The following is a 115,023-nucleotide window of genomic DNA, read 5'->3' as shown; positions in this document are numbered from 1 at the left end:
TGCTCGCCGCCGTGCGCGAGGCGTCCCTGACCACCCTCGCCCACCAGGGCCTGCCCACCGACCGCCTCCGGCGCCTGGCCCGCCCCGGGTCCGCACGCCCCCTGGCCGCCACCATGTTCGGCTTCAACGGCGATGTCGAACCGCTGCGGGCGCTCGCCGCCGGCGGCCCCGGCGTCGAACTCCTCGACGTCGGCCAGGGCGCCGCCACCTTCCCCGTCCAGCTGTCCGTCCTGGAGTACGGGGCGCGGCTGCGGGCCACCGCCCAGTACGCGCCCGGCGGCCCGGCGGGCGACCGTGTGCGCGGCTGGCTCGACGACTACCGCGCGCTGCTCGGCCGGCTCGCCGAGCAGGGCCCGGCCGCCCGGACCGCCGCGCTGTGCGCCGAGCGGCCCGCGCGGGTCGCGCCGCGCACCGAACTCGAAGGCGTACTGGCCGAGTTGTGGGCCCGGCACCTCAAGCGGGAGGCGGTCGGCGTCACCGACGACTTCTTCGACCTGGGCGGCGACTCGCTGATCGCCATCGCCATCGCGTCCCAGGCGGGGCGGCTCGGCCACCCGGTGCGCCCGCGCGCCATCCTGGACGGCCGCACGATCGAAGCCGTGGCCGCCGCCGAGCCCCCCGTCGCCGACGGACCGCCCGAGGTCTCCGGCGCCGAGCCCGTACCCGACCCGGTCGGCGCCGAGGGGCCCGCCGAACTCACCCCGCCGCAGCGGGAGTTCCTCGCCCGGGGCGCCAAGCGCCCCGACCACTGGAACCACGGCGTCAGCTACGGCCTCGGCCGCCCGGTCACCCTGGACGAGGCCCGCCGGGCGCTCGCCGCGCTCGCCGCCCGCCACCCCGCGCTGCGCACCCGGCTGACGGAGGAGGACGGCGTCCTGCGGCAGTACGCCGCGCCGGAGGCACCGGACGTGGTGGAGTTCGACCTGCGCGCGCTGACCGCCGAGCAGGCGCTCGCCGCGCTGGACGAACGGGCCGGCGCGCTGCACGAGGCGCTGGACCTGTACGCGGGGCCGGTGACCCGGGCCGCGCTGGTCCGGCTGCCGGACGGGCGGGCCGACCGGCTGCTGCTCGTCGTCCACCACCTTGCCGTCGACCTGTACTCGTGGAACGTCCTCACCGAAGAGCTGGACGCGCTGCTGCGCGACGGCGACGACCGCGCGCTGGGCGCCCCCGGGCCGTCCTGCTTCCAGTGGGCGGACCGGCTCGGCCACTGGGCCCGCACCCGCCCCGACGCCCTCGACGGCGGCTACTGGCTCGACCGGGCCTGGGGCGAGGACGCCCAGCGCGCCACCGTGCCCGAGGGGCCGCGCGGCACCGAGGGCAACACCCGCGAGCTGACCACCCACCACCCGCTGCCCGCCACCGGCGGCCACACCCTCTACGAGGTGCTGCTCAGCGGGCTCGGCGGCGCGTTCCAGGAATGGCTGGGCGTGCGCGGCGGCGAGGTCGCCGTGCAGCTCGTCGCCCACGGCCGCGAGGACCTCTTCGACGACCTCGACCTGGGCCGCACGGTCGGCTACTTCAACACCACCTACCCGTTCGCGCTGGCCCTGCCCGGCCGCCGCGACCGCGCCGCGCACCGCGCCCACGTCGCCGCCGAACTGCGCGCGGTGCCCCGCAGCGGCTTCGACTTCGAGGTGCTGCGCCACCACCACCCCGACCCCGGGGTGCGCCGGGCGCTCGCCGACATCCCGGTGCCGGGGGTGCTGTTCTCCTTCTGGGGCGCGCCCGCCTTCCGGGCCAGCGACGGGGTGCTGCGCGACGTGGACACCGAACGCGTCGGCCGGGACCGCCCGGCCGATATGGAGCGGCCCTGCCCGCTGGAGGTCTACCCCAGCGTCGACGGCGACCGGCTGACCGTCCTGTGGCGCTACAGCGGCGAACTCTTCGACGCCGGACGCGTCGGCCGGCTCGCCGACGCCTACGCCACCGCCCTCACCGACCACCCGGGGACCTGACGCCCCCGGGCCACCACCCGAACCGATCCGTGCACCGCACGCAGCGAGGAGCCCACAGCACATGAACGCGAGATCCCGGCGTACACCGTCCCGTCTGCGGACGCTGGCCGCCCTGGCGGCGGGCGCCGTCCTCCTTCCGCTGGCCGCCTCGGCCCCGGCCGGCGCCGAGACCACCGGCACGCCCGCCGACATCCTGGCCCAGGCGATGTCCCGCGAGGTCACCGGCGCCCACACCTACGAGCGTCTGCAGGCCCTCCAGCAGGCCACCCTCGACCACGGCGGTACCCGCGTCTCCGGCACCGCCGGCTACGACGCCTCCGCCGACTACCTCACCCGGGTCCTCACCCGGGCCGGCTACCAGGTCAAGAAGCAGCCGTTCGAGTTCCTCGACTACGACATCCTGTCCGAGAAGGGCTCGGTGACCGCCCCCACCGCCCGCGATCTGCACCCGGTCATCGCCCGCTTCTCGGTCTCCACGCCCGATGGCGGCCTGAAGGCCGACCTGGCCCAGCCGGCCGGCAAGAGCACCGGCTGCACCGCCGACGACTACGCGGGCCAGGACGTCAAGGGCAAGATCGTCCTCGTCGACGCCGGCACCGACTGCTTCATCACCCAGAAGCAGCTGGTCCTCTCCCAGCTCGGCGCCGCCGCGATGCTGATGAACGTCAACTCGCCCAACGCGGACCTGAACCTGCGCTACCGCATGGTCCCGCCGAGCGACGCGCGCATCCCCACCGCGACCCTGTCCCGGGCCGAGTCCGAGGCGCTGCGCGCCGACGCCGCGCACGGCCCGGTCACCCTCGACCTGGACCTGCGCGGCAACAACACCATGACCAAGACGTACAACCTGCTCGCCGACACCCCGACCGGCAGCGCGGACCGCACCGTCGTCATGGGCGCCCACCTCGACACCGTCGACACCACCTCCGGCGCCAACGACAACGGCGCGGCCGCCGCCGCCGTCCTGGAGACCGCCGTCCAGCTCGCCAAGCACCGCCCGGAGCTGAAGAACCGGGTGCGGTTCGCCTGGTGGGCCGCCGAGGAGAAGGGCCTGGCCGGCTCGCAGTTCTACGTCGACCAGCTCACCGCCGAGGAGAAGGCGCACACCGCGCTCTACCTCAACCTGGAGATGATCGCCTCGCCCAACTTCGCCCGCCTGGTCTACAACGGCCAGACCGCGGCCGGACCGGCGCCCGCCGGGTCCACGCGGATCAGCGACCTCGTCAACGGCTACTTCGCCAAGCAGAAGCTGCCCACCGCCGGCCTGATCCTCGACGGGCGCTCCGACCACTCGGCGTTCATCAACGCGGGCATCCCGGCCGGCGGCGTCAACGCGGGCGCCGACACCGTCAAGTCCCAGGAGTGGGCCGACCTGTTCGGCGGCACCGCCGGCCAGATGCTCGACCCCTGCTACCACCAGGCGTGCGACGTCCTGAGCGGGGTCAACAAGACCATCCTCGACCAGAACGCACGCGCCATGGCCTGGGCCGTCGGCCGGTTCGCCGTCGACACCTCCGACATCGGGCCCGCGGCGAACTAGCCGCACCCGAGCCCCGTACACCGCACACGAGCCGGGGGCGCACCCCCGCCCCCGGCTCCCCGGGAAGGACACGGAATGCCATTCGGGATCGTGGCCCAAGGACACGCGCTGGGCCGCCCCGTCACGGTGGCGGAGGCCGCCGAGCGGTACGGCGCGGACCCGCGCAAGCTGGCCGGGCTCGGCTACCGGCGGCTGCACCGCGCCGACGACGGCGAGGGCCTGACCGACCTGGCGCTGCGAGCCGCCGAATCCGCGCTGCGCCGGGCCGGGGTGGCCGCGGCCGACCTCGACCTGCTTGTCCTGGCGCTGCCGGACGTCCCCGAGTACCTGTACTGGGACGCGGCCGCCGCCCTGCAAGGACGCCTCGGCGCCACCGGCGCGGAAGCCATCCTGATCGCCCAGGCGTGCGGCGGCGGCGTCACCGCCTTCGACACCGTCGCCGGACGCCTGGCCACCCACCCCGACCACGACACGGCCCTGCTCGTCGCCGCCAACCGCATCACCGAGGCGTACTGGGACCGCACCGCCACCGGCACCTCGCTCTCCTCGGACGGCGCCGCCGCCGCGGTACTGCGCCGCGGCCACGGCTCCGGCGTCTGGCTCGCCACCGAGACGATCAGCGACGGCCGGTACGCCGACTTCATGCGGATGGAGACCGGCGGCGCGGCCCGCCCGTTCCGCGCCGACGCCCCCGAACCGGCCGCCATCGCCCCGCTGATCGAGCGGATGGACACCTTCTTCGCGGGCGACGGCCGGGCCACGTACGACTTCATGACCCTGATGCACGCCCGCAACCGCGAGGTGCTGGAGCGAGCCTGCGCCCGGGCCGGGCTGACCCCCGGCGCGCTGGAGCGGGTGCTGTACCTGCACGACAACATCGGCGCCTTCCGCGACCTGGCCAAGGAGCTGGGCATTCCGCTGGAGGCCACCAACGCCGAAGTCGCCCTGACCATGGGCCACTTCGGACCGGCCGACCAACTCCTCAGCCTGGAACGGCTGTCGGCGGCCGGCGAACTCGTCGAGGGCGACACCGTGGCCCTCCTGAGCATGGGCACCGGCATGCACTGGACCTGCACGCTGCTGCGCATCTGACCCCCTGGAAGGACCCGAGGACCGATGGCTGACGACGACGACCTGCTGACCCGGGCCCGGCGCCTGACCGAACCCGGCGCCGCCCCCGACCCGGGCCTCGCGGCCCGCCTTGCCGGCCGCGCCGACCTCCCCGCGGTCCGGGAGGCCGGCCGGATCCTGGCCGCCGCCGACCCCCGGCTGCTGTTCCCGCCCGGCCACGAGCCGCGCCCGCTGCGGGTGGCGCTCGTCCCCTCGTTCACCGCCGACCAGCTGGCCGCGCCGCTGCGGATCGCGCTGCTCGCCGCCGGCTTCGCCCCCGAGTTCCACATCACCGCCCCCGACCGGCAACTGCTGCTGCTGGGCGGGGCGGTGGACGGCCTCGACGCGTTCGGCGCCGACCTGACCCTGTGTCCGGCGCACGAGGAGGTGCTCCTGCCGCGCGACGTCGACCCCGGCGACGCGGCGGCGCTGCGCGCGGCGGTCGAGGAGCGCTGGGAACGCTTCGCCGCCGCCGTCACCGCGTACGCCGCGCGCACCGCGGGCGCCGTCCTGCTGGCCACGGTGCCGCTGCCCGCCGCCGCCCTGCGCCGGATCGTCTCGCACCGGGGCCGCGCCGCCCTCGCCCGGCTGTGGCGCGAACTGAACCTGCGGATCCTCGACCTCGCCGAGCGGACCGACCGCGTGGACGTCCTCGACCTGGAGACCCTGCTCGCCGAACACCCCGGCCCGCTGCGCGACGCCCGGCTGCACGCCTTCGCGCAGATGGCCTGGGCCCCCGGCGTCGAGCACCGCTACGCCGCCGAAGTGGCCGGCTACGCCCGGGCGCTCACCGGCCGCGGCAGGAAGTGCCTGGTCCTCGACCTCGACAACACCCTGTGGGGCGGCGTCCTCGGCGACGACGGCCCGGAGAACATCGAGATCGGCCCGCTGTACCCGGGCAACGCCTACGCCGCCGTGCAGCGCACCGCCCTGGCCCTGCGCCGGCAGGGCGTCCTGCTCGCCGTCGCCAGCAAGAACGACCCGGACCTGGTCGCCCGCGTCCTCGACGAACACCCCGAACTCCTGCTGCGCGCCTCGGACTTCGTCGCCATCGAGGCCGGGTGGGGCGCCAAGGACGACAGCATCCGGCGGATCGCCGAGCAGCTCAACATCGGCCTGGACGCGATGGTCTTCGCCGACGACTCGGCCTTCGAATGCGACCTCGTACGCCACGCGCTCCCCGAGGTCACCGTCATCCACCTGGCGGGCGACCCGGCCGGGCACGCGGCGGCCCTGCTCGCCGAGGGCGGCTTCGACGCGCTCACCACCACGGACACCGACAAGGAGCGCACCGGCCTGTACCGGGCGCGCGCCCAGCGGCACCGCTTCTCCGCCGAGCAGCCCTCGCCCGAGGACTATCTGCACGGCCTCGGCCTGCGCGTCACCCTCCGCGCCGCCGACGACTACACCCTGCCGCGGATCGTCCAACTCGGCGGCCGCACCAACCAGTTCAACCTGACCGGCCGCTGCCACCCGGAGGACGCGACACGCCGCATGGCGCACTCGCCCGACCACGCCCTGCTCGCCTTCGAGGTCGCCGACCGGTTCGGCGACGAGGGGATCGTGGGCGCGCTGTGGATCGCCCGCCACCCGGACCACTGGGTGCTGGAGAACGCCGTGATGAGCTGCCGGGTCTTCGCGCGCGGCGTGGAGCACGCGGTCCTCGGCGCGGTCGCCGACGCGGCCCGGGCCGCCGGCGCGCACCGCCTGGAGGCCGACTTCCGCGCCACCCCGCGCAACGGGCCCGCCGCCCGCTTCCTCGACGAGGCCGGTTTCGCCCCGGCCGCGCCCGGCGCCAGCGGCACCGCACGCCGGAGCCTGGCCCTGGACCCCGGGCCCCGCACCACCGCCCCGTGGATCACCACCACCGTCACCGCCCCCGCCCTCGCCGACTCCCGTGAAGGACACCGCATCCCATGAGCGACCACACCGCCGCCCCGGCCCCCACGGCACTGGCCGAGGTGATCTCCCGCGTCACCGACGTTCCCGCCGGGCAGCTCACCGGCGACACCCGCTTCGACGCCCTCGGCCACTGGAACAGCTTCGCCGCGCTGCGCCTGCTCACCGCCGTCGAGGAGCACTACGGCATCAAGCTCGACCTGCGCACCTACCTCGGCACCGAGACCGTCGGCGGCCTCGCGGGCCTGATCGGCGCCGCGCCCGGCGGGCAGCGGCGATGACCGCCCCGGCCGAAGCGCCCCGAGCCGCCCCGACCCCCCGAACGGAGCCCCCGATGACCGGCACCACCCCGTCCCCGCGCACGGCGGCCCATGTCTTCGCGGACACCGCGCGCACCGCCGCGCACCGCCCGGCCCTGCGCCAGGACGATGCCCACCTGACGTACGAGGAGCTGGCGGCCGCCGCCGGCGAGACCGCCGACTGGCTGCGCGAACGGGGCGTGGGCCGCGGCGACATCGTCGCCACCCTGATGGACCGCTCGCACCGCTGCATGATCGGCGTCCTCGCCGCCTGGGCCGTCGGCGCCGCCTACGTCCACATCGAGGCCACCGACCCCGACCACCGCGTCACCACCCTGCTGGGCACCACCAAGGCCGCCGCCGTCCTCACCGACGCACGCAACCGCCCCCGGCTCGCCGAAACCGCCGCACCGGTCCGCACCGTCACCACCGCCGGCCCCGGCGCCCCGTACACCATCGACCCCGGTCTGCACCCCGACGACACCGCGTACCTGGTGTGCACCTCCGGCTCCACCGGCACGCCCAAGGCGGTCCAGGTGCAGCACCGGGCGCTGCTCAACTACTGCGCCGCGTTCCACGACCGGGTGGCCGCCACCGGCCTGGACAGCTACGGCCTGGCCACCACGTTCGCCGCCGACCTCGGCAAGGTGTCGGTGTACGGCGCCCTGCTGTCCGGGGCCCGGCTCGACGTCTACCCGCGCGACACCACCCTCGACCCCCAGGCGCTCGCCGCCGACCTCGCCGCGCACCCCGCCGACTGCCTCACCTACACCCCCTCGCAGCTGGCCGCGCTCGCCGCCGAGGGCGACCTCGCCGCGCTGCTGCCGCGCCGGGTGCTGGTGGTGGCCGGCGAGGCGTTCCCGCCCCGGCTCGCCGAGGAGATCCTGCGGGTCCGCCCCGACCTGGAGGTCCACAACGGCTACGGCCCCTCCGAGGCGACGATCCTGGCCACCATGCACCGGGTGCGGCCCGCCGACACCGCGGGCCCGCGGGTCGCCATAGGCACCCCGCTGGCCGGGGTCGAGGCCCGCGTCCTGGACGAGCGCCTGCGCCCGGTGCCGGACGGCACCCCCGGCATCCTCTACCTCGGCGGTGCCTGCGTCGCCGCCGGTTACCTCGGGGAAGCCGCCCTGACCCGCGCCAAGTTCGTCGAACTGGACGGACCCGGCGGCGGCGTCCACTACTGCACCGACGACCTGGTCATCCGCGAGCCGGACGGCCGGCTCGACTACCTCGGCCGCGCCGACCGGCAGCTGAAGATCCGCGGCAACCGCGTCGAGCCCGGCGAGGTCGAGGCGGCGCTGCTCGCCCGCCCCGGCGTGCGCCAGGCCGTCGTCACCGGCGAACGCGCCACACCGGACGCCCCGCTGGAGCTCGTCGCCTACATCACCGGCGACGCCGACCCGCGCGCCCTGCTGCCCGAGCTGCGCGCCACCCTGCCGTCCGCCCTGGTGCCCGGCGCCGTGCACACCGTCGCCGCGATCCCGGTCAACCTCAACGGCAAGACCGACTTCGCCGCCCTGCGCGCCGCCGCGGCCACCGCCGCCCCCACCCCGGCCGCCGACCCCGGCCGGGCACCGCGCCCGGGCACCGAGCGGCTCATCGCCGGCATCTGGGAGGAGGCGCTGGGCCGCACGGGCATCGGCCGCGACGAACGCTTCCTGGACATCGGCGGCGACTCCTTCAAGGCGCTCACCGTCTTCGCCCGGCTGCGCCGCCACCACCCCCAGCTGGTCATCGCCCAGCTGTACGCGCACGCGACCGTCGCCGAACTCGCCGCCGCGCTGACCGGCACCGAGACCCCGGACCGGGACGCGCCCGACCGGACCACGGTGGTCGACCTGTGAGACGCCGCCAACTCACGCGCCTGCTCTGGGAGTTCACCGAGCAGCCGGCCCGCCCGGAGCCGCCGCCGCGCACCTTCGTCCTCGCCCCGTTCGGGGGCGGCAGCGCCTATGCCCTCGCCGAGTGGCTGCCCGACCTGCGCGCCCCGGGCGAGCGGGCCCTCGCCCTCCAGTACCCGGGCCGCGGCCCCCGCTCCGCCGAACCGCACGCCACCGACCTGACCGCACTGGCGGCCGCCGCGGCCCAGGAGATCGCCGACGCCACCGACGGCCCCCTCGTCCTGGTGGGCCACAGCCTGGGCGCCGTCCTCTGCTACGAGATCGCGCACCGCCTGCACGACCTGGCCCGGGACGTGGAACTCCTGGCCGTCTCCGCCGCCCGCCCCCCGGACCTGCAGCGCCTCGACCCGGCCGCGGTGCTCGCCATGACCCGCGACGACTGGATCGCGGAGCTGGCCACCGGCGGCAACGCCGAGCTGGGGGAGTCCCCGCTGGCCGATATCGCCGACCTGGCGATCCCGGTCCTGCGCGCCGACTACCTCCTCCTGGCCCGCTACCGCCCCGGCCCGCCCCGCCCCCTCACCTGCCCCCTGCTCGCCCTCGGCGGCGCCGCTGACCCCTGGGTCGAACGGCCCTACCTGGACGCCTGGCGGTCCTGGACCACCGGCCCGTTCGCCGCGGCCGTCCTGCCCGGCGACCACTTCTACTACCGGGGCGCCACCGCCGCGTTCGGCGGGCTGATCCGGGCCCGGCTGCGCCACCCGGTGACCGCCGACGCCCGGACGACCGGAAGGGACCTCTGATGCGCAAGACCCTCGTCGTGGTGTACGCGGACGGCGCGGCGCACCCCGGGGACATCGCCGTCGGCCTCGCCCCCTGGGCCGACTGCGTGTTCGTCGCCGAACCCGACGCGCACACCCGCGCCATGGAGCCGCTGCTCGACCGGTTCGGGCCCGTCGTGCTGACCGACTCGGTCCCGGAGGCCGCCCGGCGGCTGCGGGCCCACGCCGCGGACGGCATCGTCACGTACAGCGAACGCGCCCTGCACCTGGCCGCCGCGCTCGCCGAGCAGCTCGCGCTGCCGTTCCACGACCGGGGCACCATCGGGCTGCTCACCGACAAGTGGCAGCAGCGCGCCGCCCTGTCGGCGGCCGGTGTCGACGCCGTGCGCTGCCGCCGTATCGACACCCTCGCCGACTGGGACGCGGCGGTCGCCGCCACAGGGCTGCCCGCCGTCCTCAAGCCCGCGCACGGCGGCGGCAGCCGCAACACCTTCCACATCACCGACGCCGCCGCCGGCCGCGAACTGGCCCGCACCCTGCTCGGCGACGACTGCCCCGGCCTGGTCGCCGGCGGCACCCTCGTCCTGGAGGAGTACCTGCCGGGCCGGGACTGCGGCCCGTTCGGCGACTACGTCTCCATCGAGAGCATCGTCCAGGGCGGCACCGTCACCGACCTCGCCGTCACCGGCAAGTTCCCGATGGTGCCCCCCTTCCGGGAGACCGGCCGCTTCTGGCCCTCACCGCTCGGCGCCGCCGAGGACGCCGCCTGCCGCGACCTGGCCCGCCGCGCCGTCGAGGCCCTCGGCGTCCGCGACGGACTCACCCACACCGAGATCAAACTCACCCCCCAAGGCCCCCGGCTCATCGAGGTCAACGGCCGGCTCGGCGGCGGTATCAACGAACTCTCCGTCCGCGCCCAGAACACCAACCTCATCGAGCTGGCCGGCCGCGTCGCCCTCGGCGAACGCCCCGACCTTCCCGCCTTCTACCAGGGCCGCGCCTACTTCCAGCTGTTCCACCCCGCGCCCCGCACCCCCGGCACCCTGCTGGGCATCGACGGCGCCGACGCGGTCAAGCGGCTGCCCGGGGTCACGCTGTACCGCCCGTACGCCCGGCCGGGCACCGCGCTGCCCGGCGGCGTCCAGACCCTGGAGCTGGACATCGTCATGGGCGAGGCCGACGACGTCCCCGAACTCGCCGCCATCGTCAAGGACATCGACGCCACCCTGCGCTACCGCTTCGCCTTCGGCGACCAGGGCCCCCGCGAGGTCACCGGCGCCGGCCTGGGCGCCCTGTGACCGCGTACCCCGCCGACCACCCCGCGCATCACCGAGAGGGACACACCGCGATGAACGACCGCACCACGACACCGGCCCCCGAGGACCTGCTCGCCGCGATCTGGAAGGACATCCTCGGCGCCGACGAGGTCGGCCCCGACGACGACTTCTTCTCCCTCGGCGGCGACTCCCTGCTCGCCCTCCAGGTCATCGGCGCGGCCCAGGAACAGGGCCTGGCGCTCTCGCTGCTCGACCTGTTCCGGAACCCGACCCCGCGCGGCGCCTGCCAGGCCCTCGCCGCCGCCGGGCCCGCCGCCGAGGGCCGCGCCGCCGACCTGCTCGGCCCCCTCGACCGGGCCCGCGTCCCCGACGACGCCGAGGACGCCTTCCCCTGCGCCCGCCTCCAACTCGGCCTGATCTACGAGAGCCTGGTCAGCGACGGCGCCTTCTACCTCGACGTGATCTCCCGCACCGTCAACCGCCCGCTGGACCCCGAGGCGCTGCGCGCCGCCCTCGACCGGCTCTCCCGCCGCCACCCGGCCCTGCGCACCCGCTTCGACCTCGGCACGTTCAGCGAACCGATGCAGCTCGTCCTGCGCGACGCCCCGATCCCGCTGACCACCGACGACCACCAGGGCCTCGACGAGGCGACCGCCACCGCCCGCTACGAAGCGACCATGGCGGACCTCGGCCGCCCCTACGATCCGGAGCGGGCCCCACTCCTCCGGGTGCACGCGGCCCGCCTCGGCCCCGACGCCTTCCGGCTCTCGTACTCCTTCCACCACGCCATCCTCGACGGCTGGAGCGAGGCGGTCTTCTTCAACGAACTCGTCCGCTGCTACGCCGCGTCGCTCGCCGGCGAACACCTCGACCTGCCCGAGCCCGTCCCGTACGCCGAGTTCGTACGCCTGGAGCGGGAGTCCGCCGCCGACCCCGCCTCCGCGCGCCACTTCGTGGGGCTCAAGGAGCTGCTGCCCGCGCAGCGCACCGCGGGCGTCGAGGCGCCGGACCACCACAAGGTCAGCGCCGCCGTCCCGGCCGATGACGCCCGCCGCCTGGACGCCCTGGCCGCCGCCTCCGGGCTGCCCGTCAAGAGCCTGCTGCTCGCCGCCGCCTGCGCCGCGGTCGGCGCGGCCTGGGAGACCGCGACCCCGGTCGTCGGCCTGCTGCTCAACGGCCGGCCCGAACGCACCGGCGCCGACGTCACCCTCGGCCTCTTCCTCAACCAGCTCCCGGTCCGCCTCGACCTCACCGGCGCGACCTGGCGCACCGCCGGCCGGCTCGCCCTCGACGCCGAGAACGACCTCCTCCCGCACCGCCGCTTCCCGCACTCCGAGGTGCGCCGGCTGCTCGGCCACAACCCCTTCGAGGTGACCTTCAACTACGTCCGCTTCCACCCCCGCGACGCACTCCTCGCCTCCGGCCTGCTCGCCGTCGAGGAGGACATGCGCGACCACACCAGCCTCCCCGTCCGCATCGAGGCGCTCAACGAAACGGCCGGCTCCGGTCTGACCCTCCACGTCACCGCCGACGTGACCCGCTGCGGCACCGACCTCCCCGCCGACCTCCTCACCAGACTCCTGGCCGCGGTGCACGCCCTGGCCACCTCACCTGACGGGCCCGCCGCCGTCCGGTAGCGGGACCCCAGCCGGCCCGGCGCGGAGGCCCAACGGCCTGCCGGCCGGGCCGGCGCGCACGGGGTCGCGGCGGGGGCGCACACCCCGCCCGGCAACTACTCACTGTCACACCTCCGAGGCATTGACAGCATTTTCGTCACTCTATAGGGGCATATGGCGATACGTATGCCTGCGTAGGTGTGGCGGGAGCAGCGATGGCCCACAGCGAGCCGCGGACCCCGGACGGCCATGGCGTGACGGTCTTACCCCTCGGAGCGGACAGCGAACGGCTCCTGCGGCGCGGCGACCACGCGCTGTGCGGAGTGAGCACGGGCAACAGCTACTTCAGCCGCCGGCATCTGGCCGACACACTGGCATGGGCGATCGAGCACTTCGCCGCCGTGGACGTCGTCCACGCGGACGTCGCCCTGGAAGCGATGCTGGAAGCCCTCGGCTACGCTCCGCTCGCCGCGCGCCGGAGCGCGGCCAAGCAACTCAGCGGCGTGCGGCGGCGCATCGGCGGCGCGCTGGAGGACATCGGCGCGGCGGCGGAGCGCGTACGGACCCGGCCGCTGTCCGCCTTCCTCGACCAGCCCGGTTATCAGGCGGTGCGCGCCAGGACGCGGGCGGCGCTGCGGACCGACCCGGAACTGCGGGCGGCCCAGGACGCCTTGGCGTACCAGTTCCTCGCCAAGCGGCTGGCTCCCGGCGCCCACCCCACCTCCGCCCAGATGCGGGCCGCACTCGCCTACGTGGACGCCGAGTTGCCGTTCTTCATCGACACCCCGCGGATCCTGGGCGTCGACTCGTCCGTCCAGTGCTACCACACCGTCCCCTCCCTGGGCCGGCTGCTGTTCGGCGAGCGCCGCACCGGACTGCGCCCGGCCGGCAACCAGGGCTACGCCATCGTCACGTGCCGGGACTGACCGACGCGTGCCCCGACCCGCCCGACCCGAACCGGCCCGCTCCGGAGCCGAAGAGGAGAGCAGACCGCCATGGCCCACCCCACCACCGACAACTCCCCGCCTCCCTACGCCGATGTCGAGTGGCCGCTGCCCCGGCGCGGCGACATCGTGCCCGCCGACTGCGCGCGGCTGCGCGCCGAGCGCCCGGTCGCGCGCATCCGGACCCTCACCGGCGACGACGCCTGGCTGGTCACCAGCTACGCGCTGGCCCGGCAGGTGCTGGACGACGAACGCTTCAGCCTGCGCGACACGGCCGCTCCCGGCGTCCCGCGCCAGTACGCCCTGACGATCCCCCCGGAGGCCGTCAACACCATGGGCAACGTCAACAGCGCCGGGCTCCACCAGGAGGTGCTGCGCGCCCTCGGGCCCCGGTCCGGGCCCGCCTCCCCGGAGTGGATGGCCGCGCGGGCGCACGAACTCGTCGACGCCATGGTCGAGGAGGGGCCACCGGTCGACCTGCGGCAGCGGTTCGCCGAACCGTACTCCGCCGCCCTGGTCTGCGAGGTGCTCGGCCTGCCGTACGAGGAGGGGCTGCGGCTGATGTCCGGCCTGGACCTCGGCTTCGTCACCAGCCCCGTCGTCTACGACGGCTGCACCGCCAACTGGGACAAGGACTACGCCGTCGTCCTGCGGCACGTACGCGCCGACCGGTCCGCCCAGCGGGGCCTGATCCGCCGGCTGTGCGAACTGCGCGACGACCCGGAGCGCGACGGCGGCGGCCTGACGGACGCGATGCTGGCCGCCACGGTCACCTCGCTCTTCGGCGCCGGCGCCATGAGCACCTATGTGTTCCTGCTGCACGCCGTGCTGACGCTGATCCTCCACCCGGAGGCGATGGCCCGCCTGCGCGAGCGGCCCGAGACGATGCCCGGCGCGGTGGAGGAGCTGCTGCGGTGCACGCTGTCGATCGGCGACGGACTGCCCCGGATCGCCCGGGCCGACGTCCGGGTCGGGGACGTCCTGGTGCGCGCCGGTGAGCTGGTGCTGGTCTGCGTGGAGGGCGCCAACTACGATCCCGAGCAGTTCCCGGACCCGGAGCGGTTCGACCCCGACCGCTCGCCCAACGCCCACCTGGCGTTCGGCGCCGGCCGCCACTTCTGCCCCGCGTCGGCGATCTCCCGGGTCCATGCCGCCGAAGCCCTCACCGTCCTCCTCGCCCGCCTCCCGCGGCTGCGTCTCGCGCTCCCCGCCGACCAGCTGGTCTGGCGCACCGGCAACATCAAGCGGGTCCCGGAAAGGCTGCCGGTCCTGTGGTGATCTCACCGGAAGGCGACGACCGGGCGCGCTGCCTCGACAGCGTCCCGGGCGCGCTTCGTCCTGGCCGACCTCTTCCGCGACGGGGCCGGCCTCGGGATCTCACCCCCGGGGCAGCAGCAGCCGGGACCCGGCGGCCGTGACGAGGAGCAGGGCGGCGACGGCCAGCAGCCCGATGCGCATGCCCGGCAGGGAGAAGCCGCCGCCGGCACCGGCGAGCAGCCCGCCGAAGAGGGCGACCGCCAGCGCACCGCCGGTCTGCCGGAAGGAGTTGAGCATCCCCGACGCGGTCCCGGCGCGCTCACCCGGCACGGCGTCCATCAGCAGCGCGGTCAGCGCGGGCACGATCAGCGCCCCGCCGATGCTCAGCGGCAGCAGCAGGACCAGCACCAGCCACACCGGGGTGTGCGCGGCCAGCGGCAGCATGGCCAGCATCGCACCGGTGAAGATCAGCTGGCCGGCGACGATCACCGGCCGCCGCCCGATCCGCTCCGCCAGCCGCGGCGAGACCAGGTTCGTCGCCGTCACCACCACCGACATCGGGACGAACATCAGCCCGGCCTCGATCCCCGACATCCCGCGCAGCTGCTGGTAGTACAGCCCGAGCAGGAAGATCCCGCCGTAGAAGGCCGCGTTGACGGCGAAACCGACCGCCAGCGGGACACTCACCCGGCGGTCCGCCAGCATGGCCAGCGGCACCATCGGCTGGCGGTGCCGGGCCTCCACCGCCCGGAAGGCGAACCCGGAAGCGACGGCGACCGCGCCGGCGGCCAGCACGGGGGCGCTGGTCCACCCCAGGTGGCCGCCCTCGATCACCGCGAACGCCAGCCCGGCCAGGGCCAGTACGGCGGTGAGCTGGCCGCCGAGGTCCACCGCGGCGGGCCGCCGCGCCGAGCGCTCCACCCGCACCAGCAGGCCCAGGATCACCGCGCCCACCGGCAGGTTGAGCAGGAAGACCGCCCGCCAGCCGGCCGACTCGGTGAGCAGCCCGCCCAGGACCGGCCCCGCGGCCATCGCCACCGAACCGCCGACCGTCCACAGCGCGATGGCGCGGGCCCGCGCCCGGGCGTCGTCGTACGCCTGCCGGATCAGCGCCAGCGAGGCCGGCATCACGACCGCGGCCGCCGCGCCCTGCGCCACCCGCGCGCCGACCAGCACCCCGATACCGGGCGCCAGCGCGCAGCCGAGGGAGGCCAGGGTGAACAGGGCCACGCCCCAGGCGTACGCGCGGCGGGCGCCCGCCCGGTCGGAGAGGGCGCCGGCGGACAGCATCAGCGCCGCGAACATCAGCGTGTACGCGTCCACCACCCACTGCAGCCCCGTCATCCCGCCGCGCAGGGACGTGCCGATCGCGGGCAGCGCGATGTTCACCGCCGAGACGTCGATGGTGATCACCGTGAAGCCGAGCAGCGAGGCGACCAGCGCGGCGCCGCCGCGCCGCGGTACGGCGGGATCGCCGGCGGACGGCCCGGCTGGTCGGGACCGCTCCGGCCGTCGTCGCCGGAGCGTGGCCGCCGGCGAGTGGCGAACGGGCCCGGGGGCGGGCGCGTCGGACGTGGACGCGGAAAGGACGGAAGCGGTCCCCATGGCGAACTCCGTTTATGAGATGGGTAGGTGACATGTTGCTGGAGGTGGGCGGGCGGCCGCGGTCCGCCGGGGACGCGGTCCTGTGCCGTGCACTCCCTGGGCCCCGGCGGCCGGGCCGCCCGCTGCGGGACCAACTCTCCGCCGTTCCGCGGCCGCCCGGCAGACCGGGCCGTTCCCCGGGTGCGGCGTTCCAGGTACTGACAGGGCCCCCCACGCCCCCGGGCCGCCTGACATAATCGGCCGAATGGCAGCAGGAGAGGCTCGGGGTACCGAGCTCGGCAGATATCTCAAGGCCCGCCGGGCGCAGGTCCGCCCGGAGGACGTCGGCCTCCCCGTCGGCGCGGGACTGCGCCGTACCCCCGGACTGCGCAGGGAAGAGCTGGCCGCGCTGGCCGGAGTGAGCGTCGACTACTACATCCGCCTGGAGCGCGGCCGGGAGGCCAACCCGTCCCCCGCCGTCGTGGACGCCCTCGGCCGCGCCCTGCGCCTGCGCGGCGACGGGTACGAACGCCTCCACGAACTCGCGGAGCTGGCCGCCGGCCGGATCGCCGAACTGCCGGCCTCCTCCGACCACACCGTCCGCGATTCGGTGCTGCGGATGCTGGAGTCGGTGCGCCCGCTCCCCGCCTACGTGGTCAGCCGCTACAACCGCCTCCTGGCCGCGAACCCGCCCGGCCGGCGCCTCCTGCCCGGACTCTGGGACTGGCCGCCGGAGCAGCGCAACCTCACCCGCTACCTCTTCCTCCACCCGGTGGGCCGGACGCTCTACGAGCCGTGGGAGGAGACGGTCGCGCTCTCCGTGGCGCATCTGCGGGCGGTCGCCGGAGCGGACCCGGACGACCCCGAGCTGACCGCGCTCGTCGGTGAACTGGTCCTGAAATCACCGGAGTTCGCGCGCCTGTGGGAGCGGTACGACGTCTGCGAACGCGGCGGCGGGCAGAAGAACTTCCGGCACCCGAAGGCCGGACCGATGACGCTGACGTACGAGGTCATGCGACTGGCCCGGACGGGCGGCCAGCGCATGGTGGTCTACCAGGCGGCCCCCGGCACCCCGTCCGAGGCGGCCATGCTCCGCCTCGACTCGGCGGGCGCCGGTCCCGGCCGGCTGAGCCCGGAGCCCGGAGACCTGGCCACGGGGTGCGTCACGGCCGCTTCGTCCAGCTGAAGGCGAACTGGTTGACGCCCGTGAGCTGGTCGTGGTCCAGCCGGTAGCCGCCGGCGGCGGGCGGCTGGCTCGTCCGCGGGTCGATGGTGATCAGGCCGCCGGCGTTCCGGGTGAAGAACAGCTGCCCGGTGGCCAGGTCCTGGCCGCCCGGGGATTTCCTGACGATGACGTGCAGGCTGCTGCCGTCGAGGGGTACCGGGAGCGCCCGGTGCCTGGCCCCGGCGACGAGCACCTCCTCCCGGTCGCGCTTGAGCAGCAGCTCCAGCTTCCGTCCGTCCGGCACGGTGAACGCCGCGCAGATCTGGCCGGCGGCCAGCTTGCCGCAGGACGGGGCGTCGACCGGGCCGCGTTTGCCCTTGCCGACGCGGTAGCCGAGGTGGACCGGTGGTGCCTGGGGATCGTCGCCCATGGTCACGGTGAGGGTGAAGAGCCCCTCGTGCTGGAGGGTCCGGAGCCGGGGAGCGGTGGCGACGCCGTGTTCGTCGGCGGTGGCGGTCACCGAGGGCACGGACTGGCCGGTCGCGGTGTGGAAGCAGGCCATGGCCGGCTGATTGATGGTGAAGGTGACCTGGGCGCCGGCCATCGGCTCCTGGTAGCTGAAGTCGAAGACCGTGACGCGCGGGTCCGGCGCCCAGGACCGGGGGGCGAGGGTCTCGCCGTTGGTCGCGGCCAGGAAGCCGACCTTCGCCGCAGCGTCGTCCCGAGGCAACTCGCTTAGTCCGTCGGGGCGTTGGGGTGACTGGGGCAGCCCCGGAGGGTGGGTCTCCGGGTCGGGCTCCGGGCCGGTCACGGTGAGGCGGTAGCTCTGGAAGAGGCGGCTGCCGTCGTCGGTGCCGGCGTGCACGAAGAACGAGCCGGTCTTCTTCCCGGCGGTGAGCACCGGGGCGGTGGCGATACCGTCCCGGCCGGTGGTGACGGTGGCCTTGGCGGCACCCCCGGCGAACGTGGCGTCGTGGCCGTGCTCGACGAAGAACGTGATCGACGCGTTCTCGACCGGATCGGGCTTGTGCGGCGCGCTGCCCGACGTGAGCGCCAGCGCCCGCAACCGCTCCCCGAACGCCTGGCCCGGCGCGGCGGTGAGCTGGAAGTTCGCCGCCGGCAGCAGGTACACCGCGCCGGCCACCACGTTGTGGCCCGAACCGGCGGCGATCAGGTGGACGTTGCGCATCCCGAGGGGCACCAAGGTGGCCGCCGCGATGCGCCTGCCCCAGATGACGAGGGTGCCGTCCTTCTTCAGCGCCAGCGTGCGATGGGCCCCGGCCGCGATCCTGACCACATCGCCCAACCCGTCCGGCACCGTTCCGGCCTCGGCGCCCCACTGCTCCACCGTGCCGTTCGCCCGCAGCGCCACACTGTGCCCGACACCGGCCGCGACCTGCACCACCTCGCTCACGTCGTCCGGCACCGTGCTCTGCCCGGCCCCGTTAGCCCCCCAGGCGACCACGGTGCCGTCCTTCTTCAACGCCAGGCTGTGCTCGGCGCCGGCCGCCACCCGCACCACCCCGCGCAGCCCCGGCGGCACCTCGCACTGCTTGCGGATGTTGCTGCCCCACGCGACGACGGTGCCGTCCTTCCGCACCGCCAGGCTGTGCGCCTGCCCTGCCGCGACGCCCACCGCGTCCCGCAGGTCCGGGGGCACCGATGACTGGCCCCAGCGGTTGTCGCCCGCTGCGTACACGTGGCCGCGGGGGTCGTCGGCGACAACCAGGCTGTGGTTCCAGCCCGCCGCGATATGAGCGATGAAGGGCCGACCGCTGATCGATGTCTGGCCGAACTTGTTGTCTCCCCATGCGGTGACGGTGCCGGATTTGCTCAGCGCCACCGTGTGCCCCGCTCCGGCCGAGAGCTGCACCGTCTGCTTCAGCACTTCCGTCGGCGGCCGGGGTACGAACGTTCGGCCCCAGCTGACAACGGTGCCGTCCTTCCGCAGCGCCATGTCGTGCAGGAGCCCGGACACGACCTGGGTCACGCCCTCCAGGTCCCTGGGCGGCTCGATCTGGCCCGCCCAGCCCACCCCCCAGGTGACGACGGTGCCGTCGTCCTGCAAGGCGACGCCATGGGTGTGACTGGCGGCCACTTGGACGACACCGCGCAGATCAGACGGGGGCTCGAATTCGCCGGAGCCCCAGGCGACGACAGTACCGTCGTCCCGCAACGCGAGATTGCCCAGTCCTCCCGCGGCGATCTGGATGACGCCCGTGAGCCCTTCCGGCACCGCCGCTTGTCCGAGCGCGTTCGATCCCCAGGCGACGACGGTGCCGTCCTCCCGCAGCGCCAGGCCGTGGTTGTGTCCGGCGGAGACTTGCACCACGCCCGACAGCTCCGGAGGCACGTCGGTCTGTCCGGAGTAGTTCGACCCCCACGCCGCCACAGTGCCGTTCTTCCGCAACGCCAGGGAGTGATAGAAACCGGCCGAAATCTGCGTGAAAGGCGAGAGTTCCACCGGGACGTCCGTCTGCCCCTGCCCGTTCCATCCCCAGGCAGCGAGAGTGCCGCCCTTGCGCAGTGCCAGGCTGTGAAACCCGCCGGCGGCAACGTGCGTCGCGTCCTTCAGATCCGGCGGCACATCTGTCTGCCCGAGTTCGTTCCACCCCCATGCCGCGACCGTTCCGTCCTCCTGCACCGCCAGGCTGTGCAGAAATCCCGCGGCGACATGGGTGACCCGGCCGAGCCGGACCGGCACGTCCGCCTGGCCTTCGTCGTTGACGCCCCAGGCGAAGACCTGCGTCTTGCGCGGTGCGGCGGTGCCGTGCCGGTGCGCGGCACCGGCCGCCGGGAGGGAGGTGTTCATCGCTGCTCTCGTTCTCACGGGTCGCGGATACGAACGGCGCGCGGCGGCGGCACACCGGCCGCCAGGCAGGACGGCGCGCAGCGGCAAGCTAACGTCCCGAGACCGCCAGGCAGGCCAGGCACCCCCGGCACCGCACCGGACACCATGCGTACGGCCGACAGGGCGCGGACTCGTTCCGGCCGGTGTCCGGCCAGCCGGCCATCGCCCGGGCGAAGACCTCCGGCCGGAACCGGTGTGCGCGGCCGAGCTGTCGCTGTCCTTCCCCGGTCAGCGGCGGGCGGCGGCCTCGATGTCAGCGAGGAGGCGGTGCAGGCGCAGCGCGTGCGCGAAGTCGGGGACCTCGTGGGTGCCCTGGGCGAGGTCGTCCGCGAAGGCCGCGTAGACGGCGGCGACATTGCGTGCGGGACCGGGCGGTACGGCGGTCAAACGGGCGTCCGGGTCCGGGGGAACGGTCAGGGGGCGCACCTCGGTCGCGGCTCCGCTCCCGCCGGCCAGCGCCAGTTCCGCGCTCTGGATGTTGCCGTCGGCGGAGGTGCTGGTCAGCAGGAGGTCGCCGGAGGTGCCGTTGATCTCCCAGCGCAGGCCGCCCGCGCGGGACCGGCCGCCGCGGTAGAAGACGGACGCGACGGCGCCCGAGCGCAGCGTCGCGGTCAGCGCCACCTGGTCGGGCGCGGTGACCGGCAGGCTCGCGTTGTCCTCGGTGATCAGCACCTCGCGGCGGCCGACGGCGAGGGCCGCGGTGACGCGGTCGATGTCCCCGAGGACGCAGGTGAGCGCGTCCAGGGCGTGCGCGGTGGACACCGACAGGGTGGTGACGCCGTTGGCGGCGTCGAACAGGTAGGCGTACTTCCGGCTGGTCACGGCGTCCCAGCCCAGGGCGGAACCGGTCAGGGTGGTCGCCAGCACCCGCCCGGCCCAGCCCTCGGCGACCAGCTCGCGCAGGCGCCGCACGGCCGGGGCGTATCTGGCCTGCAACCCGATGGCGGTCCGCACGCCGGCCGCGGCGGCCAGTTCGGCCAGGTGCGCGGCCTCTTCGGCGTTCACCCCGAGCGGCCACTCGCTGTAGACCATCTTCCCGGCGGCGAGCGCCCGCGCCGCGAGGTCGTGGTGCCGGGGGACCCTCACCGCCACCACCACGAGATCGACGTCCGGGTGGTCGATCAGCGCCCCCGCGTCGTCGTACGCGTCCACGCCCCAGGCCGCCGCGGCGGCGTCCGCCGAGGCGCGCCGGCTGGTGGCCACGGCCCGCAGCCGGTAGCCGGGCAGGGCCCGCACCGCGGGAACGTGCGCGGTGACTGCCCAGCTCGGCGTGCTCGGACTGGCGCCGATGATCCCCACCCCGATCTCATCCACGTTCACGGCGGCTCGCCTCCTGCTTGTCGACCCTCTTGTCGACCTTTTCGACGTACCGCCCACCATGCCTCGTATCCCCCGCGTTGGCTCGTTCGGATGCCGAAGCCGAACGAAGGAAGCGGTACGCCCGGGGGCCGGGCCGGCACGCTCGCTCAGGTCTACCGGCGCTTCGGTGCGGCCGAGGCCGTTGGCCGTTGCTGGTCGCGGGGGCGGATGATGGCGTGGCTGGCGGGTTGACTGGTCGTTATCAACCCGGCGGCAATAAGCGCCGGTTGGGGTTCAGAGGCGGTCCTGTTCGAAGGTGCGGAGGAGGTCGGCGGCGACGCTGACCGCGATGGTGGCGGGTTCCTTTCCGGTGATCTCGGTCAGGCCGATGGGGGTGCGGATCCGGTCGATGGCGGCGTCGTCGTGACCGCCCTCGGTGCGCAGGCGTTTGCGGAAGCGCGTCCACTTGGCGGCCGACCCGATCAGGCCGATGGTGCCGAGCTGCGGGGTGCGCAGGGCGGCGTCGCAGAGGGCGGCGTCCTCGGCGTGGTCGTGCGTCATGATCAGGACGTGGGTGCCGGGCGGCAGCTCCGCCAGTACCTCCTCGGGCAGCAGCGGTGTGTGGTGGACGTGCACCTGCGCCACCGCGTCCGCCAGGACGCCGAGCCGTTCCTCGGTGAGGATGTCGGCGCGGGAGTCGATCAGGTGGAGGTCGAGGTCCTGGCGGGCCAGGATGCGCGCCAGTTCCAGGCCGACGTGGCCGACGCCGAAGATCGCCACGGCCCGTACGACCGGCAGCGGTTCGAGCAGGACGGAGACCGTGCCGCCGCAGCACTGCACGCCGTGCTGGTTGGTCACCTTGTCGTTGAGGGCGAAATCGATCAGTTCCGGCTCCGTTTTGGACGCGGCGATCATCTCCCGGGACCGGTCGATGGCGACGGCCTCGACATTGCCGCCGCCGATCGAGCCCCAGGTCCCGGCCCGCCCCACGACGAGTTTCGCGCCGGCGTCGCGCGGGGCGTGGCCGCGCACGGTCGCGACGGTCACCAGCACGCCGGGCTCCCGGCGTGCTCGCAACCGTGCGACCGCGGTGACCCATGTCATGTCAGGCACCGCTCAGCACTTCGGTGCCGGAGGTGGGGAGCGTGCCGTTGGCTGCCTGGCCGTTCGCGGCCCGGACGTGTCCGTTCCGGGCGTCGCCGGCCTGGCCGGGCGCGGTGTCGCCGGTGCGGGTGTGGCCGTCCGGAGCGGAACCGCCCGCGCGGGCCGCCTGGATCGCCCAGTACACCGCCTCCGGCGTCGCGGGCGAGGCCAGTTCGACGCTCGCGCCGGCCGGCCCGAACGCGGCGGCGGCCTGCCGCAGCGCCTCGCGGACCGAGAACGCCAGCATCAGCGGCGGCTCGCCCACCGCCTTGGACCCGTAGACCGCGCCCTCCTCGGTGGCGTTCTCCAGCAGCGTGACGTTGAACTCCGTCGGCATCTCCGAGAAGCTCGGCAGCTTGTACGTGCTCGCGGCCTGCGTCAGCAGCCGGCCGCGGTGCGGGCCGTCACCGGCGTCCCAGCGCAGGTCCTCCAGCGTCAGCCAGCCCGCGCCCTGTACGAAACCGCCCTCGACCTGGCCGATGTCGATCATCGGGGAGAGGCTGTCGCCGACGTCGTGCACGATGTCCACCCGCCGGATGCGGTACGCGCCGGTGAAACCGTCCACCTCCACCTCCGCCGCGGCGGCGCCGTGGGCGAAGTACTTGAACGGCGTGCCCCGGAACGACTTCGCGTCCCAGTGCAGCCCCTCGGTCCGGTAGAAACCGGCCGCGGAGAGCTGGACGCGCTGGAAGTACGCGGTGCGGACGAGGTCGTCCCAGGGGAGTTCGCCGTCGTTGCCGAGTGCGCGCGCGACGCCCTCGACGATCCGCACGTCCGAGGCGTTCGCGCCCAGTTGCGTGGCGGCGACCTGGAGGAGGCGTTCGCGCAGCTGCTCGCAGGCGTTCTTGACCGCCGCGCCGTTGAGGTCCGCGCCCGCGCTCGCGGCGGTGGCCGAGGTGTTGGGGACCTTGTCGGTGCGGGTCGGGGCCAGCCGCACCTTGTGCAGCGGGATGCCCAGCGTGGTCGCGGCCACCTGCAGCATCTTGGTGTGCAGGCCCTGGCCCATCTCGGTGCCGCCGTGGTTGATCAGGACCGAGCCGTCCTTGTAGATCAGCACCAGCGCGCCGCCCTGGTTGAAGGCGGTGAGGTTGAACGAGATGCCGAACTTCAGGCCGGTGACCGCCAGCGCCCGCTTGGTGTGCGGATGCGCGGCGTTGAACGCGGCGATCTCGCGGCGGCGGGCGGCGATCCCGGCGTTCTCCCGCACCTGCTGCCAGACGGCGGAGATCCGTTCGGGGTGCGTGACCGGCTGCCCGTACGGCGTGTACTGGCCCGGACGGTAGAAGTTGCGCTCCCGCAGTTCCATCGGGTCCAGGCCGAGCAGCGGCGCGCACCGGCCCATGATGTCCTCGATCACCAGCATGCCCTGCGGGCCGCCGAAGCCGCGGAAGGCGGTGTTGGAGACCTTGTTGGTCTTGGCGATCCGGCCGGCGATCCGGGCGTTGGGGATCCAGTAGGTGTTGTCGATATGGCACAGCGCGCGGGCCACGACCGGCTCGGACAGGTCCAGGCTCCAGCCGCCGTCCGCGGTCAGCGTGGCGTCCAGTGCCTGGATGCGGCCGTCCGCGTCGAAGCCGATCTTCCACCGGGCGTGGAAGCCGTGCCGCTTGCCGGACATGGTGAGGTCCTGTGTGCGGTTGAGCCGCACCCGGACCGGCCGGCCGGTCAGCTTGGCGCCGAGCGCGGCGACGGCCGCGAAGCCGTGCGGCTGCATCTCCTTGCCGCCGAAGCCGCCGCCCATCCGCAGGCACTGCACGGTCACCTCGTGGCTGTGCAGCCCGAGGACGTGCGCGACGATCTCCTGCGTCTCCGAGGGGTGCTGGGTGCTGCTCTGGATGAAGACCTGCTCGGCCTCGTCCACGTAGGCGAGCGCCGCGTGCGTCTCCAGGTAGAAGTGCTCCTGGTCGGAGAACTGCAGCTCGCCGGTGAAGACGTGCGCGGAGTCGGCGAAGCCGGCGTCCACGTCGCCGGACAGCATGACGGGCCGGGCGCCGTGGAAGCTGCCGGCCTCGATCGCCTCCCGCAGTGTGATCAGGGACGGCAGTTCGTCCAGTTCCACCTCGACGGCCGCCGCGCCGAGCCGGGCCGCCTCCAGGGTCTCGCCGAGCACCCAGGCGACCGCGTGGCCGTGGAACATCACCTCGTCGGGGAAGAGCGGTTCGTCGTGCTTCATCCCGGCATCGTTGACGCCGGGCACATCGGCGCCGGTCAGCACGCGGACGACACCGGGCACGGCGAGCGCCGCCCCGGTGCGGATCGCGGTGATCCGGCCGTGCGCCTTCATGACCTGCACCGGGTACGCGTGCAGCACGTCCTTGGTGCGCTGGACGAGATCGTCGGTGTAGAGCGCGGCGCCGGTGACGTGCAGGGCGGCGCTCTCGTGCGGCAACGGCAGGCCGACGACGGGCTTTTCGGGACGCTCGGACAACTGGCTCATGACGGCACCGCCTCGGTGGTCTGCGCGTACAGCTTCAGCAGGCTCTGGCCGAGCATCGCGGAACGGTACTCGGCGCTGGCGCGATGGTCGTTCATCGGCGTGCCCTCGGCGCGCAGCACACCGGCCGCGCCCTCGACAGTCTCCGCCGTCCACGGCTTGCCCTCCAGGGCCGCCTCGGCGGCGAGGGCGCGGATCGGGGTGGCGGCCACGCCGCCCAGGCCGATGCGGGCCTTGCGGACGATCCGGTCCGGTCCGTCCTCGATGTCGAGGGCGAACGCGACCGCGACGCTGGAGATGTCGTCGAACCGCCGCTTGGCGATCTTGTGGAACGCGGTGACCGGCGACAGCGGCCGCGGGACGCGCACCGCGCGGATCAGCTCGCCGGGGCGGCGCACGCTCTGCCGGTAGCCGGTGAAGTACTCCGCGAGCGGGACCTCGCGCTCCCCGTCGGCGTCGGCGAGCACCACCGACGCCTCCAGCGCGAGCAGCGCCGGCGGGCTGTCGCCGATGGGCGAGCCGGTGCCCAGATTGCCGCCGAGGGTCGCGCCGTTGCGGATCAGCCGGGACGCGAACTGCGGGAACAGCTCGGCCAGCAGCGGTACGGCGCCGTCGAGGCGGCGCTCGATCTCGGTGAGCGTCAGCGCCGCGCCGATCTCGATGACGTCGGACGCCACGCGCAGCTCGCGGAGTTCGGGCAGCCGGTCCAGGGCGACCACGCAATCCGCCCGCCGGGCGCGGATGTTGACCTCGACGCCCCAGTCGGTGGAGCCGGCCACCACCACGGCGTCCGGCCGCTCGCGCAGGAACTCCAGCGTCTCGGCCAGGGTGCCCTTGCGGACGAACGCCCGGTCGTCCTGGGTGTACTCGGTGGCGACGGGCGCGGGCGGCGCCTGATCGCGGCGCCGGGCCAGCGGGTCCTCGTCGGCGGGCATACCGACGGCGAACGCGGCGTCCCGGATCGGGCGGTAGCCGGTGCAGCGGCAGAGGTTTCCGCTCAGCGCGTGCAGATCGAAGCCGTTGGGGCCGTGCTCGGCGTCATGGCCGCCGGCCGGGGCGTCCGCGTCCGGGGATGCCTGCTCGTCCGCGTGCGGGCAGCGGTCGGGCCGGTAGAACTCGGCGGCCATACTGCAGATGAACCCCGGTGTGCAGTAGCCGCATTGGGAACCGCCGCGGACCGCCATCTCCTCCTGCACCGGGTGCAGTACGGGCGGCTTACCGGGTTCCCCGGTGGTGGCCAGGCCCTCGGAGGTGATGACCTCCTGGCCGTCCAGCGCCGCGACCGGGACCAGGCAGGCGTTGACCGCCACCCAGTCGGTGGGCTTGTCCACCCCGGGGCGGGCCACCAGGACGGAACAGGCGCCGCATTCCCCTTCGGCGCAGCCCTCCTTCGTCCCGGTGAGCCCGCGCTCGCGCAGGAAATCCAGGACCGTGGTGTGGGGTGCGGCCGGGGAAATCGGGGTGGCCTTCCCATTGACCGTGATCCGCGCCGCTACCATGGCAGATCCTCATTTCGGAGCGCGGTCGTTTCGTTTATCGCAGTCGCCATTCCAGGGGACTTTCTCTTTCGGTGGCGCGGCTTTGGTGAACCGGCAGCACACATCGGCTCAGCACGCATCAGGACGCGTCAGCACGCTCATACGCACCGCGGCGCGCAGGCGCGGGCCACGGGGATGAGGGTGACGGAGATCGAAAAGCGCTCGGAAGCGCCGGGGCCGCGAACGGGCACACCGGGACGGGCCGCTCAGCAGCCGTGCGCTACCCGGCCCGGAATCCAGGCGGTCTGCTGCACGAGGCGATGCAGGTCGGAGAGGGTGGACATCCGACGTCGCCTCCTTTCCAGCAGCTCACGAGTCGGTGCGTTAGAAGCTAAGTTGCCGCCGGGGCAACGTCAAGCCTACCTGCGAAGACGGAGCGTAGCCTGGAGGATTCTCCAAGGAATGGGGTGCGCGAGGCTCACGGATTCGGTTATTCGTACAGTGCCACGCGCTACGGAAACGGCCCGCGAGGCGGCGGATATGCCACCTCGCGGGCCGGATGCCGCGGGCTCAACTGCCTTTCGTATCAATGAATTAGTGCGCTACGCCAGCGACAGCTTCCACGTCACGCTGATCACCAGTCCCGAGACGACCACCAGGAAAACCTTGCGGACGAAAGCGGAACCGCGCTTCATGGCCAGCGAGGCGCCGAGAATGCCGCCCGCCAGATTGCACACCGCCATCGCCGCGCCGAGGCCCCACAGCACCTTGCCGGCCGGAATGAAGAAGACCAGCGCCCCGAGGTTGGCGGCGATATTGACGACCTTCGCCACGGCGGAGGCGCGCAGGAACGCGTAGCCGATGACGCCGACGAGGAGGAACACCAGGAACGAGCCCGTTCCGGGCGGGCCCAGGCCGTCCCAGAACCCGATGGCCGCGCCGCCCACCGCCATGGCGACCAGCTCGCCGCGGTGGCCGAAGCGGCGGTTCTCCGCCACCCCGAACTCCGGTTTGCGCCAGGTGTACAGGCCCACGACCACCAGGGCGCACAGCACCACGGTGTTCAGGACCGACTTGGGCAGCGCGGAGGCGACCGCCGCCCCGGCGACCGAGGCCGGGAAGGTCGTGGCGGCCATCTGCCCCACGGCCTTCCAGTCGAGCGGCGTCTTCCGGGCGAAGGTGACCGCCGCGGCGGAGGTTCCCACCAGGCCCACCATCTTGCTGGTGGCCAGCGAATAGACCACCGCGCCACCGGGGTTGACCAGGAGCATGGCGGGCAGCTGGAGCAGTCCGCCGCCTCCCACGATGGCGTCGATCGCGCCGGCGAGGAAGGCCGTCACGCAGAGGAACGCGAGGGCGGCGAGGGCGATATGGCCGAATCCCGGCCAGTCGAGCGGCGTCCAGAGATCCACGTGCGTCATCGCTCCAGAGCCAGGGCCGGCTGCCGGTCGGCCACCTGGTGCAGCCGCCGCACGGCGTCGCGGACGACCGCCTCGTCCACGCCGAGGCGGGCGACGATCCGGACCTGGGTGTCGGTCCACCGGGCGACCTTCACCCCGGCCTCCGCGGCGGCGGCGACGAACTCGGCGGAGGTGAGGCCGGTGCCGGAGATATCCGCGATGACCATGTTGGTCTCGGGTACGGGGGCGGTGTACGCCGGGTTCTCGACGAGGAGTTCGCGCAGCAGCCGGGCATGGGCGTGGTCCTCGGCGAGCCGCTCGATGTTGTGCTCCAGCGCGTACAGCGCGGCGGCCGCCATGAAGCCGGACTGGTGCAGACCGCCGCCGTACCACAGGCGGTAGACGGAGGCCCGCTCGATCAGTTCGGCCGGACCGGCCAGGACGCTGCCGAAGGGTGCGCCGAGGGCCTTGGCGAAGGAGACCGCGACGGTGTCGACGGTGGCGGCGTACTCGGCGAGCGAGGCGCCGGTGGCGACGCTGGCGTTGGGCAGCCGGGCGCCGTCCATATGCGTCGGCAGGCCCTTGGCGAGCGAGGCGGCGCGCAGATCGGCCAGGTCGGAGACCGAAATCGCCTTGCCGCCGTAGTAGTTGACGGTGTTCTCGACCCAGACCAGGGACGGGGCGGAGGTGAGCCGGGCGCGCCGCTTGCGGTCCACGGCCTCGTCCAGGAGGCGGGGGGTGAGGACGCCGTCGGGGCTGTCCACCGGGTTGAGCACCACCCCGGACAGGTCGGCGCTGGCCGCGCTCTCGAAGAAGTTGAGGTGGTACTTGGTGTCGGTGATGATCTCGCTGCCGCGGTCGGTGTGCACGCGGATCGCGAGCTGGTTGCTCAGGGTGCCGCTCGCGGTGAAGAGCGCGGCCTCTTTTCCGAGGAGTTCGGCGCAGTGCGCCTCCAGGCGCTGTGTGGTGGGGTCTCCGCCATACAGGTCGTCCCCCACCTCGGCGTCCGCCATGTAGCGGCGCATCTCCGGGGTGATGGTGCTCAGGGTGTCGCTGCGCAGGTCGATCGGTGCCGGCACGGGTGGTCCCCTCGTCGCTCCGTCTCGACGCGTGCGGGATGTGCGCGCGTCGTCGGCAGAGGACGGTAGCGATCAACTCCCGTAATGGAAAGGCGCTTTCACATGGTGGACGGGTGGGGCGGGAGGGGGCCGTGTGCCCCTCCACCCGCACACACCACTTCCATCACAGAAAAAACACGAGCACCCCCTACAACCACCGCCCCCATTCGCAAGTCTGATCGAGTTGTACGCGCCAGTGCGCGTACCGTTTTGGCTCATCAGGAGACTTTCTTGGCTTCTCTACACACCACCCGGCGCCGCCTCGGCGCCTGTGTGGCCACCGTTCTCGCCGTGACGGTCGGTGCCGGCGCCTTGGCCGCGCCCGGTGCCGTGGCCGCTCCGGCCGCCGTCGCCGGGGCCACCGCCGCCACCGCCGACGAGGCGAAGCTGCCCCTCGACGCCGACATCGTCAGCACCGGCGACACCGGCTACCTCACCTCCCGGAAGGGCGACTCCGGTACGCCCGTCCTGGAGTGGCACACGTACGCCGACGGCTCGGTGCGGCCGATCCCCTCGGGCACGACCGGCTACGACACCGCCTCCGACGCCGTCGTCGCGGTCGACAGCGACGGCACGGTCCTGCTGTGGGACATGTCGGCCGGCGCCGTGCAGACCGGGGCCATCGACCTCGCGGCCGAATTCGCGCCCGGGGCGAAGCTGGTCGGCGCGGTCGGCGCCCACCTCTTCGTGAGCGTGCCGACGACCCAGGACTACCACGAGCTGTGGCAGCTCACCCAGGCCGACGGGATCACCAAGAAGACGAAGCTCACGTCCGGCGGCTACAACCTGGACTTCAAGGTCGTCGCCTCCACCGGGCACGACCTGCTCGTCCTCGGCAGCCGCCGCGAGTTCTCGGGCGCGACCTTCCGGACGGCGTACTGGAAGGCGCTCACCAACGTCAGCAGCGGCGCGGTCGTCGACCGGCTGGGCGCGGAGGCCACCGGCCCGTGGAACCAGAACTCCACGGGCGCCTACGCCGCCGACTACAAGGCGTGGAGCGAGTACCCGGCGGGGAGCACCCAGCTCGTCGTGACCACGCCGACCGTCACCAAGCGGTTCACCATGGACGGCTCCCTGAGCGGCGCCGTGATCGCCGGTATCGCCGGGGACACCCTGCTCTACGGCGTCCCGGGCAAGGCCGGCGACGCGACGCCGAGCCCGCTGTACGCCCGGCTCCTCACCAAGGACGACGCCGCGCCGTACCAGCTCATGGACAGCTTCTCCAGCGTGGCGCACGCACCGGACGGCTCGCTGCTGGTGCGCGGCACCACGGCCGACGCGGACGGGCTGTTCCGGATCACCGCCTCGGGCGGCGCCCGGCCCGACCTCACGCTGGTGGCGGGCACGAACCGGGTGATGCCCGTCAAGGTGACCGGCGCGAACGTCCCCACCGCCGTGAACCTCGAACAGCCGGGCACCACCGTCCCCATGGAGTGGGACCTCTCCCGCGCCGACGCGACCGTGGACCTCACGCTCACGCACCCGGCCACCGGGCAGAAGCTCACCACCCGCCTGGCCCCGCCGGCCTCCGGCACCCGCTTCCGCTTCACCTGGGACGGCGTCCTGAACGGCGCCAGCGCCCCGAACGGCGCCTACACCTGGCAGCTCACCGCCACCCCGGCGGACGGCGCCCCGGCGACCGGCTCGGGGACGTTCCAGGTCGCGCGCGAGGCCAACCCGCACGACTTCAACGACAACGGCTCGACGGACGTCCTCGCCCGGGACGCCTCGGGTGTCCTGTGGCGGGACGACCTCTTCGACTGGCCGTCCGGCAGCCAGATCAACACCGCCAAGCGCACGAAGATCGGCGGCGGTTGGCAGGTCTACAACCGGATCACGGCGGTCGGGAACGTCGCCGGGGCACCGACCGGCGACCTCGTCGCCCGCGACGGTTCGGGCGACCTGTGGCTGTACCTGGGCAAGGGCGACGGCACGTTCGCCACGCGGGTCAAGGTCGGCGGCGGCTGGCAGATCTACGACAAGCTCACCGGCGGCGGCGACCTCACCGGCGACGGGCGGCCGGACCTCCTCGCCACCGACACCTCCGGCGCCCTGTGGCTCTACAAGGGCACCGGCAGCGCCTCCGCGCCGTTCGCCACCCGCGTCAAGGTCGGCGGCGGCTGGGGGATCTACAACCAGATCACCGCGGTCGGGAACATCGCGGGCGGCGCGGCGGGCGATCTCGTCGCCCGCGACACCTCCGGCGTCCTCTGGCTCTACCAGGGCGACGGCGCGGGCAACTTCACCGCCCGGGTCCGGATCGGCGGCGGCTGGAACGCGTTCTCGCACCTCGCCGGCGCCGGCGACGTCACCGCCGACGGCCGCCCCGATCTGATCGCCTACGGCCCGAACGGCACGTACGTCTACCGTTCGACCGGCTCGGCGACGGCCCCGTTCAGCCGGCAGACGACCACGCTGTACGCGGGCGAGGGCAGCACGTTCAACAGCGTCGTCTGAGGGGTCCGGTAGGGCTTTCCGGGCGGCGCCGATGCCGTGGGGCGAGGGGGGCGGCCGCCGGTCGTCCCCCTCGTTCCGCAGCCCGCGGAGGCCGCCGGGGCGCCGGGCCGTACGGTGTACCAATGCTTGATCAGACACCCCCCAACGCCGCTCCGGCGCTTGACGGTTCCCCCGGCGGCCCCCGCGACGCCGCGGCGCGACCGGGCATTCCCGGCGCGGCGGCCGCGCCCGTACCGTCCGCCGCCGGCGCCCGCCGCCCCGTCGCGGCGGCCTTCCGCGCACTCGCCGCGCTGACCGGCGCCACCGGCATCGTGCTGGACACCGTCGCCTCGCACGATCTGGGCCGGCTCTTCAGCTACTTCACGATCCAGTCCAACATCCTGCTGGCCCTCGTCTTCGCCTGGTCCGCGCACCGCGCCTGGACCGGACGCCCCGCGCTGTCCCCGCGGATCACCGGCGCGGCGCTGCTCTACATCTGCATCACGGGGCTGGTCTTCCACTTCGTGCTGTCGAACGACGCCAGCGGTTTCGCCATGACCAGCCACCGCACCCCGCTCGAAACGGCCGCCAGCCAGCTCCTGCACACCGCGACGCCGCTCGCCGCCGTCCTGGACTGGCTCTTCCTCACCGCCCGCGCCACCTTCCTGGTCCGCTACGCCGGGCTGTGGCTGGCCTATCCGATCCTCTACCTGCCCTTCGCCCTCATCCGCGGCGCCCTCCTCGCCCCCGGGACGGACGGCCGGTACCCGTACCCCTTCCTGGACGTGGACCTCCACGGCTACGACGGCATCGCCCGGAACGCGGTCGTCTTCGGCCTGGCCTTCTACGTCCTGGCGCTCGCCCTCGTCCTGCTCGACCGGATCCGGCCGCGCCTGGGCAGCAGCCGGGCGCCGGCTACTGACCAGATGCCGTGAGTCCTGGCTGCGGCCCCGGCTCCGTCCCCGGCCGGTTCGCGGGGGGCAGGGCGCAGGCCGGGGTGCCGCCCGGCAGGCGGTGCCGGTTGGCGGCGACCAGGCGGTAGAGGGCGCGGGCGAGCGGGCGGACCGGCGGGAGGGTGAGCACGGCGCCCGCGACGGGCCAGCCGCCCCGGGCGCTCAGCAGCAGCTTGGCGACGGCCCCGGCGCCGCCGTGCACCGCCCCCGGCGGGGTGATCCACAGCACTTCGTGCTCGGCGCGGCGCCGGGTGGTGCCGAGCGCGGCCAGATCGGCGGACTGCCAGGCGGTGATCCGGCAGCGGGGCCGGACGTACCGCTCGGCGGCGCGCACGGCGGTGGTGCAGAACCCGCAGTCGCCGTCGTAGACGAGGACGGGGAGAGCGGGCGGGGTGGGGTTGGTGAGGCCGGTGCGCCGGAGGGGGCGCCGGGGCGAGTCCGGGGGAGTGGTCATACGTCCATGCTGCGCCGCACCCGGGCCCGCGCGTAAGCCGTCAGCCCGGTGGCACCCGGGGCTCAGCCCGTGGCCGGTCCCGGCGCACCCGGCCCGATGGCTACGCGGCGCCCTCGTCCTCGGCCTCGGCGCGCTTCTTCTCCTTCAGGCGGGCGGTCTCCTTGCGGACCTCGGCCTGGGTGGCGCGCTCCTTCTGGAGCCACTCCGGATTCTCGGTCTTCAGGGCCTCGATCTGCTCGGTGGTGAGGGCCTCGGTGACCCCGCCGCGGGCGAGGCCGGAGATGGAGACGCCCAGCTTCGCCGCGACCACCGGCCGCGGGTGCGGGCCGTTGCGCCGCAGCTCACGCAGCCACTCGGGGGGATCCGCCTGGAGCGCGTTCAGCTCGGCGCGGGTGACCACGCCTTCCTGGAACGCGGCGGGGGTGGCCTGGAGGTACACACCCAGCTTCTTCGCCGCGGTGGCGGGCTTCATCGTCTGGGTGGTCTGGTGCGACGTCATGGTTCCAGGGTAACGAGCCCGCGCACCGCCGCTGACCACGGCCTCCGCCCGCGGCGGGTAGCCTGGCGGGGTGACAGGCTCGGATGATTCCTCTTCGTTCCGGCTCGCGTACGTACCGGGAGTGACCCCCGCCAAGTGGGCGCGGATCTGGAACGAACGCCTGCCGGACGTCCCGCTCACCCTCCTCCAGGTGCCGGCCGCCGACGCCGCCGACGCCCTGCGGGACGGCGGCGCCGACGCGGGTCTGCTGCGGCTGCCGACCGACCGGACGGACCTCAGCGCGATCCCGCTGTACACCGAGACGACGGTGGTCGTGGTGCCCAAGGACCACCTGGCCGCCGCGTTCGACGAGGTGTCCGCCGACGACCTCGCCGACGAGATCCTGCTGCATCCGCTCGACGACACCCTGGACTGGGCGCGGCCGCCGGGCCGGCCCGCGCTCGAACGCCCGGCCACGACGGCGGACGCGATCGAGCTGGTGGCCGCCGGGATCGGGCTGCTCATCGTCCCGCAGTCGCTCGCCCGGCTGCACCACCGCAGGGACCTCACCTACCGGCCGGTCACCGGCGCCCCCCAGTCCCAGGTCGCGCTGTCATGGCGCGAGGACCGGACCACCGACCTGGTGGACGACTTCATCGGCATCGTCCGCGGCCGGACGGTGAACAGCACCCGGGGCCGCCGCGCCGCCACCGAGGCGGGCGCGCAGGAGAAGCCCAAGCCCACCGCCAAGGCGAAGGAGAAGCCGAAGGCGCCGGGGAAGGCGGGGGCGGGCCGGCCCGCGCGGCGGACGGCCGGCGGGGCCAAGGGCGCCGGAGCGAAGGGCGCCGGAGCCCGTCGCGGCCGGCCGCGCCGCCGGTCGTAGCGGCGGGCCGGCCGCAGGGACCGGTCAGCGCCCCTGGAGCGCCCGCACGTTGTCCCCGAAGGTCCACCCCTTGGCGCCGTCCCAGTTCAGCGACCAGGTCATCAGGCCCTTCAGCCCGCCGCGGTACGTGTTCCACGCCTGCGCGACCGCGCCCGGGGCCATATAGCCGCCGCCCGCCCCCGGCTGCGCCGGCAGTCCCGGCACCTGCTTGTCGTAGGGGACCCTGATGGTGGTGCCCTGCACGGTCAGCCCCTTGTCCAGGCAGTCGGTCTGCCGGGTGAAGCCCTCGACCGTACCGGCCCCGTACGAGTCGCCGGAGCAGCCGTACATGCTGCCGTTGTAGTACTGCATGTTCAGCCACCACAAACGGCCGTTGTCCGCGTACTTCTTGATGACCGGCAGATAGGCGCCCCAGATCGAGCCGTAGGTCACGCTGCCGCCGGTGACATAGGCGGTCTCGGGGGCCATGGTGAGGCCGAAGCCCGCGGGCATCCGGTCCAGGATGCCGTCGATGATCCGGATGAGGTTGGCCTGCGAGGGCGACAGCCGCGTGATGTCCCCGCTGCCGGTCAGGCCGGTCTCGATGTCGATGTCGATCCCGTCGAAGTTGTACTTCTTCAGGATCGGTACGAGCGTGGCGACGAAGCGGTCGGCGACCGCGCTGGAGCTGAGGTCGATCCCGGCCGAGGCGCCGCCGATCGACATCAGGACCGTCGCGCCGCCGGCCTTCGCCTGGCACATCTCGGCCGGCGTCGGCACCTTCACCGTCGCGTCCATCCCGTCCTCCCAGAGGGCGGTGCCGTCCGAACGGATCACCGGGAACGCGGTGTTGAGGACGTTGTAGCCATGGGCGCCGATCCGGGCGTCGGTGATCGGGGTCCAGCCGAACGGCGGGTGGACGCCGTTCGCCGCGCCGTCCCAGTTCTCCCAGTAGCCCTGGAGGACCTTGCCGGCGGGCCGGGGCTTGACGGCGCAGGTGTCGGCGCGGGGGGCGGCGGTGGCGGGCGCCGCGGTGGCCAATACGGGCAGCAGGCAGGCGGCCGCGAGGCCGGTTCTCAGCAGACGCGCTATCCGACCGGTCACGCTGTGCTCCCTTCGGCCGCGGCGGGATGCCGTGGCGGGGAAGTGGGGGGTGGTGCGGACACCGTAGATTGGTCCATACCTTTCGTCAATGGGTGCGGGCAGTACGGGAGTTGGGGTGGTCCGCCGCTCCGTGCGAGGCGGCCTCGGGCCGCTCCGGCTTGACCTTCACCCCGGCGTGAACGTCGAGGGTGGCGCCATGGATACGTCACCGACGCCGGTACGTCCGGCACGCCCCACGGACCCGCTGCCTTCCGCGCCTTCAGCCGGTCCGGCACCTTCGGCATCTGCCGCGCCCCCGGCGCCCCCGGCCTCCGCGGCCGGCGGCCGGCCCTGGGCGCTCGCCGTGCTCACCCTCTGCGCGTTCACCCTCGGCACCGGCGAGATCATGATCGCCGGGCTGCTGCCGGACGTCGCGGCGGACGCCGGCGTCCCGCTGTCCACGGCCGGGCTGCTGGTCAGTGTCTTCGCGCTGACCGTGGTCGTCGGCGGGCCGGTGCTGGCGCTGGCCACCACCGCCGTCCGCCGGCGGACCCTGCTCGCCGCGCTGCTGGCGCTGTACGCCGCGGGCAGCGCGGTCTCGGCGGTGGCCCCCGGCTTCCCGCTGATCGCGGCCGGGCGGGTGGCGGCCGCGCTGGCGCACGCCGGGCTGATGCCGCTGTTCTTCGGCCTGGCCGCCGATGTGGTGCCCGCGCACAAGCGGGGGACGGCGGTGGCCCGGGTCTCGCTCGGACTCGGCCTGGCGACGGTCGCCGGCCTGCCGATCGGCACCGCGCTCGGTCAATGGCTGTCCTGGCGCGCCGCGTTCGCCGCGGTGGCCCTGCTCACCCTCGCCGCCGCCGGCCCGGTGCTCGCCCTGGTGCGGGCGGCCGGGGACCCGGCGGCCGGCGGTGCCGGGGACGCCGGGTCGGCGGCGGGCGGCCGGGCCGGGGAGCTGCGGGTCCTCGGGGAACGCCGGGTGCAGGCCGTGGTGGCCGTCACCGCGCTGAGCGCCGCGGCCGCGTTCACCGCGTACACCTATGTGACGCCGCTGCTCACCGACACCGTGGGGATCAGCCCGCGGTACGTCACCGTGCTCCTTCTGCTCTTCGGTACCGGCGGCACCCTCGGCAACCTCATCGGCGGGAAGCTGGCGGACCGTTCGGTGACCGGCGCGGTCCGCGCCGGGGTGCTGGCCCTGGCCGGGTCGCTGCTGCTGCTCGGCGCCTCGGTGGCCGTGCGCCCGCTGGCCGTCGCGGCGCTCTTCCTCTTCGGCGCCGCCTACTACGCCGTCATCCCGGCGGTCAACACCCGGCTGCTGAACGTCGCGTCGCAGCGCGCCCGGACTCTCGCCCTGACCGTGCAGAGCTCGGCGTTCAACCTCGGGATCGCGGTGGGCGGCTGGCTCGGCGGGCAGCTCATCGCGGGCGGGCTCGCGCTGCGCTGGGTGCCGGTGGCCGGCGGCGCGGTGGCGCTGCTCGCGCTGGTGGCCGCCGCCGCCGAGCACCGCGGCGAACGGCGGCGGACCGGCGCCGCGGCGGGCGCGGCGACGGGAGCGGACGCGGTGACGGGAGCGGGCGCGTGAACGAGGTCAACCGCCGCGTCATCGAGGAGTTCCGCGCCAACGGGGGCGTGGTCGGCGGCCCGTTCACCGGGCAGCCGCTGCTCCTGCTGACCACCACCGGGGTCCGCTCCGGGCTGCCGCGCACCACGCCGGTCTGCTATCTGGCCGACGGGGACGGCCGGTTCGCGGTCTTCCCCTCCAACGGGGGCGCGGCCACCCCGCCGGCCTGGTACCGCAACCTGACCGCCCACCCGGAGGTGGTGGTCGAGGTCGGCACCCGGGTGCTGCGGGCCCGGGCCACCGAGGCCGCCGGGGCGGAGCGGGACCGGCTCTGGGCCCGGCAGACCGCCGCCGACCCGCAGTTCGCCGTCTTCCAGGAGCGCGCCGGACGGACCGTCCCGGTGGTCGTCCTCACCGCGCTCGGCGACCGGGCTTGACCTTCACGTCCACGGCAAGGTTTACGCTTCCCCCTGACCGCCACCAGGAGGGAGCACCATGCGGATCGGGGAACTCGCCCGCACCACCGGGGTCACCACCCGGGCGCTGCGCTACTACGAGGAGCAGGGCCTGCTCCGCCCCGACCGGTCCGCCAACGGCTACCGCACGTACGGGGCGGGCGCCGTCCGGGTCGTCGAGAACATCCGGCTGCTGCTGGCCGCCGGGCTGACCACCGACGATCTGCGGCTGCTCGACGGCTGCCTGCGCGACGAACTGACCGGGCGGCACAGCTGCGCCGACCCCGCGCCCAAGATCGAGGTGTTCGAGCAGCGGCTCGCCCTGCTCCAGGCGCGGATCGCCGAACTGGCCGCGGTCCGCGACCAGCTCCTGGACCGGCTGGCCGACCTCCGCGGGCGGCCCGGCGCCGCGCCGGAGCCGGACCTGATGGAACGGCCCGGCAGGGCGGAGGCGGGCTGCCCGGCGGGGGCGCGCAATGGGCGGACGGCGGCCCGGGCGGCCTGACGCCGTACCGCACCGGGCCGCGGGCCGGTTCCGTCCACCGGCTCCCGGCCTCCGCCCCCGGTGGGTACCCTCCGGGCATGCCGCTCTTCGGACGCAAGCCCCGGCCGCGCCCCGCCCCGGTTCCGGCCCCCGGCGCTCCCCGGGAGGACGTCTTCGCCGGCGGCCCGGAGGCGGTCCGTCCGCTGCTGCTGCCCCGGTTGCGGCGGCTGGACCAGCTGCCGCGGCGGGAGGACTACGCGATCCGCGAACTGGGCGGCGGCTTCCTCGCGGTGCTGGGCGCCCGCACCCCGTCCGGTACCGCCCTCCTGCCCGCCGCCCGGGTGCGCGCCTGGGACGCCGACCCGGCCGAACTGTGGTCGGTGGCCCTGCACAACCTCCGCCGCGAGCCCTGCGAGGTGACGGTCTTCCAGCCCGGCACCGGGCCGGTCTACCAGGTCCGGGGCGGCGCCTGGACCGCCACCCAGCTGCTGCGGGCCGCCGAACTCCTCGACGTCACCGCCCCGGACGGCTGCGTCGCCGCGCTGCCCCGCGACGACCTGCTGGTCCTCCACCCGCTGCGGGACGCCCACAGCTATCTGCGGATCCTGTCGCTGGCCACCCTGCTGCCGCGGCTGTGCGGCCCGGACGGCGGCCTCAGCGACGGGCTGTTCCACTGGCGCGGGGGCGTCCTGGCACCGTTCCGGGTCATCGATCAGCAGGAGCCCGACGGGCGGTTGGTGCACACCATCCAGGGCGACGCGGAACTGGCCACCGTCCTGCGCCGCCTCGGCGATACGTTCCGGCCCGCGGACGAGGACGGCACGGGGGACTGACGGGTGGCGCCGGGGGACTGACGGGCGGCGCGGGGAGCGAAGGGCGGGCCGCGACCGCCCGGCCGATACGCCGCCCGGCGCCGCACCGCCCCCTCAACTCCCCTTGCGCAACCGCCGCGTCAGCGCCTCCCCCCGCTCCACCGTCCACTCCCCGCCCTCCTCCGCCCGCGCCGCGAGATCGGCCGCGTGGACGTCCACCGCCGCCTCCAGCAGTACGGCGTACGTGGCCACCGCCGACCGCCCGCGCCGCCAGCCGGCCAGCGCGGGCACCGCGGCCAGCGGCAGCGCCGGCCACCAGACCACCGCGAGCGCCGCGAACGGCACCGCCCAGGTGGCCAGCCGGGCCGCCGCCTCCACCCGCCGGCGGGCCGCGGTCACCTCGTCCCGCACCTCCTGCGGGAGCACCAGCCACAGCCGGGGCCACACGGCGGCGAGGTCCAGCCCGTACTGGTGCAGCACCCGCGCGTCGGCCCCGGCTACCCGGTCGCCCATCCACGTAGGACGGGACGGCCGGGCTGGCGCGATCGCCTCACGGGCCGCCGCGGCCTCGTCCAGCTCCCGGGCCTCGGCCGGTGCGCGCGGGGCCGGCAGGGCGGCCTGGAGGTCCGCCACCCGCCGCTGCGCCGCCGCCCAGCGGCCCTCCCGGCGCGCCGTCAGCGCCGCGGCCGGCCCGCGCAGCGCCCGCGGCCACGGGCCCAGCCAGAGCCGCAGCACCACCCCGGCCGCCGACTCGACCGCCGCCCCGGCCGCCGCCACCGCCAGCAGCAGCCCGCCGGCCAGCAGCAGTTGCACCGCCGGCGGCCGCGCCGCGAACGCCGCCGCGCCGGCCGCCGCGCGGTGCGCCAGCCGCGCGTGGTCGAACGCGTGCCGCTGCCCGAGCGCCGACCCGGCCAGCGCGGTCGCCGCCAGCAGCACCCCGGGCAGGCCCAGCCGCCCCGTCCACCGCTGGGCGAGCTGGCGGCCCAGATCGCCCAGGAACGGCATCACCGCCCGCCGCCCACGCCGTCAGTCCGCCAGCAGCCGCATGACCGACCCGAGCACCGCGCAGCGCGGCAGCTCACCGCCCGGCTCGCGGACCACCGCGCGCCCGCACCGGCCGGCCGGGCAGCCGTACCGCTCGCCGTGGCTGTGCCCGGCGTCCAGCCCGGCGACGGTCGCCGCCCCGCCCCAGGCGTCCCGGTCCTGCCCGGCCGGGGCGATGCCCAGCCGGGCCAGCAGGTCCCCGGCCGGCGCCCCGTCCCGGACCGCCGCCAGGCCGTCCGCCAGCTCGTCGGCCAGCGGGGTGCCGCGCACCGCCCGCCGCACCGCGCCGAACTGGGCGCACAGCGCCGCCAGATCAGGGTCTTCCCGGCCGGACGCCGGTGCTGTCGATGCCATGGGCTGCCGTTCCGATCGGGCCTATGCTGAAGTGCCCGGAGGGGCCGCTGGACCGTGACGGGGGCAACCGCCGCACGGCGCCGCGGGGTTGAGCACCAGGCACCTCATTTTCGGGTCAACGGGGGCACGATGCGAGAGTTTTCACGTAATCCGGGGCGGGATCCCTCACGGGACGGCTCACGGGACGGACTGCTGATCGCGGTCCGCCGGGCCATCGCCGCCGTCCGCGACACCGGGGACCTCGCCGGACTGCGCGCCCTGGAGCGGCAGGGGGCCATCACCCGGCTGGTGATCAGCATGGACGACGCCCGCTGGCCGGATCTCGCCGCTCTGCACGCCATCGGGCTGGCCCGCTGGGCGCAGTACGTCTTCGGGCCCGACGGCGCCCACCAGTCCGAGTGGGAGGCGTCCCTCCAGCCGCTGTCCTGCGTCTACGCCAGGGAGCCGGACGCGGTGCCGCCGGAGGCCGCCGCGGTGCTGGAGGCGCTGCGCTCCGGCCGCCGGCCGGCCGGGCCCCGGGTGCCGCGCGAGGTCCGCCGGTGGGTGCTGGCCGGTCTGCGGCAGCGCGAGGAGCTGTCCGCGGACTTCGCCGCCGCGGTCCGCGGACTCGACCCGCACGGCCGCCGGCCGCGGCAGGACGCCGCCGCGCTCCGCCCGTACCTCGATCTGACGCCCCGCCACCATCCGGAACGCGTACGGGCCCTGCGCCTGCTCGCGGTCGGCCTCCAGATGCGCTACCGCGAGACCGGCGACGCCGCCGTCCTCGCCGAGGCGGTCCGGCTCGGCCGGGAACTCCTGCTGCTCATCCCGGCCGCCGGCGCCCGCTGGGCCGACGCCGTCGCCAACCACGCCCGGGTGCTCGGCGACCACTACCGCCACACCAGCGACCGCCGGGACCTCGACGAGGCCGTCGAGGGCGGCCGGGAGGCGCTGCGGCACACCCCGCAGGACAGCGCGTGGCTGGCCGTCCGGCTCGACGAGTTCAGCCTGCACCTCTCGCAGCGCTACGACCTCACCGGCGCCACCGCCGACCTCAACGCCGCCGTGGACGCCTGCCGCGGCGCGGTCCGGGCGGTGCCCGCCGCGGCCCCGGACGCCGTCGCCCACCGCGCCCGGCTGGCCGGCCTGCTGGTCAAGCGCCACCGGGTCACCGGCGACGGCGCGGCCCTGGACGAGGCCGTCCAGCTGGTCCGGGGCGAGACGCAGCCGCTGCCCGCCCCGGGCCGCGACCACGTCCTCGTCCAGCACGCGGAGGTGCTGCACGCCCAGTACCGGCGTACCGGATCGGCCGGTGTCCTCCAGGAGGCCGTCGCGCTCTACCGGGAGGCGGCCGGCGAGCGGCGGGCCCGCCACGGCCACCGCACCGATCTGGCCACCGCCCTCAGCCACTTGGGCAACGCCCTCTACGACCTGGCCGCCGACTTCCCCCAGGACGCCCCGGGCCCGCGCCGCGGCGGACCGCCGGCCCCGGAGCCCGCGGCCCTGCGGGAGGCCGTCGCCGCCCACCGGGAGGCGGTCGCGGTGAGCGCCGTGGACGATCCGCAGCGCCCCGGCTACCTCAACAACCTCGCCCGCGCCCTGCGCGAACGGGCCCGGGCCACCGGCCGCCCCGACGCCCTGGACGAGGCGATCGCCCTGCTGCGCGAGGCCATCGAGACCGCCCACCCCGCCCACCTCTTCCGCCCCGCCATGCTCTCCCACCTCTCCACCGCCCTGCTGGAACGCCACCGCCACACCGGGGGCGACGAACCGGAACCCAAGCTCCTCCGGGAGGCGTACGTCTTCGCCGAGGCCGCCGCCCGGGACGCCGCCGGACCGCCCGGCGAACTCCTGCGCCTGCACCGGGCGCTGGCCGAACTGGCCACCGCCACCGGCCGCCGCACCGAGGCCGCCGCGGCCTACGCCCGCGCCGTCGCCCTGCTGCCCCAGGTGGTGCCCCACCAGCTGCACGGCAGCGAGTCCGAGGACCGGCTGGCCCGGCACGGCCGCGGCCTGGCCGCCGACGCCGCCGCCGCGGTCCTCCGGGCCGGCGGGCCCGACGCCCCCGCCCGCGCCCTGGAACTCCTCGAACAGGGCCGCGGCATCCTGCTGACCCGCTCCCTCGGCCTGCACGGCGAGGAGGAGGCCCTCCGGGCCGCCGCCCCGCACCTCGCGGCCCGCCTCACCGCCCTGCGCACCGCCCTCACCACCGGCGCGGCCCCGGGGGCCACCGCCACCGCCACCGCCGCCGCCCCCGGCGACCGGCGCCACCGCCTCGCCGAGGAGTGGGACGCGGTCGTCGACGAGGCCCGCCGGCTCCCCGGACTGGAGAACTTCCTCAAACCGCCCCGGATGGCCGCGCTCCGCCCCGCCGCGGCCGGCGGCCCCGTGGTCACCGTCACCACCAGCCCGCTGCGCTGCGACGCGCTGATCCTCACCAACGGGGGAGTGGCCGCCGTCCCGCTGCCCGGCCTCGACCACGCCCAGGCCGAGGAGCGCGCCACCCGCTTCACCGAGGCGCTGCGCACCGCCGAGCTGCCCGGTACGCCCCTGGTGGACCGGCTGACCGCCCAGGCGTACCTCCGCGACACCCTCGCCTGGCTCTGGGACACCACCGCCGCCCCGGTCCTCGACCACCTCGACCGCACCGCCCCCCGCCACCCCGGACCGCCCAACGGCCCGCGGCCGCCGCGCCTGTGGCTCTCCGCCACCGGCCCGCTGGCCCTGCTGCCGCTGCACGCCGCGGGCCACCACGGGGAGCCCGGCGGCACCCGCACCCTCCTGGACCGCGCGGTCCCCTCGTACACCCCGACCGTCGCCGCCCTCGCCGCCGCGGTCCGCACCGCTGCGCGCCGCACCGCCCGGCCCCGCCCGCCGTCCCCTCTGGTCGTGGCGATCCCCCGCACCCCCGGTTTCGCGCCGCTGGACGGCGCCCTCGCCGAGGCCGACGCGGCCGCCGCCCACTACGGGCCCGGCACCACCGTCCTCACCGGCGCGGACGCCACCCGCGCCCGGCTGCTGGCCGCCCTGCCCGCCAGCACCCACGTCCACCTCGCCTGCCACGCGGTCGCCGACCCCGCCAGCCCGTACGGCAGCCACCTGATCCTCCACGACCAGCCGCTGACCGTCGCCGAGCTCTCCCGGCTCCGTCTCGGCCACGGCGAGTTCTGCTACCTCTCGGCCTGCGCCACCGCCCGCTCCGGCCGTCTGCCCGACGAGGCCGTCCACATCGGCGGCGCCTTCCACCTGGCCGGTTTCGGCCAGGTCGTGGCCACCCTCTGGCCCGTCGAGGACGCCACCGCCGCCGAGGCCGCCCGCCTCTTCCACACCAGCCCGCACCCCGCCCCCGCGGCCGCCCTGCACCACGCGGTGCGCCGCCTGCGCGCCGCCGCGCCCCTCCTGCCCAGCCGCTGGGCCGGCCACATCCACATCGGGCCATGACCGGCCGTCCCGGCCCGCGCCCGCCCCCGCGATGACAGGATGGTGCCGACGGATCGCCGGGAGACGGGGGCGGAGCGACGTGGGCGGTACGGACGTGGGCGGCACGAGCGGCAACGGCACGGTGTACAACAGCTTCCAGGGCGGCAGCGCCGGCCTGCTGGTGCAGGCCCAGCACGTCACCCTGACCGCGCCGCCACCGCCCCCGCCGCCCCGTAGGCCGGCGATGCTCCCGCACGCCCCGGAGTTCTTCGTCGACCGCGACGACATCCGGGGCCGGCTGGACGAGATCGCGGCCGGATTGCCCGCCCGCCGCTCCCCGGCCCGGGTGGTGGTCACCGGCGCGGCCGGCGTGGGCAAGAGCGCGGTCCTGCTCCACTGGCTCACCGCGCACGAGGAGCTGTTCCCCGGCGGCGTGTTCTACGCCGATCTGAGCCCCCTGGGCCCGCACGACGCCCTCGACCCCTCCGACGTCCTGGCGTCCTTCTTCTGGGCCCTGGGCGTCCCGAGCGGCGAGATCCCCGCCGATCTCGCCGCGCGCGCCGCCCACTTCCGCTCCTTCACCAGCGGCCGGCCGTACGCGGTGATGCTGGACGGCGTCGTCACCGCGGCGCAGGCCGCCCCGCTGGTGCCCGGACACCCCGCCGGCCTGGTCCTGATGACCAGCCGCTTCGGCCTGAGCGGACTGCGCCGCCAGGCCGACGGCGTGCGCTTCCTGCCGCTCGGCGTGCTCGACGACGCGGCGTGCCTGGACCTCTTCCGGTACCCCGACGCCACCGCGGCCGGTACCGATGAGGCCGTGTTGAGGAGGATCATCCGGGCATGCGACGGTGTGCCCGCCGCCGTACGGATCGCCCGGGCCCGCGCCGAGGACCCGGCGGACGAGGGCTACGAGGCACTGGCCCGGCGGCTGGAAGAAGGCCCCGTCCTGGAGGAACTCGCCATGCCCGACGACGAGCAGGCCCCCGTCCGCACGCTCTACGACCTCTCCTACCGGGCACTGGACGCACCGTCCCGGAGGGCGCTGCGGGCCCTCGGCCTGCACCCGACCGCGGACTTCGCGCCGGAGCTGGCGGCCCGGCTCGCCGGCGACGGCACCGAGGGGCAGCGGGCGCTGCGGCGGCTGCTCGACGCCCACCTGGTGGAGCGCGCCGACGGGCGGTGCCGGATGATCGGCCTGATCCACCGGTACGCCGCCGAGCAGGCCGAGGCGTCCGGTACCCCCGCCGAACGGGACGCCGCACTGCGGCGGATGGCCGACTGGTATCTGCTGCGGGCGGCCGCCGTGGACCACCGCATCTCCGCCGCCCGGTACCGCTGGGGCCCGCTCTTCGCCGACCCCGCCCTCCTGGAGCCCGTCTTCGCCGACGAGCAGGAGGCCGTCCGCGCGTTCGCGGCCGACCACCTCGCCGCCACCGCCGTGGCCCGCCTGGCCCACGAGGCCGGATGGCACGACCTGGTCTGCCAGTTCGCCGAGGCGCTGCACGGCTTCCACTTCCGCCGCAAATGCCACCGGGAGTGGATCGCCCTGTGCGAACTGGCCCTGGAGTCGGCCCGGGCCACCGGGGCAGGCGGCCTGGTCCTGGCCCGTATGCACTACGAGCTGGCCTTCGCCCTCCTGGACCGCGCGGGCGACGGCGACCTCGACGCCGCCGCGCACCACTACGAACGCGCCCAGCGGGCCGCGGAGTCGGCCGGCCACGCCCGGACGGCCTCCTCCGCCCTGGAGGGCCTGGGCCAGATCGCCCTCCTGCGCGGCGAACCGGCCCGCGCGAGCGAGCTGTTCGAGCGCGCGCTGGCGGCGCTCGACGGGACCGACCACCCGCGCGGCCGGGCCCTGCTGACCTACCACCTCGGCCGGGCGCTGAGCGCGGCCAGGCGCCACGAGGCGGCGGCCGAGGCGCTGCGGCGCGCCGCCGCCCTGTTCGCGGCGCTGCCGGACCCGCGGACGCCCGGCCGGACGGCGCCCGACGACTACAACCGCGCCAAGGCGCTGACCCGTTACGCCGAGGCCCGGATGGCCGCCGGCCGGCCCGACGAGGCGGCGGCCGGGATGGACACCGTCCTCGGCCTCTTCGAGCGGGTCGCGGCGCCCAAGGAGCGGGCGGACGCCCTGCTGGTCCAGGGGGACGCGCTGGCGGCCTGCGGTGAACGGGACCGGGCGCGGCGGGCCTGGCAGGCGGCCTACGACGGGTACGTCCCGCTGGGCAGCGTGCGCGCGGCCGAGGCCCGGCGGCGGCTCGACGAGGCGGAGGCGGCGGATACGGCGGACGGGGCGGCCGAGTAGGGGAGTTCCCGCACCCGGCGGGCGAGGGGGCCTCAGACCACCCGCCGCAGGGCCAGTGTGGCGGCCGGCAGCCGCTCCCCGGCGCGCACCCGGACGTCCCCCTCCCAGCCCGTCCCGTAGCGCGTCAGACAGGCGTACAGCGCCGAAGCGGCCGTGTCCGGCCCGGTCCACCACGCGGACGCCGTCCAGCGCGCGGTGTAGGCCCCGCCGTCGCGCACCAGCAGGCGGCACTCCGAGCCGCCCGAGGGGCCGGGCGCGACCGCGAGGCCGCAACCGGGGTGGCGCTCCAGCAGTTCCCGGAGCGGCGCGGTGTGGGCCACCAGGATGTCGGCGGTATGGACCCAGCGGACGTCCACCTCCCGTTCGCCGGCCACGAGGTGCGCGTCGGGCAGGTGCGCGCTGACCGTGCCCTGCAGCCCGGCCGGGTACCCCCGCACCAGCACCTCGGGGAGGGCGGGCGCGCCCGGCTCCCCGGGGCCCGCGTCGGTCACATCGGCTTGGACGAACCGGGCGGGCCCGTCGCTCCCCGGTGGCGCCGGGACAGGCGGGGCGGGCAGGGCCACCGGGCGGGGGTGGGCCGGGTGCGGCGGTTCGGGCAGGTCCAGCCGCTCGTAGCAGAGCCGGCGCAGCCGGGCCAGGGCCTCCCCGGGGCGGGAGGTCACCAGCCGTGCAGTGGCGGCGAGTTCGGGATCGCCGGGCTGCCGGCGCACCGCCGCGTCGAGCTGTCCGGCCAGGGGGCGGCGCGCGGACACCCGGGGCAGCAGGCGCGCCAGGTGCTCCACGGGGGAGCCGGGGGCCACGGTCGCCCGGTCGGTGGCGGCCAGCAGACCGGGGACGCCGGCGGCCGCGGCGTACAGGGACACCGAACCGAAGTCCCCGATGAAGCAGTCGGCGGCGCACAGCGCGGCCTTCCAGTCGTCCGTCTCGGGATCCGGGACGACCAGGCCGGCCCGGATGAGCGGTGCCAGCCAGCTCTTGACCTGCCAACTGCCGTGGCCGTGCCAGGCGTTGGGGTGGATGGCGGCGAGGACCCGGTATTCCTCGCGGGGGAGTTCCGCCAGGGCCCGGCGGAGCACGTCGGGGGCGCTGCCCAGCAGGGAGGTCTTGCCCCAGGTCGAGGTGAGCAGCAGCAGCCGCTGCCCGGGGGAGACCCCCAGGGCGGCGCGGTACTCGTCGCGGAACCGGGCCGAGGCGGCCAGCTGGTCCATACAGGGGTCGCCGATGACGTGGGAGACCGGTACCGCCTCCGGGCACCCGGCCCGCAGGCGGGCGCGCTGCTCGTCGTGCGACAGCACGATCGCCGAGGGGATGACCTCCCCCTCGTGCACCAGCCACTCAGCCGTCAGGCCGAACGCTCCCGGCTCCCGGCTCCCGGCTCCCGGCTCCCGGCTCCCGGCTCCCGGCTCCCGGCTCCCGGCTCCCGGCTCCCGGCTCCCGGCTCCCGGCTCCCGGCTCAGCGTTTTATTGTATCCCGCGCCGTGCGGCGCTCCGATCAACGGAGCGGAAATCTCCTGCAATTCGCCACCGCGGCTGGTCGCTATCGCCAGGTCGAATTTCTGGCGTATCGCCTCGTCCCACGGAAGGAACGGCAGCCCCCGCGCCGTGACGAACTCCGCCGTCCCGGACTCGAATGCCGAGGAATGCGTACAGGTGAAAACGGTCTGTATGCGCAGATCGCCGTCGAATACCGCGAGCAGGTCCAGGAGCCGGGTGGCGGAGGTGACATTGTGGATGACGCCCAGCACGGTCCGCTCGGGCGCGACCGTACGCCAGCGCGCCGCGCCTCCGGGGGCGGCGGTATACGCGTATCCGTACATCGCCGCGCTCCCTTCTCCCGTCCATCCGCCGCGCGTACCGCGGGCGGTGCCGCCGACGATACCTGGTCGCCACGGGGCGACCGCGGCCCGCCGGACGGCACCGCCGCGGCCCCCGTTCCGCGGCGGAATCCGGGGCTCAGCCCAGCCGCAGCGGCAGTTCCGCCAGCCGCCAGCTGCCCGGCAGCGGGACCCGCCGCAGCGCGTCCGGCGCCACCGCCAGGGAGACGTCCGGGTAGTGCGCGAGCAGTTTCCCGAAGGCCACTTCGGCTTCCTGGCGGGCCAGTGCGGCGCCGAGGCAGTAATGCATTCCGTGGCCGAAACCGACGTGGTCCTCGGCCCGGGCCGCCGGGTGGCGGGTGAGGTCGAGCCGGGCGGGATCGGCGTAGTGCCGCGGATCGTGATTCGCCGATACCAGAATCAGCTGGACCGCCTCACCCTTGGCGATCCGGGTGCCGGCCACGTCCACGTCCTCGGTGGCATACCGGAGCTGCGTCATATGCACCGGCCCGCACCAGCGCATCAATTCGTGTACGGCGCGCGGCATCAGTTCCGGGTCGGATTTCAGCAGGCTCAGCTGGTCGGGGTGGGTGAGCAGCGCGGCCGTGCCGTTGGAGATGAGATGGGCGGTGGTTTCGTGCCCGGCGAAGACGAGGGACAGGACCAGCGTGACCATTTCGATGTCACTGAGCCGGCCGCCGTCGTCGTCATGCGTGCGGATCAATTCGCTGAGCAGGTCGTCGGTGAGCGCCGCCCGCCGTTCCCGGATGAGCTCGTGGATGTGGTCGATCATCGCCGGGAAGGAGCCGCTGAGCTGGTCCGGCTGGAGCGATACGAGCTGGGAGCCCCACACCCGCCATTGCGCCCGGTCCTCCTCCGGAATTCCCACCAGTTCGCAGATGACCGTGATGGGCAGCGGATAGGCGAAGTGCTGGAGGAGGTCGACGACGCCGTTCTCGGCGTGTTCCGGGAGCCGGGTGAGCAGGTCGTCGGCTATGTCCTCCACGCGCGGCCGCAGATCCATGATCTTACGGGCCGTGAACGCCCGGGAAACGAGCCGCCGGAGCCGGGTGTGATCGGGGGCGTCGAGATTCAGGATGCTGCGGGTGAGGTACTGCTGATAATGCTCGGGCAGGCCCATCATCTCCATCAGCCGGGCGGTCGGGGAGTCTTCCGCGGTGCCCTTCGCACGGGCCGGAGAATTGGCGAACCGGTGGTCGCGCAGAATCTGCCGGACCTCCTCGAAACGGGTCACGAACCACACCGGCGTGTCGTCCAGGAAGCGGCCGCGCACGACCGGGCCCTGTTCCCGCAGCTCGCCGTAGCCGGTGAACGGGTCGGTGAGCAGGGCCGGTTCCATCACATTGGGTTCCCCCGGGTGCTTCCCGACGTACTGGGCGAACGGGGAGGCCGCTGTTTCGGTCATGTCTCTTTCTCCTGTGGGACGAGCATGGATGAAACGGAAATGCACCGCGGGCGGGGCCGGGTCGCGGCCGGGCCCGCGGGTATATCAGTCGCGCACGTGGCGGCGCAGTTCCCGGGTGCTGTGCTCCTCTATCCGCGCGTAGAGCGCGATGACGCCGGGCGCGGCGGCGGCCACCGCCTCGTCGTGGGTCATTCCGCGCGCCGCGGCCGGCCGTTCGGCGGCCGCGAATTCCTCCGGGGAGATCTCCAGGGCCCGGCGGACCGTATCGGCGAAGATATCGCCGCGCACCTCGGGGCTGTCCGGCGCACGGTCGTACAGCATCGCCTCGGCCATGAAGAATCCGGTCGACATGGACAGCAGCGCGTACTGCTGGTGCCGCAGGTCGGTATCGGCGCGCACCAGGCCGTGATTCCGGAGCACTTCGAGACCGCCGCGCAGGGCCTGGTCGCTGAGTTCCATCAGTTCCGCGAATTCCTTTTTCGCGGTGTCGTTGAGCTGGCCGAGGATATCGGCGTCGTCGGTGTACAGGGCGCGCAGCACCGGCTCCGCCAGGAAGTCGAGGTAGAAGCCCCGCATCATCCGGCTCGGCAGGACGTCCCGCGGATCGGCCCGCATCCGCGCCAACTGCCGCCGCTGGCTGCGCCACTTGGCCTTCAGCACCACGGCCAGCATCAGGGAGTCCTTGGTCTTCCAGTGCAGATAGACCGTGCCCTTGCCGACGTTGGCCCGGCGGGCGATCTCGTCGATGGTCACCCGCCGGTAACCCCAGGCGAGCAGCAGCTCCCCGGCCGCCTCCAGGATGCGCTCACCGCGCTCGGCCCGTTCCACGTCTCGGCTCCTCTCTGTTCCGTGACCAGATTTCGAATCTGGTCACGCGGTCAAAGGTAGGCCGGAGCGCGGCCACCCCATAAGGCGGTTTCCGGCCACCTGCCCTCTATCGAGCGGAAGTTGACCCTCCGCCGGTAGGGCCCGCGGGCGGTCGGGGACCATGGCATCCTTCACCGCACCCGCACCGACCGCGCCGAGGCGGTGACGGGGCCTGACCGAGGAGAACGCCATGCTCAAGACCTTCGCCGAGCTGACCACGCCCCTGGTGGCCGATGCCTGCGTCCGGCTCGGGGTGCCGCTGCGCCCGGCACCGCCCGGTATCGCCGCGGTGGTCCCAGGCCACCGCCTCGCCGGCCGGGCCCTCCCGGTCCGGCATTACGGGAGCGTCGACATCTTCCTGGAGGCGCTCACCGACGCGGGGCCGGGCGACATCCTGGTCATCGACAACGGCGGCCGGCTGGACGAGGCGTGCGTCGGCGATCTGATGGCCCTGGAGGCCAAGGCCGCCGGACTGTCCGGCCTGGTGATCTGGGGCCTGCACCGCGACACCCCGGAACTGGTGGAGATCGGCCTCCCGGTCTTCAGCTACGGCCGCTGCGCGCCCGGCCCGGTACGGCTCGCCGAACGGGAGGCCGACGCCCTGGTCAGCGCCCGCTTCGGCGACCACCTGATCACCGCGGGCGACGTCGTCCTGGGCGACGCCGACGGGGTGCTGTTCGTCCCCGCGGACCGCGCCGCCGAGGTGCTGGAGACCGCCCGGTCCATCCGGGAGACCGAACGCGAACAGGCCCGCCGGATCCGCGCGGGCGACACCCTCCGCCGGCAGACCTCCTTCGACGACTACCTCGCCCGCCGCGCGGCCGACCCGGCGTACACCTTCCGGCAGCACCTCCGGCGCGTCGGCGGGGCAGTGGAGGAGTAGCGGCGGCGGCACGGCGCGAACGGGGACGAGGCGCCGGTCAACCGCTGGTATGCGGCCGGCGCCTTCGCCGTACCACGGGTTGACGCGGCATTACGCCCTACGGGTTGACGCCACGGGGCGCCGGATCGAGGACAGTGAAGGCATCGCGGGCGGGGACACAGCCCCGGCCCGCACCGCACCCACCACCGTCCGAAAAGGAGCGCGCCTCATGACCAAGCGAATCGGCTCACCCCGACCTGTCTCATCCCGACCTGTCTCATCCCGATCCGGCTCACCTCGACCCGGCTCATCCCGTCCCGGCACGTCTCTCCCTGGCTCATCTCTATCCGTCTCGCGCGGACTCGGCCCGCGCCGAAGCGGGCGGCGGCTCGCGTGCGCGGCACCGCCGCCGGGGCCGGGCCGCTCCCCGCCGTGACATGCCGCCGTTGGCGTAATCGTCGGCTTGGCTGTCCGGGGCCGTCAGGCTGTGGGCCCGGAGCACGGTCGTGGCAGCGGCCGTGGCGGGAGCCCGTCCGAACAGGCCGGTGAGTGGGACGTTGAGCGGTGGCGCGGAAGACGAGGGTGACGGCGTTGGCCTGTCCGGTCCCGGTGACCCGGCGGGAGCCGCCGCGGTGAGGGCGGCGGTGCGAGGCCGCACGGGACAGCGGCTCTCCGGGCTGGTGGATCAGAACGGCTTCGAGGCACCCACGATCCCCGCCTGGATGCGCTGGCTGCTGGGGCTCTACGTCCTCTTCGTCCTGCTGCTGGAGTACGTGACGCCCACGCAGTGGGCGGTGAGTTCCCTGCTGATCGCCGTCCCGGTGCTCGCCGCCTTCACCTACGGCCCGGCCGGCGTCGCCGTGATCACCGTCTGCGCCGTCGTCCTGGAGGGCGTGCTCGCCGGCACACCGTGCTGCACGGGGACCAACATCCATCAGTTATGGGAGAACCACTATGTAGCGACATATATCGCCACCTCCGTCGTCGGAGTCCTCGGCGTGGCGCTGGCCGGGTACCGCCGGCGGCAGCAGCGGCATCTGGTGCGCGTCCACTCGGTGGCCGAGGCGCTGATGCGGACCCTGCTGCGGCCGGTGCCGCACCGGGTCGGCAAGGTCCTGGCGGCGGGGCTGTACCGCTCCGGCGAGATCGGCACGATGGTGGGCGGGGATCTCTACGACATCCGGGCCACCCAGGCCGGCGAGCGGGCCATCATCGGGGACGTCCGGGGCAAGGGGCTGCAGGCGGTCCGTACCGTCGCCGACATCCTCGGCAGCTTCCGCGAGGCGGTCTACGACACCGGTGACCTGCTGTCGGTGGCCGCCCGGATGGAACGGCGGCTGGCCCGCGAGGCCGACGAGATCCCCGACGACGAACTGTTCGTGACCGCCGCGCTGGTCGAGTACGACGCCCGGGCGGAGCAGGTCACGATCATCAACCACGGACACATCGAGCCGGTACTGATCTCCGGAGGGGAGGTGACCGCACTCACCGGACCGCCGGCCCTGCCGCTGGGCCTGGGCGGACTGGCCGCCGAGCGCCCGGTGTCGTACACCCACCCCTTCTCCTGCGGGGACGTGCTGCTGCTCTGCACGGACGGGCTGATCGAGGCACGGGACGACAACGGCGCGTTCTATCCGCTGCTGGACCGGCTCACCCGGCGCTTCGCGGGCCGGCCCGCGCCGGGACCGGCCGAGGTCGTCGACTTCCTCAACGCCGACCTGCCGCGCCACACCCGCGTCCTCCACGACGACGTCGCGATCCTCGCCCTCTCCCCGTGCGAGCCGAACGCGGTGGGGTAGGGGCGGGCCACGGGGCGCCGGGTACTCCGGTCGCTCGCGGTCGTCCGGCGGTGGACCCTGGAAGGGTCAGCGGGGGTCATGGCACAGAGCTGTACAGAGCTGTGAGGTATCCGATGAGCACTTTGGAAGAACACATCGACCTCAGCGTTCCGGTCGGAACGGCCTGGGACTGCCTGCACCGTGCGGAGACCTATCCGCGGTTCCTGAACGGTGTCCGGGAGGCCCATTCCGAGGGGCAGCGGCGGGCGCGCCTGGACGTGGACGCGGCGGGCCAGGAGCAGGGGTTCGAGATAGAGATCGTCGACCGGGAGCAGGAGAACGTGATGACGTGGCAGACGATGAGCGGCCCTGATCTTGCGGGGACGTTCTCGCTGCTGCCCATCGACCGGGAGCACACCCGGCTCCAGGCCCGCTTCGAGTACGACCCGGCCGCGATCAGGGAAACGTTCGGCGGGCCGCAGGGGTTCGCGCAGGCGGTGGCGATCGAGCGGGGCGTTCGCACGGATCTCGAGCGGTTCAAGGAACTGGTCGAGGGGCAGGGCGCGAGCGCGTAGCGGACGGCGTGCCGCGCGGCCGGGGACAAGGACGGTCTCGTAGGGCGACGGTCTCGTACGGCGACGGTCTCGTACGGGCGGTGGTCTCGTGCGGCCGGTGTCAGGTGATGTGGTGCGGTCGGTGTCAGACGATGTGGCGTTCCGGCATGGGGCGTTCCACACCGTCCAGCTCGAGCGTGCAGCGGGGTGCGCTGGGGACGAGGCGGGGCTCGCGGATCCGTACCCGGAAGACCCGGGCCGGGTCGTCGGGGAGTTCGCCGGTGAGGAGGTTCAGACCGGTGCCGTGCGCCTTCTGGTACGCGACGACCTTGCCGTTGACCAGGAGTTCGATCTCGCCGTCCCGCCCGGGACCGATATTGACGGTGATCGAGTGGCCGCCCTGATCGAGGTGGAAGTGATGGCTGCGCCCCATGGCACTCGCCTCCCTCGCTTCCCGTACCCGTACCCGCACCGACGACGGCATCGCCGCGCCGCGACACGCCGGCCCGAGGTCCCCGCGCCCCCCGTCGCGGTACGTACCGCACGCCGGCGGTCGCCCACCCGGCGTCCGCACTCCCAGGGTAGGCCCGTACCGGCGGCCCCGTGCCGCGCTCCGGCCCCGGGTGAAGCGTCCCGGCCCGCGCCGACCCGGATCAGCCGGGGCGGACCGGTGCCGATGTCGGGGCCGGCCCCCGGTTCGTCCGGCCCGCCCGGGCCGCGAGCGACAATGGGGGTGAGTGCCGCGCCGGGTGGTCCGCGGAGTGCGGGGCGTGAGGCCCCGCCCGGAGGATTCAGCGCCCGGGCCGGCGGGAGACGCCGATGAACGGCTCGGTCCGGATCGGACATGTGGTCGGGGTGCCGCTGCGCATGCACTGGAGCGTGCCGCTGCTGGTGGCGCTGTTCGCGTACGGCCTGGGGCGGCAGACGCTGCCCGTCATCGCGCCCGGCCGCTCCACCCTCGTCTACGCCCTGGCCGGCGTCGTCGGCGCGGCGCTGCTGACCGTCAGCCTGCTGCTGCACGAGACCGCGCACGCCGCGATCGCCCGGCACAAGCAGATCTCCGTCGAGGACGTGACCCTGTGGGCGCTGGGCGGTATGACGCGGATGGGGCGGCCGCGGACCGCCGCCGCGGCGTTCGCGGTCGCCGTCAGCGGCCCGCTGACCAGCCTGCTGATCGGCGGCGTCGCCCTGGGGGCCGGGTTCGGGCTGAGCGAACTGGCGGCGGCCGCGGTGCCCGCCGTGGTGCTGGTCTGGCTGGGCTGGGCCAATGTGTTCCTCGGCGTGTTCAACCTGCTCCCCGCGGTGCCGCTCGACGGCGGCCGGGTGGTGCAGGCACTCCTGTGGTGGCGCACCGGCGACCGCGACCGCGCCGATCTGGCGGCCTCCCGCGGCGGGCAGGTGATGGGCGCGCTCCTGGTCGCGGTCGGCTGGGTGATGCTGCTGCGGGGCGCCGCCGGCGGCCTGTGGCTGGCGTTCATCGGGCTGTTCATCGTGGTCGTCGCGGGTTCCGAGCGGCGGCGCGCGGCGCTCCATGCGGCGCTGCGCGGGGTGACGGCCGCCGACGCCATGTCCGCCCCCGTGATGACCGGCGCGGACTGGCTGACCGTCCAGCGCTTCATCGACGAGGTGGCGGTGACCACCGGGCACTCCGCCGTCCCGCTGCTGGACTTCGAGGGGCGGCCGAGCGGCGTCGTCCAGCTCCGCAGGCTCGCCGCCGTACCGGCCGCGCAGCGCGAAGAGCTGCGGATACGGGACGTGGCGACGCCGCTGTCCCAGTGCGCGGTGGCCGCGCCGGACGAGCTGCTGACCGAGGCCATGGACCGCCTGACGCTGCGCACCGGGATGCGGATCCTGGTCGTGGACGCCGGGCGGCTGGTGGGGATCATCACCGGCAAGGACATCTCCCGGCTGATGCGGCGGCACACGCTGAGCGGCCGGCCGGGCACCGGAGGCGGCCCCGGCGCCCCGTAGCGGGCGGGCCGCGGCACACACCCGGCGGGGCGGACGCGCGAGGGAGCGACGGCGATGGACACAGCGGCGGAGTACATCACGGTGACGGCGCTCAGCCACCCCGGACTCGTCCGCGAGAACAACGAGGACAGCCTGGTGGCCGGCCCCTGGACGCTGTGCGGCACGGTGACCGAGAACCCCCAGACCCTGGTCTTCCCGCTGGGCAGCCCGCTGGTGGTCGCGGTCGCCGACGGTATCGGCGGACAGCCGGGCGGCGAGGTGGCCAGCGCGCTGACCGTCGCGCACCTGGCCGCGCTGGGACCGGCACTGGACAGCGAGGAGGCGGTCCGGGCCGCGCTGATCCGGTGCAACCGCGCGGTCTACGACGCGGCCGAACGCAACCGCTCGCTGACCGCGATGGGCACCACCGTCGCCGGCACCGTCGTCCTGGACGGGCGGCTGCTGGTCTTCAACGTCGGCGACAGCCGGGTGCTGGAGGCCGGGGAGGACGGGCTGCGCCAGGTCAGCACGGACGACAGCCCGCCGCTGCCGGCCGGGCAGCGCACCACGTCGCTGGTGACCCAGGCGATCGGCGGCGCGCCCCGCTTCAACGCCGTCACCCCGCACGTCCGCACCGTGCCGCTCACCGGCAGCCGCCGGTACGTGGTCTGCACGGACGGGCTGACCGACCCGGTGCCGGAGGAGGAGATCGGCGCGGTGCTGAGCGAACACGACGGCGGACGGGCCGCGTTCGAACTGTGGCGGGCGGCGCTGGAGGCGGGCGCCCCCGACAACATCACGCTGGCACTGGTGCGGCTCGGGGAATGAGCCGCCCCGGCCATCATGGGTCGCGCTCGCGCCGGTCCGGCCGGTGCCCCGGGCTGTTCCCGGCCGGCCTCTCGGCCTATCCCCGGCCGGTGCCCCGGATCACCCCCGCTCGCGGGAGAGCCGGGGCAGCCCCAGTCGGTCCCCGGTCTCGTCGTCGAATTCCGCGCAGAACGCGCCGAGGACGTCCTCCAGATGGGAAAAGGACCGTGCGGCGAACAAAACGGGCTGATATCCGGAAATGCGGTACTGCGTGGCGGCCGAGGCCGGCAGGTCCAGTTCGCGGACTTCGCGGCTTCCGTGTGCGGCGATCTCTCCGTAGGAGGAGAGCAGCGCCGCCCCGAAAGCCCGGGGTGTACCGGATTCCGTAATCAATCCGTATTCCAGGGTGAACCAGTAGATACGGCTGAGAATGTCCAGTGCTTCAGCGGTCTCGAGGCGGTTCGCGGCCCGGCCGATCGTCCGGTAGAGCGCGGCGATCCGCGGCGAGGACAGATGGACGCCGTGCCCGAACACGTCGTGCAGGACGTCCGGTTCGGGCGTGTAGAGCGGTACGGCCGGGTGGCGGACGAACTGCACCGCGTGGAAGTAGCCGTGCTCCATCGAGCCCAGGAACCGCTCGTTGGACACCACCCCGCCGGCCAGGGTGAGCGAGAATCCGGTACGAGTCCGCAGCCCGGGGCTCACCTCGGAGTGCTGCGGGATCCGCTCGGCGGGCAGATCCGCGTCCGCGGCGGCGTCGAGCACTTCCCGGCAGGCATGCGCCCGGTGCGCGGGCAGCAGCGCGGTGTGCACCGTGCGCCACGTGCGGTGCTCCTCCTCGGTGTAATCGACCTCCGGGTAGGGCGTCCCCACCCGGTGGCCGTCGGCGCGGGCCGCCAGCGCGTCCCGGCGCCGCCGGTAGGCCGCGTCGCTGCGGCCCGGGTGCTCGTCCGCGGTGCCCATCCGGCCCGCGGCGGAGATGGGGGTCTGCTGCCACACCGTGCTCATAGTCAGCAAATACCCCATAACGGTGCGGAGGTCACCTGTGTAACCGGCGCGGCGCGCGCCTGCCGCAGTGCCGGGACGCATCCCTGGTGCTCTGCCCGACTTCGGAAACTCAACACACGTTCAAGGATTGCCCTCGTTATTACTTCGTTTCTTGACGTCCCGGCCTCCGGTGACGTTCACTCAGCCATTCTGGGCCGAGTCAGGGCGGCCCCGTGTGGAGGTACATTTCATGAGATCCATGAAGGCAATGGATACCCGCCGTGTGACGAGTGCAACAATACGTCGCGGTGTCATCGGCGGCGCACTCGCGCTTTCCCTCGCCGCCCCGCTGGCGGCCTGCGCAAATGATCATCAGGCCGCGCCGGAGGGGAAGGACACCATCGGCCTCCTCCTGCCCGAGAACAAATCCGCGCGCTACGAGAAATTCGATCACCGCATCATTTCCCGGAGAATCGCCGCGCTCTGCCTCGCCTGCAAAGTCGACTACGGCAACGCCGACTCCAGCGTGGAGACCCAGCGGACCCAGTTCGAGGACCTGGTGGACAAGGGCGTCAAGGTGATCGTCCTCGACCCGGTCGACGCCCGGGCGGCCAAGAGCTGGGTGGACTCCGCCGCACGCCAGGGCGTCAAGGTCATCGCCTACGACCGGCTCGCCGAGGGCGATGTCGCGGCGTATGTCTCCTACGACAACGAGAAGATCGGCCGGCTCCAGGGCGACGGAATTCTCCAGGCGCTCGGCTCCCGCGCGGCCAGTGCCGATGTCGTCATGTTCAACGGTTCTCCGGACGACCCGAACGCCCCCTCGTTCAAGAAGGGCGCGCACGACGTCCTGGACGGCAAGGTGCACCGCGTCGTCTATGAGAAAGACATCCCCGAATGGTCCGCGGCCACCGCCAAGAAGGACATGGCCGACGTCATCAACTCCCGCGGCGCGCAAGGCTTCAACGCGGTCTACTCGGCGAATGACGGGATGGCCGGCGGTATCGCCGAGGCGCTGAAATCGGCCGGTCTGAAGAATATCCCGCTGGGCGGCCAGGACGCCGAACTCCCGGCATTGCAGAGGGTGTTGGACGGCACCCAGGCGTTCACTGTTTACAAGGAGGTCCGGCCGGAGGCGGAGACGGCCGCGGAGATCGCCTACCGGCTGCTGCGCGGGCAGAGCGTCTCCTCGCTCACGCCGACCACCGTCGCCGGCGCGGGCGGGAAGCAGGTCCCCGCCAAGCTCTTCAAGGCCACCCTCGTCACCAAGGACAACCTCAAGGACACCGTCGTGCGCGACGGGGCGGTCCGGACCGACCTGCTCTGCGTCCCGGCCGTCGCCGCGGAGTGCAAGTCCCTCGGCCTGCTCTGACGGGCCCGGGGCAGCCGGCCCCGGTGGCGGGCTGCCCCGGGGCCGGCCCGCTACCGGGACGGCTGGTCGGCCCCGGGGCGGCCGGGGCCCGCATCGGGACGGCCGGTCCGCCGCGCGCTCAGCCGGCCGGGGCCGGCCCACCGCCCACCGTCTCGACCAGCGGCAGCATCCGGTGCGGCACCCGCTCGCGCAGCGCCACCTCCGTCCGCGTCCGCACCACCCCCGGCAGGCTGACCAGCCGCTGGATCACATCCTCCAGATGCGCCGCGTCCCGCGCCGCCACCCGGGCCAGCAGATCCCCGCCGCCGGTCGTGGAGTACGCCTCCAGGATCTGCGGCACCTCGGCCAGCGCCCCGGCGACCTCCTCCAGATGGCCCTGCGTCACCTCGATGTGGACGAACGCCAGCACCGGGTGGCCCAGCGCGGCGGGCGAGAGCCGGGGGCCGTAGGCGGTGATCACCCCGTCCCGCTCCAGCCGGTCCAGCCGGGCCTGCACCGTGCCGCGGGCGACACCGAGCATCCGGGCGTACTCCCGCACGCTCGTCCGCGGCTGCTCCAGCAGCAACCCGAGGATCTTCGCGTCCAGCGCGTCCACGGCCATGGGCGGCACGTCCTCCTCGTGGTCAACGGCTCATCGGGGCCGAACGGCTCGTCGCATTCGCACCGGAACGATCGATAACGACCGCGAGTGGCCGCAAGCGACCGCCGAACGAGCGCAAGCGGCCACGGGTGACCGCCGAACGACCGCGAACGGCCGTCGAACGACCGCAAGCGGGCTGCGAACGGCTGCCGGCGAAACTCGCCCCGCACCCGACGTCGAACCCGGGAAGGGGGACACGAAGAGCCGGAATTCCTTCCGCGGACAGATCCATTATCCCCGCGCGGAACCCCTCCCGTCACCGTACCCAAGAACGATCTTTTGTGCCGTTTCGCGCCATTAGCGTGAACGCGACCGACCCGGCACCGGGTCAGCCGCGACTTCTGGAGCACATATGACGCACGCCCCGCAGCAACAGCCCCCCGCCGGCCCCGGGGAGCCGGACCCGAAAGCCGCCGACGGGCAGGCCCCGCCCGGCTCCGCCGACCAGCTCGCCGCGGTCGCCGCCGAGCTGTCCGCCATGGCCGCCGAGGACCACCGCGCCGCCCCGCGCGCCAACAGCGCCGACTTCGCCGACCAGTTGGCCTGGCGCCGGCTGACCGCCCGGCACGCCGACCGGCTCGCCGAGATCATGGACGCCCACGGCTGGCCGACCGCGGACCGCTTCGGCGCCGACGCGGCCCGCGCCGCCTGGCTGATCGCCCAGCACGCCGACCGCCAACTCGACGTCCAGCGCCGGGCGCTGCGCCTACTGGAGCGCGCCGTCGCCGACGGCCTGGCGGCCCGCCGCGAACTGGCCTTCCTCCAGGACCGCACCCTCGTCAACGAGGGCCGCGAGCAGATCTACGGCACCCAGATCGCCGGCGTCCGGGACGGCGCCCCCGTCCCGTGGCCCTGCCGGGACCCGGAGCGGATGGACGAGCGCCGGGCCGAGGTGGGCATCCCGCCGTTCACGGAGTACGTCGCCCAGTTCACCTGAGCCCCCGGGAGCCGGGCAGTACGGGAGCGGCGGCCGGCCCCGGACCCGTAGGCGGATCGGGGCCCAAGCCCCCGTCCCCGGGCCGAATGGCTGCCGGCCGGCCCCGTAGATCATCATGCGGGCATGACCGAGAGCCTCGAACTCCCGCCCGCCGCCCGCCTCGACGCCTTCACCCCGGCCCATCTGGCCGAGATCCTCGGCGACGGCCCCGACCCCTTCGGCGTCGGCTTCACGGGCCTGACCTGGCTCCCCAAGGAGGAGCATTTCGGTATCCGCCTCGACGGCCGCCTGGTGGCCCACGCCGGTCTGCGCCGGCTCCCGGTCTGCCTCGGCGATACGGAAACCGAGGTGATCGGCGTCGGCGGCGTGGCCGTGGCCCCCGAGCTGCGCGGCCGGGGCCTGGCCCGCCGGGCGGTGGCGGCGGCGCTGGCCCACGCCCGCACCATGGGCCCGCGGCACGGCCTGCTGTTCTGCCGCCCGCCGTTGGTCGCCCTCTACGCCCGGCTCGGCTGGCGGGAGATCACCGAGGACGTCTGGGTCGAACAGCCCGCGGGCCCGGTACGCATGCCGCTGCCCTCCCTGTGGACGCCGCTCCACGACGGCGCCGAGTGGCCCCCGGGGACGGTCCGGCTGCGGTCCCTGCCCATGTGAGGGCCCGTGTGGGGCCCGGGTGCCCACCTGAGGCATCTGCCGTGGTACGGCACGGAGTTCGGCGCGGCCGGCCCGAATAGGATCACCGGCGAGAACGGCCCGGAAACGATCCGGCGAACACTTCGGAGAACTGGGGGACGGGATGAAGCGCGTCGTCAGGGCGGTACCGGTCGCACTCGCCGCCGCGGCGGTGAGTCTGGTGGGCCTGGTGGGATGCTCGTCCGGAGCCGGAGCCGGAGCCGGAGCCGGAGCCACCAAGGCCACCGGTAACGGGGCCGGTGCCCAGGCGTCCGCGGAGGCGTTCGCCCGCACGTACCAGGAAGCCGTCAACGACCAGGACTGGCAGCAGGTGTGCCGGATGCGCACCGACCGCTACCGCCACGGCACCGTTCAGGCGTGCGTCGCCGCCAACACCGAGAGCACCCCGTCCGCGACCCCGTCGCCGACCGAGAGCGAGGAACCGCTGCGGCGGGCGGACGGCTCCATCGTCCCGCCGAAGCCGAAGCCCTCCGCCAGCGGACCGGACCGGGCCGAGACCGGCCCCGTCAAGGCCGCCGGCGCGGTACCGGTGCCGGCAATCGGTGAACACCCGGCCGGCACCGGCGTCGGCGTCCAGTACACCGTGACCTGGCCCAGCTCCACCACGACCGACAAGAAGGCCCTGCGCCTCGTACAGCAGGGCGGCCGGTGGCTGGTCGACCAGTCCGAGGACGTCTTCCCCTCCGACGAGGCCCACGGAGATCCGGTCCGCGACGCCCTGAGCAGGTCCTGACCGGCGAGCGGGCTTCCTGACGGCGAGCAGGTCCGGACCGGCCCGGACCGTGGCGGACGGCCGCCGGCCGCGGACTGCCCGCCGAGTGGTCCATTGGCCCTCCGCCGGCAGGTGGCAACCCCGGATTGCTGGACCAATGGCACAGCATTTCCAGGCTCTGTTGAGCCATCGGCTGTGCAGGTGTTGAGATAGAGACGTCGATGGCGCTGCGGACCTCCGCGGCGCCTTTCTCATGTCGCGGCATGTCGCCGCATCTCGCGGTGCACCAGGGTGCGGAAGGGGCGGGGCAACTTGCTGAAGAGGGCGTTCGTGGCACCGGATCCGGGACGGATGCGGCTGCGGTTCGCGGCCCGGGGCGTACTCGGGATCGGGGCGGCGGTGGCGCTGTGCGGCGCCGCCGGGCACACGCTGACCGCCGCGATCACCGGCGGCCTGGCCGCGCTGCTCGCCCTGTTCACGGTGACCGACCCGACGGTGCGCGGCCAGGCCGTGACGACCGCGCTGCTCCCCGTCGTCGGGCTTCCGGTCCTCGCGCTGGCCGCCGTACTGCACGCGCAGCCGCTCGCCCGCGACCTGGCGTTCCTCGCGGTCGTCGGGGCGGGGGTCTACGCCCGGCGGTGGGGGGCACGCGGGCACGCGCTCGGCGTCTTCGCCTTCATGACCTTTTTCGCCGCGCAGTTCCTGCACACCGTCCCCGGCCATCTCCCGGAGCTGTCCGCGGCGGTCCTGCTCTCGCTGGCGGTGGCGTCGGCGGTGCGTTTCGGGCTGTGGTGCTACGAGCGGCGGCTCCCGGCGCCCGCCCCGGCGCCCGCGCCGTCCGGCGGCACCGGGCTCGCGCGGATCACGACGCGGCAGGCCGTCCAGGCGACCGTCGCGGCCGCCCTCGCGCTCGGCATCGGACAGGCGCTGTCCGAGCAGCGGTGGTACTGGGCGGTCGGCGCCACCTGGTGGGTGTTCGTCAACACCACCTCCCGGGGCGAGACGCTGGTCCGCGGCTTCCGGCGCTTCCTGGGGACGGTGCTCGGGGTGGTCCTCGGCCTGGCCGTCGCCATTCCGGTGCACGGTGAGCCGGTCGCCACCGCCGTGCTCGTCGCCCTCAGCGTCTTCGGGATCTTCTACACCGCCGCCGTCTCGTACACCTGGATGATGCTCGCCGTCACCGTACTGGCCAGCATGCTCTACGGGCTCCTCGGAGTGCTCGACCCGGCGCTGCTCGCCCTACGGGTGGGCGAGACGGCCATCGGCGCCCTGGGGGCCGTACCGGCGGTGCTGCTCGTCCTGCCGGTCACCACGCACGCGGTCACCGACGCGCGGGTCGCTCGGGCCCTGCGGTGCGTGCACGCCTGCACCGCGGAGGCCGCCGCGCGGCTCGCCGGCGACCCGGAGGCCGATCCGGCGCCGCGCGTCGCCGAACTCGAGGCGATCCTCGGCGGCGTACGGCTCTCGCTCGTCCCCCTGGTGCACCCGCTCAGCCCGCTGCGGGCGCGCAAGCGGCGGGCCCGGCAGGTGCTGGCGCTGCTCGACGACTGCGCGCGCGAGGTGCGCGGGCTGGCGTCGGTCGCCGCCGACCCGGAGGCGTCGCACGACGCCCGGCTCACCGCGGCCTGCCGGCGCGTGGAGGCCGCGGTCGAGGCCCTCACCGACGCCCCGATCGACGGACGCCGCCAGGAGGCCGGTGCCGCCGCGGCGGCGCACGCGGACGGCGGCGGGCCCGTACTGGCCCATCTGCACGCACTGGAGCAGGCCCTCCTCGAGCTCGCGGTACCGCTCGGCAGGACGGATCGGACGCCGATCGGGGCGTGATCCCGGGGCGGAGGGCGCGGGGCGTACGCAGGGGCGGGCCCCTCGTGACCCCCGGGTGCGCGCCGCGCACGGCCCGGTCCGTGCCGCGCGGGTCCGCGCCCCCGGTCGTTTCCCGCCGTTTCCGGGGTGTGACCCAGATACAGCCCAAACGGGCCACGGGATGATCTTGGTCTGGTCGGCCTCGCGGATGCCGTACGCGAGCTTCAGTGCCTTCTCCCGCTGTGGGCGGACTTTGACGCGGGTGGGTACGCCCGCTGCTCCACCGCCCAGCAGGAACAGTGTCCGTCGCGGACCACCGCTGACCCGCCGACCCGGGTCGTGATGCCCGCCGGCCCGCGTCGGGCCGAAGCGAGCACGCTGGCCGGTCGACCGGGGGTGTCGCCCTGCTCCACCTCGATCGCGACCGTCTGCGCCCCTGTCGTGTCGAGCAGGTGGGCGGCCAGGCAGCCGGTGCTGCACCGGCCCCCCTTTGACGCTCAACGAACCGGCAACCGCCAACGGCGTCCGCCGCTGGCCGGACCTGGCCGTAAGCGGCCGACCGAACGCGTCCCGGAGCGTACCGGCCTGCCTCAGCCGGTGCCGTCCTGCACCGGATAGTGGATGATGACCGCTCCGCCGGTGGCGTAGTTGGCGACATCGGCGGCCAGCCGCTGGCCGTGCGGCGACGTCCGCGCCGCGTCCATGGCGGCGGCGTCGGCGAAGTCGGCTTCGAAGACCGCGAAATACGGCGCTTCTCCCTCGGCCGCCGCCACGTCGAAGCTGTAGCGCCACGCAAGCGGGCCGGGCCAATTCCTGACCAGCGGAAGGTGGTTGGTCACGTAGTAGTCGCGGAAGTGCTCAGGGTCGGCGGGCTCGGGATACAGGACAACGAGCTTATGCATGACGACCTCCGGCCTGGTCGGTGTACGCCGGGTGCAGCAGGGCTATCCGCGACATCGGCTCTCCTGTCGAGTTCGTTTCGAAATCAGAAACGCCCGGTGGACGCTAGTGTTTCGAATAACGAAACGCAAGGAGGGTCATGCCGACACCGCGCCCAGGAACACCGGTTCGTGGATCGACTACCGGCCGTCCCCTCATGGCCGCGCTGGACCTGTTCGGCCGTCGGTGGGCGCTGCGCATTCTCTGGGAACTGCGCGCGGGTCCGCTCGGCGCCCGCGCGCTGCTGGCACGGTGCGAAGGGCTGTCATCCAGCGTCCTCTACCAGCGGCTCCGCGAACTCGCGTCGAGCGGGATCATCGCCCCCTCGGCTGATGGCTATGAGCTGACTCGGCTGGGGACAGCACTCCGTGATGCCCTCCGTCCGCTCGACGAATGGGCGATCACCTGGGCGCAGGAGCAGGAACACAACGATCAGGCGCCCACGGAGACGTGAAGGTCACGCCCGACCAGGTGGAGCGGTGATCTGACGGACGCCTGACTCGGGACACGGGCTCACGCGGCCTGCGAGAAACCCTCGGCCGCTGTCCCGCCGCCGCGCGAAGGGGCGAAGTCGACGTCCAGGCGCGGGTCGTACGCGTCGGGCTCGTCGCCCAGCGGCTGGCGCACGATCTCGGCCGGTTCGTACCGTGCGTCCAGGCGCCGGTGTACCAGGCTGCGATGGTTCTTCGCGGCCTTGTCCGCCAAGATCGGCAGCACCGTGCCCTCCGGCAGTTCCACCCCTCGGAGAACGAAGTCCACCCCCGCCGCCGGATACTCCTCCGGTTTCGGGAAGCGCCCCATGCGCTGATACGACTTCAGCGCCGGCAGCAGCGCGAGCTGGTGCCCCTCGGAGTGCGTGCTCTCCGCGGCCCAGGCCGCCTCCTCGCGACTCGGCGCGAAGAACAAGCGCAGTTCATGCGCACTGATCAGCTGCTTGAGCCGCGGATACGCGGTCCGTTCCATCGAGGTCGCAGCCCACCCCGGCCCCAGACGACAGCCCAACGTCACCATCAACGACGCTGGGCTGGCTGAACGGGTGGCGGTGGCGCACCCTCACGCCGCCAAGATCGTCCCATGGCCCGTTTGGAGCGTATCCGGGTCGCACCCCCTTCCCGCCGCATCCCGGCACCGCCCGGCGCGCCCCGCCTCGCCCTGTTAGCGTCGGCCCGGAGGCGGGCGGGAGCTGCCGGCCGGTCGGTGACCGACGACGGAGGGCTGCCCGCCGGTTTACGAGGCCGGCCGTGGCCTCGGGCCTAACGGGCAGGCGGCGGACGAAGGGTGGCGAGTGATGGCGGCGACGGGAGTGGCGGGCGCGGAGGGCCGGGCCTCCGGGGGAGTGGAGCGCGGGCGCGGGATCCGGGCGTACATCGGCTCGTTCACCACGGCGGGCGGCGCCGGCCTCACCACCGCGGCCGTCGACCCGGATACCGGCGCGCTGACCCCGCTGCACACCAGCGACGCGGTCACCAACCCGTCCTACCTGGCGCCGGACCCCGGCGGCCGGTACCTCTACGCGGTCAGCGAGACCCCGGACGGCGCGGCCGCCGCCTTCTCGCTCACCCCGGACGGACCCGTTCCGCTCGGACCCGCCGTCCCGGTGGACGGTGACAGCCCCACTCACCTCACCCTCTTCTCCGGCCATCTGGTCACCGCCAACTACGGCTCCGGTGACGTCAGTACGCTCCCGCTGCGGGCCGATGGCACCCTGGGCGGCCCGGTCCGGGTGCTGGCCCATGAGGGCAGCGGCCCGGACGCCGACCGCCAGGAGGGCCCGCACGCCCACGCCGTCCGGCCCGACCCCGGTGGGCACCTGCTGCTCAGCGTGGACCTGGGCGCCGACTCGGTCCGGATCTGCGCCCTGGACCCCGCGAGCGGCAGCCTGGCGGTGCGCGGCGAGACCCGGCTGCGCCCCGGCAGCGGCCCCCGCCACCTCACCTTCCATCCGAACGGCGCGTTGGCCTGTGTCGTCAACGAACTCGCCCCGACCGTGACGCTGTGCCGGTGGGACGGCGACCGGGGCACCCTCGCGCCCCTGGGGGAGACCTCCCTGCTCCCCGAGGGCGCGGCGGCCGAGGGCCCGGCCTACCCGTCCGAAGTGGTCTTCTCCCCGGACGGCCGGTTCGCCTGGGCCGCGGTCCGGGGCGCGGACAGCATCGCGGTGCTCTCCGTGGACGCCGGGGCCGGGACCGCCGCCCTGGTCACCACCGTCCCGTGCGGCGGCCACTGGCCCCGCGATCTCGCGCTGCACCCCGGCGGGCGCCATCTGTACGCCGCCAACGAGCGGTCCGGGGACGTCACCTGGTTCACCGTCGACCCGGAATCCGGCGTGCCGGTACGCGGCGGCTCCCTCACCGCCCCGGCCGCCTCCTGCGTGGTCTTCGCCTGATGGCGCTGACGGCGCTGACGGGGCCGACGGCGGCCCGATAACGGGCCGGACGGGCGGGCCCGTTCGCCACCGGCCCGCCAAGGCCCCCAGAGCGCCCGTACAGCGCCATCCGTCGCTCACCCCACCCCCCGCGCCACCCACCGCTCCCGCGGCCGCCAGACAGCCGCCTGCGCCGCTCAGAAGCGGAAACCGGCCGGTCGCCGAGCCACCCCGCCCAGCGCGGAGGGCCGCCCCGCGCATCGCTGCGCGGGACGGCCCTCGGTGAACGGTTGCGGCCGCGGACGTCGTACGACGGTGCCGTGCGGCCGGGTCGCGGGGTTACCGGACGGGCGCCCCCAGGCCCTGACCCGGCAGGGTGATCCCCATCGCCGCCGCGTAGTTGGACAGCACCAGCCGGCCCACCGCGCCGTACGCGCCCAGCGCCTCGGCCGAGGCGCAGCCGGCCTCCTCCGCGGCCGCCCCCAGCAGGCCGTCGGCGAGTTCCGGGCCGATCAGGTACGGGGCCAGCGCGAGCTGCTGGGAACCGGCCGCGCGCAGCTGCTCGGCGGTGCGGGCGATCGCGCCCTCCTCGTCGAGGCCGGCGGCCAGCACCGGCACGGCCAGGCGGGCGGAGAGCAGCATGCCGGTGATGCCGGCGGCCTGCACCGCCTCCTCGCCGCCGACGGTGGCCAGGATGATGCCGTCCGCGGCGGTGGCGACGGTGAACAGCCGGGCGCGGTCGGCGCGGGCCAGCCCGGCCTCGGACAGCCGGACGTGCAGCGCCTCGGCGAGCAGCGGGTGCGGGCCCAGGACGTCGGTCAGTTCCGCACCGGAGCCGCTGTTCATGATCGCCTGGCGTATCCGGCGCAGCAGCGCGCTGTCCGGACCGGCCAGCAGCGGGACGACGACCGCCGCGGGACCGCGGTCCGGCTGCCCGGTGGCCTCCGCGGTGGCCCGCTGCTCGGCGGCGGCCTGCGCCAGTACCGCGTCCAGGGACGGGAACTCCTCGTCCCCGCCGTCCACGTACGCGATCCGGGCGTCCAGACCGGGCAGTTCGGAGCGGGCGATGCTGGAGACCTCCTCCGCCAGGCTGCGCGAGGCGGAAGAGGGGGTGCCGGGGACGGCCAGCACGAGGGCGGGCGCGCCCTCGGGCGCGGCGAGCGGCTCCGGCTTGCGGTGCCGGCCGGACGGCCGGCTGCGCGGCGTTCGTACCGGCAGGCCGGGGGCTTCGGCGTCAATACGGGGCGAGCCAGGTGCGGGCCCAGTGGGGGAACTCATGGCGCCGCATGCTAACGCCTCGGCGTGTCCGTCCGCCGAGGCAGGGTTCCGTCGAGCGGTATCCGTCCCGTTTTATCCCGCGCGTCGGGGTGGCCGGGCCGTCATATGCCCTGTGATCTGCAACAACTTCCCGTCGACCGGCAGCGCCAGCCGGTCCTCGGCCAGCGCCGCGGCGATCGCCAGCGCCCCGTCGAGCGGGCTCCCGGCGGCCTCCACCGGGCGGACCCCGGGGAGCCGTTCCGCCAGTGCCGTACGGAGCGGGGCGAGCAGCGGATCGCCGAGGCGCAGCAGGCCGCCGGTGAGGGCGAGCGCGGTGCCGGGGGCCGGCGGGCAGGCCGCGGCCGCGGTATCGGCGATATGGCGCGCGGCCTCGGCCAGGATGTCCGCGGCCACCGGGTCCGCGGCGGCGCAGCGCGCGACCTCGGGGGCGAACGAGGCGAGCACGGCGGGCCGGTCGGGCCGCGGGTAGAGGGCGCCGGGCAGCCCCGTCACCGGCCCGAACACCGCCTCGGCGCGCGCCAGCAGGGCCCGCGAGCCCCCGGGCCGCCCGTCGTGCGCGCGCAGCGCCGCCTCCAGCCCGGCCCGCCCGATCCAGGCGCCGCTGCCGCAGTCGCCCAGCAGATGCCCCCAGCCGTCGGCCCGGCGCCAACCGCCGTCCGGCGCCAGGTCGGTGCCCAGGGCGACCAGGCCGGTGCCCGCCGCGACCACGGCGCCCGGCCGCTGTCCGAGCGCCCCGGCGTACGCCGTCACCGCGTCCGCGGCGAGCGCGAGGTGCCGCACCCCGAAGGCGGCGGCCAGGGCCGCGGGCAGCCGGGCGCGCAGCGCGTCGCCGAGGGTGCCCATACCGGCCGCCCCGACGCAGACCGCGGTGAATCCGCCGGCGCCCGTGCGGGCCCCCAACTCCTCGGCAGCGGGCAGGAGTTGGTCGAGCAGGTGGTCCGCGTCGATGCCGGCGGGGCCGGTGCGGACCGGTTCGCGCGAGACATGGGTGGCCGCCGGGCCCACCGTGCCGCCGGCACCGGCCCGGGCCACCGCGATCCGCAGTCCGGACCCGCCCGAGTCCACGCCCAGTACGTGGCCCCCGGCCCCGGAACCGTCCGCGGCGCTCCCGGGCTCAGCCAAGGCCGCGGGCGTCCTGCTTGAGGGCGGTGTCGACGGTCAGCGCGGTGGCGACGACCAGGCTCAGCAGCGGGTCCGGCAGCTGCTGGTGGATCTGGAGGACGTAGTTGTCGGCGGTGGTGAACATCGTCTTGGCCAGGCCCTCCCAGGTCTTGGTGATCCGGGCGACCTCGGTGTCGGTGTGGTCGGTGATCGCGAAGTTCCACGCCCGCCAGTTCTCCGCCTTGATGGCGCCGACCTGCTGCCCGTTGACCAGCATGGCGAAGTTGATCTTCCCGATGGCGTTCTGCTGGACGATCTCGCCGACCGGCTGCCCGTCCGGACGGGCCACCAGCACCTTGGACTTGATCAGCTTCGCGGGCCGGGTCAGCACCAGCTGCGGCTGGCCGTAGGCGTCCCGGATCTCCAGCTTGTGGGTCATGTACTGGTCCAGGCTGGAGACCACCCGGAGCACCTTCTTCGCGGTGCTCTGGCCGATCTCGACGACCGCGCCGAGCTGATTGCCGTGCTGGTCGTGCACGGCGTACTCGTTGCTCACCTCGATGAGCTTGGCCTTCTGGTTGACCACCAGCACCGGCTCGGTGAACAGCGTGCCGCCGCCCGGCCCGGCGGGCGCCACCCCGGCCTGCTGCTGCACCTGGCGCTGGATACCGGCCTGCTGCTGCGCCTGGTGGTGCGCCTCGGGGGAGTACGCGCCGGGCTGGCCCTGGCCCGGCATCGGCTGGCCCTGCACCGGCATCGGCTGCGGGTAGCCGCCGCCCTGCTGGCCGTACGGAGCCTGGCCCGGGGCGGGCTGCTGCGGCGCGTACGGCTGCGCCGTCGGCTGCTGCTGTGCCATCTGCGGCTGCTGCGTCTGCTGATACGGCTGCGGCTGCTGCGGCTGCTGGTACGGCTGGGCCTGCTGGGGTGCGGGCTGCTGCGCGGGCTGGGGCCCCGCCTGTGCGGCCTGCTGCTCCTGGGGCTGCGCCTGCTGTCCGGGGTGGGTGTGCGCGGTCCACTGGGAGCCGTCCCACCAGCGGAGCTGGTGGGGGGTGCCCTGCGGGTCGGCGTACCAGCCCGCAGGGATGTTCGCGTTCGTCATGCCAGGCACACTATCGCCCGCTACCGGCGGGCGGCCCGGCTCAGGGCAGGCGCCAGTCCACGGGCTGCGCGCCCTGCCGGACGAGCAGGTCGTTGACGCGGCTGAACGGCCGGGAGCCGAAGAAGCCGCGGTCGGCGGACATGGGGGAGGGGTGCGCCGACTCGACCGCCGGCAGGTCGCCGAGCAGCGGGCGGAGGTTGCGCGCGTCGCGCCCCCACAGCACCGCCACCAGGGGGCCGCCGCGCGCCACCAGGGCCCGGATGGCCTGCTCGGTGACCTGCTCCCAGCCCTTGCCGCGGTGGGCGGCGGGCTTGCGCGGCGCCGTCGTCAGCGCGCGGTTCAGCAGCAGGACGCCCTGCCGGGTCCACGGGGTGAGGTCGCCGTTGGAGGGCCGGGGCAGCCCGAGGTCGGAGTGCAGCTCCCGGAAGATGTTCTCCAGGCTGCCGGGCAGCGGGCGGACGTCCGGCGCCACGGAGAAGCTCAGTCCGACCGCGTGCCCCGGGGTGGGATAGGGGTCCTGACCGACGATGAGGACCCGCACCTCCTCGAAGGGTTGCTGGAAGGCCCGCAGGACGTTGTTGCCGGCCGGGAGGTAGGTCCGGCCCGCGGCGATCTCGGCCCGCAGGAAGTCGCCCATCGCGGCGATCTGCCCGGCGACCGGCTCAAGTGCCTTGGCCCAGCCTGGTTCGACGATGTCATGGAGAGGTCGTGCAGCCACGGGGTCACCCTACTGGCCGACCCCGGCCGCCCCTCAATTCCCGGCCACCGGCCGCTCATGCCAGTGCCGCCGCCCGTACGCACAGCACGTCCGGCAGATGGGAGGCGAGCTGCTGCCAGCTGTCGCCGTCGTCGGCGCTGGCGTAGACCTCGCCGTTGCGGTTGCCGAAGTACACCCCGGCGGGGTCGGCGTCGTCGACCGCCAGGGCGTCCCGCAGGACCGTGCCGTAGTGGTCCTCCTCGGGCAGGCCGGCGCTCAGCGGCTCCCAGCTGGCGCCCGCGTCGGCGGTGCGGAAGACCCGGCAGCGGTGGTCGGCCGGGACCCGGTCGATATCGGCGGTGATCGGGAAGACGTAGGCGACATCGCCGCGGCGCGGGTGGGCGGCGACCGCGAAGCCGAAGTCCGACGGCAGGCCGCCGCCGATGTCCGTCCAGTGCGCGCCGGCGTCGTCGCTGCGGTAGACGCCCCAGTGGTTCTGGAGGTAGAGCCGGTCGGGGTCGGCCGGATCCCGGGCGATCTTGTGGACGCACTGGCCGAACTCCGGGTGCTGGTCGGGCAGGAAGACCGCCTTGACGCCCTTGTTGGACGGCTCCCAGCCGGCGCCGCCGTCGCGGCTGCGGAACACCCCGGCCGCGGAGACCGCGACGGTGACCGCGGCGGCGTCCCGGGGATCGGTGACGACGGTGTGGACGGCCAGGCCGCCGCCGCCCGGCACCCACCGCTCCCGGCTCGGGTGCTCCCACAGCGCCCGGACCAGCTCGAAGCTCTCGCCGCGGTCCTCGGAGCGGAACAGCCCGCCCGGCTCGGTGCCGGCGTAGACCACCTCGGGCTCGGCCGGGCCCGCCGGGTGCAGCTGCCACACCCGCTCCAGCGACGCCCCGGTGTCCTCGGGATATCTGATCGCCGGGCGGGCCGGCTCCTGCCAGGTCTCGCCCAGGTCGTCGGAGTGGAAGACGGACGGGCCCCAGTGCGCGCTGTCGGCTCCGGCCAGCAGCCGGGGCCGCGGGCCGCGGGTGTCGATGGCGAGGGAGTAGACCGCCTGGGCGGGGAAGTGCGGGCCGCTCACCCGCCACCCGCCGGCCCGCCGGCGGCCGAGGAACAGCCCTTTGCGGGTGCCCACCGCGAGAAGTACGTCTGTCATGCCGGAACACCTCCGGGACGCCGTTGTCTCAGATGCCGCCAGTGTGCACCCGGCCACTGACAACGGCGTCTCCCGGCGGAATCCGCGCAGGTCAGACGGCGCGGTGGTACTGCTGGGGGATATGCACCGCGGCGCCCAGCTCGCGCGCGGCGTGCTGCGCGAAGCTCGGCGAGCGCAGCAGTTCGCGGCCGAGCAGCACGGCGTCGGCCTGCCCGTCCGCGATGATCTTCTCGGCCTGCCGGGCCTCGGTGATCAGGCCGACCGCGCCGACCGCGAGCCCGGTCTCCTTCTTGACCCGCTCGGCGAACGGCACCTGGTAGCCCGGCGCCGAAGTGATCCGGACGTCCGGCGCGTTGCCGCCGGTGGAGGTGTCCAGCAGATCGACGCCGTGCTCCTTGAGCTCGCGGGCGAACCGCACGGTGTCGTCGGCGGTCCAGCCCTCCCGGTCGTCGCGGTCGTCCTCGCTGAGCCAGTCGGTCGCCGAGATCCGGAAGAACACCGGGAGTTCGGCCGGCCAGACCTCCCGGACGGCGTCCACGATCTCCAGCGCCAGCCGGGTCCGGTTCTCGTACGAGCCGCCGTAGGCGTCGGTGCGGTGGTTGGTGTACGGGGAGAGGAACTGGTTGACGAGGTAGCCGTGGGCGCCGTGGATCTCGACGACCTGGAAGCCGGCGGCCAGCGCCCGCCGCGCGGTGTCCGCGAACTTCTCCACGAGCCCCGCTATCTGGTCCGCGGTCAGCTCGTCCGGGGTGGTGTGCGCCGCGTCGAACGCCAGCGGGCTCGGCGCGACCGGCTGCCAGCCGTGCCCCTCACCGGGCGCCAGCGGGCGGCCGCGGTCCACCCAGGTCCGCTCGGTGGACGCCTTGCGGCCGGCGTGCGCGATCTGGATGCCCGGGACGCTGTTCTGGGCCTTGATGGCGTCCGTGATCCGGCGGAACGCCTCGGTCTGCGCGTCGTTCCACAGCCCGAGGTCGTAGGGCGAGATCCGGCCCTCGGGGCTGACCGCGGTGGCCTCGGTGAGGATCAGCCCCGTGCCGCCGGCCGCCCGCGCCGCCAGGTGCTGGAAGTGCCAGTCCCCGGGGACCCCTTGGGCCGGCCCCTCGGGAGCGGCCGAATACTGGCACATAGGGGCCATCCACAGACGATTCGGGATGGTCAGCGAGCGGAGGCTGAAGGGCTCGAAGAGTGCGCTCACGGCGGGCTCCTGTACCTGGACGAGAACGGGCGGGGACCGGCCGGACCCCGGCTCATACGATAGGCATCGTAGTACGGGAGGTGTCAAACTACGATGGTTCTCGTACAATGAAACCTCCAGGACGGGGCAGCCGAGTCCCCACGGAAGGAGCGCCGGCCGCCGGACCGCCGAGGGCGCGCGCACCGCAGACCCACAGATCCACCGAACCGCAGGTCAGGAGCCGTCATGCCGACCGAAACGCCCGCCGCCGGGGCCACCTCGGGCGCCCGGCCGCTCGCGCATCCGACCCGGGAGGACATCCGGCTCACCCAGGTCCTGCACGCCCTCGCCGACCCGATGCGGCTGCGGATCGTCTGCGCCCTGGACGCCGCCGACGGCGAACTGAACTGCGCCGACATCGAGCTGCCGGTCAGCAAATCGACCTGTACGCACCACTTCCGGGTGCTCCGCGAGAACGGGCTGATCACGCAGTTCTACCGGGGCACCGCCAAGATGAACGCGCTGCGCCGGGACGATCTCGAAGCGCTCTTCCCCGGTCTGATCGGCGGGGTGCTGCGGGCCGCCCGCCTCCAGGAGCGCCGCCTCGGCGAGCGCTGAACGGGCCGGCCCCCGCCCATCTCAGCGCAGCGTCATCGCCGACCGCGCCGCGCGCAGCAGCCCGTCCCAGTCCGCCAGCTTGACCGTCCCGCGCCCCAGCCCGCGCCCCCACGCCGCCTCCGCGGCCTCGATCGCCAGCCAGCCCCGCCAGGGCACCGGCCGCGCCCCGGCCCGCTCCAGCGCCGCGACCGGGTCCGCCGCCACCGACCGCCGCGCCAGCTCCGCCGCGTCCGCCAGCAGCGACGCCGCGGTCTCCTTGGCGCACGGCCGGTTGGTGCCGATCACCCCCGTGGGGCCGCGCTTGATCCACCCCGCCACGTAGACACCCGGGTACGGCGCGCCGTCCACCAGGACCCGCCCGCCGTCGTGCGGCACCGTTCCCGTGGCCGGGTCGAACGGCAGCCCCGGCTGCGGTACGCCCCGGTAGCCGACCGACCGCAGCACCAACTGGCCCGCGATCTCCTCCTGTTCACCCGTACCCCGGACCCCGCCCCGGCCGTCGGGCACGGTCCGCTCGAACCGCACCGCCCGCACCCCGGTGGCCGGATCCCCGAGGATCTCCACCGGCCGCAGGAAGAACCGCAGACGGATCCGGCGCGGCCGGCCCGTTCCCGCCGCCCGCGCCACCGGCCGCTCGGCCCAGTCGCGCAGCACCTCGACGTTCCGCCGCACCGGGGCCGGCAGCCCGCCCGGATCGCGGTAGCCCGGGTCCAGCGCCAGCTCCTCGGGCCGGACCACCACCTCCGTACCGGGCAGCGCCCCCAGCTCCCGCAGCTCCTTGGTGGTGAACTTGGCCTGGGCGGGCCCGCGCCGCCCGACCATCCACACGTCCTCGACCCGGCTGTCGGCCAGCGCCCCCAGGGCGCCCTGCGGCATATCGGTGGCGGCCAGCTCGGCGGCGCCCCGGGACAGCATCCGGGCCACGTCCACCGCGACGTTGCCCACCCCGATCACCACCGCCGAACGGGCCGCCAGCGCGAAATGGCCGTCCGCCGCGTCCGGATGCGCGCTGTACCAGGCGACGAAATCGGTCGCCGGATGGCTGCCCGGCAGCGCCTCCCCGGGGATGTCCAGCCGCCGGTCGGTGGCCGCGCCGACGCAGAACACCACCGCGTGGAACATCTCCCGCAGCTCCGCCAGGCCCACCCCGCCGGCCCCCACCTCCACGTTGCCCAGGAAGCGCACCCGGGGGTGCTCCAGCACCGTGCGGAGCGTGCCCTGCAGCGACTTGATCTTCTCGTGATCGGGCGCGACGCCGTACCGCACCAGGCCGTACGGGCAGGGCAGCCGGTCCAATACATGGACCTCGACGTCCGGGACCTCCTCCTGCCCGACCAGCGACTGGGCGGTGTAGACACCGCTCGGTCCGGAACCGATCACTGCGACACGAAGCACGGGTGGCCCCTTCCGCGGAGTATCCCCAGCATGGCACCGGCGGGCGGCCGGCGGGAGAGCTGCGCTATCGGGGTTGCTCCCGGTCCGATGAGCGTGCCGCGCCCGGTGGCCGGGTGAGCTGGAGGCTAGGTTTTTTTTGTGCCGGAAAGTGAGTTTTATACCGATAACCACCGATATAAAGCGCAAGGCGCGGCATTGGAGTGGCCCGACTGGGAACTCCGTGCGCACGGTTCGGCCGCGTCCGGGCTGGGCCCCTGGTTCAGCGCCCGGCTGACCTTCCCCGACGGGGCCCGGATCGACGTCCTGGTGACGGCCTCCGGCGACCACCTCGCCGTCGAGGACGTCCGCGCCGACCCGCCGCTGACCCTGGACGCCCTGGCCACCCTCGCCCACTGGATCGAGGGCCCCCTCGACGACACCTGCCGCGCCGCCACCGGCCGCCCCCCGAAGTCCCGCCCCGCTCCGGCCGCGGCCCCGCACCGGCACCCCGGCCCGGCGGCACCCGCCGCACCCCGGTCGGCGGAGGCGGCGGATGCTGCCCCGGGTGCCGCTGCGGACGGTGCTGTGGGCGGCGTACCGGGTGAGGCGGCGGCCGACGCGGCGGAGGGGGCGGTGGACGACCCGGGGAACGAGGTGAGGGGCGAGGCGGGGAAGGAAGCGGCGGGCGAGGCATCGGCCGTCGCGCCGGCCGCCGCCGCGCCGCCCCAGGGGCCCGGCACCGACCCCGAGCCGCAATCGGAGGCGGCCAGCCCCTCATCCGCCCCGCGGCCCGAGCAGTGCGCGCCGTCCCCCGAACCATCCGAGCGGTCCGGCGCGTCCGAGCGGTCCGGCGTGTCCGAGCAGCCCGGGGTGGCCGAACCGCCCCCCGCCCCGGCCGCCGCCGTCCGTTCCGCCGTCCTCGTCCGCTCGCGGGCCGGGGAACGGCGCCGGATCGCCGCGGCCGCCTACCGCGCGGCCCAGAAGGAGGGCCGCGACCCCGTCCTGGCCGTTATGCACGCCACCGGCCGCAACCGCCGCCGAGCCCTCCGCCTGATCGCCGGAGCCCGCGACGCCGGTCTCCTCACACCCCGCCACAACAAGCGCTGAGGGGCGACGGGTGGCCAACTGGGGCCGGGGGCCGCGGACTTACGGTGTGCCCGCGTCCTCCGCCGGCCCCGGGGGAGCGGCCTGCGCCGCCCCGCGCACCACCGGGGTGCCGCGGGTCGTCGCGCCCTCCGGCGGCCGGGGGCCCGGCGGAACCCCCAACGCCCAGTCCAGCCCGTACCGCTGGAACAGCTCCGCGCGCAGCCGCACCCGGGGCATCTGGGCCCCCTGGAGCAGCATCGGCACCACCGACCCCATCAACAGGGCGCGCAGCAGCGGATAGTCGGCGTCCGGGTCGGTGGACCCGTAGGCCACCACCGTCTCGCGCAGCAACTGGGCCAGCCGCTGCTGCTCCGGGCATTGGACGAACCCGGCGGAGGTGAGAATTCCGGCCATATGCGTCCGCATCAGCATCGGTTCGTCGTGGGCCAGTCCCAGGATCGCGTCGATGGCCCGGGCCAGCAGCTCCCGCCCGGCGTCCGGGCCGGCCGGCCGCGGTTCGCGCTCCAGCGCGGCCTGGAGCGTACGGTGCATCAGCCGGTGCACGGCGGACTGGAGCAACTGCCGCTTGCTGGGGAAGTAGTACGAGATCAGACCGCGGGCCGCCCCCGCGCGCCGCGCGATGTCGCCGAGCGTCGTGGCCTCGTAGCCGCGCTCGCCCACCAGCTCGACCGTCGCCTGCAACAGCCGCTCGCGGGACCGCCGCCGCAATTCTTCATTGACCGATGCGCTGCGGGGGGACATGCTGTAACTCCTGCGTTGACTGGCTCGGAGCCAATATACTCAGCACAGGTTGCGGATGCCCGCCCGCGAGGGCGGAGAATCCGGCGAGACCACCTGATTCGGGCGACGCGGGGGATCGCCCGAATCAGGTCACGGCGGGGCCGGGGTTGGCCCCCTGACCGGCGTCTTGCCGGGCCACAGGTCAACCTCGGTACGCCTGTTCACCCCGTATCCCCCGTCTCGCCTTCCCTGACCGGCCGTCGCTGCGATGCCGGACGGCCTGCTTGCCGCTGTGCCAGAGTGCTGGGATACGGACGGGGGTTCGCTGGTGGGGAGTTGGCGTCGGCGGGAGGCGGAGGTCGCGGCAGTCGGTCCGGGTGGTGGGGGGCGGCTCGTGGGGCCGGTGGCCTTGCCGCGATGGGGGCTCGGGTGGGTCGCGGGGGTCGCCGCGTCGGTGGTCGTCGTTCTCGGGGTGCTGTACGGCGGGGAGAGCACGCCCGGTGGGGTGGACGCGCGGGTCGGGGCGGCGGTGGAGGGGGTGGGGCCGCCGTGGCGGTGCGTGGCGCTGGGTGTGGATTTTTTGGGGGAGCCCGCGGGGGCGGCGGTGGTGGTCGCGGCCGCGGTGACGGGGTGCTTGCTGCTTCGGTGGGTGCGCGGGGTGGTGCTCGTGGTCAGCGGCGTCGGGATGAGTGTCGGGGCGGCGACGGTGATCAAGCAGCTGGCCGGGCGCACGATCCACGGGGAGGGCAACCTGTCGTATCCGAGCGGGCATACCGCCTTCGCCACCGCGCTCGTACTCGTGGTGGCGTTGCTCGCGGCCGGTCGGCTGGGCTTGGGGAGGACGGCCGGCAGGTTGCTCGTGCTCGGCGCGGCGCTGGTCGCGGGTGCTGGTATGGGCTGGGCGCAGGTCGTTCTGGGCGCGCACTATCCGACCGATGTGCTGGGTGGTTGGTGCACCGCGCTGGTGGTGGTGCCGGTGACCGCTTGGGGGGTCGATCGGGTGGGGGGACGGTGGGCCGGCTGAGCGGCGCGTCACCTCACACCAACCGCCGGAACACCGGCTTGACCGGGCGGCCGGCGAGCCAGGGGGTGGGGTCGGCGGCGTCCAGGGCCTTGCGGTACACGGCGCATGCCTGGGCCACCACGTCGATGGTGCGGTCGATGTCGGCGTCGGTGAGGGCGCTGCTGACGACGAAGGACGGGGCGAGTACGCCGCCCGCCAGGAGGTGGCGCAGGAACAACGTGCGGTATGGCTGGGACGGCTGGCCGTTCTCGTCGAGGGTGGCGTAGACCAGGTTGCTGGCCCGGCCCCGGACGAGGAGGTGGTCGCCGACGCCCGTGCTCGCGGCGGCGTCGCGGACGCCGGCGGCCAGCCGCTCACCGAGGGCGTGCAGGCGCGCGGTGACGCCTTCCTCGGTGTACGTCGTCTGTACGGCCATCGCGGCGGCCAGGGAGTGCGTTTCGGCGCCGTGCGTGGTGGACAGCAGGAAGACCCGGTCGCCGGAGTGGCGCAGTCCGCCCCGCTCCATCAGCGCGCGGCGCCCGGCCAGTGCGGAGACGGCGAAGCCGTTGCCCAGCGCCTTGCCGAAGGTGGAGAGGTCGGGGACGACGCCGTACAGGCCCTGGGCGCCCGCCTCGGACCAGCGGAAGCCGGTGATCATCTCGTCGAAGATCAGGACGCAGCCGTGCCGGTCGGCCAGTTCGCGCAGGCCGGCGAGGTAACCGGGCGGCGGCTCGGTGTGGGTGGCGGGTTCGAGGACCAGGCAGGCGATCTCGTCCCGGTAGCGGGTGAGCAGGTCCTCCGTGGCGGCCAGGTCGCCGTAGGGGAAGGTCACGGTGAGCTGGTTGAGCGCCGCGGGGATGCCGGCGGACATCGGCGTGGTGCCGATGAACCAGTCGTCGGTGGAGAAGAACGGGTGGTCGGCGCAGAGGGCCACCCGCGGGCGTCCGGTGGCGGCGCGGGCCAGGCGCACCGCCGCGGTGGTGGCGTCGGAGCCGTTCTTGGCGAACTTCACCATCTCGGCGGTCGGCACCGTGGCCAGGAAGCGTTCCGCGGCCTCGACCTCCACGAGGGAGGGCCGGACGAAGTTGCTGCCGCGGTCCAGTTCCCGCCGCACCGCCTCGATGACGCGGGGGTGGGCGTGGCCGAGGCTGACCGACCGCAGACCGGAGCCGTACTCGATATAGCGGTTGCCGTCGATGTCCCAGACGTGGGCGCCGCGGCCGTGGCTGATGACCGGCGCCATGTTCTCGGGGTATTGGTCGTCGCCCTTGGCGTAGGTGTGCGCGCCGCCGGGGATCAGGGCGTGCAGCCGCTCGTTCGCCGCACGGGACCGGGGGAGAGCTAACTCCCGCTCGCAGTCCGCCAGTTCAGGTTCCATGCCCGCCTCACTTCCCTCTTCGGTTCAGGTACTCGGCGAGGCCGGTGGCCTTCCGGTCCCGCCGGGACAGCGAGGTGACCGGCAGCGGCCAGGGGATGGCCAGTTCCGGGTCGTCGTGGGCGATCGTCACGTCCTCGGCCGGATCGTGCGGGCGGTCGATGCGGTACGAGGTGTCGGCGGTCCCGGTCAGTGCCTGGAAGCCGTGGGCGCATCCCGCCGGGATGTACACGGTCGTCTGCGTCTCGCCGGACAGCTCGAAGAAGGCCACGGCCAGGTACGTCGGGGAGTCCGGGCGGAGGTCCACGACGACGTCGAAGATCTTTCCGTACGAGCAGCGCACCAGCTTGGCCTCGCCGGCGCCTGAGCGCAGGTGCAGGCCGCGCAGGACGCCGCGGACCGAACGGGACACGCTGTCCTGGACGAAGGCGTTCGGGTCGAGGCCCACCGCGCGGATCGCGTCGGCGTCGAAGGTGCGGCAGAAGAAGCCGCGTTCGTCGGCGTACGGGGTCGGCTCGAACAGGAACGCGCCGGCGATCTCCGGGACTTCGGTTGCTTTCATGGGGCCTTCCGCGGCTGTCATGGGGCCTTCCGCACGGTGTGGGCGTGGTCGGTCATGGGGAAGAGGGTGGAGGTCAAGTGGCTGAATTGGCGGGCGAGTTGGCGTAGGGCCACCTCGTTTCGTTCGGCTAGCGTGTGCCGCAGCTCCGGCGCTCGCTTCTCCAGTTCCCGGAACTGCTCCAGCAGCCGGTCGGCGTCGAGGGCGCGGGCCGGGTGGCTGTACGCGCCGAGGCCCATCCGGGCCATGAGGGCGTCGCTCTTGGCCGCGTAGCTGACCGCGAGTGCCGGGGTGCCGGCCTTCAGGGCGCAGACCAGGTTGTGGTAGCGGATCGCCACCACGGCGTCGGCGGCCGCCGCCTCCCGCATCAGGTCGGCGAGGGAGGCCGGTTCGGCGGCGGTGACCAGCGGCGAGTCCACCGCGTCGAGGATCGCGGCGACCACCGGCGCGTCGCAGGCGTCGCCGGTGAGCAGCCGGACCGGGCGGCCGTCCTCGACCAGCGCGCGGACGAAGCGGATCGTCCCGTCGAGGTAGCGGTGGTGGATCTCGCCGGCCCGGACGCGGTCGTCGTCGCCGCCGTGGAAGTCCATGACGCCGACGCAGACGCGGCCGGGAGGGGCAGGCGGTCCGCTCGTCGGCGGTGGTGGCAGGGCGAACGCGAGGTCCGGGTAGACCTCGTCGCGCGCGGTGTCCACGCCCATCGTCCGCATCGTGTCGCGGGACGGCGCGTCCCGGTACGAGCGGTACGCGGCCAGCCGTGCCGACCAGCGCACCAGGGCTCTCGTCGGCCGGCTGCCGATCGGTGCGGCGCCGACGCTGACCAGCGCTACCCGGGTGCCGAACAGCCGGCCGGCCGCGCAGAGCAGGAACAGGGAGTACGGGAAGCCCCACGGCCGCAGTGGCAGGGTGGCCTCCAGGACGCCCATGCCCGGCACGATCACCACGTCGTGCCGGCGCACCCAGGCGGCGGTGCGGACGATGTCGAGGAGTTTGCCCAGGCCCTTGGCGGCCATCGCGCCCGCGCGGGACGCGGTCCGGTACTCCGCGCGGTTCCAGTGCAGGCGCACCGCGGGGATGCCGAACCGCTCCGTCACCGCCTCCGGGCCGCCGCACAGCGCGTCCACGGCCGCGTCCGGGTGCTCGGTGCGGAGGTAGTCGAGGAGGGCTTCCAGCGATCCGTCGTTGCCGAGGTTGCCGGAGCCGAGGAGGCCGAACACCCCGACGCGGGGCGTGGTTGTCATGCCTGCCGCCCTTCGCGGCCCGCGACGAGGGCGTCGACGGAGACGGTGAGCCGGTCCGGGGCGACCGGGGGGCGGTCCTCGACCCGTTCGCCGGCGCCCGGCCGGGCCCGGCTGGTCAGCCAGGCGGCCAGGTGGCGGTAGCAGGCGCGGCGGTCGGCCGGGGTCAGCGGCGCCCGCCGGATCGCCGCGGCGAAGCCCCAGACGTACTCGGCCAGCAGCCGGGGCGTCGGGTGCAGCGGGCCCGCCCGGCGCGGGTCGAGGTTGACGCAGCGGGCGCGCTTGGAAGGGTTCGCCCGCTCGGCGCGGGTGGGGTGGTCGCGGCGGAAGTACAGCACCTCCGGCACCTGGTGGAACGGCCCGTGCAGGGTGAGTTCGGCGACGAACGTGCGGTCCGCGTGGTGGTAGCTGTCCATCGGCTTCACCCGGCGCAGGACGTCGGCCCGCAGCACCCCGTAGAAATCGTCGCCGCCGGGTTCGAAGAGCAGACTGCGGAAGCGCTCGGGCGGGTGCGGTGAGTCGGTGGCGAGTCCGTACGCGTAGGGGACTTTCAGCTGGCCGTCGCCGTCGATGACCGCCTGGCCGGTGTGCGCGAGGATCGCGTCCGGCCGCTCGTCCAGTGCCTGGACGCACGCGCGCAGCAGGTCGCGGCCGTACAGGTCGTCGTGTGAGGCCCATTTGAAGAGTTCGCCGCGGGACCGGGCGAAGACGTGGTTGTGGTTGGGGGTGGCGCCGATGTTGCGGGGCAGCCGGAGGTAGCGGATGCGCGGGTCGCGTGCGGCGTACCGGCGGCAGATGTCCTGGGTGCCGTCGGTGGAGGCGTTGTCGGAGATGATCAGCTCGAAGTCCTCGTAGGTCTGACCCAGCAGGGCGTCGAGCGACTCGGACAGGTACTCCTCGCCGTTGTACACGGGCAGGCCGATGCTCAGCCTGGGGCGGGTGGTCATGAGGTCCTCGCTTCGGGGAGGGGGTTCCGGTTCGGGTGGGGCTCGCGCAGGGCGGACCGCAGGTGCAGCCACCACACGGCCGAGCCGCTGACGGTCGCGGCGGCGACGCCCCAGGCGGAGCCGGCCGTACCGGCGGCGGCCGCCCCGCCGAGCCCGCCGCCGACGTAGCAGAGCGAGGCGAACAGCTGGCAGCGCAGGCTGCGCCGGGCCGCGCCGAGCGCGCGCAGCCCGGCCGCCGCGCCGGTGCCCAGGCCCGCGCCCGCGACGCTCAAGGTGACCGGCACGATGAGCGCCGCGGCGGACGGCCAGACATCGCCGAGCACCACCTCACCGAGCCGGTCCGGCACCAGCAGCAGCGCCCCGCCCCACAGCAGCGCGGCGGCTGCCTGCCCGCCGCCCAGCACCAGGCAGAACGCGCCCAGGCGGTGCGGGGCCTGCCGCAGCACCCGCGCCGCCTCCGGGACGGTGACCAGCGACAGTCCCATCAGCACGGCGAGGAACGGGCCGAGGAGCAGTTCGGCGCCCCGCACCGCACCCACCGCGCCGACGCCGGCGATGGCGCCGAGCCCGTACGCCCGCAACTGGCTCGCGCCACTCAAGCTGACGTTCTCGACGAGGTACCGGTAGCCGAGATCGCGCTGCTCGCGGAGCCACCCGCGCGCCCGGTCCGGCCGGGGCCGGATGCCGGACTGGCAGCAGCCGTACGCGGCGGCCACCGCGGCGGCCGCGCCCCAGGCGAGGACGAAAGCGGCGACGGTGCCCACCCGGGCCGCCGCGACCATGGCCGGGACGAGCGCGATCCCGCACACCAGGTCGTTGGTGAACGCCTTCCGCCCGGCGCCGGCGGCGAAGAACGAGAACCGCCAGGCATCCTGCAGCAGCAGCCCCGGCAGCATGACGCCCAGGCAGGCGAACGCGGCCCCCACCCGGCCGCCGAGCCCCAGGCCGACCGCCAGGCACGCCGCGCCGAGGGCGCCGCCGACGCCGAGCGCGGTCCCCGACGCCCGGGCCACCGCCGGGCGCCAGGCCGCGTCCGGTACGCCGCTGAAGCGCACCACGAGCGGATCGGTGGCCAGCCCCCGGGAGACGTTGAGCACCACACCGTAGGTCACCCACGCCAGGCTGAACACGCCGAACGCGGTCACCCCCAGCGAGCGCGCCACGTAGACCCCCACCGCGAAGTTGGTGACGCTGGAGGCCGCCTGGTCGGCCAGTCCCCAGGAGAGCCGGCCGACCAGGGCCCGCTTGGCGGAGCGGGCCGGTGCCGCCGCCTTCGCCCCCTCGGTGGCCATCGGCGTCATGCCGTGACCAGCCTGGCGCCGTGCAGGGCGCCGGCCGCGGCGGCGACGGTGGCGAACGGCAGCCCGGACCGCTCGGCGATGTCCAGCAGACTGTGACTGCCGTCCGACAGGTTGAGGACCCACAGCAGGGCCATCTGGGCCTGCTTGGTGTCGCTGCGGCCGCCGAGCGCGTCGTACAGGCCGCGGCGGCCCAACTGCGGTTCGCCGTACGGGCTGAGGTTGACGTAACGCCGGTTGCGGTCGAGGACGGCGAACGCCTCGCGGCAGACGGCGAGGGTGTCCGCCATCGCCTCGGGCGAGACGAAATCCAGGTTGTCCGCCGAGGTGTGGTACTCGGGGTACGCGGCGTACGGGGTGCGGGTGAGCGAGCCGACGCCGAGGTTGAAGCCGGGGGAGCAGAACTGGCGCTCGTCGTACCCGTACGGCGTGAACTCCGTTATGCGGTACGGGCGTTGGGAGATGGCGAGCACGTACCGCATCACCCGGTCGATCTCCGCGTCGCCGCGTCTGCTCCGCTTGTACGTCAGCCGGCCCGGGTCGCCGGCGCAGGCCAGCACCAGCCCGTGCTTGACGCGTTCGATCCGTTCGGCGTTGCGGGCCAGCCAGGTGATCGCGCCGATGGTGCCGGGGGCGTAGAGGAAGCGGTAGGTGTAGTACGGCGTGTGCTCCGCCAGTGCCTGGGCGAGGAACGTCGCCACGGCGATGCCGGCGAGGTTGTCGTTGGCCAGCGAGGGGTGGCAGACATGGCAGGAGACGATCACCTCGTCGGGGACGCGGCCGGGGATGACGTGCTCGGCGTAGGTGAGGTGGCCGTCCGCGAGGGTTGCGTCGATGCGGACCTCGTAGTCGCCGTCCGGCAGCGCGTCCAAGGTGTTCTGGGCCAGGCAGAATCCCCAGTCGGGTGTGTAGTAGCTGGTGCGGTACGGGACCAGGTCGGGTTGGTCGGGCAGCGTGTACAGGTGCTCGCGCAGCTCGGCGAGCGGCATGGTCCGCGACACCGGGACGCTGTAGCCGAGGACGTGCAGGCTGGACGCGGCGAAGTCGACGACGCGGCGGCCGGCGGGGTCGGCGATGTACGCGTCGCGGATGTTCCACTCCTGCGGCACCGTCCAGTCGAGGACCTGGGTACCGGTCGGCACCTCGTGGACCTGTAGCGGGACGTACTCGCCGACGATGTCCAGGGTGGCGCGTACGCCGTCGCCGGTGATGCTCCGGCAGAGCGGGTAGAGCCGCTCCACCAGGGCATGCATCTCCTTCCCCTGCGCGGTCATGGGCGCCGCCGCAGGGTGCCGTCCACGGCACCGGCCCCGGATGCCGCGCGCAGTACCGCGAGGCGGGTGAAGCGGCGCTCGAAGTCGTCCCGGGTCAGCCCGAACTCCCGGTATGCGTCGGCGAGTTCGAGCGCTCCCCGCTTCACGGTCCACTCGCAGTCGAAGCCGGGTATCGCGGTGCGGAACCGCGAGAAGTCCACCCGGTACGAGCGCGGGTCGGCGCCGTTCTCGCCGGTGATCCGCACCTTCGCGCCGGACACCGCCTCGGCGACCTGTCCGGCGATCTCGGCGACCGTGACGTTGTTGGCCTCACTGCCGATGTTGAACGCCCGGTCGTGTACGGCGTCCTTCGGCGCGGTCAGCGCGGCCGTGAAGGCACGGGCGATATCGGCGGCGTGCACCAGTGGGCGCCAGGGTGTGCCGTCGGAGAGGACGAGCACCTCGCCGGAGAGCAGCGCGTGGCCGACCAGGTTGTTCAGCACGATGTCGGCGCGCAGCCGGGGGGAGTGGCCGAAGGCGGTGGCGTTGCGCAGGTACACCGGGCTGAAGTCGGCGTCGGCCAGGGCGTGCAGGTCGTCCTCGACCCGCACCTTGGACTCCGCGTACGGCGTCACGGGGCGCAGCGGGGCGTCCTCGCCGACCAGTTCGCCACCGCCCGCGGCGCCGTAGACCGAGCAGGTGGACGCGTACAGGAAGCGCCGCACCCCGGCGTCGCGAGCCAGGCGGGCCAGGCGTACGGACGCGTGGTGGTTGATGTCGTAGGTCAGCTCGGGCGCCAGCGACCCCAGGGGGTCGTTGGAGAGCGCGGCCAGGTGGATCACGGCGTCCACCCCGGCCACGTGGTCGGCGGTGACGTCGCGCAGGTCCACCCGGTGCCCCGGCGGGTCCGCGGGCGGCGGGCCCAGGACGCAGTCGGCGAACAGTCCGGCGTCCAGGCCGACGACCTCGTGCCCGGCGGCCGCGAGGACCGGGGCCATGACGGTGCCCAGGTAGCCCTGGTGCCCGGTCAGCAGTACGCGCATGGTGTCAACTCCCCAAGTTCAGCGTCAATTTGGTGACGGCGAACGCCTCGGCGTAGCGCGCGTGACATTCGATACCGCGGATCCGGGCGAGGCCGAGGAACGCCTCCCGGTCGAACCAGGGCCGGTGGAGCTGCGAGAGGTAGTGCTCGTGCAGCAGCCGGACCTTGCGTTCGGCGATCTGGGGTGTCAGCGGCTGGTAGGCCGCCGGGCGGCCGAGGTCGCCGTCCCATTTGGCGATCTCGTAGCCGAGGACGAGGTGGTCGCGGAAGGCGGTGGGGATCAGCCGCGCCAGGCCGCGGTGGTCCTGGTGCGCGTCCTCGGCGCGCGGGGCCAGGACCAGGTCCGGATCGCCCTGCGCGCGCAGTTCCTCGACCGCGGCCTTGGCCTCGTCCCAGTACGCGGGCAGCCGGCCGTCCGGCAGCTTGAGGACGGTCAGCCGCAGGTCGGCGCCCGGGCAGAAGGCGGCGAGCGCGGCCCGCTCCTCCTGCTCCCGCTCGCTGCCGCCGCCGGAGAGCACCAGCGCGTCGATACGGAGTCCCGGCCGCGCCAGGCACGCCGTCAGCAGGGTGCCGCCGGCGCCGATGGCGAGGTCGTCGCAGTGCGCGCCCACCGCGGCGATCCGGTCCAGGCGCCCGGCGCCGAGCCGGATCACGCGGTCACCCCGGCGCGGTCCCGCTCCCACACGGCCCAGGGCCGGTCGCCCCGGGCGTAGGCGGCGTCCAGCGCGGCCCGCTCCTTCACCGTGTCGGTCGGCTTCCAGAAGCCGCGGTGCCGGTGCGCCACCAGCCTGCCGCGTTTGGCGAGCTGGGCGCAGCCGTCGGCGACCAGGTCACCGTTCTCCGGGATGTGGTCGAAGACCTCCTGGCGGAGCACGAAGTAGCCGCCGTTCTCCCACAGCGGCAGGTCGCTCACCGCGGTGATCCCCCCGACCAGGCCGTCCTCGCCCAACTCCACGCAGTGGAACGAGGATTGGGGAGGGACGACCATCATCGACGCACCGGCGTCGCGGCACGCGAAGCGGTCGGTCATCTCGTCCAGCGGGGCGTCGGTGAGTACGTCGGCGTAGTTGGCGAGGAACATCTCCTCGCCGTCCAGGTGGTGCCGCACCCGGCGCAGCCGCTCCCCGATCGGCGATGCGACGCCGGTCTGCACGAACGTGATCGTCCAGTCGGCGATGTCGGTGGAGAGCAGTTCGGGCCGCCCGCCGCGCAGCACGAAGTCGTTGGAGGCGGTCTCCTCGTAGGTGAGGAAGAAGTTCTTGATGTGGTGGGCCCCGTAGCCCAGGCAGAGGATGAACTCGGTGTGCCCGTAGTGCGCGTAGTAGCGCATGACGTGCCAGATCAGCGGTCTGGGGCCGACCATCGCCATCGGCTTGGGCACGTCGTCGGCGGCGCCGCTGCGCATCCGCATCCCGTAGCCGCCGCAGAACAGCACGACCTTCATGCCGGTACCTTTCACGACGCGACCTCGACAATGCTCAGTTCCGGAATGGGGAAGACCAGCCGGCCGCCCCAGGCGTGGACGTACGACAGCTGCTCGACCAGTTCGGCCCGCAGGTTCCACGGGAGGACGAGCACGTAGTCGGGTTTGTCGGCGGCGATCCGCTCGGGCGGCAGGATCGGGATGCGGGCGCCCGGGGTGAACCGGCCGTGTTTGTAGGGGTTGCGGTCGACGGTGTACGCGAGCAGGTCGGGCCGGATGCCGCAGTGGTTGAGCAGGGTGTTGCCCTTGCCGGGGGCGCCGTAGCCGACGACGGTCCTGCCCTGCTCGGCCGCCGTGACGAGGAACGCGAGGAGGTCGCGGCGCACCTTGGCCACCCGGGCGGAGAACTCCGCGTACCCGGAGAGTTCCTGGAGCCCGGCGGCCTTCTCCCGGGTCAGCATGTCGGCCACCCGGCCGCTCGGCTCGCCCGCCGCCTCGCTCGGCCGGGCCCACAGCCGGAGGGACCCGCCGTGCGTGGGCAGCGACTCGACGTCCACCAGGGCCAGTCCGCCGCTGGCCAGGGCCCGGATCGCGGAGGCGACCGTGTAGTACTGGAAGTGCTCGTGGTAGATCGTGTCGTACTGGTTCCGCTCGATCAGGGTCAGCAGGTACTGCACCTCGACGGAGACCCAGCCGTCGTCGGCGACCAGGGCGCGCAGCCCCTGGGTGAAGCCGGTGACATCGGGGATGTGCGCGTAGACGTTGTTGGCCACGACCAGGTCCGCCGGGCCGTGCTCGGCGCGGACGGCCGCGCCCGTTTCCGGGCTCAGGAACGCCGTGAGCGTCGGCACGCCCGCCTCGCGCGCCGCCGCGCCGACGTTCACCGACGGCTCGATGCCCAGGCAGCGGATCTCGCGGTCCACCACATGCCGCAGCAAGTAGCCGTCGTTGCTGGCGACTTCGGTCACGAAGGCGTCGGGGCCCAGGCCCAGCCGCCGTACGGCGTCGGTGACGAAGGTGCGCGCGTGCTCCACCCAGGATGTCGAGTACGAGGAGAAGTACGCGTACTCCTGGAACGTCTCCTCCGGCGTGATCAGCGGCGGGAGCTGCGCCAGCCAGCATGCGGTGCAGACCCGCAGATGCAGCGGGTACGCCAGTTCCGGCCGGTCCAGCTGGTCCACGGCGAGAAAGCTCTCGCACGGCGGCGTCGCCCCGAGATCGACCACGCTCGCCAGCGCGTCCGACCCGCAGAGTCGGCATCGTGTCATCCAGTGCCCCCCATGGTTTCCGTCCCCCTCGTTTCCGACCGTCCCGCGAGTGCGGTGCGGTACTCCTCCAGCAGGCGCTCCAGCCCGACGGCGGGGCTGAAACCCCGCTCGTAACGGCGCCGGGCCGCCCGGCCCATCTCCTGGTTGCGGGCCGCGTCGGCGGTGATCCGGCGCAGACCGGACGCGAGCGAGGCGGGCTCGTCCGGCCGGTGCAGCAGCCCGGTCACGCCGTCCTCGACGAGTTCGGTGAAGGCGCCGTGCCCGGCGGCGACGGCCGGGACGCCGGCCGCCATCGCCTCCACGACCACCAGGCCGAACGCCTCCAGCCACGTCGAGGGCGCCACCACGGCCACCGCCCGCGCGACCGCCCGCCGGCACTCCTCCGGGCCCAGCAGACCCGCGTAGCGCACGTCGTCCCGGCCCGCCGCCCACGCGGTCACCTCGCGCTCCAGCGGCCCCGCCCCGGCGATCACCAGCGGTACGCCCACCCCGCAGCCCGCGGCGACCTCGTCCCACGCGGCCATGAGCAGCCGCACGCCCTTGGCCTCCGCGAGCCGGCCGAGGTAGAGCAGATGCTCACCGGCGCCCGCCCGGCCGGCGCCCGGATCGGGCACGAAGTTGTGCTTCACCGCCAGCCGTTCGGCCGGCACCCCGGCCCGCACCAGCACGTCGCGCTGCGCCGCGGAGATGCAGAAGAACCGCGCGACCCCCGACCACCACCGCCGCCGGTTGACCGCCAGGCTGACCGCGAGCGGCACCGTCGCCAGCCGGGAGCCGCGGTAGCAGCCGTGCCGGACGGCGGGCAGCGGCACCGACCCGGCGCACTCGGTGCACGGCCGGCCGTCCCGTTGCAGCGTGCCCGGCGGGCAGACCTGGGCGTAGTTGTGCAGGGTGGCGACCGCGGGCACGCCGGCGTCGGCGCAGGCGGCCAGCACGGAGGGCGACAGCAGCGGGAAGACGTTGTGGAGGTGCACCAGGTCCGGCCGGGTGGCGCGGAGCCGGGCCGCCAGCTCCGCGCGGACCGCCGGATTCCACGGCACCAGCAGCGGCACCGCGGCCTTGCCGAGCAGGGACCGGGCGGCGATGTCGTCGCTGCGCCGCTCGAACACCTCGACCCGGTGGCCGGCCCCGCGCAGCAGCGTCACCTCCTGGTCGACGACCCTGTTCTCGCCGCTCGGCTGCGCCGACGCGTAGCGGTTGTGCACCACGAGGACATGCATGGTCAGGTCACCTCCGATGCCCGGGACCGGCGCGGGACGCGCCGAGGGGCCCGGGGCACTGTGTGCGGAGTGGCCGCGGCGGGCGCCGCCAGCAGCGAGGCGGCCACGGTCAGATGCAGCAGATACGGCGCGGCGTCGCCCAACCCGGCCTCGGTGTACGACGCGATCGCGCAATAGCCGATCAGGAAGATCGCGCAGGCCCGCGACAGCGACGGCGGCCGCAGCAGCGCCACCCCGCCCAGTACGAGGATCATCGCCGCCACCAGGACGACGCCGGTCAGGCCCTGTTCGTGGTAGACCGCCAGCCAGCTGTTGTCGATCGGCAGCCCGCCGAACGACTTGTCGCCCAGGCCGGTGCCGAACAGCTCCTGGGTGAGAGTCCGGGGCGCCGCCAGCAGCGCGTCCCAGACCTTCTCCCGGCCGGTGAGGCTGGTGAAGTTCTCCTGGCTCTGCCCGCGCAGGAACCACGCCCGCAGTACGGAACCGAGCGCCACCGCGGCCACCGCGGCGCACAGCACCGTCCCGGTGAAGAACCGGCGGGCGGCGGCGCTGGTCAGTACCAGTGAGCCGACCGCCAGCGCCAGCCCGGCGAGCAGGCCCAGCGTCGCCGTCCGGGTGTGGGTCAGCGCGAGCAGGACGAGCGACGCCACCACGACCACCGCCGCGCTGCCCCGGTCGGTCCGGCGGCCCAGCACGAGCAGTACGGTCAGCCCGGTGATCACCGCGGCGTACTGGCCGATCTGCGGCGGGGTGAGCGGCCACAACGCGCCCACCAGCCGCCCGCCGTAGAGATCGGGCAGGGCCGCGCCCGGCGAGGCGACCAGACCGGCGGCCACCGTCCCCAGCACCGCGAAATACATCCGGATGTGGTGCCGGGCGAACCCCGGGCCGCCGTCCCACCAGCGGCTCAGCAGCCACAGCGTGGCGGTGAAGAGCGCCAGCCGGGCGCAGCGGAACAGCGCGCCCGCCCCGGCCCCGAGCTGCGCGCTGGAGATCACGCTCGGCACCAGCAGCAGGGTCAGCAGGAACAGGAACGCGCTGGGCCGGACGCGCAGCCGCGGATTGGCGGCCAGCGCCAGCGCGAACGCGGCGGCCAGCGCGCCCATGGTGACCATCTGGATGAGGGAGCGGGGCAGCGGGACGAGGGTCCGCGCGCCGGTGGAACCGAGCGTGTTGAGGACCAGCAGCCCCCAGGCCGCCCCGACGGCCTTCGGTACGCGCGCCGCGCCCCCGGCACCCGCCGTCCCGTGCGCGGACGGCGCGGCCGGCTCCGCCCGGTCCCGCCAGGTGATCTCCACGCGCCCCCCTACCCGTGGAACCGCAGGACGGTGGTGAAGGCCGCCGCGCCGTCGCTGAAGCCCGTACCGACGAGCGTGGTGGCCGGTTCCTTGCGCCCGAAACCGGGGGAGTACCAGCCCAGCGGCGGATCGGTCTCGCCGCGGTGCGCCCGCCAGCACAGCTCGTCGGCCAGGTCCAGCACCGCCGAGCGGGTCTCGCCGTCCCGGGTCCAGGTCAGCTCTGCCTGGTTGCCCACCAGCTCCGCGGTGATCGCCGGGCCGAGGTGGAAGACCAACCGCGCGGTCCGGCGCGGACCGCGCACCTCGTCCACCACCCTCAACTCCCGCCGGGCCGCGCTCAGTTCGACCAGCCGGCGGTGCACGGTGCCCGCATAGCCGTCGTGCTCGGCACACCAGCGGGCCGCCCCGTCCTCCGTCGCCACGCTCAGGACCCGGCTTTCGGCGTGCCGGGTCCACAGGAACGGACCGCCGGAGGCGGACTGGTCGCCGCCGTCCAGGCACAGGGTGTTGTGGCCGAGGGTGGAGCGGAAGTACCGCCGCCACTCGGGCTGCCCGTGGTAGCAGTACGTCCCCGGGTCGGCGAGCACATCCACCCCGTCGTGCCGGACCTCCACCGACAGCGCGTCCGCGTGGGCGTGCGCGGCGATGGACAGGAAACCGTGCGGGCCGCCGTCGCAGCGGCACCAGATCTCCCCCGGACCGCGCAGGAGGGTGAGCCCCGCGTCGGCGAAGTGGGCCGGCCGGCGCTCCGGGCGGGCCACGGCCGGCCCACCGGGCGTGATGAGCGCGGTCAGCAGCGGGGTCCGCACGTCGGTGCCGGTCACCGCAGGCCACCAGTCGAGGCGGCCGAACACCGCGTCTCCGGTGGCCAGCAGCGAACCCCAGCGGTCGGTGCCCGCGCCGTCCAGTACCAGGCCGTGCCCGTCGTCCGCGTCCCCCTGGCGCGGCGGCCGCAGCCGATTGTCCACGACGGCCGCGAGCGCGTCGGTCATGCGCAGGAGTACGAGCCGCACGGCCGGCGGGACCGGCACATCGGCGGCGTCCGCCTCGGCCAGCGCGGCCAGCCCCAACTCCAGTACCAGACCGTGGTATTCGGTCGCCAGCTCGCGGTTGAGGCCGGAGAGATAGGTGTTGCCGCGCAGGTGCCGCTCCAGCGAGCGCAGCGCGGCCGTACGCCAACGCCCCGACGACGGGAACCAGGCGAACGCGCAGGACGCCGCGAACTGCCCGGCGGCCTCGGCGATCACGTGGTTGTTCGCCGAGGACCCCCGGCTGGGGAAGGCGGCCAGCCAGCGCTGGTGGTGCCAGACCTGGTTCCGGGCCACCGGGTTGTCCTCGAACAGCGCGGCCGCGCCGGGCCAGCCGTCCAGCAGCCGGCGGATCCACACCCAGGACAGCAGCCGGATGCCCAGCTCGATACCGCTGGTCCAGTGCACCCCGCGCAGCGGCGGGTTGGCCGCCCACCACGACCGCAGGTGCCCGGCCGCGCGCTCGGCGTACCGCTCGTCCCCGGTGAGCGCGTACGCGGCGGCCAGCCGGGTGAGGTACTGGTGCCGCGACAGCTCCCAGATCTGCTTGATGTCCCCGACCGCGTCCTCGTCGCGGTACGGCACGTCGAAGGCGTAGGCGGACGGTGCCCGGCGCCCGGTCCTCGGGTCGCGGAACCAGTCCGGGTCGGCGAGGTCGTCCCGGACCACCCCGAAGAACTCGGCATGCCCGTCCATCAGCCGGTCCGCCTCGGCGACCAGGCGTTTCGCGGCGTCCGGGGGGACCGCGGCGAGCGCCCCCGGGGGCAGCACCGCGGTGAACCGGGCGCCGGCCACCGGCGGGCAGCCGGGCGGCGCCGACCGCCACCGCCGCCGGCGCACCGCGTCGCCCACCCGGCCGCCGACCTCCCGCGGCCCCATCCGGGACAGCCGCCGCAGGTACCAGCCCGCGCTCATGGTCATCGCGCCTCCGCCAGCGTGACCGGCGCGCCGCTCGCCAGGGCGGCGGGCACGGCGAGGGTGGCCGCCGTGGTGGCGACCAGCGACGAGAGCGGCACCGGCATGGGACCGCCGGTCCGAACGGCCTTGACGAAGGCGGCGAGTTCGGCCTCCTGCCCCTTGTCCCGGGCCTTCGGCAGCCGCGAACTCACCCACCGCTTGCGGCCGTGCACCGAGGCCCGGACGAAGTCGTCCAGCCGCAGCGCGCGGCCGTCCGCGATCAGGTCCAGCGTCTCCTTGGGGAAGCCGGCCGGGCCGGTGGTGAGGTAGCCGATGGTGGCGGTGGAGCCGTCGGGGTAGCGCAGGACGACCTGGAGGTCGTCGTTGCCGGGCGGCGCGGTCGCGGACACCGAGACCGGATCGGCCCCGAGCAGCCAGCTCGCCGTGTCGATGAAGTGGCCGCCCTCGCCGGCGAACCGCGAGCCCTGGGCGCCCTGTTGGAGGTACCAGCTGCCGTGCTCCAGGCGGCCGGCGTTGACGAGGTAGCGCAGGTGCGCCGGCCCGGTGCGGGCGCCGAAGCGCTGCCCGGCCTCCCGCAGCAGCGGCGCGAACCGGCGGTTGAACCCCACCTGGAGCCGGTCGTTGCCGGACTCCGCCACCGCCGCGAGCACACCGGCCAGCTCGTCCTCGGTGAGCGCGAGCGGCTTCTCCACGAACACGGTCTTGCCCGCGAGGAGTGCCTGGCGGGTCAGTTCGGCGTGCGAGCTGTGCCGGGTGACGACGAAGACGGCGTCGATCGCCTTGTCGCCCAGTACGGCGTCGAGGTCGGTGGTCGCCTCGGCGAAGCCGAACTTCCGCTGCGCGTTGGCCGCGGACAGCGCCGTGGTGGTGACCACGGCCGACAGCTCGACACCCTCGCGCCGCGCCAGATGCGGCAGCAGCATCGACGTCGCGTAGTTCCCCGCGCCGACGAAGGCCAGCCGCACCGGCGTCCTGGCAGCCCGGACCGGACGCGGCGGCACGGGCACCGCGGGCACAGTCACCACGGGCACGGCGGCCGCGCGGGCCTCCGCCTCCGCCGCCTGCTCCGGATAGCGGAACAGCACGGCGACGGCCTTCAGCTCGCCGTCCTCCAGACTCCGGTACGTCTCCACCGCGTCGGCGAAGTCCGCGACATGGGAGATCAGCGGCGCCACGTCCACACGGCCCCGGGACAGTAGATCGAGGAAGCACGCCACATTGCGGCGCTCGGTCCAGCGCACATAGCCGATCGGGTAGTCGCGGCCCTCCAGCTCGTACTCCGGGTCGTAGCGCCCGGGGCCGTAGCTGCGGGAGAAGCGGACGTCCAGCTCCTTCTCGTAGTACGCGTTCCACGGCAGGTCCAGGCGGCACTTTCCGATGTCCACGACCCGGCCGCGGTCCCGGCTCAGGGCGGCGGCCAGCTCGACGGGCTGGTTGCTGCCGCCGCCGGCCGCCAGATACACCTGGTCCACGCCGTGGCCGCCGGTGAGGTCGGCGACGGCCGCCGCCACGGCCGCCGACGCCGGGTCGCCGCAGGCCGCCGCGCCCAGCCGGGCGGCGAGCGCGCACCGCTCCGGGTCGGGGTCGGCCCCGACGACGCGGACACCGGAGGCGGCCAGCAGCTGCACCACCAGCTGCCCGATCAGCCCGAGGCCGATGACCAGGGCCACGTCGCCCAGTTGCGGTTCGCCGCGGCGGACGCCCTGCAGCGCGATCGCCCCCACGGTGCCGAAGGCCGCGTGCCGCGGCGCCAGCCCGTCCGGCAGCCTGGCGTAGAGGTTCTTCGGCACCCAGTTCAGCTCGGCGTGCAGCGCGTGCTCGTTGCCCGCGCACGCCACGAGGTCGCCGGCCTTCACCTCGTCGATCCCGGCGCCGACCTGCTCGACCACCCCGCACAGCGAGTAGCCCAGCGGCGTGTAGGAGTCCAGCTTGCCCATCACCTTGCGGTACGTGGCGGGCACCCCGTTGGCGGCCACGCTCTGCACGACCTTGGCCACCTGGTCGGGGCGGGAGCGGGCCTTGCCCAGCATCGACATACCGGCCTCGGACACCTTCATCAGCTCGGTGCCGGTGGAGATCAGCGAGTACGCGCTGCGCACCAGCACCCCGCCCGGCTTGCACCCCGGCACCGGCACGTCGAGCAGCGCCAGTTCGCCGCTCCGGTAGTTCTGTACAACCTGTTTCACCGAAGTCCCCTTGTTTCTACGCCGCCTTGTACGGCCCCGGAGGCCGCGCCGCGGTACCAGTGCTCGAGGGTCAGTACGTGCCACAGCTGCTTGGAGAAGTCCCGGTGCCCGGCGGCGTCCTCGGCGGCCATCCGCGCCAGCGCCTCGCGGCGCAGGAAGCCGGAGCGGACGAGCAGCCCGTCGTGCACCACCTCGCGGACCAGCGGTGCCAGATCCCGGCTCATCCAGGCCCGCAGCGGGGCGCTGAACAGGCCCTTGGGCCGGTACACGATCTCCCGGGGCAGGACCGTGCCGGCCGCCTCCTTGAGCACCGCCTTGCCCTGCCGGCCGGCGATCTTGCGGTCACCGGGCACCGCGAACGCCGCCCTGACCACCTCGACGTCCACGTACGGCACCCGCACCTCGGTCGACGCGGCCATGCTCGACCGGTCCGTGTACGCGAGGTTCAGGCCCGGCAGGAACATCCGGGCGTCGCCCAGGCACATGCGGTTGACGAAGTCGTCCAGGTCGTTGTCCGCGTAGATGTCCGCGTGCTCGGTCAGCACGTCCTCGACCGCCGGCGCCAGGTCCGGATCGACCAGGGCGAGCAGCTCCGCCCGGTCGTAGAGGGTGTAGCTGCGCCGGAACGCGGTCTCCTCCGGCAGTTCGGCGAACGACAGGAACCGCTTGGCGAACCGCACCGACCGGTAGCCGCGGCGGGCGGTGGCGACCGGCAGCCGGTCCACGGCCCGGGACAGGCCGCGCCGCAGCGGCCGCGGGACGCGCTGGTAGCGCAGCGCGAGCAGGTTGGCCAGGTGCTTGCGGTACCCGGCGAACAGCTCGTCGGCGCCCATCCCCGACAGCAGCACCTTCACCCCGGCCTCCCGCGCGGCCGCGCAGATCAGATACGTGTTGATGGCGGCGGGGTCGCCGATCGGCTCGTCCAGGTGGTACGTCATCCGCGGCAGCAGATCGAGCACGTCCGGCGCGATCTCGATCTCGTGCAGATCGACACCGAACCGCTCGGCGACCCGCCGGGCGTAGCGCAGATCGTCCGGCATCGCCTCGAACTTGGCGTCCTCGGCGCGGAATCCGATGGTGTACGCGGAGATCCCGGGCCGGTGGCGCGCGGCGAGAGCGGTCAGATAGCTGGAGTCCAGACCGCCGGAGAGGAACGTCGCCACCGGCACGTCGGAGAGCAGATGGCGCCGGGTGGACTCCTCGACGGCGGCGGCCAGATCGGGTGCCGCGCTGTCCCGGGCTTCCCGGGCCACGTCCCGGAGGCTCCAGAACCGGCCGCGCTGCACCCGGCCGTCGGGCCGGCACCGCAGCCAGCTCCCCGGCGGCAGCTTCTCCGCCTCGCGGAACGCGCAGCGCGAGTCCGGCACCCAGGAGTACAGCAGCGAGGCCACCAGCGCCGCGGGGTCCACCTGGAGCGTCCCGCCGGCCACGGCGGCCAGCGCCTTCAGCTCGGAGGCGAATGCCAGGCCCGCGCCGCGCCGCAGCAGGAACAGCGGTTTGACGCCCAACTGGTCGCGGGCCAGCACCAGTTCGCCGGTCCGCTCGTCGAAGACGCCGAACGCGAACATCCCGCGCAGCCGGGCCAGGCAGCCGGTGCCCCAGCGCCGCCAGGCTTCCAGCAGCACCTCGGTGTCGGAGGTGCCGCGGAAGCGCACCCCGGTGGCGGCCAGTTCGGCGCGCAGCTCGGGCGCGTTGTACAGCTCGCCGTTGTACGTCAGGGCCAGGCCGCCGGAGACCATCGGCTGGGCCCCGGTCCCGGACAGGTCGATGACGGCCAGCCGGCGGTGCCCGAGGTGCACCTCGCCGTCACCGGCCGGGTGGCCGTACCGGCCCGCGCCGTCCGGGCCGCGGTGGGCGAGGGTGTCGGTGAGCCGGTCGGCCACGGCCGCGCCGTCCGGCCACCGGTACGTGCCTGCGATGCCACACATGTCTTACCGCGCCTCCTGGTAGCTGTCCGGGACCCGGGCCGCCCACATCGGCAGCCCCGCCGTCCTGGGCCGGCCCGTTCCGCCCCGCCGGGCCGGCCGCTCGGTCCGGCCGCGCGGCGCGAGATGCGGCCCGTCCCACAGCGCGCCGTCGGTCCGGTCCCGCGGATCGGGGTCGAGCAGCACCACACCGATCACCGGCACGCGCTGGTCGGCGAGTTGCCGCGCGACGGTGTGCAGCCAGGCGGCGCTCGCGTGCCCGGCCCGTACGACGAGCACGGTCCGGCCGCCGAGGTGCGCCAGGTCGGTCCACGCGGTGCCGGGCCCGACCGAGCCGACGCCGAGCCGGCGCGCCTGCGGCGGTACGGCCCCGGCGGGCTCGCCGCCGATCACGGGCGGGTCGTCCGGCCGCCGGCGGGCGCGGGCCAGCTGCGGGCCGGGCAGCCCGTCGACCAGGACCACCGGCCCGTCCGCCGCCAGGGCCCTGGCGACGTCCAGGGCGAGCACGCTCGTACCGCGCGCACAGCCCAGTTCCAGCAGCGACACCGGTTCCGCACAGCCGCGTACGGTCCGCACCAGGGTCCTGACGAGCCGTTCGTGTGCCGCCCGGGCCCGCCGGCGCCGCCATGGCCAGTCCGGCCGGCGGGGCGCAGGGCGCAGTTCCGCGAGGACCGAGGCGCCCAGGTGCGCGGCGATGTCCCGGCGCAGTACGGGCCGGTCGGCCACCACCGTGCCGACCGCGGCCAGCGCCAGTCCGAGGACGAGGCCGAGGACGAGCCCGATCGCGGCGTCGGTGGCGGCGGCCTTCGGCAGGGAGTGGTGCACCACGCGCGGGGCGTCCACGATCTGCGTACCGGCGACCACCTCGGGGCTGCCGGTGCGGGCCGCCGCGGCCCGCTGGTCGTAATCGGAGATCCGCGAGGTGAGTTCGGCCCGGCGGGCGAAGAGCGATTCGGCGCCCGGCGCTTCCCGGGCACTCCCCGGCGGCCGGTTCCCGATCGCCTTGTCGACCCGGTCGAGTTCGTCCCGCATGCGGTCGCGCTGGTCGAGCAGGGCCTTGGCCTCGGCCTGCGCGGTGTCCCGCATCCGCCGCACATGGTCCGCGATGAACGCGTCGGCCAGCGCCTTGGCGCGGGCCACCGCTTCCGCCTCGCCGGCACCGGTGGCATCGATCTGCAGCAGGTTGTTGGTCAAGGGCGTGCCTTGGTAGTCCCGCAGGAAGTCCTCGGCTTTCATCGGGGACTTCAGGGACCGCAGGGCCTGGCCGGCGACGCGGGTGGTCTGGAGCAGGGCGACGTCGGTGCGGATCAGCGTGCCGGGGTCGTTCGGCTGGTCCTCCCGGTGCGCGACCAGCACCTTGGCCGTCGCGGTCGGCGGTGGCCGCAGCAGGACCGCCGCCACCGCCCCGAGCAGCAGCCCGAGCAGGGCCATCGTTCCCCAGAGGCGGCGGCGCCTGCGGACCGCCACCACCAGCCCGTGCAGGTCGATGAGCGGAGCGGCGGCCGGCGGCTCCGGTGTCGTACTCGCCGTCATACCGGCCCTCCCGTCCCGTGGTCGGGGACCGCGAGCGCCGGGGTGGCGCGGTCCGGCTCGGCGTCGTCCGGGGGAGCGTCGTCCACGGAACGTCCGGCGGCCCGCGGGTCCCGGACCGGGTCGGTGACGACGGCGCCGACGACCACACCGACGACCTCGTGCCCGCCGTCCGCGCACGCCTCGGCGATACCGGCCAGCTCCTCCTCGGTCCAGCGGCCCGCGCTCAGGACGATCAGCGCACCGGATTCGGCGCCGCGGTCCGGCACCATCGGCCGGTCCACCGCGACCTCCACCACTCGCAGCGCGGGGCACTCCCGGCCCGGAGAGCCGGGGGAGGGGTCGCCGCTCCCGGCTTCGGCGGCGAGCCGCGCGGCGGCCCGGCGGGCGCTGCCGTCACCCTCCGGGACGACGGCCACCAGCCGTGCGGGCGCGGGCAGTTGATCCCGGAGGCGGGCGCACACCCGCCGGTAGCGGATCCGGCCGGCCTCGTCGCCGGACCGCCGCGGGGGCGGCGCGTCCCACCGGGCGCCGACGCCGAGGAACCGGCGGATCCGGGCGCGCGGGCCCCCGCCGTGCGGCCGTTCACCGAGTACGTCGACGGTGCCCAGCAGCGGCGCGCCCAGCGCCGCGGCGGTCTCCGGCGCGGTGCGCGGCCGGCGGTCCAGCCGTGCGGCGACGAGATGGCCGAGGACCGCGAGCAGGAAGAACAGCCCCGCCCCGCCGGCGATGAGCTGCGTCCGCGTCGGCGGCACCGCGCCGGACGGCCGGGCCGCCGGACCCATGACGACCATGGCGGCCCTGGTCGCCGCCGGATCGGCCGTGTCCAGCTTCTTCACGGCCTCCTGCAGCGCGGCGCGCAGCTTCTCCAGGGCGGTACGGGCCTGCACGCTCTCCACGGACCGTCCCGGATCGGCCGCCTTGGCCAGCTCGGTGACGCGCCGGTCGGTCTCCGCCACCTGCCGCCGCAGCGCCTCGGTCCCCGTGGCCGCACCGGCGTCGGCGCCGCCCGCGAGCCGCGCGGCGAAGCCGACGAACTCCCGCGCCATCCGGTCGGCGAGGCGCTGCGCGTCCGCCGGGCTTCCGGCCGTACCCGAGAGCGTGATGATGTTCCCCTCGGCCGCCGTGGCGCTCACCCGGTCCCGCAGATCCGTGCCGCCGGCGCCGGTCCGGCCGAGCGCGGCGGCCGCGCGGTCGACCACCGCCGAACTGGTGGCGATGTCCACCTGGGTCAGCAGCTCGCGCTCCTCCCACTGCCCCGGCAGCAGCACCGACGCCGAGGCCGTGTAGCGCGGCGGGAACACCACCGAGGCGCCGAGCCCGGCCAGCGCGCCCACCAGGGCGAGCAGGCCCAGCAGTCGCCCGCGCCGGCGGAGCAGCCGCCCGACCGTGACCAGGCGGATCGTGTCCTCGCTCAACCGCGCCGCCTCTTCCCCGCGCGGACCGGTGCGCCCCCGGCGGACGCGCGGTCGCGGCAGGCGGCGGCGTAGGCGGCGAGCAGCGCCGCCTGCGAGTGCCGCCAGGACAGCGCCCCGCCGACCCGCTCCTGGCCGATCTTGCCCATCCGGGCCCGCCGCTCCGGATCGTCCAGCAGCAGCGCGATCAGCTCGGCGAACCGCGCCTCGTCGTCGGCGGGCGCGTAGACGGCGGCGTCCCCGGCGGAGACCCGCGCCTCCTTCAGGTCGAACGAGACGATCGGCCGGCCCATCACCATGTACTCCAGGACCTTGTTCATGGTCGACACGTCGTTGAGCGGATTGCGCGGGTCGGGGGAGAGGCACACGTCCGCGGTGGAGAGGTAGCGCACCAGCTCGGCGTCCGGGACGCGCCCGGTGAACTCCACCTGCTCCGCGAGCCCGAGCCGCCGGGCCAGCCCCACCATCGCGTCGAAGGTGTCGCCGCCGCCGACGAACACCGCGTGCCAGTCGGTCCGTCCGCCCTCGTCGCGCAGCTTCGCCAGGGCCCGCAGCGCGTAGTCGACACCGTCCTGCGGCCCCATCACGCCGAGGTAGCACAGCAGATACGGCTTGCCGCGCTTCAACGCCGGCTCCGGAGGCACCGGTTGGAACCGCTCCACCGCGGGCGCGCTGCGCACCACGAAAACGTCCTCGGGCCGCCGGCCGCCGCGGCCGATCGCGGTGTCCCGGTAACTCTCGTTCGTGGCCAGCACCACATCCGCGGCCCGGTACGTCAGCCGTTCCAGCGCGCACACCGCGCGGTACAGCACGTCCTTGCCGCGGCCGAACCGCGAGAGGTACAGCTCCGGTACGAGATCGTGCTGGTCGAAGACGAACCGCGCGCCGCGCCGCTTCAGCCACAGCGCCGGCAGGAACAGCAGATCGGGCGGATTGCAGGCGTGCACCACGTGGACCGGCCCCACCTTCCGGGCCAGTCGGGCCGTGTGCCACAGCGCCGTTCCGTACTCCCGCAGATAGCCGGCCGGCCCTCCGGTGGCCGCGCGCAGCGGATAGCGGTGGATCCGTATCCCCTCGATCACCGCCTCCGGCTCGGTGTCCCGCTTCCCGCCCCGGGGGCAGATGACCTGCACGTCCCAGCCCGCGTCGCGCAGCGTGGTGCACTCCTGCCACACCCGCCGGTCGAACGGCACCGAGAGGTTCTCCACCAGGATCAGCGCGCGCCGGCCCGGCCGGCCGCCGCCGCCCGCGTCACCAGGCAAGGCCCACGTACCCCGGCTCGGCCCGGCGCGCCTCGGCGTCGGGCAGGCGGACCAGGTCGACGATCACCGGACCGCCGCCCCCGTGGGGAAGCGCCGCCAGCACGGCCGGATCCCGGGTCCCCACCAGGCACACCTCGGCATGCTCCAGCACCTCCTCGACGGAGTCCGCGAGCAGGTGCGCGAGATGCGGCAGCCGGGTCTCGATGTACGCGCGGTTCGCGCCGAGCAGCCGGGACAGGCTGACGTTGGCGTCGTAGATCTTCAGGTCGTACCCCTTGCCGAAGAGCCGCTCCGCCAGTTCGACGAGCGGGCTCTCGCGCAGATCGTCGGTGCCGGGTTTGAAGGACAGCCCGAACAGGCCCGCCCGGCGCTTGCCGGTGCGTTCGACCAGCTCCACCGCGCGTTGCAGATGGTCCGCGTTGGAGGGCAGGACGTGGGCGAGGATGGGCACCGAGACGTCGGCGCGGTGCGCCGCGTGCACCAGGCTGCGCAGGTCCTTGGGCAGGCAGGAGCCGCCGAAGGCGAAGCCGGGCCGCAGGTAGGCGGGGCTGATGTTGAGCTTGCGGTCGGCCAGGAACACATCCATCACCTGGTGCGAGTCCACCCCGAGTGCCTGGCACACCGCACCCAGCTCGTTGGCGAAGCCGATCTTGAGGCCGTGGAACGCGTTGTCCGCGTACTTGACCGCCTCGGCCGTCGCGATCGGCACCCGGAACACCTCGCCGGGCAGGCCGTCGTACAGCGCCGCCACCGCGTCACCGCTCGCCGGGTCGAGCGCGCCGATGACGGTCTTGGGCGGATCGAAGAAGTCCCGCACGCTGGTGCCCTCGCGCAGGAACTCCGGGTTGACCGCGACCCCGATGTCCACCCCGGCCGTGCCGCCCGCGGCTTTCTCCAGGATCGGCACCAGTAAGTCCAGGCACGTGCCCGGCAGCATGGTGCTGCGGAACACGACGGTGTGCCGCCCGCCCCGCCCGGCGAGCGCGGCGCCGATCTCCTCGGTGACCCGCTCCAAGTACGCAGTGCACAGGCTGCCGTTGGGCTCCGACGGCGTCCCCACGCACACCAGCGACATCTCGCTGCCCGCGATCGCCTCGCGGACGTCGCCGGTGGCGCGCAGCGCGCCGGTCCGCACCACCTCGGCGATCAGCTCGCCGATCCGCTCCTCGACCACCGGGGCCCGGCCGGCGTTGACCAGGTCGACCTTCACCTGGTTCACATCCACCCCGATGACCTCGTGGCCCATACCGGCCAGGCACGCGGCCGATACGCAGCCCACGTAGCCGAGGCCGAAAACGCTGACTCTCATGACGCGTTCCTCCCCCAAGGCAGGCCCTCGCGGCCCGCACTCCACGCGCCGGCGCGACCGCCGCGCCGCCGCCCCCCGCGCATCAGTAGGCCCCCTGGCCGTGGAGCACCGCGCGCAGCGTCTTCCACAAGATCACGGTGTCCAGGGCGAGCGACCAGTCCTCCACGTACCGCAGGTCCAGCCGGACCGCCTCCTCCCACGACAGGTCGCTGCGCCCGCTGATCTGCCACAGCCCGGTGAGTCCGGGCTTGACCAGCAGCCGCCGCCGGATGTCCGGCCCGTACGCCGCGGTCTCCTCCGGCAGCGGAGGCCGCGGGCCGACCAGCGACATCGATCCGGTGAGCACATTGAGCAGCTGCGGGAGCTCATCGAGCGAGTACCGGCGCAGCACCGCCCCCACCCGGGTCACCCGCGGATCCCGGCGGAGCTTGAACAGCGGTCCCGCGCCCTCGTTGCGGTCGGCCAGCGCGTCGCGCGCCCGGTCGGCCCCGGCCACCATGGTGCGGAACTTCAGAATGGTGAACTCGCGGCCGTCCTTGCCGACCCTGCGCTGGCGGTAGAACGCCCCGCCCGGACCGTCCAGCAGCACCAGCAGCGCCACGCCCACCATCAGCGGCGCCAGCAGCACCAGCAGCACCGCCGCGCCCAGCCGGTCCACGACCCCTTTGACCGCCCGGCGGCCCCCGGTGAAGGCCGGCATGCTGACCCGCAGCAGCGGGATCCCCAGCACCGCGTCGACGTGCAGCCGCGGGCCGGCCACCTCCATCAGCACGGGCGCCACGACCATCTCGGCGTCGCTGCCCTCGAGGTTCCACGCCAGCCGCCGCAGCCGCTCCGGTGACCAGTGCGGATCCGGGGTGACCGCGACGACGCGGTAGCCGCCGCGGCGGATGCGGGCGGCGACGTCCACCAGCCGTCCGACGACCGGTACGCCGTCCAGCCGGTCACCGCCGGGCCCGGGCCCGTCCGCCGTGCACACCGCGTCCACCCGCCAGCCCAGGTGCGGGAACTTGCGGGTCCGGGCGATCAGATCGCGCACGGTGGCCGGGCTCCCGGCGGCCAGCACCGGCCGCAGGCACTGCCCTTCCTTGCGCTGCCGGTGCAGCCAGAGGCGGAGCAGATACCGCGCGGTCATGGTGACGAACGCGATGGCGGGGACCGCGACGAAGATCCAGAGCTTGATGTTGCGGGAGGTCAGGGCGATCCCGCCGAGCGCCAGCACGACGGTCGCGGCGAACAGCGAACGCCCCAGCCGGCGGAACTCCTCGGCGCCCTGGCCGAGCACGCCCGGCGCCCATGCCCGGCTCACCGCGAGCGCCCCCAGCACCAGCAGCTCGGTGCCGAAGGCCAGAATCCCCCATTTCTCATGCCAGTTGGCCGCGTCCCGGGCCCCGAAGAACGTACCGATCGCCGCCACCACGAAGGCGGTGGCCACCGTATCGCTGCTGATCACGGCCCGGCGGTACCGCTGCTCCCAGTCATTCCCGCCCCCGCCGGCCGCCGCACCCGCCGGCCGCCCACCCGTCGACGCGCACGCATCGACTAACTCCCCCTGCTCCACAGGACCCCCCAGCCCACCAGTGGTACGACGGCTCGCCTCACACGCGTCCACCACCGAGCGGCACACTCCCGCCCCGGCGCATGACTTCCGGACTCGTGCGGACGTACTGGAACGACGACCCCCCTGGCGGCAGCGCGAACCCGCACGCCCAGCCAGGCTTTCTCCCGGTGCTGCGGGAACCCGTCGAGAACCGGGGCTCCCCATGGTGCTTGCTCACTCGCATCCGGCGCCGGTCGACGCGAACCACTGGCCTTTCAAGGCACCGGACGGGTAGATCGTTAACGGTCGCTTCGTGTCCGAACCGCCGAAGCACGGTCAATCTAGACCATGCGGAGCAGGAATGTAGAGAGGATGTGTGGAATTCGTGCCCAAGCTTTGGGGGCGGGGTGGGGAGGCTGAGGCGACCCTGGTGTGAGCCACCGTCACCAGCGGGTGCACCCTTGCGGGTGGGAGAGGTGATCGGCATGACTGGACAGGCAAGGCCGGACAGCCCGCCGGGGCAGGACATGCGCGGGGCACGCGATCAGCACAGCTGGGCGGACCGGGCCATTCTGGTGTCGACGGCGACCCTGCTGGCGGAAATGGCCATCGCCGCTGTGCTCCTGATCCTGGCCGGCCTGTCGCAGGATCCCGGGGGCGAGACCAACGGGGTGGTGGCTGGCACTGACCGGGATCACCGTCCCGGGCGCGCTGCTCGCCCGGCTGGCGGCGTCCCGCACCGCACCGTGGAGCGGGCCGAAGCTGGCCCTGCGCGTGCTCGCGTCGGGAGTCGCCGGCGCCGCGGGACTCGCTCTGCTGGGCGGATCGGCTTACGCGGCCGGCCTGCTGAAGCTGTACGAGCCACCCCGCCTGAGCCGTGCCGACGTGGTCGGCGTCTGGCAGGACGGAGCCGGCGGCACGCTCGAACTCGCCGCCGACGGGCGGGCGACCGCCCATCGGCTGCGCGACAGCGTCCATGGCCGCTGCGAGGGGACGGGCGCGTGGAGCCTTGAGAACACCGCACCGCGCGGCCAGGAGCTGAACCTCGCGGGTGCCTGTGCCACCGACTGGAGCATCGGCGGGACGCCGGAACGCCCCACCCTCTCCTTCTACGTCGGCGACCCGGACAGCGGGCAGCGCCATACCCTGCGGCGTAGCGGGGAAGGGTAGCTCCCCGTTCGACGTGACGCCGGTATCGAAGAGCGCCTGAGTACGCCTGAGTACCTTTGCGGATACCCGGCCGGGCCGGCGATGCGCAGGATGATGCCGTGACGGCACAACACGAGACCGGCCAACCGGGCTCCTACCCGCCCGCCCCCGACCGCCAGGCAGCGGAGAAGGTCATGAAGGGGATCCTTCTCATCGCGGCTGTAGTGGGAGCGCTCTTCCTGATCCCCATGGCGCTCATGATCGCCGTTTACGCCTCCGCCGGCTCCCGGTGAAGCGGGGCTGCCGTGTTGCCTAACAAGGGGATGCGCCTCGCACTAGTACTGGTGTTTCGCCGACCCCGCAAGTAGGATCCGGCCGAATCAGGCTGCGGTGAGGCGGAGTTGGCCCCGTGGCCGCGTGCTGCCGGTCGGCTGGGGGAGCGCCGGCGTTGGGCCCATTTGCCGGATTTCGCTTCCGCAATGTGGAAATTTACTTTCGCATTACGGTGGCGTGATGTTAACTTGCCCACTCGACGACAACGAGCGCCGCCCGGAGGCCCGATCGCGTCGCTCCGTCCTTGAGGGGGGACAGTGTTGGGTCGTGAGGCGGCTGCCCAGCAGCTCCGTGCTGCCATACCGGAGATCACCGAGGAGTACCGGGCCGCGCTGGCGCGCATCGGGAGCCCGTTGGTGTCCCGGGACGACATCTGGCGGCAGTGCCGCCACCAGGCGCAGGGCATCGTGGCCGAATGCGCCCAGGCACTGGAGGACGGCAAGCGCCCGGAGTCGCCGGGAGCGGCGGAGTACACCCGGCTCCTCGGGGCCCACCGCGTCGTCCAGCAGGTGCCGGTGTCGGAGTCGGTACGGGCCGCGGACGTGCTCTGGCAGGCGATGCAGACCGTGGTCACCAAGGTCGTCGACCAGGTGGAGCCCGAACAGCGGGTCGCGGCGGCGCAGACCGTGAGCACCGCGTTCCGGGTCGCCGCCGGATACCGCCTGTACCAGGGGATACGGGCCTACGAGGAGGCCCAGCGGCCGGCCGCCGCCGCGGAGCCGGACCGCGCGCCCGCGGTGGTCCCGGGCGGTGTGGAGGCGCCGGCCCTCGGCCTGCTGACACTGCGGGAGCGGGAGATCCTGGAAGCGGTGCGGGCGGGGCTGACGAATCGTTTGATCAGCCGCCGCTTCGACATCAGCGAGGCGACCGTCAAACGCCATCTGCACAACGCGTACCGCAAGCTGGGGGTCAGCTCCCGGGTGCAGGCCATCAACAGCGCCTTCCCCGAGCAGGGCTGACGCCACTCGGCAGGGCCTGGCCGCCACCGCCCCTCTGCCCGTACACCCTCCGCCCCGTACACCCCTCTGTCCGTACGCCCCTCCGCCCCCCGCCCGCTCACAGGACGGCGAGGGCGCCCAGTATGCTCAGGTTCGCGGCGTATTGGGTGACCATGAACGCCCGGTAGGCGCCGCGCCGTTGGCGGCGTTCGGCGTGCTGCCGCCGGCCGTCCCGCAGCACTCGGACGATGACCCAGACCGCCCCGGCCGCCACCGGGAGCGTGCCCGCCAGCGCGAGCGGGGCCCACAGCGCGGCCGCCACCGTACCGGCCGCGCCGACCAGCGCGGCGGAGCCCATGGCCAGGGCCCGCGCCGCGCCCAGGCCGTGCACGACCGCGACGGTGCGCCGGCCGCCGGCCGCGTCCCCGTCCGCGTCCCCGAGGTCCTTCACCACCGACCCGACCAGGGCCATCCAGGCCGACATCACGCACCCGAACACCGCGCCGGTACCGGTCCAGCTGTTGCCCGCCGCCGAGATCCCGGCCGCGTACGAGGTCGCGCCCAGACCGAACACCACCACCGCGCACCGAAGACTGGACCGCTTGGCCTGGATCGGGCGGGCCGAGTAGGCCCAGCCGAGCAGCAGGAAGCCCGCCGCCCACCCGAGTACGCCGCCGCCCGCCAGCGCGCCGAGGGCGAGCGCCGCGCCGGCCAGCAGGGCCGTGACGACCGCGGCGGTGCGCACCGGGAGGTCGCCCCGGGCGATCGGGCGCTGGGAGCCGTTCGCGCGGTCCTCCTGGACGTCCGTCACACCGTTGAGCAGATAGGCGCACGCCACGGCGCACCACCAGGAGGCCAGGCCCAGCACCGTCCGTCCCGGGGACTGCGGCAGCTGCCCGGTGGACACCGCGCCCACCGCGAACCGCAGCACGAACACCAGCTGTACCGACGGCCGCGCCTCCGACCAGCACAGATGTGCCGTCTTGAGGGCGGTGCGGCATCGGATACGCGCCGGGCCGATCAGGCCGGCGACATGCCGAGAAGTAGCGGCAGGAGCAGCGGTTTCGGTCACGGGCGGCAGCCTAGGAAGGGCTCGCGCGCAAGGGCCATACAACCATCGGCGTATCAGGCGTACATCTCCACTGGGCCCTTGGTTGCAAGGCGTTGTGCGGCCCGGCATATGCGGGGAGAGTTGGCGCAGCGCGGTCCGGTGAGAGGAATCCGGACGCCGCGAGGAGGGCGCGCCTGTCGATTCCCGGGCTCCCACATCCTTTTCCAGGCAAGGCGAGCCGCCCTGCGCGCCTCCGCAGCGGAAGCGAAACCAGAACAACGAACAACGAACAGCAGCGCACAAGAAGAGCAACGCACAACGAATAACGACGAGCGACGACGAGCAAGGAAACCTAGAAAAAGGATGCTCCGTTGGAAAGGTCTCAGCAGACCGCAACGCTGATCTCCCAGGCGCAGGTTCTCGACGGCGCACAGGGGTGGCATCGGGACGCTTTCGAAGAGGTCGCGGCCCGGCTCGCCGATCCGGGCTTCCCCTGTGTGTTCTCCCGGAACGCCTTTCGGAAGCAGCTGGTGACGTTCGCCTTCGTGGAGAACGCCGGCCGCGACGGCATCCGGCACCTGGCGGCGGCCCTCACCGAGTACGTCGAGCTGTCCCGGGACTGGGACGGCCGGCTGGACACCGCCTATCCGCTGGTCGCGCTGTTCGCGGCGGACGCCGTGGACGCGCGGACGGTGGCGGAGTACCACGCCTTCGGCTGGCGGGTGCTGGAGGAGCTGCACCGCGCCGATCCGGAGCCCTGGCCGGCGGACGTCGGCACCGACCCGGATTCCGCGACCTGGTCCATGTGCTTCAACGGTATGCCGCTGTTCTGCAATATGAGCAGTCCCGCGCACCGGAACCGCCGCAGCAGGAACCTCGGTACGCATTTCGCCCTCGTCATCAATCCCCGGGAGCGTTTCGACGTTTTCGCCGGGGAGACGCCGAGCGGCCGCAAGGTCCGCGCGAACATCCGCGAGCGGATACGCCGTTACGACGGAATGCCGCATTCCCCGCAGCTCGGCTCGTACGGGGTCGGCGCCCTCGAATGGCGCCAGTACGGGCTCATCGATGAGAACGCCGAACGGAATGACAGGTGCCCGTTCTCGTTCACGCCCCGGACGGCCAACGAAGACCGGACGGCCGACGAAGACCGGGCGACTGCCGAACACCGGATGACTGCCGAACACCGGATGACCGGTGAAGACGACCGGATGACCGTTGCAGAGAAGAGGAGTTGCTGACCGCATGATCGAACTCATCGTGTCCCAGGGCCGGGTGGCCGACCGGGAGCCCCGGATGATCGAGGGCGCCGCCCGCCTCGCGCGGGCCCTGGAGAAGCGCTACGGACTCACCGGCCGCTTCATCGGCGAGCCCGCGCCGCCCGCCGACGACGACTGGACCGTCAGCCTCCCGCAGGCCCGCGACACGCTGAACGGGCTGCGCGAGGCCGTCAGCGGCAGCATCGCGCGCGGCAGCCGGACGGTCATGATCTCCAACACCTGCTCGGCGAGCCTGGCCACTCTGCCGGTGGTGGCCCGCGAGCACCCGGACGCCGTCGTCCTCTACATCGACGGCCACGGCGACTTCAACACCCCGGAGACCACCGGCACCGGCTACCTGGGCGGTATGGTCCTCTCCGGCGCCTGCGGACTGTGGGACAGCGGCCACGGCGCGGGCCTCAGTCCCACCCGATCGGTCCTCGTCGGGTCGCGGGACATCGACGACGCCGAGGGCGAGCTGATCGCCCGGCACGGCGTCCGGCTCATCCCCCCGGCGCGCACGACCGGCGAGAGCATCCTGGAGGCGGTCGGCGACGCCCCGGTGTGGGTGCACATCGACTGGGACGTCCTCGAACCGGGATACGTGCCCGCCGACTACACCGTGCCGGACGGCCTGCTCCCCGAGCAGATCCGCGCGGTCTTCGAGGCGATCCCGGCACAGCAGCTCCGCGGCGTCGAACTCGCCGAATTCAACGCCCCGTTGGACGAGGACATAAGCGCCCGCGCGGTCGAGACGATCATCGACATGGTCGCCCCGGCCTTCGAGAACGTCCCGGCCACCTTCTAAGACCCCGGCGGCGGTTCGACCCCACGCGCACAGCCGCCCCACCTCCGGTACCCCCCGACAGGCGCCGCCGGCATCGCCGGCCGCCGGCCCCTGTCGGCCCCCCTCCCCGTGGCCAGCACCGCTGGCTCCACCTGCCAAGGAGTTCTTCCGTTGCCTCTGTACGACAGCATCCTCGACACCGTCGGCCGCACCCCCATCGTCCGGCTGCACCGCATGGCCCCGGCCCACACCACCGTCTACGTGAAGGTCGAGTCGTTCAACCCCGGCGGCTCCGTCAAGGACCGCCTCGCGCTCTCCGTCGTCCTCGACGCCGAGGCCAAGGGGCTGCTCAAGCCCGGTGACACCATCGTCGAGTGCACCTCCGGGAACGTCGGGATCGCACTGGCCATGGTGGCCGCCGCCCGCGGCTACCGGTTCGTCGCGGTGATGGGCGACACCTACTCCGCCGAACGCCGCAAGCTGATCCGGGCCTACGGCGGCAAGGTGCTGCTCTTCCCCGGCCACCTCGGCAGCAGCGGCGGCAACCGCATCGCCGACGAACTCGCCGCCAAGCACGGGTGGTTCCGGGCCAACCAGTTCGACAACCCGGCCAACCCCGCCTACCACCGCGAGACCACCGCCTCCGAGATCCTCGGCGACTTCGCGGGCAAGCGGCTCGACTACTTCGTCACCGGCTTCGGCACCAGCGGCACCCTCACCGGCGTGGGCCAGATGCTCAAGCGCGCCCGCCCCGACGTGCGGGTCGTCGCCGCCGAGCCGGAGAACGCCGCCGTCCTCGCCGGCCAGGGCTGGAACGTCCACCGCATCCAGGGCTGGGCCCCCGACTTCGTACCGGGCGTGATGGACCGCGACGTCATCGACGACCTGGTGACCATCAACGAGGTGGAGGGCCGCGACACCGCGCGCCGGCTGGCCGCCGAGGAGGGGATCTTCACCGGCATCTCGGCCGGGGCCACGCTGGCGACCGCGCTGCGCGTCGCCGAGTCCGCGCCCGCCGGCTCGGTGCTGCTCGCCATGCTCCCGGACACCGGGGAGCGCTACCTCTCCACCTTCCTCATGGACGGTATGCCCGAGGGCTCGGACGACGAGTGGCTGGCCTCGCTGGAGAGCGGCGCCGAGACGGCCTGAAACCGGCCCACGACCCCGGCGCCCCGCGGCGCCCCCGCATCCGTCAGGAGACAGACATGAGGGAATTCGTCCCGCCCGCGGCCCGCTTCGTCGACCTCCCCGCAGGCTTCGCCATGCGGCGGGGCGGACGGCTGAACGGCGCCCGGATCGCGTACGAGACCGTGGGCCGGCTGGCCCCGGAGCGCGATAACGCCGTCCTGGTCCTCACCGGTCTCTCGCCCGACGCCCACGCCGCCTCCCACCCGGCGGACACCCGGCCCGGCTGGTGGGAGGCGATGGTCGGGCCCGGAAGACCCGTCGACACCGACCGCTGGTACGTCATCTGCCTTAATTCACTGGGCAGTTGCAAAGGGTCCACCGGGCCCGCCTCGGTGGATCCCGGCACCGGCGAGCCCTACGGGCCCGACTTCCCGGAGCTGTCCATGGAGGACATCGCCGACGCCGCCGCCCACACCGTCCGCGCCCTGGGCGTCGAGCGGCTGGCCTGCGTCATCGGCACCTCCATGGGCGGGATGAGCGCGCTGTCCCTGCTGGCCCGCCACCCCGGGCTGGCCCGCGGCCACATCAACATCTGCGGCGCGGCGCGCGCCCTGCCGTTCGCGATCGCGGTCCGCTCCCTCCAGCGCGAGGCGATCCGGTCCGATCCGCACTGGAACGGGGGCCGCTACGACGACGCCGCCTATCCGGAGCGCGGCATGTTCACCGCGCGCAAGCTCGGCATGATGACGTACCGGTCGGCCCGGGAGTGGGACAGCCGCTTCGACCGGGCGCGGATCGCGCCGGAGGACCGCGCCGACGACGGGCCGTACGCCCACGAGTTCGCGGTGGAGGCGTATCTGGAGGGGCACGCCCGGCGCTTCGCGCGCCGTTTCGACCCCAACAGCTATCTCTGCCTGAGCCGCTGCATGGACCGCTTCGACCTCGGAGAGTCGGCCGGCACCGGCAACGACACCGACGCCGGCACCGACGCCGCGCTCGCCCGCGTCCCGCTGGAGAAGGCGCTGGTCATCGGCGTCGAGACCGACATCCTCTTCCCGCTGCGGCAGCAGCGGCAGATCGCCGCCGGCCTCGCCGCGGGCGGCGCGGACGTCACCTTCCTCGCACTGGACTCCCTGGAGGGCCACGACGCCTTCCTGATCGACACCCCGCGCTTCGGCACCCCCGTGGCGAAATTCCTGGCGCAGCTCTGACCGAGCCGCCGCCGGCCTCCCCATTCCGTTCCCCCTCCCTCCCCGCAGCTTGGAGAACCGCATGCCCGACCTCCCGCCCCCTCTCGCCCTCGTCACCGGCGCCAACCGCGGCATCGGCTTCGAGACCGCCCGTCAGCTCGCCGCCGCCGGCGTCCACGTCCTGCTCGCCGGCCGCGACCGCGAAGCCGTCACCGCGGCCGCGAAGACGCTGCGGGACGAGGGCCGCACCGCTGCGCCCCTCGTCCTCGACATCGCGGACCCGGACAGCGTCCGGACCGCCGCCGCGCAGGTCGAGGAGGCGCACGGCCGCCTGGACATCCTGGTCAACAACGCCGGCATCCGGATCGAGGAGTACGGCCGGCAGCCGTCCGAGCAGCCCCTCGATCAGTGGCGCGAGACCTTCGAGACCAACCTCTTCGGGACCGTCCAGGTGACCCGGGCCTTCCTGCCGCTGCTCCGCAAGTCGCCGGCCGGCCGCATCGTCAACGTCTCCAGCCTCCTCGGCTCGGTGACCACGCACAACGACCCGGACTCGTACGCCTACAGCCCGATGTTCAAATCGCTGCCGGCCTACAGCGCCTCCAAGAGCGCGCTCAACTCCTGGACCGTGCACCTGGCCTACGAACTCCGCGAGACGCCGGTCAAGGTCAACGCCGTCCACCCGGGCTACACCCGGACCGGCATGAACGACGGCGCGGGCGACCTCGACGTCACCGAGGGCGCGCGGACCAGCGTCACCATGGCCCTGCTCGGCGACGACGGCCCGACCGGCACCTACACCCACCGGGGCGAGACCGTCCCCTGGTAGTCCGCCACGCCACCCGAGAAGCCGCCTCCCGGATAACGCCGATTCACCATCCCCTCCTCCCTGTCCCCGTATTGGAGTTGCTCCATGGGCAACCGTCTGGCTCTGGTCACCGATGGTGCCAGCCTGGTGATTGATTACGACATGCCGTTGCTGCTCGACGCCTGCCAGGCCGCCGGCATCAAGGCCGAGATATGTTCCTGGCGCGATCCCGATATCGCCTGGGACGATTTCGACGCCGTCCTGCTGCGCTCCCCGTGGAGTTACGTGGAAAACCTTCCGCAATTCCTCGAATGGTGCGAATACGTCACCGACGTGACGACCCTGCTCAACCCGCTCCCGGTGGTGCGGTGGAACCTCGACAAGCACTACCTGGCCGATCTGGCCGCCCGGGGCGTCCCGGTCGTCCCGAGCGGCTTCGTGGCCCCGGGCACGGACCCGGCGGCGGCCCTGCGCGCCTTCCTCGCCGAGCACCAGGAGACCGCCGAACTGGTGGTGAAACCGGCCGTGGGCGCGTACTCCCGGGACGTGCAGCGCTTCGCCCGGTCGGCACAGGACGCGGCGGCCGCGCACCTCGGCAAACTGCTCGACCAGGGCCAGCACGTCATCCTCCAGCCCTACCTGGGCGCCATCGACGACCACGGCGAGACCGACCTCATCTACTTCGACGGGGTCTACAGCCACGCCATCCGCAAGCGCGCGCTGCTCCGGCCGGACGGCCCGGCCGACGAGCCGACGCAGGACGCCCGTACGGCGCGGTCGGCCGCCGAGGACGAACGGGCCGTCGCCGCGGCCGCCCTGGACGCCGCCGCCGAACACCTGGAGCTGCCGGAACCCCTGCTCTACGGCCGCGTCGACCTCATCCGGGACGCGGACGGCAAACCCCTCGTACTCGAACTGGAGCTGTGTGAACCATCCTTGAGCATGCCGTTCGCGGAAGCCTCCGCCGGACGGTTCGCGCGGGCCATCGCCGCACGGCTGGAAGAAATCACTCGGAAGCGGAAGAGTCGATAGCAGTGACATCGCAACAGAGTTCCCTCACCCCCCTCACCCCCACGACGCCCGCGGCGGCCTCACCCGCCGCCGGCACCCTCTTCGCGGCACTCGGCGTCGTCAGCTTCTCCTTCAGCTTCCCCGGAACGGTCTGGGCGCTGGACGGCTTCGGGCCGTGGAGCGCCATCGGCGTCCGCGGCGTGCTCGCCGCCGTCATCGCGCTCGCCGCCCTGTTGCTGACCCGGGCGCCGCTGCCGGCGCGCGCTGACTGGCCCGCGCTCGCCGTCGTCGCGGGCGGCTGCGCGGTCGGCTTCCCGCTGCTCACCACGCTCGCGCTGCAGACCTCGTCCACCGCCAACTCGGCGGTCGTGATCGGCGCGCTGCCGATGGCCACCGCGGTGATCTCCGCGCTGATCACCCGGCGCAGCCCGTCGAAGGTCTTCTGGGCCGCGGCCGGCATAGGCGCGGCGACCGTCGTCGTCTACACGCTGTCCCAGAACCACGGCCGGCCGACCGTCGCCGACCTCTACCTCTTCGGCGCCCTGCTGGTCTGCGCGGCCGGCTACGCCCAGGGCGGGCGGCTCTCCGCGCACATGCCGGGCTGGCGGGTCATCGCCTGGGGCGTGGTGCTCGCGGCCCCGGTCAACCTCCTGGTGTCCGCCCTGGCCCTGCCGAACGAGCCGGTGCACCTCACCGCGAAGGCCGTGGCCGGCATGGCGTACATCGCGGCCATCTCCCAGTTCGGCGGATTCGTCGTCTGGTACAAGGGCATGGGCCTCATCGGCGTCGCCAAGGCCAGCCAACTCCAGCTCGCCCAGCCCCTCCTGACGCTCGTCTGGGCCGTCCTCCTCCTCGGCGAACACTTCACCCTCGCGGTCCCCCTCACCGCCGCCATCGTCCTCGCCTGCATCGTCGTCACCCAACGCGCCCGAACGTCCTGAACCAGGTCAGCGAGGGGGCACCGACACGGGTCGGTGCCCCCTCCCTGCGTCCGAGGAGGAAATTGCCATGTGGGGACGGAGACTTTCCCTTTCCCTGGGGATCGCGTTATGTGATTTTCTCGCGACGTCTTGTGCACGATATCAATCCTTGCCGCCCGCGCCTGATTTCGAAGCCAAGGATCTTGTGGGGGAGTGGCGCGGCCCTGAAGGGGCTCATTTCACCCTGAGTGGTACGAGGGAGGTCACGGCTGTGAAAATTCGGGGGCAGGAGGAGGATTTCAATGACCGCTGGAGCCTTTCGGGTAAAGGGAGCTGGCAGGTCCTCCCTTCCCCCAAGATCGGCCTCGTGGTGGCCGAAGGGCGGTTCGTGCGACTCATGATCAAGGATGGGCAGTCGCGTTTCGCGAAGACCGACGATGACGAATTGAATGGCCGCAGTCCTGCACCCCGGCCAGAGACAACCAGCACCAGTCCCACTACCTACACCTGGGACATCAGCGTCAAGAAGGGAAAGATGGGTCTGGAGCTCTACTACGTGGTAGGCGACCCGGACCACCGATGGACGGCTACGTTCACCCACGAACAGTGATCGTCCTGCGAGTTCTGCGCGCCATCGCACAACAGCACTGAAACCGTTGCTGAAGAGATTCGGTCCGCGCTCGGGCCCGGCACGCGTGCCGTGGCCGAGGAGGGCGACCCGCTTTCCGAACTGGGCGGTCTCTCTTTGTTCGTGCCGGTGCTGTACTACCGCGTCGTTCCGCTGGACTGGCTCAGGTGGACGATGGTGGTGTGCTGTATCGGGGCGCTGGCGGCAATGGCGGTGAGAGCCCCGAGACGAGCTCCGAAGGGGTACTGGTTCGCTGCGTCGCTGCGTCGCTGC

At 74.1% G+C, this 115,023-nt stretch carries 97 protein-coding genes (1 of these 97 cut by a window edge); 47 read left to right on the top strand and 50 right to left on the bottom strand.

Features of this window, described 5'->3' with window-relative positions; genetic code table 11:
• The 11 genes from ADL22_RS00980 to ADL22_RS00930 form a co-directional block, all read left to right on the top strand.
• Positions 1 to 1,958, top strand: the 3' portion of a protein-coding gene (locus tag ADL22_RS00980; protein ID WP_066972675.1) for a condensation domain-containing protein. 3,403 nt of this gene lie to the left of the window's left edge; the window shows 1,958 of its 5,361 coding nt (coding positions 3,404-5,361); its start codon lies off the left edge, out of view; its stop codon occupies positions 1,956 to 1,958.
• A 61-nt stretch (positions 1,959 to 2,019) separates the two neighbouring features.
• Positions 2,020 to 3,498, top strand: coding sequence for a M28 family peptidase (locus ADL22_RS00975; RefSeq protein ID WP_079063754.1), 1,479 nt, complete (start codon positions 2,020 to 2,022; stop codon positions 3,496 to 3,498).
• Between the two features lie 75 nt (positions 3,499 to 3,573).
• Positions 3,574 to 4,590, top strand: a complete 1,017-nt coding sequence (locus ADL22_RS00970) for a 3-oxoacyl-ACP synthase III family protein (protein ID WP_066972672.1) — start codon at positions 3,574 to 3,576, stop codon at positions 4,588 to 4,590.
• A gap of 24 nt (positions 4,591 to 4,614) precedes the next feature.
• Positions 4,615 to 6,528: an HAD-IIIC family phosphatase gene (locus ADL22_RS00965; protein ID WP_066972669.1), complete on the top strand. Its 1,914-nt coding sequence runs from the start codon at positions 4,615 to 4,617 to the stop codon at positions 6,526 to 6,528.
• Positions 6,525 to 6,788, top strand: a complete 264-nt coding sequence (locus ADL22_RS00960; RefSeq protein ID WP_066972666.1) for an acyl carrier protein — start codon at positions 6,525 to 6,527, stop codon at positions 6,786 to 6,788. Before ADL22_RS00965 ends, ADL22_RS00960 begins: the two co-directional genes overlap by 4 nt.
• A 53-nt stretch (positions 6,789 to 6,841) precedes the next feature.
• Positions 6,842 to 8,653 carry a non-ribosomal peptide synthetase gene (locus ADL22_RS00955; RefSeq protein ID WP_107116184.1) on the top strand — a complete coding sequence of 604 codons (1,812 nt, stop codon included), beginning with the start codon at positions 6,842 to 6,844 and terminating at the stop codon, positions 8,651 to 8,653.
• Positions 8,650 to 9,453: a thioesterase II family protein gene (locus tag ADL22_RS00950; protein ID WP_066972654.1), complete on the top strand. Its 804-nt coding sequence runs from the start codon at positions 8,650 to 8,652 to the stop codon at positions 9,451 to 9,453. The genes ADL22_RS00955 and ADL22_RS00950 overlap by 4 nt, the downstream gene beginning before the upstream one ends.
• Complete coding sequence (locus tag ADL22_RS00945; RefSeq protein WP_066972650.1) at positions 9,453 to 10,730, top strand: hypothetical protein; 1,278 nt, start codon at positions 9,453 to 9,455, stop codon at positions 10,728 to 10,730. The genes ADL22_RS00950 and ADL22_RS00945 overlap by 1 nt, the downstream gene beginning before the upstream one ends.
• 50 nt (positions 10,731 to 10,780) lie before the next feature.
• The gene (locus tag ADL22_RS00940) at positions 10,781 to 12,346 is read left to right on the top strand and encodes a condensation domain-containing protein (RefSeq protein WP_066972649.1); all 1,566 of its coding nucleotides are present in this window, start codon (positions 10,781 to 10,783) and stop codon (positions 12,344 to 12,346) included.
• 233 nt (positions 12,347 to 12,579) lie between these two features.
• Positions 12,580 to 13,251: a tRNA-dependent cyclodipeptide synthase gene (locus ADL22_RS00935; RefSeq protein ID WP_066972839.1), complete on the top strand. Its 672-nt coding sequence runs from the start codon at positions 12,580 to 12,582 to the stop codon at positions 13,249 to 13,251.
• A 69-nt stretch (positions 13,252 to 13,320) separates the two neighbouring features.
• On the top strand, positions 13,321 to 14,547 hold the full coding sequence (locus ADL22_RS00930) for a cytochrome P450 (protein ID WP_066972646.1): 1,227 nt from the start codon (positions 13,321 to 13,323) through the stop codon (positions 14,545 to 14,547).
• A 99-nt stretch (positions 14,548 to 14,646) separates the two neighbouring features.
• Here the strand turns inward: ADL22_RS00930 and ADL22_RS00925 are convergent, their stop codons facing one another.
• A complete protein-coding gene (locus ADL22_RS00925; protein WP_079063752.1) occupies positions 14,647 to 16,131 on the bottom strand; it encodes an MFS transporter in 1,485 nt (494 codons plus the stop codon).
• A gap of 244 nt (positions 16,132 to 16,375) precedes the next feature.
• On the opposite strand from ADL22_RS00925, the gene ADL22_RS00920 reads away from it, so the two are divergent.
• A complete protein-coding gene (locus tag ADL22_RS00920) occupies positions 16,376 to 17,296 on the top strand; it encodes a helix-turn-helix domain-containing protein (RefSeq protein WP_079063751.1) in 921 nt (306 codons plus the stop codon).
• Here the strand turns inward: ADL22_RS00920 and ADL22_RS36590 are convergent.
• From ADL22_RS36590 to ADL22_RS00885, 7 genes are all read right to left on the bottom strand, one after another.
• Complete coding sequence (locus ADL22_RS36590) at positions 17,274 to 20,087, bottom strand: RCC1-like domain-containing protein (RefSeq protein ID WP_066972644.1); 2,814 nt, start codon at positions 20,085 to 20,087, stop codon at positions 17,274 to 17,276. The two genes, ADL22_RS00920 and ADL22_RS36590, sit on opposite strands and share 23 nt — an antisense overlap.
• Positions 20,088 to 20,354: 267 nt before the next feature.
• Positions 20,355 to 21,446 (bottom strand): Gfo/Idh/MocA family protein, encoded by a 1,092-nt coding sequence (locus ADL22_RS00910; RefSeq protein WP_234430491.1) that lies wholly within the window; start codon positions 21,444 to 21,446, stop codon positions 20,355 to 20,357.
• 273 nt (positions 21,447 to 21,719) lie between these two features.
• Positions 21,720 to 22,529 carry a xanthine dehydrogenase accessory protein XdhC gene (gene xdhC / locus ADL22_RS00905; RefSeq protein ID WP_107116183.1) on the bottom strand — a complete coding sequence of 270 codons (810 nt, stop codon included), beginning with the start codon at positions 22,527 to 22,529 and terminating at the stop codon, positions 21,720 to 21,722.
• Between the two features lies 1 nt (position 22,530).
• The gene (gene xdhB, locus ADL22_RS00900; protein ID WP_066972642.1) at positions 22,531 to 25,005 is read right to left on the bottom strand and encodes a xanthine dehydrogenase molybdopterin binding subunit; all 2,475 of its coding nucleotides are present in this window, start codon (positions 25,003 to 25,005) and stop codon (positions 22,531 to 22,533) included.
• A complete protein-coding gene (locus tag ADL22_RS00895; protein ID WP_066972640.1) occupies positions 25,002 to 26,501 on the bottom strand; it encodes a xanthine dehydrogenase small subunit in 1,500 nt (499 codons plus the stop codon). The genes xdhB and ADL22_RS00895 overlap by 4 nt, the downstream gene beginning before the upstream one ends.
• A 581-nt stretch (positions 26,502 to 27,082) precedes the next feature.
• Positions 27,083 to 27,901, bottom strand: coding sequence for a TSUP family transporter (locus ADL22_RS00890; protein WP_066972639.1), 819 nt, complete (start codon positions 27,899 to 27,901; stop codon positions 27,083 to 27,085).
• The gene (locus tag ADL22_RS00885; protein WP_079063749.1) at positions 27,898 to 28,959 is read right to left on the bottom strand and encodes a threonine aldolase family protein; all 1,062 of its coding nucleotides are present in this window, start codon (positions 28,957 to 28,959) and stop codon (positions 27,898 to 27,900) included. The genes ADL22_RS00890 and ADL22_RS00885 overlap by 4 nt, the downstream gene beginning before the upstream one ends.
• A gap of 270 nt (positions 28,960 to 29,229) precedes the next feature.
• Between ADL22_RS00885 and ADL22_RS00880 the strand changes: the two genes are divergently transcribed.
• On the top strand, positions 29,230 to 31,455 hold the full coding sequence (locus tag ADL22_RS00880; protein WP_066972638.1) for an FG-GAP-like repeat-containing protein: 2,226 nt from the start codon (positions 29,230 to 29,232) through the stop codon (positions 31,453 to 31,455).
• A gap of 122 nt (positions 31,456 to 31,577) precedes the next feature.
• On the top strand, positions 31,578 to 32,369 hold the full coding sequence (locus tag ADL22_RS00875) for a Pr6Pr family membrane protein (protein ID WP_079063748.1): 792 nt from the start codon (positions 31,578 to 31,580) through the stop codon (positions 32,367 to 32,369).
• Here the strand turns inward: ADL22_RS00875 and ADL22_RS00870 are convergent.
• Together ADL22_RS00870 and ADL22_RS00865 are read right to left on the bottom strand one after the other, a co-directional pair.
• A complete protein-coding gene (locus ADL22_RS00870; protein ID WP_079063747.1) occupies positions 32,350 to 32,841 on the bottom strand; it encodes a thiol-disulfide oxidoreductase DCC family protein in 492 nt (163 codons plus the stop codon). The genes ADL22_RS00875 and ADL22_RS00870 overlap by 20 nt on opposite strands.
• Positions 32,842 to 32,941: 100 nt before the next feature.
• Positions 32,942 to 33,340, bottom strand: a complete 399-nt coding sequence (locus tag ADL22_RS00865; RefSeq protein ID WP_066972636.1) for a DUF5997 family protein — start codon at positions 33,338 to 33,340, stop codon at positions 32,942 to 32,944.
• 70 nt (positions 33,341 to 33,410) lie between these two features.
• Here ADL22_RS00865 and ADL22_RS00860 point away from each other — a divergent pair, with 70 nt between their 5' ends.
• The gene (locus ADL22_RS00860) at positions 33,411 to 34,202 is read left to right on the top strand and encodes a LysR family substrate-binding domain-containing protein (RefSeq protein ID WP_066972635.1); all 792 of its coding nucleotides are present in this window, start codon (positions 33,411 to 33,413) and stop codon (positions 34,200 to 34,202) included.
• 24 nt (positions 34,203 to 34,226) lie between these two features.
• On the opposite strand, the gene ADL22_RS00855 is transcribed toward ADL22_RS00860, so the two are convergent.
• Positions 34,227 to 35,285, bottom strand: coding sequence for a chitinase (locus tag ADL22_RS00855; protein ID WP_066972634.1), 1,059 nt, complete (start codon positions 35,283 to 35,285; stop codon positions 34,227 to 34,229).
• Between the two features lie 343 nt (positions 35,286 to 35,628).
• Here ADL22_RS00855 and ADL22_RS00850 point away from each other — a divergent pair, with 343 nt between their 5' ends.
• From ADL22_RS00850 to ADL22_RS00835, 4 genes are all read left to right on the top strand, one after another.
• Positions 35,629 to 36,846 (top strand): MFS transporter, encoded by a 1,218-nt coding sequence (locus ADL22_RS00850; RefSeq protein ID WP_066972632.1) that lies wholly within the window; start codon positions 35,629 to 35,631, stop codon positions 36,844 to 36,846.
• Entirely contained in the window at positions 36,843 to 37,262 is a 420-nt protein-coding gene (locus tag ADL22_RS00845; RefSeq protein WP_066972631.1) for a nitroreductase family deazaflavin-dependent oxidoreductase, read from the top strand. The genes ADL22_RS00850 and ADL22_RS00845 overlap by 4 nt, the downstream gene beginning before the upstream one ends.
• A gap of 58 nt (positions 37,263 to 37,320) precedes the next feature.
• Positions 37,321 to 37,785 carry a MerR family transcriptional regulator gene (locus tag ADL22_RS00840; protein WP_079063745.1) on the top strand — a complete coding sequence of 155 codons (465 nt, stop codon included), beginning with the start codon at positions 37,321 to 37,323 and terminating at the stop codon, positions 37,783 to 37,785.
• Positions 37,786 to 37,862: 77 nt separating this feature from the next.
• Positions 37,863 to 38,597, top strand: a complete 735-nt coding sequence (locus ADL22_RS00835; RefSeq protein WP_066972630.1) for a hypothetical protein — start codon at positions 37,863 to 37,865, stop codon at positions 38,595 to 38,597.
• Positions 38,598 to 38,690: 93 nt separating this feature from the next.
• Here the strand turns inward: ADL22_RS00835 and ADL22_RS00830 are convergent, their stop codons facing one another.
• Positions 38,691 to 39,581, bottom strand: coding sequence for a hypothetical protein (locus ADL22_RS00830; protein ID WP_066972629.1), 891 nt, complete (start codon positions 39,579 to 39,581; stop codon positions 38,691 to 38,693).
• Positions 39,582 to 39,602: 21 nt separating this feature from the next.
• On the bottom strand, positions 39,603 to 39,974 hold the full coding sequence (locus ADL22_RS35125) for a hypothetical protein (RefSeq protein WP_066972628.1): 372 nt from the start codon (positions 39,972 to 39,974) through the stop codon (positions 39,603 to 39,605).
• Positions 39,975 to 40,103: 129 nt separating this feature from the next.
• On the opposite strand from ADL22_RS35125, the gene ADL22_RS36585 reads away from it, so the two are divergent.
• Positions 40,104 to 43,394, top strand: coding sequence for a CHAT domain-containing protein (locus tag ADL22_RS36585; protein WP_066972626.1), 3,291 nt, complete (start codon positions 40,104 to 40,106; stop codon positions 43,392 to 43,394).
• Positions 43,395 to 43,473: 79 nt separating this feature from the next.
• Positions 43,474 to 45,678 (top strand): tetratricopeptide repeat protein, encoded by a 2,205-nt coding sequence (locus ADL22_RS00815; RefSeq protein ID WP_066972624.1) that lies wholly within the window; start codon positions 43,474 to 43,476, stop codon positions 45,676 to 45,678.
• A 32-nt stretch (positions 45,679 to 45,710) separates the two neighbouring features.
• Here ADL22_RS00815 and ADL22_RS00810 read toward each other — a convergent pair whose 3' ends face one another.
• The 3 genes from ADL22_RS00810 to ADL22_RS00800 form a co-directional block, all read right to left on the bottom strand.
• Positions 45,711 to 47,495, bottom strand: a complete 1,785-nt coding sequence (locus ADL22_RS00810; protein WP_066972623.1) for a hypothetical protein — start codon at positions 47,493 to 47,495, stop codon at positions 45,711 to 45,713.
• Between the two features lie 136 nt (positions 47,496 to 47,631).
• A complete protein-coding gene (locus ADL22_RS00805; RefSeq protein WP_066972620.1) occupies positions 47,632 to 48,918 on the bottom strand; it encodes a cytochrome P450 family protein in 1,287 nt (428 codons plus the stop codon).
• 84 nt (positions 48,919 to 49,002) lie between these two features.
• Positions 49,003 to 49,746, bottom strand: coding sequence for a TetR/AcrR family transcriptional regulator (locus ADL22_RS00800; protein ID WP_066972616.1), 744 nt, complete (start codon positions 49,744 to 49,746; stop codon positions 49,003 to 49,005).
• Positions 49,747 to 49,975: 229 nt separating this feature from the next.
• Between ADL22_RS00800 and ADL22_RS00795 the strand changes: the two genes are divergently transcribed.
• From ADL22_RS00795 to ADL22_RS00785, 3 genes are all read left to right on the top strand, one after another.
• A complete protein-coding gene (locus ADL22_RS00795; RefSeq protein ID WP_066972613.1) occupies positions 49,976 to 50,668 on the top strand; it encodes an RraA family protein in 693 nt (230 codons plus the stop codon).
• Between the two features lie 623 nt (positions 50,669 to 51,291).
• Positions 51,292 to 52,446 (top strand): PP2C family protein-serine/threonine phosphatase, encoded by a 1,155-nt coding sequence (locus tag ADL22_RS00790; RefSeq protein ID WP_234430490.1) that lies wholly within the window; start codon positions 51,292 to 51,294, stop codon positions 52,444 to 52,446.
• A gap of 113 nt (positions 52,447 to 52,559) precedes the next feature.
• Positions 52,560 to 53,000: an SRPBCC family protein gene (locus ADL22_RS00785; protein WP_066972608.1), complete on the top strand. Its 441-nt coding sequence runs from the start codon at positions 52,560 to 52,562 to the stop codon at positions 52,998 to 53,000.
• Between the two features lie 124 nt (positions 53,001 to 53,124).
• Here ADL22_RS00785 and ADL22_RS00780 read toward each other — a convergent pair whose 3' ends face one another.
• Positions 53,125 to 53,412 (bottom strand): hypothetical protein, encoded by a 288-nt coding sequence (locus tag ADL22_RS00780; protein WP_066972606.1) that lies wholly within the window; start codon positions 53,410 to 53,412, stop codon positions 53,125 to 53,127.
• Between the two features lie 386 nt (positions 53,413 to 53,798).
• Here ADL22_RS00780 and ADL22_RS00775 point away from each other — a divergent pair, with 386 nt between their 5' ends.
• Positions 53,799 to 54,950, top strand: coding sequence for a site-2 protease family protein (locus ADL22_RS00775; RefSeq protein WP_066972603.1), 1,152 nt, complete (start codon positions 53,799 to 53,801; stop codon positions 54,948 to 54,950).
• 54 nt (positions 54,951 to 55,004) lie between these two features.
• A complete protein-coding gene (locus ADL22_RS00770) occupies positions 55,005 to 55,757 on the top strand; it encodes a PP2C family protein-serine/threonine phosphatase (RefSeq protein WP_066972600.1) in 753 nt (250 codons plus the stop codon).
• A gap of 99 nt (positions 55,758 to 55,856) precedes the next feature.
• Here the strand turns inward: ADL22_RS00770 and ADL22_RS00765 are convergent, their stop codons facing one another.
• On the bottom strand, positions 55,857 to 56,744 hold the full coding sequence (locus ADL22_RS00765; RefSeq protein WP_066972598.1) for a phenylalanine 4-monooxygenase: 888 nt from the start codon (positions 56,742 to 56,744) through the stop codon (positions 55,857 to 55,859).
• A gap of 247 nt (positions 56,745 to 56,991) precedes the next feature.
• Here ADL22_RS00765 and ADL22_RS00760 point away from each other — a divergent pair, with 247 nt between their 5' ends.
• Complete coding sequence (locus ADL22_RS00760) at positions 56,992 to 58,095, top strand: sugar ABC transporter substrate-binding protein (protein ID WP_066972594.1); 1,104 nt, start codon at positions 56,992 to 56,994, stop codon at positions 58,093 to 58,095.
• A 118-nt stretch (positions 58,096 to 58,213) separates the two neighbouring features.
• Here ADL22_RS00760 and ADL22_RS00755 read toward each other — a convergent pair whose 3' ends face one another.
• Entirely contained in the window at positions 58,214 to 58,696 is a 483-nt protein-coding gene (locus ADL22_RS00755; RefSeq protein WP_066972592.1) for an Lrp/AsnC family transcriptional regulator, read from the bottom strand.
• Between the two features lie 517 nt (positions 58,697 to 59,213).
• Between ADL22_RS00755 and ADL22_RS00750 the strand changes: the two genes are divergently transcribed.
• The 4 genes from ADL22_RS00750 to ADL22_RS00735 all read left to right on the top strand — a co-directional run bounded on the left by ADL22_RS00750 (position 59,214) and on the right by ADL22_RS00735 (position 62,898).
• Positions 59,214 to 59,672 carry a DUF6624 domain-containing protein gene (locus ADL22_RS00750; protein WP_066972826.1) on the top strand — a complete coding sequence of 153 codons (459 nt, stop codon included), beginning with the start codon at positions 59,214 to 59,216 and terminating at the stop codon, positions 59,670 to 59,672.
• Between the two features lie 123 nt (positions 59,673 to 59,795).
• Positions 59,796 to 60,323, top strand: coding sequence for a GNAT family N-acetyltransferase (locus ADL22_RS00745; protein WP_066972590.1), 528 nt, complete (start codon positions 59,796 to 59,798; stop codon positions 60,321 to 60,323).
• Positions 60,324 to 60,465: 142 nt separating this feature from the next.
• Positions 60,466 to 61,095 carry a hypothetical protein gene (locus ADL22_RS00740; RefSeq protein ID WP_066972583.1) on the top strand — a complete coding sequence of 210 codons (630 nt, stop codon included), beginning with the start codon at positions 60,466 to 60,468 and terminating at the stop codon, positions 61,093 to 61,095.
• Positions 61,096 to 61,386: 291 nt separating this feature from the next.
• Positions 61,387 to 62,898 (top strand): FUSC family protein, encoded by a 1,512-nt coding sequence (locus ADL22_RS00735; RefSeq protein ID WP_066972581.1) that lies wholly within the window; start codon positions 61,387 to 61,389, stop codon positions 62,896 to 62,898.
• Positions 62,899 to 63,467: 569 nt separating this feature from the next.
• On the opposite strand, the gene ADL22_RS00730 is transcribed toward ADL22_RS00735, so the two are convergent.
• Positions 63,468 to 63,779 carry an EthD family reductase gene (locus ADL22_RS00730; protein ID WP_066972578.1) on the bottom strand — a complete coding sequence of 104 codons (312 nt, stop codon included), beginning with the start codon at positions 63,777 to 63,779 and terminating at the stop codon, positions 63,468 to 63,470.
• A 194-nt stretch (positions 63,780 to 63,973) separates the two neighbouring features.
• On the opposite strand from ADL22_RS00730, the gene ADL22_RS00725 reads away from it, so the two are divergent.
• Positions 63,974 to 64,270 carry a winged helix-turn-helix transcriptional regulator gene (locus ADL22_RS00725; protein WP_066972572.1) on the top strand — a complete coding sequence of 99 codons (297 nt, stop codon included), beginning with the start codon at positions 63,974 to 63,976 and terminating at the stop codon, positions 64,268 to 64,270.
• A gap of 59 nt (positions 64,271 to 64,329) precedes the next feature.
• Here ADL22_RS00725 and ADL22_RS35615 read toward each other — a convergent pair whose 3' ends face one another.
• Positions 64,330 to 64,779 carry a DUF4158 domain-containing protein gene (locus ADL22_RS35615; protein ID WP_066972570.1) on the bottom strand — a complete coding sequence of 150 codons (450 nt, stop codon included), beginning with the start codon at positions 64,777 to 64,779 and terminating at the stop codon, positions 64,330 to 64,332.
• A gap of 325 nt (positions 64,780 to 65,104) precedes the next feature.
• On the opposite strand from ADL22_RS35615, the gene ADL22_RS00715 reads away from it, so the two are divergent.
• On the top strand, positions 65,105 to 66,202 hold the full coding sequence (locus ADL22_RS00715; protein ID WP_079063743.1) for a lactonase family protein: 1,098 nt from the start codon (positions 65,105 to 65,107) through the stop codon (positions 66,200 to 66,202).
• A gap of 318 nt (positions 66,203 to 66,520) precedes the next feature.
• On the opposite strand, the gene ADL22_RS00710 is transcribed toward ADL22_RS00715, so the two are convergent.
• From ADL22_RS00710 to ADL22_RS00685, 6 genes are all read right to left on the bottom strand, one after another.
• Positions 66,521 to 67,459: a sirohydrochlorin chelatase gene (locus ADL22_RS00710; protein ID WP_079063742.1), complete on the bottom strand. Its 939-nt coding sequence runs from the start codon at positions 67,457 to 67,459 to the stop codon at positions 66,521 to 66,523.
• Positions 67,460 to 67,531: 72 nt separating this feature from the next.
• Complete coding sequence (locus ADL22_RS00705) at positions 67,532 to 68,581, bottom strand: N-acetylglucosamine kinase (protein ID WP_066972565.1); 1,050 nt, start codon at positions 68,579 to 68,581, stop codon at positions 67,532 to 67,534.
• The gene (locus tag ADL22_RS00700; RefSeq protein ID WP_066972564.1) at positions 68,574 to 69,659 is read right to left on the bottom strand and encodes a phospholipid scramblase-related protein; all 1,086 of its coding nucleotides are present in this window, start codon (positions 69,657 to 69,659) and stop codon (positions 68,574 to 68,576) included. Before ADL22_RS00700 ends, ADL22_RS00705 begins: the two co-directional genes overlap by 8 nt.
• Positions 69,660 to 69,699: 40 nt before the next feature.
• Entirely contained in the window at positions 69,700 to 70,377 is a 678-nt protein-coding gene (locus tag ADL22_RS00695; RefSeq protein ID WP_066972561.1) for a uracil-DNA glycosylase, read from the bottom strand.
• A 55-nt stretch (positions 70,378 to 70,432) separates the two neighbouring features.
• A complete protein-coding gene (locus tag ADL22_RS00690; RefSeq protein ID WP_066972555.1) occupies positions 70,433 to 71,518 on the bottom strand; it encodes a WD40/YVTN/BNR-like repeat-containing protein in 1,086 nt (361 codons plus the stop codon).
• A gap of 91 nt (positions 71,519 to 71,609) precedes the next feature.
• Positions 71,610 to 72,713: an NADH:flavin oxidoreductase/NADH oxidase gene (locus ADL22_RS00685; RefSeq protein WP_066972554.1), complete on the bottom strand. Its 1,104-nt coding sequence runs from the start codon at positions 72,711 to 72,713 to the stop codon at positions 71,610 to 71,612.
• Between the two features lie 225 nt (positions 72,714 to 72,938).
• On the opposite strand from ADL22_RS00685, the gene ADL22_RS00680 reads away from it, so the two are divergent.
• Entirely contained in the window at positions 72,939 to 73,310 is a 372-nt protein-coding gene (locus tag ADL22_RS00680) for an ArsR/SmtB family transcription factor (RefSeq protein WP_066972551.1), read from the top strand.
• A 21-nt stretch (positions 73,311 to 73,331) separates the two neighbouring features.
• Here ADL22_RS00680 and ADL22_RS00675 read toward each other — a convergent pair whose 3' ends face one another.
• The gene (locus ADL22_RS00675; RefSeq protein ID WP_066972549.1) at positions 73,332 to 74,705 is read right to left on the bottom strand and encodes an FAD-dependent oxidoreductase; all 1,374 of its coding nucleotides are present in this window, start codon (positions 74,703 to 74,705) and stop codon (positions 73,332 to 73,334) included.
• Positions 74,706 to 74,900: 195 nt separating this feature from the next.
• On the opposite strand from ADL22_RS00675, the gene ADL22_RS36920 reads away from it, so the two are divergent.
• On the top strand, positions 74,901 to 75,791 hold the full coding sequence (locus tag ADL22_RS36920) for a DUF6214 family protein (RefSeq protein ID WP_066972547.1): 891 nt from the start codon (positions 74,901 to 74,903) through the stop codon (positions 75,789 to 75,791).
• Between the two features lie 39 nt (positions 75,792 to 75,830).
• Here ADL22_RS36920 and ADL22_RS00665 read toward each other — a convergent pair whose 3' ends face one another.
• On the bottom strand, positions 75,831 to 76,532 hold the full coding sequence (locus ADL22_RS00665; RefSeq protein ID WP_066972546.1) for a TetR/AcrR family transcriptional regulator: 702 nt from the start codon (positions 76,530 to 76,532) through the stop codon (positions 75,831 to 75,833).
• A 247-nt stretch (positions 76,533 to 76,779) separates the two neighbouring features.
• Between ADL22_RS00665 and ADL22_RS00660 the strand changes: the two genes are divergently transcribed.
• A complete protein-coding gene (locus ADL22_RS00660; protein ID WP_079063741.1) occupies positions 76,780 to 77,535 on the top strand; it encodes a phosphatase PAP2 family protein in 756 nt (251 codons plus the stop codon).
• 13 nt (positions 77,536 to 77,548) lie between these two features.
• On the opposite strand, the gene ADL22_RS00655 is transcribed toward ADL22_RS00660, so the two are convergent.
• The 20 genes from ADL22_RS00655 to ADL22_RS00560 form a co-directional block, all read right to left on the bottom strand.
• On the bottom strand, positions 77,549 to 78,892 hold the full coding sequence (locus ADL22_RS00655) for a glutamate-1-semialdehyde 2,1-aminomutase (RefSeq protein WP_066972542.1): 1,344 nt from the start codon (positions 78,890 to 78,892) through the stop codon (positions 77,549 to 77,551).
• A gap of 7 nt (positions 78,893 to 78,899) precedes the next feature.
• Entirely contained in the window at positions 78,900 to 79,451 is a 552-nt protein-coding gene (locus ADL22_RS00650; RefSeq protein ID WP_066972539.1) for a dTDP-4-dehydrorhamnose 3,5-epimerase family protein, read from the bottom strand.
• 17 nt (positions 79,452 to 79,468) lie between these two features.
• Positions 79,469 to 80,689: a polysaccharide pyruvyl transferase family protein gene (locus ADL22_RS00645; protein WP_066972537.1), complete on the bottom strand. Its 1,221-nt coding sequence runs from the start codon at positions 80,687 to 80,689 to the stop codon at positions 79,469 to 79,471.
• Positions 80,686 to 81,633, bottom strand: a complete 948-nt coding sequence (locus tag ADL22_RS00640; RefSeq protein ID WP_066972534.1) for a glycosyltransferase family 2 protein — start codon at positions 81,631 to 81,633, stop codon at positions 80,686 to 80,688. The genes ADL22_RS00645 and ADL22_RS00640 overlap by 4 nt, the downstream gene beginning before the upstream one ends.
• The gene (locus tag ADL22_RS00635) at positions 81,630 to 82,934 is read right to left on the bottom strand and encodes a hypothetical protein (RefSeq protein ID WP_199836181.1); all 1,305 of its coding nucleotides are present in this window, start codon (positions 82,932 to 82,934) and stop codon (positions 81,630 to 81,632) included. Before ADL22_RS00635 ends, ADL22_RS00640 begins: the two co-directional genes overlap by 4 nt.
• Entirely contained in the window at positions 82,931 to 84,205 is a 1,275-nt protein-coding gene (locus tag ADL22_RS00630) for a DUF4910 domain-containing protein (RefSeq protein WP_066972529.1), read from the bottom strand. The genes ADL22_RS00635 and ADL22_RS00630 overlap by 4 nt, the downstream gene beginning before the upstream one ends.
• A complete protein-coding gene (locus ADL22_RS00625; RefSeq protein WP_066972526.1) occupies positions 84,202 to 85,227 on the bottom strand; it encodes an NAD-dependent epimerase/dehydratase family protein in 1,026 nt (341 codons plus the stop codon). The genes ADL22_RS00630 and ADL22_RS00625 overlap by 4 nt, the downstream gene beginning before the upstream one ends.
• A gap of 4 nt (positions 85,228 to 85,231) precedes the next feature.
• Positions 85,232 to 85,879, bottom strand: coding sequence for a PIG-L deacetylase family protein (locus ADL22_RS00620; RefSeq protein WP_066972521.1), 648 nt, complete (start codon positions 85,877 to 85,879; stop codon positions 85,232 to 85,234).
• The gene (locus ADL22_RS00615; protein ID WP_066972518.1) at positions 85,876 to 86,670 is read right to left on the bottom strand and encodes a glucose-1-phosphate cytidylyltransferase; all 795 of its coding nucleotides are present in this window, start codon (positions 86,668 to 86,670) and stop codon (positions 85,876 to 85,878) included. Before ADL22_RS00615 ends, ADL22_RS00620 begins: the two co-directional genes overlap by 4 nt.
• 11 nt (positions 86,671 to 86,681) lie before the next feature.
• On the bottom strand, positions 86,682 to 87,917 hold the full coding sequence (locus tag ADL22_RS00610; RefSeq protein WP_066972514.1) for a class I SAM-dependent methyltransferase: 1,236 nt from the start codon (positions 87,915 to 87,917) through the stop codon (positions 86,682 to 86,684).
• The gene (locus ADL22_RS00605; protein ID WP_066972511.1) at positions 87,914 to 89,137 is read right to left on the bottom strand and encodes a glycosyltransferase; all 1,224 of its coding nucleotides are present in this window, start codon (positions 89,135 to 89,137) and stop codon (positions 87,914 to 87,916) included. The genes ADL22_RS00610 and ADL22_RS00605 overlap by 4 nt, the downstream gene beginning before the upstream one ends.
• A gap of 2 nt (positions 89,138 to 89,139) precedes the next feature.
• Positions 89,140 to 90,324 (bottom strand): hypothetical protein, encoded by a 1,185-nt coding sequence (locus ADL22_RS00600; RefSeq protein ID WP_066972821.1) that lies wholly within the window; start codon positions 90,322 to 90,324, stop codon positions 89,140 to 89,142.
• A gap of 119 nt (positions 90,325 to 90,443) precedes the next feature.
• Positions 90,444 to 92,384 carry a heparinase II/III family protein gene (locus tag ADL22_RS00595; protein WP_066972509.1) on the bottom strand — a complete coding sequence of 647 codons (1,941 nt, stop codon included), beginning with the start codon at positions 92,382 to 92,384 and terminating at the stop codon, positions 90,444 to 90,446.
• Positions 92,381 to 94,567 (bottom strand): bi-domain-containing oxidoreductase, encoded by a 2,187-nt coding sequence (locus ADL22_RS00590; RefSeq protein ID WP_066972506.1) that lies wholly within the window; start codon positions 94,565 to 94,567, stop codon positions 92,381 to 92,383. The genes ADL22_RS00595 and ADL22_RS00590 overlap by 4 nt, the downstream gene beginning before the upstream one ends.
• Entirely contained in the window at positions 94,564 to 96,495 is a 1,932-nt protein-coding gene (gene asnB, locus ADL22_RS00585) for an asparagine synthase (glutamine-hydrolyzing) (RefSeq protein ID WP_066972503.1), read from the bottom strand. Before asnB ends, ADL22_RS00590 begins: the two co-directional genes overlap by 4 nt.
• A gap of 3 nt (positions 96,496 to 96,498) precedes the next feature.
• Positions 96,499 to 98,025, bottom strand: coding sequence for a Wzz/FepE/Etk N-terminal domain-containing protein (locus ADL22_RS00580; protein ID WP_066972501.1), 1,527 nt, complete (start codon positions 98,023 to 98,025; stop codon positions 96,499 to 96,501).
• Positions 98,022 to 99,440, bottom strand: a complete 1,419-nt coding sequence (locus ADL22_RS00575; protein ID WP_066972494.1) for a polysaccharide biosynthesis protein — start codon at positions 99,438 to 99,440, stop codon at positions 98,022 to 98,024. The genes ADL22_RS00580 and ADL22_RS00575 overlap by 4 nt, the downstream gene beginning before the upstream one ends.
• Complete coding sequence (locus ADL22_RS00570) at positions 99,437 to 100,699, bottom strand: glycosyltransferase family 4 protein (protein ID WP_066972491.1); 1,263 nt, start codon at positions 100,697 to 100,699, stop codon at positions 99,437 to 99,439. The genes ADL22_RS00575 and ADL22_RS00570 overlap by 4 nt, the downstream gene beginning before the upstream one ends.
• Positions 100,689 to 102,008, bottom strand: a complete 1,320-nt coding sequence (locus tag ADL22_RS00565; protein ID WP_066972488.1) for a nucleotide sugar dehydrogenase — start codon at positions 102,006 to 102,008, stop codon at positions 100,689 to 100,691. Before ADL22_RS00565 ends, ADL22_RS00570 begins: the two co-directional genes overlap by 11 nt.
• 82 nt (positions 102,009 to 102,090) lie before the next feature.
• Positions 102,091 to 103,569: a sugar transferase gene (locus tag ADL22_RS00560; protein ID WP_066972485.1), complete on the bottom strand. Its 1,479-nt coding sequence runs from the start codon at positions 103,567 to 103,569 to the stop codon at positions 102,091 to 102,093.
• 753 nt (positions 103,570 to 104,322) lie between these two features.
• On the opposite strand from ADL22_RS00560, the gene ADL22_RS00555 reads away from it, so the two are divergent.
• The 3 genes from ADL22_RS00555 to ADL22_RS35610 all read left to right on the top strand — a co-directional run bounded on the left by ADL22_RS00555 (position 104,323) and on the right by ADL22_RS35610 (position 105,989).
• Positions 104,323 to 104,718: a hypothetical protein gene (locus tag ADL22_RS00555; RefSeq protein ID WP_066972482.1), complete on the top strand. Its 396-nt coding sequence runs from the start codon at positions 104,323 to 104,325 to the stop codon at positions 104,716 to 104,718.
• Positions 104,719 to 104,816: 98 nt separating this feature from the next.
• On the top strand, positions 104,817 to 104,990 hold the full coding sequence (locus ADL22_RS35120) for a hypothetical protein (RefSeq protein WP_159048563.1): 174 nt from the start codon (positions 104,817 to 104,819) through the stop codon (positions 104,988 to 104,990).
• A 297-nt stretch (positions 104,991 to 105,287) separates the two neighbouring features.
• Complete coding sequence (locus ADL22_RS35610) at positions 105,288 to 105,989, top strand: helix-turn-helix domain-containing protein (protein ID WP_199836180.1); 702 nt, start codon at positions 105,288 to 105,290, stop codon at positions 105,987 to 105,989.
• Between the two features lie 97 nt (positions 105,990 to 106,086).
• Here the strand turns inward: ADL22_RS35610 and ADL22_RS00545 are convergent, their stop codons facing one another.
• A complete protein-coding gene (locus tag ADL22_RS00545) occupies positions 106,087 to 107,040 on the bottom strand; it encodes a UbiA family prenyltransferase (protein ID WP_159048562.1) in 954 nt (317 codons plus the stop codon).
• Positions 107,041 to 107,390: 350 nt separating this feature from the next.
• Between ADL22_RS00545 and ADL22_RS00540 the strand changes: the two genes are divergently transcribed.
• The 8 genes from ADL22_RS00540 (at position 107,391) to ADL22_RS00505 (ending at position 114,732) form a co-directional block, all read left to right on the top strand.
• Complete coding sequence (locus tag ADL22_RS00540; protein WP_079063739.1) at positions 107,391 to 108,260, top strand: YqcI/YcgG family protein; 870 nt, start codon at positions 107,391 to 107,393, stop codon at positions 108,258 to 108,260.
• Between the two features lie 4 nt (positions 108,261 to 108,264).
• A complete protein-coding gene (locus ADL22_RS00535) occupies positions 108,265 to 109,086 on the top strand; it encodes an arginase family protein (RefSeq protein WP_066972476.1) in 822 nt (273 codons plus the stop codon).
• A gap of 150 nt (positions 109,087 to 109,236) precedes the next feature.
• Complete coding sequence (cysK, locus tag ADL22_RS00530; RefSeq protein ID WP_066972473.1) at positions 109,237 to 110,214, top strand: cysteine synthase A; 978 nt, start codon at positions 109,237 to 109,239, stop codon at positions 110,212 to 110,214.
• 56 nt (positions 110,215 to 110,270) lie between these two features.
• Entirely contained in the window at positions 110,271 to 111,404 is a 1,134-nt protein-coding gene (gene metX / locus ADL22_RS00525) for a homoserine O-acetyltransferase MetX (RefSeq protein WP_066972470.1), read from the top strand.
• 61 nt (positions 111,405 to 111,465) lie between these two features.
• Positions 111,466 to 112,212, top strand: coding sequence for an SDR family oxidoreductase (locus ADL22_RS00520; protein ID WP_066972466.1), 747 nt, complete (start codon positions 111,466 to 111,468; stop codon positions 112,210 to 112,212).
• A gap of 84 nt (positions 112,213 to 112,296) precedes the next feature.
• On the top strand, positions 112,297 to 113,223 hold the full coding sequence (locus ADL22_RS00515) for an ATP-grasp domain-containing protein (RefSeq protein ID WP_066972462.1): 927 nt from the start codon (positions 112,297 to 112,299) through the stop codon (positions 113,221 to 113,223).
• Between the two features lie 2 nt (positions 113,224 to 113,225).
• Positions 113,226 to 114,143 carry a DMT family transporter gene (locus ADL22_RS00510; protein WP_079063738.1) on the top strand — a complete coding sequence of 306 codons (918 nt, stop codon included), beginning with the start codon at positions 113,226 to 113,228 and terminating at the stop codon, positions 114,141 to 114,143.
• A gap of 67 nt (positions 114,144 to 114,210) precedes the next feature.
• Positions 114,211 to 114,732: a hypothetical protein gene (locus tag ADL22_RS00505; RefSeq protein ID WP_159048561.1), complete on the top strand. Its 522-nt coding sequence runs from the start codon at positions 114,211 to 114,213 to the stop codon at positions 114,730 to 114,732.
• Positions 114,733 to 115,023 lie beyond the last annotated feature (291 nt).

It is taken from the genome of Streptomyces sp. NRRL F-4489 (genome assembly GCF_001509485.1).
Lineage (GTDB): Bacteria > Actinomycetota > Actinomycetes > Streptomycetales > Streptomycetaceae > Streptomyces.
The sequence above is the reverse complement of the archived record's forward strand: the minus strand, read 5'-3'. Positions and strand labels throughout refer to the sequence as shown.

Coding starts and splice junctions, on each gene's coding strand:
- ADL22_RS00565 (WP_066972488.1), bottom strand. CDS start 102,008: ATGAGAGTCAGCGTTTTCGGCCTCGGCTACGTGGGCTGCGTATCGGCC.
- ADL22_RS00750 (WP_066972826.1), top strand. CDS start 59,214: ATGGCCGCCGAGGACCACCGCGCCGCCCCGCGCGCCAACAGCGCCGAC.
- asnB (WP_066972503.1), bottom strand. CDS start 96,495: ATGTGTGGCATCGCAGGCACGTACCGGTGGCCGGACGGCGCGGCCGTG.
- ADL22_RS00770 (WP_066972600.1), top strand. CDS start 55,005: ATGGACACAGCGGCGGAGTACATCACGGTGACGGCGCTCAGCCACCCC.
- metX (WP_066972470.1), top strand. CDS start 110,271: ATGAGGGAATTCGTCCCGCCCGCGGCCCGCTTCGTCGACCTCCCCGCA.
- ADL22_RS00755 (WP_066972592.1), bottom strand. CDS start 58,696: ATGGCCGTGGACGCGCTGGACGCGAAGATCCTCGGGTTGCTGCTGGAG.
- ADL22_RS00740 (WP_066972583.1), top strand. CDS start 60,466: ATGAAGCGCGTCGTCAGGGCGGTACCGGTCGCACTCGCCGCCGCGGCG.
- ADL22_RS00690 (WP_066972555.1), bottom strand. CDS start 71,518: ATGACAGACGTACTTCTCGCGGTGGGCACCCGCAAAGGGCTGTTCCTC.
- xdhC (WP_107116183.1), bottom strand. CDS start 22,529: ATGACATGGGTCACCGCGGTCGCACGGTTGCGAGCACGCCGGGAGCCC.
- ADL22_RS36590 (WP_066972644.1), bottom strand. CDS start 20,087: ATGAACACCTCCCTCCCGGCGGCCGGTGCCGCGCACCGGCACGGCACC.
- ADL22_RS00830 (WP_066972629.1), bottom strand. CDS start 39,581: ATGCCGTTCCTGGGCGATCTGGGCCGCCAGCTCGCCCAGCGGTGGACG.
- ADL22_RS00785 (WP_066972608.1), top strand. CDS start 52,560: ATGAGCACTTTGGAAGAACACATCGACCTCAGCGTTCCGGTCGGAACG.
- ADL22_RS00630 (WP_066972529.1), bottom strand. CDS start 84,205: ATGACCGCGCAGGGGAAGGAGATGCATGCCCTGGTGGAGCGGCTCTAC.
- ADL22_RS36585 (WP_066972626.1), top strand. CDS start 40,104: ATGCGAGAGTTTTCACGTAATCCGGGGCGGGATCCCTCACGGGACGGC.
- ADL22_RS00765 (WP_066972598.1), bottom strand. CDS start 56,744: ATGAGCACGGTGTGGCAGCAGACCCCCATCTCCGCCGCGGGCCGGATG.
- ADL22_RS00635 (WP_199836181.1), bottom strand. CDS start 82,934: ATGACGCCGATGGCCACCGAGGGGGCGAAGGCGGCGGCACCGGCCCGC.
- ADL22_RS00945 (WP_066972650.1), top strand. CDS start 9,453: ATGCGCAAGACCCTCGTCGTGGTGTACGCGGACGGCGCGGCGCACCCC.
- ADL22_RS00795 (WP_066972613.1), top strand. CDS start 49,976: ATGCTCAAGACCTTCGCCGAGCTGACCACGCCCCTGGTGGCCGATGCC.
- ADL22_RS35615 (WP_066972570.1), bottom strand. CDS start 64,779: ATGGAACGGACCGCGTATCCGCGGCTCAAGCAGCTGATCAGTGCGCAT.
- ADL22_RS00700 (WP_066972564.1), bottom strand. CDS start 69,659: ATGACGAACGCGAACATCCCTGCGGGCTGGTACGCCGACCCGCAGGGC.
- ADL22_RS00650 (WP_066972539.1), bottom strand. CDS start 79,451: ATGAAAGCAACCGAAGTCCCGGAGATCGCCGGCGCGTTCCTGTTCGAG.
- ADL22_RS00870 (WP_079063747.1), bottom strand. CDS start 32,841: ATGACCACTCCCCCGGACTCGCCCCGGCGCCCCCTCCGGCGCACCGGC.
- ADL22_RS00660 (WP_079063741.1), top strand. CDS start 76,780: ATGCCGGACGGCCTGCTTGCCGCTGTGCCAGAGTGCTGGGATACGGAC.
- ADL22_RS00940 (WP_066972649.1), top strand. CDS start 10,781: ATGAACGACCGCACCACGACACCGGCCCCCGAGGACCTGCTCGCCGCG.
- ADL22_RS00640 (WP_066972534.1), bottom strand. CDS start 81,633: ATGACCACCCGCCCCAGGCTGAGCATCGGCCTGCCCGTGTACAACGGC.
- ADL22_RS00680 (WP_066972551.1), top strand. CDS start 72,939: ATGCCGACCGAAACGCCCGCCGCCGGGGCCACCTCGGGCGCCCGGCCG.
- ADL22_RS00805 (WP_066972620.1), bottom strand. CDS start 48,918: ATGACCGAAACAGCGGCCTCCCCGTTCGCCCAGTACGTCGGGAAGCAC.
- ADL22_RS00775 (WP_066972603.1), top strand. CDS start 53,799: ATGAACGGCTCGGTCCGGATCGGACATGTGGTCGGGGTGCCGCTGCGC.
- ADL22_RS00580 (WP_066972501.1), bottom strand. CDS start 98,025: ATGACGGCGAGTACGACACCGGAGCCGCCGGCCGCCGCTCCGCTCATC.
- ADL22_RS00745 (WP_066972590.1), top strand. CDS start 59,796: ATGACCGAGAGCCTCGAACTCCCGCCCGCCGCCCGCCTCGACGCCTTC.
- ADL22_RS00780 (WP_066972606.1), bottom strand. CDS start 53,412: ATGGGGCGCAGCCATCACTTCCACCTCGATCAGGGCGGCCACTCGATC.
- ADL22_RS00730 (WP_066972578.1), bottom strand. CDS start 63,779: ATGCATAAGCTCGTTGTCCTGTATCCCGAGCCCGCCGACCCTGAGCAC.
- ADL22_RS00710 (WP_079063742.1), bottom strand. CDS start 67,459: ATGAGTTCCCCCACTGGGCCCGCACCTGGCTCGCCCCGTATTGACGCC.
- ADL22_RS00970 (WP_066972672.1), top strand. CDS start 3,574: ATGCCATTCGGGATCGTGGCCCAAGGACACGCGCTGGGCCGCCCCGTC.
- ADL22_RS00595 (WP_066972509.1), bottom strand. CDS start 92,384: ATGACCATGAGCGCGGGCTGGTACCTGCGGCGGCTGTCCCGGATGGGG.
- ADL22_RS00920 (WP_079063751.1), top strand. CDS start 16,376: ATGGCAGCAGGAGAGGCTCGGGGTACCGAGCTCGGCAGATATCTCAAG.
- ADL22_RS00665 (WP_066972546.1), bottom strand. CDS start 76,532: ATGTCCCCCCGCAGCGCATCGGTCAATGAAGAATTGCGGCGGCGGTCC.
- ADL22_RS00925 (WP_079063752.1), bottom strand. CDS start 16,131: ATGGGGACCGCTTCCGTCCTTTCCGCGTCCACGTCCGACGCGCCCGCC.
- ADL22_RS00875 (WP_079063748.1), top strand. CDS start 31,578: ATGCTTGATCAGACACCCCCCAACGCCGCTCCGGCGCTTGACGGTTCC.
- ADL22_RS00515 (WP_066972462.1), top strand. CDS start 112,297: ATGGGCAACCGTCTGGCTCTGGTCACCGATGGTGCCAGCCTGGTGATT.
- ADL22_RS00865 (WP_066972636.1), bottom strand. CDS start 33,340: ATGACGTCGCACCAGACCACCCAGACGATGAAGCCCGCCACCGCGGCG.
- ADL22_RS00655 (WP_066972542.1), bottom strand. CDS start 78,892: ATGGAACCTGAACTGGCGGACTGCGAGCGGGAGTTAGCTCTCCCCCGG.
- ADL22_RS00965 (WP_066972669.1), top strand. CDS start 4,615: ATGGCTGACGACGACGACCTGCTGACCCGGGCCCGGCGCCTGACCGAA.
- ADL22_RS00645 (WP_066972537.1), bottom strand. CDS start 80,689: ATGACAACCACGCCCCGCGTCGGGGTGTTCGGCCTCCTCGGCTCCGGC.
- ADL22_RS00605 (WP_066972511.1), bottom strand. CDS start 89,137: ATGCATGTCCTCGTGGTGCACAACCGCTACGCGTCGGCGCAGCCGAGC.
- xdhB (WP_066972642.1), bottom strand. CDS start 25,005: ATGAGCCAGTTGTCCGAGCGTCCCGAAAAGCCCGTCGTCGGCCTGCCG.
- ADL22_RS00615 (WP_066972518.1), bottom strand. CDS start 86,670: ATGAAGGTCGTGCTGTTCTGCGGCGGCTACGGGATGCGGATGCGCAGC.
- ADL22_RS00955 (WP_107116184.1), top strand. CDS start 6,842: ATGACCGGCACCACCCCGTCCCCGCGCACGGCGGCCCATGTCTTCGCG.
- ADL22_RS00810 (WP_066972623.1), bottom strand. CDS start 47,495: ATGTACGGATACGCGTATACCGCCGCCCCCGGAGGCGCGGCGCGCTGG.
- ADL22_RS35125 (WP_066972628.1), bottom strand. CDS start 39,974: ATGGCATCGACAGCACCGGCGTCCGGCCGGGAAGACCCTGATCTGGCG.
- ADL22_RS00930 (WP_066972646.1), top strand. CDS start 13,321: ATGGCCCACCCCACCACCGACAACTCCCCGCCTCCCTACGCCGATGTC.
- ADL22_RS00520 (WP_066972466.1), top strand. CDS start 111,466: ATGCCCGACCTCCCGCCCCCTCTCGCCCTCGTCACCGGCGCCAACCGC.
- ADL22_RS00535 (WP_066972476.1), top strand. CDS start 108,265: ATGATCGAACTCATCGTGTCCCAGGGCCGGGTGGCCGACCGGGAGCCC.
- ADL22_RS00975 (WP_079063754.1), top strand. CDS start 2,020: ATGAACGCGAGATCCCGGCGTACACCGTCCCGTCTGCGGACGCTGGCC.
- ADL22_RS00725 (WP_066972572.1), top strand. CDS start 63,974: ATGGCCGCGCTGGACCTGTTCGGCCGTCGGTGGGCGCTGCGCATTCTC.
- ADL22_RS00760 (WP_066972594.1), top strand. CDS start 56,992: ATGGATACCCGCCGTGTGACGAGTGCAACAATACGTCGCGGTGTCATC.
- ADL22_RS00625 (WP_066972526.1), bottom strand. CDS start 85,227: ATGCGCGTACTGCTGACCGGGCACCAGGGCTACCTGGGCACCGTCATG.
- ADL22_RS00610 (WP_066972514.1), bottom strand. CDS start 87,917: ATGACACGATGCCGACTCTGCGGGTCGGACGCGCTGGCGAGCGTGGTC.
- ADL22_RS00960 (WP_066972666.1), top strand. CDS start 6,525: ATGAGCGACCACACCGCCGCCCCGGCCCCCACGGCACTGGCCGAGGTG.
- ADL22_RS00835 (WP_066972630.1), top strand. CDS start 37,863: ATGCCGCTCTTCGGACGCAAGCCCCGGCCGCGCCCCGCCCCGGTTCCG.
- ADL22_RS00715 (WP_079063743.1), top strand. CDS start 65,105: ATGGCGGCGACGGGAGTGGCGGGCGCGGAGGGCCGGGCCTCCGGGGGA.
- ADL22_RS00505 (WP_159048561.1), top strand. CDS start 114,211: ATGTGGGGACGGAGACTTTCCCTTTCCCTGGGGATCGCGTTATGTGAT.
- ADL22_RS00895 (WP_066972640.1), bottom strand. CDS start 26,501: ATGGTAGCGGCGCGGATCACGGTCAATGGGAAGGCCACCCCGATTTCC.
- ADL22_RS00840 (WP_079063745.1), top strand. CDS start 37,321: ATGCGGATCGGGGAACTCGCCCGCACCACCGGGGTCACCACCCGGGCG.
- ADL22_RS00890 (WP_066972639.1), bottom strand. CDS start 27,901: ATGACGCACGTGGATCTCTGGACGCCGCTCGACTGGCCGGGATTCGGC.